Raw genomic sequence first — 96606 nt, 5'->3', positions numbered from 1 at the left:
GCCGACAATGTAGCGGGGCTCAAGCACACCGCCGAAGCTGTGGCATTCACATTTTAACTTCGCCTGGCCTTGATGCCAGGTGCAGGTGTGTGGATGGGTAGGGGAGCGTCGTGCCGGGGGTGAAGCAGCGGGGTGACCCAGTTGTGGACGCGGCACGAGTGAGAATGCAGGCATGAGTAGCGAAAGAAGGGTGAGAAACCCTTCCGCCGGATGACCAAGGGTTCCAGGGCCAGGCTAATCCGCCCTGGGTGAGTCGGGACCTAAGGCGAGGCCGAGAGGCGTAGTCGATGGACAACGGGTTGATATTCCCGTACCCGCGAAAGAGCGACCCTGACGAACCTCGTTGTGCTAACCACCCAAACCGGCCAAGACCTTCGGGTTGAGGTTGGGGAGCGTGGGAACCTGGCGGGTAGTAGTCAAGCGATGGGGTGACGCAGGAAGGTAGCTGAGCCCGGCCGGTGGTTGTGCCGGGGTAAGCGTGTAGGCCGTGTCGTAGGCAAATCCGCGACACATGGGGCTGAGACGTGATGCCGAGCCGATTCAGGTGAAGTCAGTGATCCTATGCTGCCGAGAAAAGCCTCTAGCGAGTTCTTAGCGGCCCGTACCCCAAACCGACACAGGTGGTCAGGTAGAGAATACCGAGGCGATCGGGCGAACTGTGGTTAAGGAACTCGGCAAATTGCCCCCGTAACTTAGGGAGAAGGGGGGCCGGAGACGTGAAGCCCCGCGCGGGTGGAGCGTTGTATGGCCGCAGAGAGCAGGGGGAAGCGACTGTTTACTAAAAACACAGGTCCATGCGAAGAAGTAATTCGATGTATATGGACTGACGCCTGCCCGGTGCTGGAACGTTAAGGGGACCTGTTAGCCCGCAAGGGCGAAGCGGAGAACTTAAGCGCCAGTAAACGGCGGTGGTAACTATAACCATCCTAAGGTAGCGAAATTCCTTGTCGGGTAAGTTCCGACCTGCACGAATGGCGTAACGACTTCCCCACTGTCTCAACCACAGGCCCGGCGAAATTGCAGTACGAGTAAAGATGCTCGTTACGCGCGGCAGGACGGAAAGACCCCGGGACCTTTACTATAGCTTGACATTGGTATCTGAATTAGCTTGTGTAGGATAGGTGGGAGCCGGTGAAGCCTATACGCCAGTATGGGTGGAGGCAATCTTGAAATACCACTCTGGTTGATTTGGGTATCTAACTTCGGACCGTTATCCGGTTCAGGGACAGTGTCTGGTGGGTAGTTTAACTGGGGCGGTTGCCTCCTAAAGGGTAACGGAGGCGCCCAAAGGTTCCCTCAGCCTGGTTGGCAATCAGGTGTTGAGTGCAAGTGCACAAGGGAGCTTGACTGTGAGACTGACAGGTCGAGCAGGGACGAAAGTCGGGACTAGTGATCCGGCACTGGCATGTGGAAGCGGTGTCGCTCAACGGATAAAAGGTACCCCGGGGATAACAGGCTGATCTTCCCCAAGAGTCCATATCGACGGGATGGTTTGGCACCTCGATGTCGGCTCGTCGCATCCTGGGGCTGTAGCAGGTCCCAAGGGTTGGGCTGTTCGCCCATTAAAGCGGTACGCGAGCTGGGTTTAGAACGTCGTGAGACAGTTCGGTCCCTATCCGCCGTGCGCGTAGGATACTTGAGAAGGGCTGTCCCTAGTACGAGAGGACCGGGACGGACGAACCTCTGGTGTGCCAGTTGTCCCGCCAGGGGCACGGCTGGTTAGCTACGTTCGGAAGGGATAACCGCTGAAAGCATCTAAGCGGGAAGCTCGCTTCAAGATGAGGTATCCCACCCACTTTGTGGGGTAAGGCCCCCAGCTAGACGACTGGGTTGATAGGCCGGAAATGTAAGCCCGGTAACGGGTTCAGTTGACCGGTACTAATAGGCCGAGGACTTGACTACCAAGCTGCTACGCGTCCACTGTGCAACTCTGAACAAACGATCACCCGCAGGGTTGGTTGACATGTTCATAGAGTTACGGCGGTCATGGCGGAGGGGAAACGCCCGGTCACATTCCGAACCCGGAAGCTAAGCCCTCCAGCGCCGATGGTACTGCACTCGGGAGGGTGTGGGAGAGTAGGACACCGCCGGACAAACATTCGATTTCAGGGCCACCCCCTCACGGGGGTGGCCCTGAAACGCGTCCACCCCGAAAACCGGCCCTCATGCCGGCGCGCGCGTGAACGGTGGACCACCCACCACTACGCCGTAATGGCGGCAACGAACTGCCCCGGATCCAGCCACCTCCCCGATCTGGCGAACCGGGCCGCCATTGCGGGGAGCGGTCACCAGGGAGGGGACAGGCACCCGTCACCACGGCGACGTGGCGGGGCGGGTGCGGTCACCTCGCCGCACTGGCGTGGACGAGTGCCCGCCGAGGTCGCGGTCAGCGCGTCTGGACGGACTCTCGGATGTCCCGGAACAGGGCCGCGGCGGCGTCGACCGTCCGGCCCGGGAACATGCCCATCACCACGCTGCCGTGGTCGGCCCACCCGCAGACCGCGAAGTCACCGCCGTCGCCGCTCGTCGTACCGCACTTCATCACGCCACCCAAACGGCCGGCGTCCACCTCGCGCAGGCCCGCGACCCGGCCGGTCTCGTCGGCCATCAGCCCGAACAGGGTGTCCAGGTCGCGTTCGGGCTGCCAGAGCAGCGTGGTGCCGCCGAACAGCAGCACCGAGCGCTTGGCGTCGCCGCGGTCGGAGTAGACGGCACCGTAGCCGCGGTCCAGCTCGATGTCGGCGGCGAGCCCGTCGCGCAGGTAGTCGGCGGTGCTGCGGGCCCGCTCGCTGTCGTCGCGTACCAGCCCGGCGACCTCGGTGGGCTGGCCGAGAGTGGTGTCCTTCTGCTGGAGCACCCGCCATCCACCGAGGCCGAGCACGCCGGCGCCGGCCAGGCCGGCCGCCAGCAGGGCGGCGAGGACGATCTTCCGGCGCCGGGAGACGGGCCGGCGTTCGGGCTCCTGCGCGGGGTCGCGGCGGCTCAGCTCGATCGGCTCTTCGGTCAGCTCGACCGGATCGGAACCCCCGTCGACCGGGCGCTCGGTGAGATGCGCGTCGGACATGACCGCCACCGTACGCGAATCACCGGTGGCGCACGTCAGGTCCTCGAAAGCGCTCCGTAGACTTTCAGGGTGACCGAGAGACTGGATGCCCGACGCCCCGACGCCCCGACCCTCGCCGGCCAGTACCAGCCCGGCGAGGTAGAGCAGCGACGGTACGAGCAGTGGGTAGCCGGCGGACACTTCCGGGCGTCGGCGGACAGCGAGAAGCCACCGTTCACCATCGTCATCCCGCCGCCCAACGTCACCGGCTCGCTGCACATGGGCCACGCGTTCGAGCACACGCTCATGGACGCGCTCACCCGGCGTAAGAAGATGCAGGGGTACGAGGCGCTGTGGCTGCCGGGCATGGACCACGCCGGCATCGCCACCCAGAACCTGGTCGAGCGGCAGCTCGCCGGTGAGGGGCTGTCCCGCCACGACCTCGGCCGGGAGAAGTTCGTCGAGCGGGTCTGGCAGTGGAAGGCCGAGTCCGGCGGCGCGATCCTGGGCCAGATGCGCCGGCTCGGCGACGCCGTCGACTGGGACCGCGAGCGTTTCACCATGGACGAGGGCCTGTCCCGGGCCGTGCAGACCATGTTCAAGAAGCTCTTCGACGACGGGCTCATCTACCGGGCCAACCGGATCATCAACTGGTGCCCGCGTTGCCTCACCGCGCTGTCCGACATCGAGGTGGAGCACACCGACGACGAGGGCGAGCTGGTCTCGATCCGCTACGGCGACGAGGTGGTGGTGGCCACCACCCGTGCCGAGACGATGCTCGGTGACACCGCGGTGGCGGTGCACCCGGACGACGAGCGGTACCGGCACCTGATCGGCACCGAGGTGGAGCTTCCGCTCACCGACCGGCGGATCCCGATCGTCGCCGACGAGCACGTCGACCCGAGCTTCGGCACCGGCATGGTCAAGGTGACCCCGGCGCACGACCCGAACGACTTCGAGATCGGCCAGCGGCACGACCTGCCCTCGCTGACGATCATGGACGAGCGCGGGATCATCACCGCGCCCGGCCCGTTCGAGGGCCTGGACCGGTACGAGGCCCGCCCGGCGATCGTCGCGGCGCTGCGCGAGCAGGGCCGGATCGTGGCCGAGAAGCGGCCGTACCTGCACGCGGTGGGGCACTGCTCGCGCTGCAAGACGACTGTCGAGCCGCGGCTGTCGCTGCAGTGGTTCGTCAACACCGGGCCGCTCGCGAAGGCGGCCGGCGACGCGGTGCGCGACGGCCGGGTGGCGATCGAGCCGGCCGAGCTGGCCAAGCGCTACTTCGCCTGGGTCGACAACATGCACGACTGGTGCATCTCCCGCCAGCTGTGGTGGGGTCACCGCATCCCCGTCTGGTACGGCCCGGACGGCGAGATCGTCTGCGTCGGCCCGGACGAGGAACCGCCGTCCGGCGAGGGCTGGCGGCAGGACGAGGACGTGCTGGACACCTGGTTCTCCAGCGGCCTGTGGCCGTTCTCCACGCTCGGCTGGCCCGAGCGCACCCCGGACCTGGCGAAGTTCTACCCGACCAGCGTGCTGGTCACCGGCTACGACATCCTGTTCTTCTGGGTCGCCCGGATGATGATGTTCGGCCTGTACGCGATGGACGGCGTGCAGCCGTTCGACGTGGTGGCGCTGCACGGCATGGTCCGCGACGAGCACGGCAAGAAGATGTCGAAGTCGTTCGGCAACGTGGTGGACCCGCTGGACTGGATCGACCGGTTCGGTGCCGACGCCACCCGGTTCACGCTTGCCCGGGGCGCGAACCCCGGTCAGGACGTGCCGGTCAGCGAGGAGTGGTGCCAGGGCTCCCGCAACTTCTGCAACAAGCTCTGGAACGCCACCCGGTTCGCGCTGCTCAACGGCGCGCACACCGGCGGCCCGCTGCCGGACGCCGCCGAGCTCTCCACCGTCGACAGGTGGATCCTGTCCCGGCTGGCGCACGTCACCGCCGAGGTCGACGAGCAGTTCGAGGCGTACGAGTTCGCGAAGGTCTGCGACCTGCTCTACCACTTCGCGTGGGACGACGTCTGCGACTGGTACGTGGAGCTGAGCAAGCCGGTGCTGGCCGAGGGCGGGCCGGCTGCCGACGCCACCCGGCGGGTGCTCGGGCACGTGCTGGACCAGCTCCTGCGGCTGCTGCACCCGGTCATCCCGTTCGTCACCGACGAGCTGTGGTCCGCGCTCAGCGGCGGCGAGACCGTACTGACGGCGTCCTGGCCGGTCGCCGACCGTACCCTCGTCGACGACGCCGCGGAAGGCGAAGTCGCCACCCTCCAGCGGGTGGTGACCGAGGTCCGGCGGTTCCGGTCGGACCAGGGGCTGCGGCCGACCCAGCGGGTCGCCGCGCGGCTCGACGGCCTGACCGGCGCGGGCATCGCGGCGCACGAGCCGCTGGTGCGCTCGCTGGCCCGGCTCGACGCGCCCGGCGACGACTTCCAGGCCAGCGCCACGCTGGCCATGCCCGGCGCGGTCAGCGTCGCGCTGGACACCCGCGGCTCGATCGACGTGGCCGCCGAGCGCGCCCGGCTCACCAAGGACCGGGCGGCGGCCGAGAAGGAGGCCACCCAGGCGCGGGCGAAGCTGGACAATCCGGCGTTCGTCGGCAAGGCGCCCGAGCCGGTGGTGGCGAAGATCCGCGAACGGCTGGCGGTGGCCGAAGCGGACCTGGTCCGGATCGACGCCGCCCTGGAGGCGCTGCCCTCGTGAGCGACCGCACCGACCGCACCGACCGCAGCGCGTTCGCCGAGGTGGAGGCCGCGCTCAACGCGCGCGGCTTCACCCGGATGCACTTCGAGCTGGAGAAGATCGAAACCCTGCTCGACCTGCTGGGCAGCCCGCAGCGGGCGTACCCGTCGATTCACCTGACCGGCACCAACGGCAAGACCTCGACGGCCCGGATGATCGACTCGCTGCTGCGGGCGTTCGGGCTGCACACCGGCCGCTACACCAGCCCGCACCTGGAGACCGTCCGGGAGCGGATCAGCCTGGACGGCGAGGCGGTGAGCGAGGAGCGGTTCGTGTCCACGTACCGGGAGATCGCGCCGCTGGCCGAGCTGGTCGACCAGCGGTTCGCCGAGCCGCTGACGTACTTCGACATGACCACGGCGCTGGCGTTCGCCACGTTCGCCGACGCCCCGGTCGACGTGGCCGTGGTGGAGGTCGGGCTCGGCGGCGCGGAGGACGCGACGAACGTCATCCAGGCCGGCGTCGCCGTGATCACCCCGATCGGGCTGGACCACACCGAGTGGCTCGGCGATACGATCGAGGACATCGCGCTGCACAAGGCCGGCATCATCCACCCCGGCGCCACGGTGATCGCGGCGGCGCAGGAGGAGGAGGCGGCCCGCCCGATCCTGGAACGCTGCGCCGAGGTCAACGCCACAGTCGCCCGGGAGGGCGCCGAGTTCGGCGTGCTGCGGCGCGCGGTCGCAGTCGGCGGCCAGGTGCTGACCATCCAGGGCCTGGGCGGCGTGTACGAGGAGATCTTCATCCCGCTGCACGGCGCGCACCAGGCGCAGAACGCGGCGGTGGCGCTGGCCGCGGTGGAGGCGTTCCTCGGCGCCGGGGCCCGGCGGCAGCTCGACATCGAGGCGGTCCGGGAGGGCTTCGCCGCGACCAGCTCGCCGGGCCGGCTGGAGCGGGTACGGACCGCGCCGACGGTGCTGCTCGACGGCGCGCACAACCCGCACGGCATGGCCGCCACGGTGGCCGCGCTGCAGGAGGAGTTCGCGTTCAGCAAGCTGGTCGGCGTGCTGGCGGTGCTCGGCGACAAGGACGCGGCGAGCCTGCTGGAACTGCTCGAACCGGTGCTCGACTCGATCGTGGTGGCGGAGAACAGCTCGCCCCGGGCGATGCCGGTGGACGAGCTGGCCGCGCTGGCGCGGGAGATCTTCGGGCCGGAGCGGGTGCAGGTGGCCCGGGAGATGCCCGACGCGATCGAGGCGGCGGTGGCGGAGGCCGAGGCGGACGTGCCGGGCGAGCTGGCGGGGGTGGGCGTGCTGGTCACCGGATCGGTGGTGACAGTGGCCGACGCCCGCCGGCTGCTCAAGCGATGACCGGCCCGCAGCAGGGCCCGGGCCCTGAACCGGCGGCCGGCGACACGCCGGAGGACCAGGCCGGTCCGGAGCAGGCGGGCGGCGAGCGGCGGTCCGGGCTCCGGAACCCGGACAAGGCGGTACGTGGACTGGGCGCCGGCACGATGGCGCTGGAGGCGCTGGTGCTGCTGCTGGCCATCCAGCCGATCCGGGTGGTCGGAGGTGACCTGAGCGGCGCGGCGATCGGCGCGATCGTGGCGCTGGCGGTCGCCTGCGTGGTGCTGGCCGGCCTGATGCGCCGACCGTGGGCGTGGCACGCCGGCACGGTGCTTCAGGGTCTGCTGCTGCTCTCCGGGCTGCTGCACTGGTCGCTGTTCGCGCTCGGGGTGATGTTCGCGCTGGTGTGGGCGTACGCGCTGCACGTGCGGCGGGTCATCCTCGGCTGAGCGCCGTCGCGCGCGGCGCGGTGCCGCGCGGTGTTGTGTTAAGAAGGGCCCCTTCCTCTACCTGAGGCGTTAAGAAGGGGCCCTTCCTTACACCTCGGCGAGGGTGCGCCACTGGGTCAGGGCGACGCCGTGACCGTCGGGGTCACGGAAGGCCGCCGCCCACACCTCCAGCTTGGTGCCCCGGTTGACCACGCGCGGCGCGTACGTGAACCGGACGCCCGATTCGCGCAGCCGCTCGTACGCGCCCTGGATGTCGTCCACCTCGAGGTTGACGTGCACCAGCCGGCGGCTGATCGGGGCGGCGCCGGTGACCCGGCGCAGCACCAGCCGGGTCGGCCCGGAGGCGAGCACGGCGTTGCCCTCGCCCCGGTCCAGCTCGTCGAAGCCCAGCTCGCGGTAGAAGTCGAGGGACCGGTCCAGGTCGGTGACGAGCAGGGTGATGCCGACGCCGCTGATCGGGCTGCCCAGCCCGTCCGGCTCGGCCGCGTCCGCCGGGCCGGACGAGGCGGACGGGCCGAAGATGGCCTCGTCCAGCTCCTCGGCCGTGGGCGGGGTGTCGGAGCGCCGGGGCGCGTCCGCCGGGTCGTCCAGCGGCACGTCGATCGGGTCGGGCACGGTCTCGACGGGAACGGTGTCGGCCGCCTCGGCGCGCGTGCTGTCGGGTGCCGGGGCGCCGATCGGCTCCTCGGCCGGGACGCGGGGCGCCGGGGCGCGGCGGGGGAGCGGGCCGGCGGCTGCCGGTTCGACGAGCTGCCCCTCCAGCACCATCCGGCCGCTGGGGCTCTGGTGCAGCACCACCGGCTCGCGCTCCTCGGCCCGGGGCGGCACGTCGTCCAGGTACTCCTCCGGCGCGGGCGGGTAGTCGTCGCGGAAGTCGTCCTCGGGCGCGCGCCCGGCCCACGGCGGCGCCTCCTGCGCGATCAGCGGCTCGTCCAGCGGGTCCGGGGTGTCGTACTCGGGCGGCAGGTCGGCCACCGCGGCGGCGGTCTCCGCGTGGGTGGGCACCTCGTCCCAGAGGACGCGCACGTGCCGCTGGTCGTCCAGCGCCACCCGGACCGGCAGCGCCTGGCCGAGTGAGGGCCACTTGGCGACCGGCACCCGAGGCTCGATGATCTTCTTGGACCGGGGCGGCAATCCGGGCGCGTCGATCACCAGTTGCAGCTCGCAGCGGCCGAACGCGTACTGGGTGGGTGGTTCGGAGGCGCTGTGCACGTGCCCCAGCCCGATCACCCAGGTGCGACCGCCGCCGCGTACCGTGGCCAGCGCGATCGCCAGCACCAGCAGCGCGACGCCGAGCGCCACGATGGCCCAGCTGGTCATGCCCAGCCCGAACACCGTCACGAAGGTGGCGACGGTGCCCAGCACCGTGCCGATCAGTTTGCGTACCGGCGCGATCGTGCGGTTCCCGCCATTCGCCACAGTGGACCTCCCAGGGGTTCCAGGGCCAGGCTAGGCCGCCACGGCGGGCCAGGGAAGACGCAGCCGCCGCGCCGGCGCCGGGACCGGGTCGCTACGCTGACCGTACCCAGCCGACCCCGTTTGAGTGCGCAGGAGGAAACCAGCGTGTCCAGCAGCAGCCCGGACGAGCGGACGCTCGTACTGATCAAGCCCGACGCGGTGCGCCGCGGTCTGGTGGGCGAGATCCTGTCCCGTTTCGAGCGCAAGGGCCTGCGGATCGACGCGATGGTGAGCCGGACCATGGACGGCGACTTCGCCGACCAGCACTACGCCGAGCACGTCGACAAGCCCTTCTACCCGCCGCTGAAGACGTTCATGACCAGCGGCCCGCTGGTGGCGCTGGTGCTCTCCGGCGACCAGGTGATCGAGGTGGTGCGCGCCATGATCGGCAGCACCGACGGCCGCAAGGCCGCCGCCGGCACGATCCGGGGCGACCTGTCGCTGTCGAACCGGGAGAACCTGGTGCACGCCTCCGACTCGGCGGACAGCGCCAAGCGCGAGATCGCGCTCTGGTTCCCCGATCTGGCCTGATCGACGCGCCGACGGCCCCGGCCCGCTCCTGGCGGGACCGGGGCCGTCGTGTGTCAGCGATCAGACCTGCGCCGGCGGCTGCGTCCGGCAGGTCACCGCGACCCGGTTCCACACGTTGATGGTGGCGATCGCCACCACCAGGTCGGCCAGTTCCTTCTCCGACCACACCTTCGCCGCGCCGTCCCAGACGTCGTCCGGCACGCCGTGCTCGCCGAGCCGGGTCACCGCGTCGGTGAGGGCCAGCGCGGCCCGCTCCCGCTCGTCGAAGAACGGCGCCTCCCGCCACGCCGCGACCGCGAACAGCCGGCGGCTGTCCTCCCCGGCCCCCAGCGCCTCCCGGCTGTGCATGTCCACGCAGAACGCACAGCCGTTGAGCATCGACGCCCGCAGCTTCACCAGCTCCAGCACGGTGTGGTCCACGTTCGTCCGGACGTACTTCTCCAGGCCCAGCACGGCCTGGTACGCCTCCGGCGCCACCGCCGCCATGTCCATCCGGCTCATCGCCGCCTCCTCGTTGGTTGGGGTACGCGCAGAGGACGGGGCACGGCGGGCGCGGCGTGACGCGCCTGCGGTGTGACGGTGGTCATGGCCGGGCCGACAACAGTCGTTGACGTTCCGGTCACCTCGACCGGAGTTCCCGGCCACCTGCGGCCGGTAGACCGGGCTGGCGACACTGCCGAGACCGGGAGAACCCATGACGCACATCGATCGACGTACCCTGCTCCGCGCCGGCCTGGTCGCCGGCGCCGGAGTCGCCGGCGGCGCGCTGCTCGGCGCGCCCGGCGCGCCCGCCGCACCCGGCCTGCGGCCCGGCGGCCGGCCGCTGCTCACCCACGGCGTGCAGAGCGGCGACGTGACCGCCGACTCGGCGCTGGTCTGGACCCGCGCGGACCGGCCCGGCCGGATGCTGGTCGAGGTGAGCCGCCGGCCGGACCTGCGCGGCGCCCGCCTGGTGCGCGGCCCGGTGGTCGACCCCACCGGCGACCTCACCGGCAAGGTCCGCCTGCGCGGCCTGCCCGCGGGCCAGCGGCTGCACTACCGGGTACGGGTGGAGAGCCTGGACCGGCACGGCCTGTGCAGCGAGCCGCTGACCGGCTCGTTCGCCACCGCCCCCGGGCGGCAGCAGCGGCGTGACGTGCGGTTCGTGTGGACCGGCGACATCGTCGGGCAGGGCTGGGGGATCAGCCCCGACTTCGACGGGCTGGCGATCTTCCGGGCCATGCGGGAGCGCCGCCCGGACTTCTTCCTGTGCAGCGGCGACACCGTGTACGCCGACGGCCCGCTGACCGAGAGCGTGGTGTTGCCGGACGGGCGCACCTGGCGCAACCTGGTGACGCCGGAGAAGAGCAAGGTGGCCGAGACGCTCGCCGAGTACCGGGGGCAGTTCGCGTACAACCTGCTCGACGAGCACCTGCGGGCGTTCGCCGCCGAGGTGCCGCAGATCAACCAGTGGGACGACCACGAGGTGGTGAACAACTGGTACCCGGGGGAGATCCTGACCGACGAGCGGTACGGCGAGAAGCGGGTGGACGTGCTCGCCGCCCGGGCCCGGCAGGCGTTCCACGAGTGGCTGCCGGTGCCGGCCGGCGGGCCGATGTACCGCAAGCTGTCGTACGGGCCGCTGCTGGACGTGTTCGTGCTGGACATGCGCACCTACAAGGACCCGAACGACGGCAACACGTACGCCGACCGCAACCGGGGGCTGCTCGGCAGGGCGCAGCGGGAGTGGCTGATCCGGGAGCTGCGCGCGTCCCGGGCCACCTGGAAGGTGATCGCCAACGACCTGCCGATCGGCGTGGTGGTGCCGGACGGGGCAGACGCCCAGGAGGGCGTGGCGCAGGGCGACCACGGCGCGCCGGCCGGCCGGGAGCTGGAGTTCGCCGAGGTGCTGCGCGCCTCGCACCGGGCCGGGGTGACCGGACTGGTGTTCCTCACCGCCGACGTGCACTACACCGCCGCCCACCACTACGACCCGGCCCGTGCGGCGGTGCGGGACTTCAGCCCGTTCTGGGAGTTCGTCTCCGGCCCGGCGCACGCGGGCGCATTCGGCCCGAACGCGCTGGACGGCACGTTCGGCCCGAAGGCGGTGTTCGTGCACGCCCCGCCGCGCGCCAACACCTCCCCGGCCGAGGGCTTCCAGCACTTCGGCGAGGTCACGATCGACGGCCCGTCGGCGGCTCTGACGGTCCACCTGCGGGACCGCTCCGGCGCCTCGCTCTGGACCACCACCCTCCCGGCCCCGTGGCGCCGCTGACACCTCGCCGGGCAGTGGAATACCCGGCGGCGCGGCACGGCGGGCAGGGGGTCGAGTACGCTTGAACGCACAGGCGACGACCCGGCCATCACCGGTGAGCCTCCGGAGGAACAGCCGGGTGACCGGCCCAGTAGAACCGGACGGGACGGCCCGTCACAGCCGGCCAACGAGCGGGCGGTCGCACCTCGGCCGCCAAGCGGGGTGGTACCGCGGGCCACGCCCGGGACGCCGGTCACGGCGTACCGGATCCGGCTCGTCCTCGCAGAGCACAGACGAGTGAGCTGCTGAGGAGCGACAGGCGATGGCCTATCCGTTGCACGACCCGTCCGGCGCCGGTGTCCCGGCGAGCCCGGACCTGCCCGCGGTCGAGCGCCGGGTCCTGGAGCACTGGACGGCCGACAAGACCTTCGAGGCGTCCGTCGAGGCCCGCGACGCCGGCCGCGACGGCGAGAACGAGTACGTCTTCTACGACGGCCCCCCGTTCGCCAACGGCCTGCCGCACTACGGCCACCTGTTCACCGGCTACGTCAAGGACGTGGTGCCGCGCTACCAGACCATGCGCGGCCGGCGCGTCGAGCGCCGGTTCGGCTGGGACTGCCACGGCCTGCCCGCCGAGGTGGTGGCCGAGAAGCAGCTCGGCATCACCACCAAGGCGGAGATCCTCGACCTCGGCGTGGCCCGCTTCAACGACGCCTGCCGCACCTCCGTGCTGGAGTTCACGCACGACTGGGAGCGGTACGTCACCCGGCAGGCCCGCTGGGTCGACTTCGCCAACGACTACAAGACGCTCGACCTGGACTACATGGAAAGCGTCATGTGGGCCTTCAAGACCCTGCACGACAAGGGCCTGGTCTACGAGGGCTTCCGGGTGCTGGCGTACTGCTGGCGGTGCGAGACCCCGCTGTCGAACACCGAGACCCGGATGGACGACGTCTACCGGGACCGGCACGACCCCACGCTGACGGTGTGGTTCGAGCTGGCCGCCGACGACGCCGCCCCCGAGCCGCTGCGCGGGCCGGTGAAGCTGGGCGTGTGGACCACCACGCCGTGGACGCTGCCGTCGAACCTGGCGCTCGCCGTCGGCCCCGACATCGAGTACGCGGTGCTGGAGCACCGGGGTTCCCCCGACAGCGAGCGCAGTGGTGAGCGCTACGTCGTCGGCGCCGCGCGCCTCGGCGCGTACGCCAAGGAGCTGGAGGGGTACGAGCAGGTCGGCACGGTGTACGGCCGGGACCTGGTCGGGCGTCGCTACACGCCGCTGTTCGACTTCCTGGTCGAGCCGGCCGGGGAGAACGCCTACCAGGTGCTCGCCGCGGACTTCGTCACCACCGAGGACGGCACCGGGATCGTCCACCTCGCCCCCGCGTTCGGTGAGGACGACCAGAACGTCTGCAACGCCGCCGGCATCCCCACCGTCGTGACCGTGGACGACCACACCCGGTTCACCGCGCTGGTGCCGCCGTACCAGGGCGAGCAGGTCTTCGACGTGAACAAGCCGGTGATCCGGGAACTCAAGGAGCGGGGGGTGGTGCTGCGGCAGGACACCTACACCCACTCCTACCCGCACTGCTGGCGCTGCGACACCCCGCTGGTCTACAAGGCGGTGTCGTCCTGGTTCGTCGCGGTGACGAAGTTCAAGGACCGGATGGTCGAGCTGAACCAGCAGATCAACTGGACGCCCGGGCACATCAAGGACGGCTCGTTCGGCAAGTGGCTGGCCAACGCCCGCGACTGGTCGATCAGCCGGAACCGGTTCTGGGGCTCGCCGATCCCGGTGTGGCGCTCCGACGACCCGAACTACCCGCGGGTGGACGTGTACGGGTCGCTGGCCGACATCGAGCGTGACTTCGGCGTACGCCTGACCGACTTGCACCGGCCGGCGGTGGACGACCTGGTCCGTCCCAACCCGGACGACCCGACGGGCAAGTCGATGATGCGCCGGGTGCCGGAGGTGCTGGACTGCTGGTTCGAGTCCGGCTCGATGCCGTTCGCCCAGGTGCACTACCCGTTCTCCAACCGCGAGTGGTTCGAGCACCACTACCCGGGTGACTTCATCGTCGAGTACATCGGGCAGACCCGCGGCTGGTTCTACACCATGCACGTGCTGGCCACCGCGCTGTTCGACAGGCCGGCGTTCCGCAACTGCATCAGCCACGGCATCCTGCTCGGCTCGGACGGCCGCAAGATGTCCAAGAGCCTGCGCAACTACCCGGACGTCTACCACGTCTTCGACTCCTACGGGTCGGACGCGATGCGGTGGATGCTGATGTCCTCGCCGGTGCTGCGCGGCGGCGACATGGCGGTCACCGAGTCGCTGATCCGGGACGCGGTGCGCCAGGTGCTGCTGCCGCTGTGGAACGTCTGGTACTTCTTCTCGCTCTACGCCAACGCCGACGGCTACACCGCGCGTCGCCGTACCGACTCCACGCACGTGCTCGACCGGTACGTGCTGGCGAAGACGAACGAGCTGGTGGCGACCGTCGGCGCGCAGATGGACGCGTACGACATCTCCGGCGCGTGCGCCACCGTGCGGTCCTACCTGGACGCGCTGACCAACTGGTACGTGCGCCGGTCCCGGGACCGGTTCTGGGCCGGCGACGCTGACGCGTTCGACACGCTCTCGACGGTGCTGGAGACGCTGTGCCGGGTGGTCGCGCCGCTGGCGCCGCTGACCGCCGAGGAGATCTGGCGCGGGCTGACCGGCGAGCGGTCGGTGCACCTGACCGACTGGCCGCGGGCGGACGAGTTCCCGGCCGACCACGAGCTGGTCTCCGCGATGGACAACGTGCGGTCGGTCGCCTCGGCGGCGCTGTCCCTGCGCAAGGCCAAGGGCCTGCGGGTACGGCTGCCGCTGGCGAAGCTGACAGTGGCCTCGCCCGTCGCGGCCCAGCTGCGGCCCTTCGCCGACCTGGTCGCCGACGAGGTCAACGTGAAGGAGGTAGTGCTCAGCGACGAGGTGTCCGCGTACTGCCAGCAGGTCCTCACCGTGGTGCCGCGGGCGCTCGGCCCGCGCGTCGGCAAGGCCGTCCAGCAGGTGATCAAGGCGGTCAAGGCGGGGGAGTGGGAGCTGCGCGACGGCGCCCCGGTCGCCGCCGGGGTCACGCTCGCCGAGGGCGAGTACGAGCTGCGCCTGGTCGCCGCCGACGCCGAGCACTCCGCGCCGCTACCAGGCGGTGAGGGCGTGGTCGTGCTGGACACCGAGGTCACGCCGGAGCTGGCCGCCGAAGGGCTGGCCCGGGACGTGGTCCGGGTCGTGCAACAGGCCCGCCGCGACGCCGACCTGGACGTCTCCGACCGGATCACGGTGGCCGTCTCCGCCTCCGAGGACGTACGCGCGGCGGTCGCCGCGTACACCGAGTTCGTGGCCCGGGAGGTGCTGGCCGACAGCATCGACTTCGCCGAGGGTCTCGACGGCTTCGCCGGCGAGGCCGGCGACGGCGAGCGGGTCGCAGTGACGGTCCGGAAGGTCTGAGCCGGACCGGGTGCCCTCCCCCGCCCCCGTGGTGGGGGAGGGCCCAGCCCCAGCGAGTGGACTGCGGGCCACCCGCTCGGTGACGGACGGCCGCGTCGGCTACCGTGACAGCGCCTGTTTCACGTACGACCGCCGGAGGACCCGTGCCCCTGCTCTACACCATCGGCAAGCTCACCGTGGCGCCCGCGCTCCGGTTGGCCTTCCGTCCGCACGTGGAGGGTTTGGAGCACATCCCGGCGACCGGCGGCGCGATCTTCGCCAGCAACCACCTCTCCGTCGCCGACGAGCTGCTGCTCGGCACCGTGGTGCCCCGCCACCTGGCGTTCTGGGCCAAGTCGGAGTACTTCAAGGGCACCGGCCTCAAGGGCGGCTTCTCCAAGTTCGTGCTCACCGGGCTGGGCGCGATCCCGGTCGAGCGGGCCGGCGGGCGGGCCGCGCTCACCGCGTTCGACGCGGCGATCCCGGTGCTCAAGGCCGGTGACCTGGTCGCCGTCTACCCGGAGGGCACCCGTTCGCCGGACGGGCGGCTCTACCGCGGGCGTACCGGCACGGTCCGGCTGGCCATCGCCGCCGGCGTGCCGATCATCCCGGTCGGCGTGACCGGCACCGACAAGGCCCAGCCGATCGGTACGCGGATCCCGCGACCAGGCCGGGCCAAGATCACCATCAAGTTCGGCAAGCCGCTGGACTTCACCGGCCGTCCCGACGACCGCACGTCGCTGCGCGCGATGACCGACGAGATGATGGCCGAGATCCAGAAGCTCAGCGGCCAGGAGTACGTCCCGCGCTACGCGCCGAAGCGCACCGACCAGGCCGCCGGTGAGCAGACCGCCTGAGCGGTCAGGACTTCGGCACCACCACGCGCTGACGCAGATCGTTCAGTAGCCGCCCGCTGTCGTCCACGGACAACCGGGTGAACACGCCTGTGGTCAGACTGCCGTGGTCGGCCGAGGCGCAGACCACCACCGAGTCGCCGTCCGCCCGGCCGACCGCGCAGCGCGCGTACCGGCCCCGGACGCCGGTCTCCACGTTCACCGACTCCTTCAGGCCGTACTCCCCGGCGAGGCGGTCGATCTCCGCCTTGGCGTCCGACTCCGGGCTGAACCGCAGGCCGGTGCTGCCGAACAACGTCACCCGCTTGCCGTCGCTCGTCGTGTAGATACCGGCGAACGTGTCCTCGGCGAGCAGGTTCGACTCGCGTACCCGGCTCTTCAGCTCCTCGGCGGCGGCCTGGCTGCGCTCGTCCTGGCGCAGCCGCATCGAGTCGATCTGGTCCGGAAGGCTGGCGCGGGCCGGGTACTGGCTGGAGATCGGCTGGAACCACCACAGCGGCAGGCCGCAGCAGCACGCGACGCTGAGCAGCAGCACCCAGGGCCAGCGACGCCGTCGGCGGGTCCGCTTCGGCGGCTGCTGCCAGCCCGGCGGCGGCGCGACCGGCGGCCCGGCCTTGCCCCGGCGCTGCTTCGGCGGCCGCGCCGGCTTGGCCGGGGCGGGAGCCGCCGGTGGTGGCAGGGGACGGGCGGCCGGCGCGGCGGGGTACTGCGGCGCGTGCGGCGGCGACACCGGCCGGGCCGGGTGATGCGGCGGCGGTGAGACCGGCCGGGCGGCCGGTGCGGCGGGGTGTGCCGGGTGGTGCGGCGGCGTGGAGACCGGCCGCGCGGCGGGCGGCTGCGGGTGGGGCGGCTGCGGCGGCGCCGGGTGGGCCGGGTGGGGGTTCGGCGTCGACCAGGGCGCGGTGTACGGCAGCGTCGGCGTCAGGGGCGGCAGCTCCGGCGCGTGCAGCTCCCAGCCGGTGGTGTCCACCCCCTCCCACGGGTCGACCGGCGTGGCGTGCTCGGGCGAGTCCAGCGGCGGCACCGGCGTGGGCTCGGCGGACGCGCCCCAGCGGGGCCGGCTCGGCGGCGGTGGCGGGACGGCGGCGGAGCCGCTCCAGCGGGGCGCCTCGACGCGGGTGGCGTTCGGTGCGTTCCCAGTCGGGTTCGGGGCGTTGTCCACCCGGGTGGGGTCCGGCGTGGTGGCCGAGGGTGGCTGCGGCGCGGCGTCGATCCGGGTCGGGTCCGGCGTGGTGGTGGCCGCCGGCGGCTGCGGGGCCGCGTCGATCCGGGTCGGGTCCGGCTGGCGGCCCGTGCGGGGAGTGGGGGCGGGTGTGGTCCGGCCCGGCACCGGGGCCGACCCGCGGGCCCGTGGGACCGGCACCTGCGGGACGGTGTCGGTCCCGCCGGCGGCTGTCGCGGTGTTGTCGGCCGGTGTTCCGGCGGTCTCGGCGGGTGTTTCGGCGTCGGTTGCCGGGGCGTCAGCGCTGTCGGCGGGCGTCTCGGTGCCGGCGGAGAGGGCCTCAGCGCTGTCCGTGGCCGTCTCGGTCGCGGCGGACTGGACCTTGTCGGTGGGTGTCTCGGTTCCGGTGGGCTGGACCTTGGCGGTGGGCGTCTCGGTCTCGATGGGCTGGACCTTCTCGGTGGGCTTCTCGGTTCCGGTGGGCTCGACCCTGTCCGTGGGCGTCTCGGGCGCGGTGGCGTCGACCTCGTTCGTGGGCGTCTCGGCCTCGGTGGTCCCCGGCTGCGGGGCCGCGTCGTGCGAAGGCGCGGCGGTGTCCGGCGTGGTGGACGGCCGGCCCTCGGGTGCGGCGGCTCCCGGCGCGGCGGACGGCGACGCCGGAGCGGAGGCGCCGGTGGCGTCCTCGGTGTCGACGGCGGTGGCCGGCTCGATGACGGTCGGCTCCTCGGCCCCGTCGGCCGGCCGGCCCGCCCCCGGCTGCGGCTGCGGCATCGCGGCTATCTCCTCTCGCGCCCGTTGCGAGGTTAGTACCGCCCCGCCACCCAGGACTAATCCCGCCCGCTCACCGGTCCCACTCCGGTGATCAAGGAGTTCGTGTCCGGTGGGAGCGCGGGACAGCCCGCAAACTCCTTGATCAACGCGGCGGACACGGGCGCGGGTGTGGCGGCGGGGACGGCGGGGCGGGGGCACCGCGTACGCTTGGGCATCATGAGTGCCCCGTCCACCACCCCGCGTCCCGCCGCCGCCAACTCGGTCTGGCCTCGGCTGGAGCCGTTGCTGCCGCAGGTGACCAAGCCCATCCAGTACGTGGGTGGAGAGCTGGGCGCGGTGGTCAAGGACTGGGACGCCGCCACCGTCCGGTGGGCGCTGATGTATCCGGACGCGTACGAGGTGGGCCTGCCCAACCAGGGCGTGCAGATCCTGTACGAGGTGCTCAACGAGCTGCCCGACGTGCTGGCCGAGCGGACGTACGCGGTCTGGCCGGACCTGGAGAAGCTGATGCGCGCCCACGGCGTGCCGCAGTTCACCGTCGACGCCCACCGCCCGGTGCGTGAGTTCGACGTGTTCGGCGTCTCGTTCTCCACCGAGCTGGGCTACACCAACCTGCTCACCGCGATCGACCTGGCCGGCATCCCGCTGCTCGCGGCCGACCGCACCGACGCCGACCCGGTGATCGTGGCCGGCGGGCACGCCGCGTTCAACCCGGAGCCGATCGCCGACTTCGTCGACGCCGCGGTGCTCGGCGACGGCGAGGAGGCGGTGCTGGAGATCACCGCCATCGTCCGGGAGTGGAAGGCCGAGGGCTCCCCGGGCGGCCGGGACGAGCTGCTGCTGCGGCTGGCCCGGACCGAGAGCGTCTACGTGCCGCGCTTCTACGACGTCGACTACCTGCCCGACGGCCGCATCCAGCGGGTCGTGCCGAACCGCCCGGACGTGCCGTTCCGGGTGCACAAGCGCACGACGATGGACCTGGACGCCTGGCCGTACCCGAAGAAGCCCCTGGTCCCGCTCGCCGAGACGGTCCACGAGCGGTACGCGGTGGAGATCTTCCGGGGCTGCACCCGGGGCTGCCGGTTCTGCCAGGCCGGCATGATCACCCGTCCGGTGCGGGAGCGCTCGATCACCACCGTCGGCCAGATGGTCAAGGAAGGGCTGGAGTTCTCCGGCTTCCACGAGGTCGGCCTGCTGTCGCTGTCGTCGGCCGACCACTCGGAGATCGGCGACATGTGCTCCGGCCTGGCCGAGCAGTACGCCGGCACGAACGTCTCGCTGTCACTGCCCTCGACCCGGGTGGACGCGTTCAACATCGACCTGGCCCAGGAACTGTCCCGCAACGGGCGGCGGACCGGTCTGACGTTCGCCCCGGAGGGCGGGTCGGAGCGGATCCGCAAGGTGATCAACAAAATGGTGTCGAAGGAAGACCTCATCCGCACCGTGGTCACCGCGTACTCCAACGGCTGGCGGCAGGTGAAGCTCTACTTCATGTGCGGCCTGCCCACCGAGACCGACGAGGACGTCCTGGAGATCGCCGACATGGCGCACGAGGTGATCCGGGCCGGCCGCGCCGCGACCGGGTCCAAGGACATCCGCTGCACGGTCTCCATCGGCGGTTTCGTGCCCAAGCCGCACACCCCGTTCCAGTGGGCCTCGATGGAGCGGCCGGAGGTCATCGACGGCCGGCTCAAGCTGCTCAAGCAGGCGATCAACAGCGACCGGTCGCTGGGCCGGGCGATCGGCTTCCGCTACCACGACGGCGAGCCGTCGCTGATCGAGGGCCTTCTGTCCCGGGGCGACCGCCGGGTCGGCGCGGTGATCCGCAAGGTCTGGGAGAACGGCGGCCGGTTCGACGGCTGGAGCGAGCACTTCTCGTACCAGCGCTGGGTGGACGCCGCCGCCGAGGTGCTGCCGGCGTACGGCGTGGACCTCGACTGGTACACCACCCGCGAGCGCGAGGAACTGGAGGTCCTGCCCTGGGACCACCTCGACTCCGGCCTGGACAAGGACTGGCTCTGGCAGGACTGGCAGGACTCGCTGTCGGAGTACGAGCAGGACGACTGCCGCTGGACGCCCTGCTTCGACTGCGGCGTGTGCCCGTCCATGGACACCGAGATCCAGATCGGCCCGACCGGCCGCAAGCTGCTGCCGCTCACCCCGGTCAATGGACTGAAGCTGCCCGCCGCCGCCCAGGGCTGAGGCGCGGACCGTACCGGAGCGCGGGAACCCGACCGGGTTCCCGCGCTCCGTCGTCCTTCCGGGCGACCGCGCGCGTGCGCGGGGTGGGGCTGCCCCGACTGGTGCATCCTCGATACGCTGCGTCCGTAATGGACCGGCCAGGGCCGGTAGCGGGGAGGACAGCAGACATGGGCATCAATCCGCCGGATACCGGCGATCTGCACGTCAGCGTCGAGGACCTGGACGCCGCGGCGGAGTACGTCGAGCGCCTCAAGCAGTACGTCGACGACACCATCGGCTACGAGATGGAACGCATCAAGGAGCGGATGAAGGGCGACAGCGGCAACGCGCAGACGGTGCCCAACGGCACCCCGTTCGGCGCGTACGAGGACGCCCGGATGCAGTGGGCGGCGCTGACCAGGTCCACGGCCAGCATGGAGGCCCACCTCAAGGCCATCTCCATGAAGCTGGCCGGCCTGAAGCAGGGCACGCAGGACATCGCCAAGGCGTTCCGCGACGCCGAGGCCCGCAACGCCGCGAACGGCAAGGACATCGAGCGGCTGCTGGAGACCGCGGCCCCGCCGCCGGACGCCGGGCAGCAGCCCACCTACCCGTACACGGCCTGAGGGGGAGACGGTCATGGCAGGAGGCACCTGGGAGCGCTGCGTCCGTGAGGTGACGCTCTCGGCGGATCCGGAGACCGTGGGCTCGGTGGGCGCGGGCTGGCGCAACCTGTCCACCGCGCTCGGCCATCTACGTGACTCGCTGGTCGGCCGCTCGTTCGTCGGCCCGATCGCGCCCGGCCAGGAGCGCCCGCACACCGGCGGTCTCCCCGGGCTGCTCGCCGGCTGGCAGGGCAGCGGCGGCGACGCGTACCGCGAGCACCTGGGCGAGATCGGCAAGGAGATCGAGGAGCTCATCACGCACGCGAGCAACGTCAGTGGCGCGCTGTCGCGGATCGAGGGCGACATCCGTACGGCGGTGGCGAGCATCCCGATCCCGCTGATGGACAACTTCGGCTGGAACGAGTGGAGCCTGCCCGGCGGCACCGAGCTGGACGACGCGCGCGACGGCGAGAGCCAGTCCGGCTTCCTCGCCGCCCTGCGCAGCGACTACCAGTCCAACCAGGCGCTCTACGCCGACGGCGCGTTCCGCGACAAGGCCGACGATCTCGAAGCCACCATGAAGATCGACGGCAACGCCAACGACCAGAAGCGCGGCGGCTGGTGGGACACCAAGTCCCACCTGGACAACTGGTACCGCGACAACCAGCAGGCGGCCAACAAGGCGATGTCGCCGCTGCCGGCCGCGGTCGAGGCCGAGCGTCCCAAGCTGGTCGTACCCCAGCCCGACGGCCGGCTCGACGACGGCTACCGCGCGGATCCCCGCGTACCCCCGTCCGGAGTGCCCGGTGGTGGGCTGCCCGGCGGCGGTGGCGGCGGTGCCGGCGGTGGCGGCGGGATGCCCTCGCTGGGCAGCACCGGCATCGGCGGCGGCGGTGGCGGTGTCGGCGGTGGCGGCTCGTTCACGCCCCCGCCGACCACCGGCGTGCCCGAGTTCGGTGGCGGCGGCCCCGGCGGCGGCTCGTACACCCCGCCCGGCACCGGCCTGCCCGGCGCCGGCGCCCCGGGTTCCGGCAGTCCCGACTACGGCACCGGCCTGGCCGGCGCGGGTGGGCCGGGCACGATCACCCCGGGCGGTCCGGGTAGCACCTTCGGCGGTGGCGGCGCCGGACTGAGCACCGGCGCCGGCTTCGGTGGCGGTGGCGGTGGTGCCGGGCTGGGTTCGGCGGGCGGCATCGGCGGCGGTGGCCTCGGCGCGGCCGGTGGCATGGGCGTGGGCGCGCTGCCCGGTATGGTCGGCGGCGGCAACGGCAAGGTGCCCCCGCTGACCAGCGCGGCCGGCGCGCTGCGGGCGGCGGCGGGCGCGGGGCCGGGAGGCGCGGGCGCGGGCGCGGCGGGCGCGCGTGGTGGCCTGGCCGGCGCGGGCATGATGGGCGGCGGGATGATGGGCGGCCACGGCGGCGCCGGGCATGGCGGCGGCGGTGGCGACCACTCGTCGTGGTTGACTGAGGACGACGATCCGTGGGGCGCCGGTGACGGTGCGTCCCCGGGCATCCTGCGATGAGGACGGACGGATGACGGTGCACGTCGGCGCGTTCCGGCCGGTGGTGGCCGCGCTGGCGGCCGGGCTGATGGTGCTGGGGGCCGCGCAGCCCGCCGTCGGCGCTCCCCGCCGGGCCGAGCAGTGGTACCTCGACGAGCTGCGGATCGACCGGGCACACCAGATCTCCACCGGGCGTGGTGTCGTGGTCGGAGTGGTCGACAGCGGCGCCGACGCCGACCACCCGGACCTGCGCGGCCGGCTCCTGGCCGGGCGCAGCACGTTCGACTCCGGCGACGGCCGGCGCGACCCGGACGGCCACGGCACCCACATGGCCGGGATCATCGCGGCGAACGGCACCGGGGTGGTCGGCGTCGCGCCGGACGCCCGGATCCTGCCCATCCGCACGCCGTCCGGCGACAAGGGCGCCGACGCGGGCAACTCCGCGACCGGCATCCGGATGGCGGTGGACGGCGGCGCGAAGGTGCTCAACCTGTCCTACGGGCACGCCGGGGCCGTCGACGAGGGCGAAGAGGCGGCGATCCGGTACGCGCTGGAACGCGACGTGGTCGTGGTGGCCGCCGCCGGCAACGTCCGCAAGCTCGGCCCGGACATCGCCTCACCCGCGAAGATCCCCGGCGTGATCGCGGTGACCGGCACGACCCGGGGCGGCGGCTTCTGGCCCGGCTCGGCCCAGGGCCCGGAGGCGGTGGTCGCCGCTCCGGGGGACGAGGTCTACAACATCGGACCCGACCGGGGGTACGGCTGGGGCGACGGCACGTCCGACTCCACGGCCATCGTCGCCGGTGTGGCGGCGCTGATCAGGTCGAAGTTCCCCCGGCTCTCCGCACCCGACGTGATCAACCGGATCATCCGTACCGCCCGGGACGCCGGCCCGCCCGGCCGCGACCCGCAGTTCGGCTTCGGCCGGATCGACCCGGTGGCGGCGCTCACCGCCGACGTGCCGTCGGTGTCGGCAAACCCGCTGCTCGGCGCCGCTCCGGCCAGCGCGTCCGCGCCACCGGCCGCGGCCGAGGACGAAGACTTCGACGTGACCGACTACGGCGACCGGGGCGGCCCCACCGACCAGCAGGTCATGGTGATCGGCATCGGCATCGCCGTGGCGCTGGTGGTGCTGTTGGCGCTCGTGGTGTTCCTGATCTGGAACCGCCGCCGGCACCGGCGCGAGCTGGCGCGCGCCGCCGACATCCCGGACGAGGCGCTCGACCGGATGACCGAGCAGGGCCCGCCGGTCCCGGCCGGCCACCCCGCCGGCTACGGCCCGCCGCCCGGCTACGGCCCACCCGGCGGCCCTTCGTCGCCCGGTGCCTACGCCCGCCCGGGCACCTCACCGCACCCTGGCGCCCCGTCCCAGCCGGACGGATACCCGCCCAAGGGCACCCACCCCCAGCCCGGCCCCGGCGCCTACCCACCCCCGGCCCAGCCCACCCCGCCCCACGACAACCGCTCCTGACCCCGCCCAACCTCTCCCGGCCCTCCGGCCCACCCCGTCGATCATGAGGTTGGCGGCGACGTCGATCTCCAATTCCGCCGCCAACTTCATGATCGCCGGCCCTTGTCGGCCCGACCCGGCAGGCCGGGTGGGGTGATCAAGGGGTTTGGGGTCTCGGGGGCGTGGGAGCTGGACGTGAACTCCTTGATCACGGCGGGGGCGGGCGGGGGTTTGGGGCGGTTTGGGGTGGGTGGGGTGGCCCCGGGTGTGGGGCACCGTGGGTGCTGCGCCAGGATGGGACCGATACGCAGGCACAGCCGAGGAGCTCACGATCGCCAGAAAGCCTCAACCCGAGGGCGGCCAGGCCCCCGTCGTCCAGCGGGTCCGTATCCGGTACGCCAAGCGGGGACCGCTGCGTTTCACCTCGCACCGGGACTTCGCCCGGGCCTTCGAGCGCGCGCTGCGCCGGGCCGGCGTGCCGATCGCCTTCTCCCAGGGCTTCACCCCACACCCCAAGATCTCGTACGCCTCGGCGGCGCCCACAGGTGTGGCCAGCGAGGCGGAGTACCTGGAGATCGGGCTGCGTGAGCCGGTCGACCCGGCGCGGCTGCGCGAGGCCCTCGACGCCGCGCTCTCGCCCGGACTCGACGTGCTCGACGCGGTGGAGGCCACCGGCGGCAGCCTCGCCGACCGGATCGAGGCGTCGTACTGGCGGATCGAGCTGCCCGAGGTCGACCCGAAGGTGCTGGCGGGGGCCGTGGCGGCCTTCACCGCCGCCGAGGAGGTCCTGGTCGAGCGGATGACCAAGCAGGGGCGGCGTACGTTCGACGCCCGTGCGGCAGTGGTTTCCATCGATGTGGTGTCTCCGTCTGAGACGCCTTCCGAAGCGGCGGCCGTACCGTGTGCGATACTCGAACTGGTCGTGCGGCAGGTCACCCCGTCCGTTCGGCCCGATGACGTCCTGTCCGGCCTCCGCGCGGTGGCCGCCCTGGAGCCGCCGGTCACCCCGAAGGTGATCCGGCTGGCGCAGGGCACGCTGACCGCGCAGGGCGAGATCGTCGATCCGTTGGAAGCGGATCGCGACGGGGCAACCATCGGAGAGCGCTGACCGTCGGTCAACGCTCTGGCAGGCAGACTTCGGCGGTCGCGCGTTTGCGCGCCCGGCGGAAACACCTTTGCGGCAACCCTGCGTGGCAGCGCTCACCCGCGCCCGGGGCAGCCAGAACTGGAGAACGTCCATGCTCGAGAACGAGCCCGAGGGCGGCGAACGGACCGGCGCAGAGCCGACCGGGACGCCCGCCGACAACGCCGCCACCGCCTCCGGCAGCGCCGCGAGCGCGGCCTCCGCCAGCGCCCAGGGTGCCGCCTCCGGCAGCGCCGACGACGGCACCGCCCAGGGCGTCGCCAGTGCGGAAGGCGCCACCGCTGAAGGCGTCGCCGCCCTGGAGGGCGTCGCCGAGACCAAGCCGCCGGCCCGTAAGCGGGCCAGCCGTCGCAAGGCCGCCCCGCTGAACCAGCCGGAGCAGACCGACGCGCCGGTCGAGGCGTCCACCGCGGCGACCGGCAGCGGCGAGTCGCCGCAGGCCGAGGTGCTCGCACCGATCGCCGGAGAGCTGGACACCGCGCCCAAGACCACCCGGCGGCGTCGTAAGGCGACCCCGGCGAAGGCGGTCGAGGAACCGGTGGCCGCGGCAGGTGTGGAGGCCGCCTCGGAGGAGGTCGTGCCGCCGGTCAAGGTGACCCGGACCCGTCGTCGCAAGGCCACGCCGCCGGCTGCCGAGACCGTCGCGCCGGACGAGACCGCCGCCGGCGGGCAGACGGCCACGGACGGGGTGATCGACGGGCCGGTCTCCGCGCCCGGGGGCGACCTGATCGCCGAGGGCCGCGCCGACATCGACGGTGCCGAGGCCACCGCGCCGGGCCAGGCCGGCGTCGCGGAGAGCACGGGTACCGCCGGGCGGTCCCGCACCCGCCGCCGCGCCGCCACCGCCGACAAGGCCGCCTCCGGGGACACGGCCACCGCCACCGGCGACAAGGCCGCCACCGGCGACCGGACCACCGCCACCGGGGATGTGGCCACCACCGGCGGGAGCGGGGCCACCGCCGGTGACAAGGCGATCGCCGGCATCGGCGAGGACGCCGAGGACGAGGACGCCGAGGCCGGGACCGTCGAGGACGCGAGCGCCGCGGGTGCGCGTACCCACGAGGTCGACCTGGCCCGCAGCGGCGGCCCGGCGGACGCGACGGGCGTCGTGTCGACGGGCGCCGCCGTGCCGCGCGTGGACGAGGAGCCGGCCGAGCCGACGCCGCCCACCACCCGGCGGCGTCGTGCCGCGCTCTCCGCGCCGACCGTCCTGTTCATGGCGCCGCAGCCCGACGAGGCGCCCGCCGTCCAGGTCACGTACCCGGCGGCGGAGGAGCCGATCGAGGAAGCGGTCGAGACCGGCCGGCGCCGCCGTCGCGCCCGCCGGGAGGTCGAGCCGGCCGAGGCCGAGCCGGAGGTCGTCGAGGAGGAGCCGGCCGCCGAGGCCGAGGAGTCCGCCGAGATCGACGAGGACGACGAGACGGCCGCCGGCCGGCGGCGTCGTCGCCGGGGTCGCCGGGGCCGGGGCCGGGGCAAGGGTGGCGCCGACGAGGCCGACGACGAGGACGTCGAGGAGCCCGCCGCGGCCGAGACCGCCGAGGACGAGACCGAGGAGTCCGCCGAGGACGAGGAGCCCGACGGCGAGGGGATGACCCGCCGCCGTCGCCGCCGTCGCCGCCGCGGCGCGGGGGAGGCGGACACCGCCGCCGAGGACGGCGTGCCCACCGTCGTCAAGATCCGTGAGCCGCGCAAGCCGGTCGACGAGGTGCAGGGCGTCTCCGGCTCGACCCGGCTGGAGGCCAAGCGGCAGCGCCGCCGGGACGGCCGCGAGCAGCGGCGTACCCGGCCGCCGATCCTGAGCGAGTCGGAGTTCCTGGCCCGCCGTGAGGCGGTCGACCGGGTGATGGTGGTCCGCCAGCGCGGCGACCGCACCCAGATCGCCGTGCTCGAGGACGGCGTGCTGGTCGAGCACTACGTGACCCGCAACTCGTCCGCCACCATGGCCGGCAACGTCTACCTGGGCAAGGTCCAGAACGTGCTGCCGAGCATGGAGGCCGCCTTCGTCGACATCGGGCGCGGGCGCAACGCGGTGCTGTACGCCGGCGAGGTCAACTGGGACGCCACCGGCCTGGAGGGCCGGGCGCGCTCGATCGAGCAGGCGCTGCGCTCCGGCGACTCGGTGCTCGTGCAGGTGACCAAGGACCCGATCGGGCACAAGGGCGCGCGGCTGACCAGTCACATCGCGCTCTCCGGCCGGCACCTGGTCTACGTGCCGAACGGCAACGCCTCCGGCATCAGCCGCAAGCTGCCCGACACCGAGCGTAAGCGGCTGCGGGACGCGCTGAAGAAGCTGGTGCCGGACGGCGCCGGGGTGATCGTCCGGACCGCGGCCGAGGGCGCCAGCGAGGACGAGCTGGCGCGTGACGTCAAGCGGCTGCAGGCGCAGTGGGAGGACATCCAGGCCAAGGCGACCGAGGGCGGCGCCCCGGTGCTGCTCTACGAGGAGCCGGACCTGGTCATCCGCGTGGTCCGGGACCTCTTCAACGAGGACTTCCGCGAGCTGGTCATCGAGGGCGAGTCCGCGTACGACCTGGTCGAGTCGTACCTGTCGCACGTCTCGCCGGACCTGGTGGCGCGGCTGCGCCGGCACGCCGGGGTGGCGGACGTGTTCGCCGAGTACCGGATCGACGAGCAGATCCTCAAGGGGCTGGACCGGAAGGTCTTCCTCCCCTCCGGCGGCTCGCTGGTGATCGACCGCACCGAGGCGATGACCGTCATCGACGTCAACACCGGCAAGTACACCGGCTCCGGCGGCAACCTGGAGGAGACGGTCACCCGCAACAACCTGGAGGCGGCCGAGGAGATCGTGCGTCAGCTGCGGCTGCGCGACCTCGGCGGCATCGTGGTGATCGACTTCATCGACATGGTGCTGGAGTCGAACCGGGAGCTGGTGCTGCGCCGGCTCACCGAGTGCCTGGGCCGGGACCGCACCAAGCACCAGGTCACCGAGATCACCTCGCTCGGCCTGGTGCAGATGACCCGTAAGCGCATCGGCGCGGGCCTGCTGGAGGCGTTCAGCGAGACCTGCGAGTGCTGCAAGGGCCGGGGCGTGATCATTCACACCGAGCCGGTGCCGGAGAAGCCGCGCGGCGGCGCGGGCGAGAAGGTCAAGGCGGTCGCCTCGGCGGTCGCCGCGCCGGCCGAGGAGAAGAGCGGCCGACGCCGGGGCCGCAAGGCCGCCGCGGAGAAGCCGGCCGTGGAGGCCGTACCGGAGCAACCGGCCGCGCAGCCGCAGGCCGCCACCGAGCCGCCCGCTGCGGTCGCGCCGCCGGAGCGGACCGTCGCCGAGGTGGTCGAGACCGACGACGACTACTACGACACCCAGGGCTACGACCTGTCCCGGTTCGAGACGGACACGCCCGCCGCCCCGGCGGTTGCGGACAGCCAGGAGGGCGACTCGGCCCGGCTGGCCGCCGCCGACGACCCGGACGCGATCGGTGACGGCGACAGCGACGACGACAGCGGCGCCCCGCGCCGGCGGACCCGCCGTGGCGGCGCCCGGCGGCGTACCCGGCCGTAGGGCACTGACCTGCGCGAACAGGGCCCCCGATCCACGCCTGGCGTGTGGCGCGGGGGCCCTGTCGTGCCGGTGGGCCGCGCGGAAGAGCCGCCTACCGGCAGCCCGGTTTGGGGAGCGGGCCGGGTATGGCGTAGGCTTGCCTGCGGCGCACTTTGGTGTGCCGAGTTCCCGCGTGCCCGCGCCGCCGGTGTCACGGCTCCCGGCGAGACGCCGTGGGAACGACCGCCGACGGTGTGACAACCGGCAGCGGTGGAACAGACGCCAGCAGCCTCAACGACAGGGAGTCCGCCTCCGATGTACGCGATCGTCAAGACCGGCGGCAAGCAGTACAAGGTCGCCGAGGGCGACGTGATCGAGGTCGAGAAGCTCGCCGGTGCCCCCGGCGACGCGGTGAAGCTCACCGCGGTGCTCCTCGTCGACGGTGACGACCTGGTGACCGACGCGGCGAAGCTCGCCAAGGTCGCGGTGTCCGGCGAGATCGCCGCGCACACCAAGGGCCCGAAGATCCGGATCCACAAGTTCAAGAACAAGACCGGCTACCACAAGCGCCAGGGTCACCGCCAGCCGCTGACCCAGGTCAAGGTGACCGGCATCTCCAGCGGGAAGTAGGTCGTCCTCCAATGGCTCACAAAAAGGGTGCGTCCAGCTCGCGTAACGGCCGTGACTCCGCGGCCCAGCGGCTCGGCGTGAAGCGCTTCGGTGGTCAGGTCGTCAGCGCGGGTGAGATCCTCATCCGTCAGCGTGGCACCAAGTTCCACCCCGGTGACCTGGTCGGCCGTGGCGGCGACGACACGCTGTTCGCGCTGGCCGCCGGCTCGGTTCAGTTCGGCACCAAGCGCGGTCGCAAGACCGTCAGCATCGTGCCGCAGCAGTAGTTTTCTGGCCAAGCGGGCCGCGGACCTCTGGTCCCGGCCCGCTTCGCCTTTTCACGCGCGGGGCGGACCCCGCTGGAAGGATTGGCGTCGTGACGACGTTCGTTGACCGGGTCGTCCTGCACATGCAGGCCGGCGACGGCGGGCACGGCTGTGTCTCGATCCACCGGGAGAAGTTCAAGCCGTTCGGCGGGCCGGACGGCGGCAACGGCGGCCACGGCGGCAGCGTGTCCCTGGTGGTCGACGCGCAGGTCACCACGCTGCTCGACTTCCACTTCCGGCCCCACCTGAAGGCCGAGAACGGCAAGGGCGGGGCCGGCTCGAACCGGGACGGCGCGAACGGCCGCGACCTGGTCATCAAGGTGCCCAACGGCACCGTGGTGCAGAGCCTCGACGGCGAGGTCCTGGCCGACATGGTCGGCGTGGGCACCACGTTCGAGGCGGCCCGGGGCGGCCGGGGCGGACGCGGCAACGCCTCGCTGGCGAACGCCCGCCGCAAGGCGCCCGGCTTCGCCGAGCTGGGTGAGCCCGGCGACCGGCTGGACGTGGTGCTGGAGCTCAAGAGCGTCGCCGACGTGGGCCTGGTCGGCTTCCCGTCGGCCGGCAAGTCGTCGCTGATCTCGGTGATCTCCGCGGCCAAGCCGAAGATCGCCGACTACCCGTTCACCACGCTGGTGCCGAACCTGGGCGTGGTCCGGGTGGACAACCACACCTTCACCGTCGCCGACGTACCGGGCCTGATCCCGGGCGCGGCCAGCGGCAAGGGCCTGGGCCTGGAGTTCCTCCGCCACGTCGAGCGCTGCGCCGTGCTGGTGCACGTGGTCGACACCGCGACGCTTGAGCCCGGCCGCGACCCGCTCGCCGACATCGACGCCATCGAGTCGGAGCTGTCCCAGTACGGCGGGCTCGCCGACCGGCCCCGGCTGGTCGCGCTCAACAAGGTCGACGTGCCCGACGGCAAGGACCTCGCCGACATCGTCCGCCCCGACCTGGAGGCCCGTGGCCTGCGGGTCTTCGACGTCTCCACCGCCACCCGCGAGGGCCTGCGCGAGCTGACGTACGCGATGGCGGAGCTGGTCGAGCAGGGCCGTCGGGCCGCCCCGCCGGCCGAGCCGACCCGGATCGTGATCCGCCCGAAGGCGGTCGACGACGCCGGCTTCACCATCGAGGCCGAGCCGGACGGCTCGTACACGGTGCGCGGCAGCCGGCCGGAGCGCTGGGTCAAGCAGACCAACTTCGACAACGACGAGGCGGTGGGTTACCTGGCCGACCGGCTGGCCCGCCTCGGCGTCGAGGAGAAGCTCGCCAAGGCCGGCGCGCAGGCCGGTGACCTGGTGCGCATCGGCGAACGGGAGTTCGACTGGCAACCGACGCTCTACGCCGGTGTCGACTTCGTACCCGGTAACCGGGGCACCGACGTGCGGCTGGAGGAGAAGTCGAACCGACCGTCGGCGTCCGACCGGCTGGCGGCCCGCAAGGCCCGCCGGGTCCGCCCGGAGGACGAGATCGAGGCCGCGGCCGCGGCGGAAGCGGACGTCGAGTAGCCGTCTGCGGGACGGTGGCGGGAAACCTGCGCGAAATCCGGCGGATCTAGCGTACGGGCATGTTGATCGAGTCCCGTCCCGCCACCGACCCGGAGATCGCCGCGCTCGTCGTCGCCCAGCAGCGTGAGCCGCGCGACGCGGACGGCGGGCTGGACGGGCAGGTGACGGTCGTGCACACCGACATCCACTACCTGGCCGCCGTGGTGGGCGGCCGGGCGGTCGGCTGCGGTGGGCTCCAGGCGCTCGACGCCGACACCGGTGAGCTGAAGCGGATGTACGTGCGACCGGCGTTCCGGGGGCGGGGCATCGCCCGGCAGTTGCTCGTCGCGCTGGAGGAACTGGCGTTCCGGGCGGGGCACCGGACGGTGTGCCTGGAGACGGGCACCTACCTGCCGGCGGCGATCTCGCTCTACCGGTCCAGCGGCTACGAGCCGATCCCGGTGTACGGCGAGTACGTGGACAACCCGTACAGCGTCTGCTTCGCCAAGCGGCTGCCGGTGGCGGCCTGATCGGCCGGCCTGACGCTCAGGCGCTGGTCTGGGCGTGCGGCGCGGTGACCGGCTTCGACTCCGGGCTGGCGTGCTGGCGCAGCACGATGCTGAGCAGGATCAGCACGCCGACGGCGAGGAACTCGCTCTGCCAGTTCTGCATCGACTGGAACCAGAAGTCGCTGGTGCCGAGGAACTGCCAGGCGCTGATCGGGGCGGCGCCGCTCTCCAGCGCCTGCTCCTGGTTGTAGGCGGCCACGCCGCCGAACAGATGCCCCAGGAACGAGCCGCCGAAGATCATCAGAAGCGCGATGGCGAGGCTGTTCCGGTAGACCACGAGCGGCAGCCCGCCGACCCGTACCGGCCAGGGCGAGTCGGGGCGGGCGTGGTCCCGGTTGTCCTCCGGCCGGTCCGTCTGGTCCTCCGGCTTCGACTCGGCCGAGCCCTTCTGCACCAGGTACGCGGTGAGCAGCACGTAGCCGCCCATCTGGAGGAACTCCGACTCCCAGTTCTCGAACACCGCCTCGGCGAAGTGCCCGGTGCCGAGATAGGCCCACCAGCTCAGCGGCTCGATGCCGTACCGGTTCAGCTCCTCGTTGTGCACCTGCCAGCCGAAGACGCTCTGCAGCAGCAGGAAGACCAGGAACGCGCCGAGCATGGCGACCGAGAGCATGTTGTCGCGCAACCACCGTGGCATCGCCGGACCTCCTCGACCCGCTCGCGCCTGCCCTCCTGCCCGGCATCGGGTCGGGACAAACCCCGCACCGGCGTGTCGCGCCTGGTCAGGGACGGTCGAACGGGGCCTCCACCCGGGTGCCGGTGCCGAGGTTGTTGTTGAGCAGCAGGCCGGCCGCGAGCATGCCGAAACCGAGGAACAGGTGCAGCCAGTTGTCGGCGTCATTTACCGGCACGAAGTTCGCCGAGGCATCCCGGTCGATGGCGAAGCCGTACAGCCACAGCACCAGGTAGAGCGCGCCGCCGCCGGCGAGGAACGCGCGCGCCCCGGCCAGCCGCCGCGCCATGACCAGACCGACCAGGCCGAACAGCAGGTGCACCAGGTTGTGCAGCACCGACACCTGGAACACCCCGAGCAGCTTCGCCTCGGAGTGGTGCCCGGCGAACGTCATCTCGCCGTAGTGCGTGGTGATGCCGGGTACGAAACCGAGCACGCCGATCAGCGCGAAGACGGCTGCCGCCGCGAGGGCGACCTTCTGCACCGTAGGCCGGGCGGGCGCGTGTTCGCGCACGTCACGTGCCATCCCTGTCACCCCCGTGGACTCGCCGCCGCCCGGGCGGGCAGGCATTCCATTCTCTGACCGGAGCGGGTCGCTCCCGCAGAGAAATCACGAATCAGGCATGGACCGGTCGACCGGGGGTAGGGCGATTGTCATGCGGAAACAAATCCGCGTACCCCCCCCGAGAACACCCGCTGGGAAACACACGAGCGGAAGGGACATCATGACTCAGGATCTTTCCCCGGCTTCTGCCACGTACCAGTCGACGAACGGCGGCGGCGTGCGTGACCAGGCCCGCCAGGTGGGTTCCGACGCCGCGAGCGCCGGTGGCGCCGTGGCGCAGACCGCCAAGGAGCAGGGTCGGGAGGTGGTGGGCGAGGCCAAGCGACAGGCCCGCGACCTTTACGGCGAGACCCGCAGCCAGGTCACCGCCCAGGCCGGTCAGCAGCAGCAGCGCGCCGCCAGCGGCCTGCGGTCGCTCGCCGACGAGATGCGCACCATGGCGCAGCAGGGTGGCGGCTCCGGCCCGGTCACCGAGCTGGCCCACCAGGCGGCCGAGCGGGTGCACGGCGTGGCCGGCTGGCTGGAGCAGCGCGAGCCGGGCGACCTGCTCAACGAGGTGAAGAACTACGCCCGTCGCAACCCCGGCACGTTCCTCGTCGGCGCCGCGCTGCTCGGCGTGGTCGCCGGGCGGCTCACCCGCAACATCACCGCGCTCGGCGACGACAACAGCGGCGCGCGGCCGGCGTACGACCCGGACCGCACGGCCGTCATCCCGACCGCGCGTGAGGTGCCGGACCAGGTGCCGCCGGGCGGCTACCTCGACCCGACGCCGGGCAGCTACGCCGAGCCGGACCCGGGCTACTCCGCGCCGGGCGCGACCTACCCCACCGGCGGCGCCCCGAACACCTGGGCCGACCCGGCGGGTGGCACCGGTCAGCCGCTGCCGCCGCCGGAGCGCACCGACCCGCTGCCGGGCGTCCCGTCCACCGGCGCTCCCCGCCCGTGACCGGCCGTACCGGCAGAAGGGAGGCGACGGCATGACCGTACCCACGCAGGACCCCGGCTATCAGGCGGCGGGCGCCCCGCCCCACGCCGACGAGGTGCGCGGCAGCTCGCTCGGCGACCTGATGCGCCAGGTCACCACTGACCTGTCCACGCTGATGCGGCAGGAGGTCGAACTGGCGAAGGCGGAGATCCGCCAGGAGGGCAAGAAGGCGGGCAAGGCCGCCGGCCTGTTCGGCGGCGCCGGTTTCGGCGGCTACATGGTGGCGCTCTTCGTCTCGATCGCGATCTGGCAGTTCCTCGACAACGTCATGGACTCCGGGCTGGCCGCGCTGATCGTGGCCGTCGTCTGGGCCGTTGTCGCGGCGGTCCTGTACTCGATGGGCAAGAAGAACGCCGAGCGGATCCGCGGCCTGAAGCAGACGAACGACAGCGTGCAGCGCATCCCCGACGCGCTCAAGCCGCACCCGGAGGGAGTCATCCGATGAGCACCGATCCCGAGCAGATCCGCCGCGAGATCGAAGCCACCCGCAACAACCTCAGCTCGGACGTGGACGCCCTGGCGTACAAGGTCAGCCCGGGCCGCATCGTCGACGACCGCAAGCAGCGCGTGCGCAGCGCGCTGACGAACGTGAAGGACAAGGTGATGGGAACCGCATCGGACCTCGGCCACGGCACCGGCCACGCCGCCCACTCGGTGGGCGACCACGCCTCCTCGATGGCCTCCACGGTGGGCGACAAGGCGCACTCGGCCGCCGCCACGGTGGGCGACGCCGCCCACCGGGCGCCGCAGGTGGTGCGGCGCAAGTCCGAGGGCAACCCGATCGCCGCCGGCGTGATCGCCTTCGGCGTCGGCATGCTGGTCTCCTCGCTGATCCCCGCCACCCGCCGCGAGCAGCAGGTCGCCGCGCAGGTCAAGGAGAAGGCCGCCGAGCACGGCGGCGTGGTCAAGGAGAAGCTGGGCGAGGTCGCCGGTGAGCTGAAGGAGGAGCTGCGCGAGCCCGCGCAGCACGCCGCCGAGTCGGTGAAGGCCACCGCGCAGGACGCCGCGTACGCGGTCAAGGACGACGGCCGCGCCGCGGCGCAGGACGTGCGGCACAGCGCCGAGCAGGCGCGGTCCTCCTGAAGGCCCGCGCTCTCGGTTAGGAAGGGCCCCTTCTTATCGCCTCGCGATAAGAAGGGGCCCTTCCTTTCACCTCAGCGGGCATCGACCCGGTCTGCACCCAGAGCACCAGCTCGTCCGGGCGGTGCCGGGTCGTCCGCCGCCGCAGCGCACGTGTGGAGTTGGCCGCCACCCGCAGCCGGGCGCCCGCGTACGGCACCCCGCCGCGCAGCCGCCGGCCCACCGCGAGCCACGCGCACAGCCCGCGTTCCAGCGCCCAGAGCGGCGCGGCCAGGCTGGTGTGCGCCGGGAACACCGCCGCGCCGCCGGCCCGTCGCCGGCCCAGCTCCGCCACCGCGACAGTCGCCAGCCCGGCCCGCAGCAGCAGCCCGGGCCGGCGGGTGGCGAGCGCGGCCGCCGTCGCGGGCAGCACCGCCAGCGCGGCGAGCAGCCACGCCGGCCGGGCCGTCTCGTCGTACGCCTGGCGGACGCGCTGCCCGAGGAAGTGCGCCGCGGAGGGCGGGAGCCGCCGCACGTACAGCCACGCCGGGGTGGCGGTGCTGCCGCCGTACGCGCGCACGGTCCGGACCAGCTCCAGGTTCTCGAAGAGCACGTCCGGGTCGTAGCCGCCCATCGCCAGGAACGTGCCCCGCCGCACCCCGAGGGTGCCGGGCCAGTCCCCGCCGAACGCGCGGGCGAGCAGCGTCCGGCCGGTGTCCCACCAGGCGTGCCACGGCAGCGGGTCGAAGTGGTTCTGCGGGCGGACCAGGTCGACCCCGTCCAGCAGCTGGTGCACGGCGGCCAGGGCCGGCAGGTCGTACCGGATGTCGTCGTCGGCGATCACCACGTGCTCGTGCCGGGCCAGCGCGACGCCGGTGAGCACGCCGAGCACCTTGCCGTTGCGTCCGCGCAGCGCCGGGTCCGGCGGCACGTGCCGCACCAGCCCGTCCCAGGCGGCGGCGTGCCGGGCGAACAGCTGCGGCGGCGAGGCGTCGACCACCACCACGTCGACCCAGCGGCTCAGCTCCCGCAGGTACGCGGTCAGCTCGTCCAGGCCGCCGTCGTCGTGGGCGCGCAGCGGCAGGACGTACGCCATCGGCAGCCGGACCGGCGCGGGCGCGGCGGTCTCCTCGCCCGGGCGCGCGGCGATCGGTCGGGTCACGTCGTCTCCCCTCGTGTCGGGTCACGCGACTTGCCCGGAATGCGGCTGCTGAAACCGTTTCGGGCGGGCTGTGTCGGGTAGCGCACCCGGATACGGGACGGTCCGAGTCGGAAGGAGACGTGATGCCCAGCAACGCGACGAGATGGGCGCTGGCCGGCGCCGCCGCGGTGACCGCGCTCGGAGTCACCCGGACGGTCGCCCGGCGACGGCACCGGCACCAGCCCGACCGCGAGGACGGCTGGTACGTGGTGCGCCGCGGCATCACGGTGGACCGGCCGGTCGACGCGGTGATCGGGTTCTGGACCGACCGGGAACGGCTCGATCGAGGGCTGGCCGAGTGGGCCACGCTGGAGCAGCTCGACGCGAACCGGTGGCGCTGCGTGGCGGCCGACCCGGCCGGCGGCGGCACCGAGTGGCGGGCCGAGATCACCGTCGACGGCCCGGGCCGGTTGAGCTGGCGGGTCACTGACGGGCCGGTGGCCCAGCGCGGCCGGGTCGAGCTGGTGACCGCGCCGCAGAATCGGGGCACCGAGATCCGGGCCGAGCTGCGCTGGCGCTCCGGGCCGATCCGGCGCGCGGTCGGGCTGGCCGGTGGCACCGACCCGGACCTGGGGCTGCGCACCGCGCTGCGCCGGATCAAGTCGCTGATCGAGACCGGGCACGTGCTGGACACCCGGCACGACCCGTCCGGGCGCAGCCCGCGTCAGGAGCGGGCGACGGACAAGGTACGCGAGAAGCTGATGGTGGGAGGACGGCCGTGAGGGCGTTGTGCTGGGAGGGCGTCGGGAAGCTGGCCGTACGGGACGTGCCGGAGCCGACCATCAGGTCCGGCGGCGACATCATCGTCAAGGTGCGCGCGAGCAGCGTCTGCGGCTCCGACCTGCATCTGATCAACGGCTACCTGCCGGCGATGCGCGAGGGGGACATCCTCGGCCACGAGTTCATGGGTGAGGTGGTCGAGACCGGCCCCGACGTGCGGCGCATCTCCGTCGGTGACCGGGTGGTGGTCGGCTCGGTGGTGGCCTGCGGCTCGTGCTGGTACTGCCGCACCGAGCAGTTCTCGCTCTGCGACAACTCCAACCCGCAGCCGGTCTTCACCGAGAAGCTGTGGGGCCACTCGCCGGCCGGCATCCTCGGCTACTCGCACGCGGCCGGCGGCTACTCCGGCAGCCACGCCGAGTACATCCGGGTGCCGTTCGGCGACGTCGGCGCGTTCACCGTGCCGGACGGGGTGCCGGACGACTCGGTCGTGTTCGCCTCCGACGCCATGCCGACCGGCTGGATGGCCGCCGACTTCTGCAACCTCAAGGGCGGCGAGGTGGTGGCGGTCTGGGGCGCCGGCGGCGTCGGCCAGATGGCGGCCCGGTCCGCGCAGATCCTCGGCGCCGAGCGGGTGGTGGTCATCGACCGGCTGCCGGAACGGCTCGCCACCGCGTCGCAGCGCCTCGGCGTCGAGACGATCAACTACGCCGAGACCGACGTGCTGGAGGCGCTGCGGGAGATGACCGCCGGGCGCGGCCCGGACGCCTGCATCGAGGCCGTCGGCATGGAGTCGCACGACGTCGGCCCGGCGTACGCGTACGACAAGGCAAAGCAGACGGTACGCGCGCAGACCGACCGGCCCACCTCGGTCCGGCAGGCGATCATGGCGGCTCGCAAGGGCGGCACGGTGAGCATCGTCGGCGTGTACGGCGGCCTGGTGGACAAGTTCCCGCTCGGCGCGGCCATGAACAAGGCCCTGGTGCTGCGGATGGGGCAGATGCACGCCCAGCGCTACATCCCGATGCTGCTGGACCGGGTCGCGGCCGGCGAGATCGACCCCGGCTACCTGGCCACCCACCCGATGTCGCTGGAGCAGGGCGCCCGGGGTTACGAGATCTTCGAGAAGAAGGAGGACGGCTGCCTGCGTACGGTGCTGCACCCGCAGGCCGCCTGACCGCGACCGGGGGCGTCCGCTTCAGCGCAGCGGGCGCACCCCGTCGGCCCGATGTGCCCCGTCGACCGGGCGTACGCCGTCGAGCACCAGCCCGCTGGGCGGCAACGCCGGCATGGCGCCCAGGTCGAGCGCCAGGTCCTGCGGCGGTACGCGGTAGTCCATCGCGCCGGTCAGGTTCGTCACGGCCCGCTTCATCAGCTCGATGGTGATCCACTCACCGGCGCAGCGGTGGCCGGTGAAGTGGTCGCCGCCGCCCTGCGGGATCAGGCCGAACGGGTCGTCGCGCCAGCCGGTGAAGCGCTCGGGGCGGAACTGCTCCGGCTCCGGCCAGGTGCCGGGGTGGTGGTTGGTGCCGTACAGGTCGAGCAGCACCCGCCGGCCCTGCGGGAACGTGTACCCCCGCCACTGGAACGAGCGGCGCACCCGGGCCGCGGCGACCGGGAAGAACGGGTAGTAGCGGCGTACCTCCTGCACGAACCGCTCGGTCGCGGCGTCGTCGCCGGGTAGCCGGTCCCGCCAGTGCGGATGGTCGTGCAGGGCCAGCGCGGCGAAGACCACGTACCGGTCCACCGCCACGGTGGGGCGCAGCACGTTGAGCAGTTCCACTGCGGCGATCCGGCTGGGCAGCGGCAGGCCCCGCTCGTCCCGGTGCCCGGCCACGACCGCCAGCGCGCTGCCCTCCGGGGCGGGCACCGCGCCCGCGTGTACCCGTTCGATCAGGTCGCCGGCCCATCGTTGCGCGCGGTAGCGGCCGAGCCGGCCGCGCCAGTGCCGGGGGCCCAGCGCGGCCGGCGCCTCGATCATCGCGTGCATCTCGGCGGTGCGGCGCGGCACGTCGGCCTCGGCCAGCGGCACCCCGGCCCAGGCCCAGACCGTACGGGTCAGGATCTCGCCCACCTCGTCGTAGAGCACCACCGGGCCGTTGCGGGCCCAGACCGGGATCCGGGCCCGCCACTGTTCGTCGAAGATCTCCCCGAGGCGGCGGATCGCGGCCGACGTCATGATCGACATGAACATCGCCTTGCGGACCCGGTGCGCCTGCCCGTCCAGGCCCTGCACGCCGCCGACACCGGTGAGCGTGCGCTGCCCGCGCATCGGCATGGCGCCCCGCCGCACGAACCGCTCCTCGTCGTAGAACAGCTCGGCGGCCTCCCGGCCGCGCAGGCAGATCGTCGGCTCCAGCAGCAGCCGGGTCTGGAACACGTCGGTGCCGAGGCGGTCGCAGCGAGAGCCGACGAAACGGTAGCCCTCCCGGATGAAGGCGAGCGTGCTGTCCGGGCTCCGGTCGCTCGGCATGGTGCTCATGTCGGCTGCTCCTGACGCGGTTCGGCGGCGCTGCCTACCTACCCCGGGCGACGCCGCCGAACCCTTCATCTCAGCAGCTCGGGCCGCACGCGGGAGGGGCCAGCCGGTCGGGCGGACGCTGGCCCCTCCCCGGCGGCGGAAAAGCTGGTTCCCTCGAGGCACGCGGACCGGCGGCTACCGGTCCGGCGCCCGCCGGCGTGGTGTCCGGCGAGGGTCACCGGCGACGGGGGAGGGCACTGATGCGTGACGACAGCGCGGCGCGGCGGCACCGCGAGGCGTGGGCCGGGCTGCGCGGGGACGGCCGCGACGGCCCGCTGATCGGCGGGCCCCGGCGCGCCGGGGCCCGCCCACCGCGGTACTTCACCGTGCACCTGGGCTTCGCCGCCACCGATCCCGCCGTCGCGCGGGAGCAGGCGGTGGCGTACGCCGAAGCGCTCGGCCTGCTCCGCCCGGAGCTGGCGCTCGGCGCGGCGGCCCTGTCCCCGGCGGACGCCTGGCACCGGGCCGAGCGGCTGTTCTGCGACGCGGTCGGGCCCGACGGCGAGCGCTGCGCCGACGTGGCCGGGCACCCCGGCTTCCACCACGCGCCCGGTCCGGGCGGCCTCGGCTGGGGCGACGGTGACTGAGGTGCGCTCAGTCCAGGTCGAACTCGCCGTCCTGGGCGCCGGCGACGAACGCGTCCCACTCGGCCTGGGTGAAGACCAGCACGGGCCCGTCCGGCTCGGCGGAGTTGCGCATACCGATCAGGTCGTCGACGAATGCCACCTCGACCGCTCCCTCGGAGGTGTCGCCCTCTGCCCGCTGCCAAACCGCCCGGGAGAGGTCGAAATCGCCCTTGGGGTGCTGACCCATCGCTGCTCCTCCATCGCCATGCGTAACGAGGCGGCCCGAGCGGACCACATCGGGCAGGATAAGCGGATGCCGAGCCTCACCCGTGCAGAGGCGACCGCGCGCCGCGCGTCGATCACCGTCGAGTCCTACGATGTGGACCTCGACCTGACCGGCGACGCCGAGCGGTTCCGCTCCGCCGTCACAATCCGGTTCCGGGCCACCCCCGGCGCCGAGACCTTCGTCGACGTCAAACCGCGCCGACTCCTCGCCGCCCGCCTCAACGACAGCGACCTCGACCCGGCCCTGCTGGCGGACGGCCGGCTGCCGCTGACCGGCCTGGCCGCCGACAACACGCTCACCGTCGAGGCCGAGATGGCCTACTCCAACACCGGCGAAGGGCTGCACCGGTTCGTCGACCCGGCCGACGGCGAGACCTACCTGTATGCGCTGTCCTTCCTGGACGAGGGGCCGCGCCTCTTCGCCGCGTTCGACCAGCCCGACCTGAAGGCGCCGGTGACGCTGACCGTCACCGCGCCACCGGAGTGGACGGTGGCCGCCAACGGGCCGCTCGCCGACCGGCCCGCACCGGGGCGCTGGGAGTTCGCCACCACCGAGCCGCTGGCCACCTACTTCGTCTCGCTGATCGCCGGGCCCTGGCACGTGCTGCGCGCCGAGCACGACGGCATCCCGCTCGGCCTCTACTGCCGGCGTTCGCTCGCCGCCCACCTGGACGCCGACGCCGACGAGATCCTCACAGTCACCCGGCAGTGCTTCGACCGCTTCCACGAGCTGTTCGCCGAGCGCTATCCGTTCGGCAAGTACGACCAGGCGTTCGTGCCCGAGTTCAACGCCGGCGCGATGGAGAACCCGGGCCTGGTCACGATCCGCGACGACTACGTCTTCCGCTCGGCGGTGACCGACACCCAGCGGGAGCTGCGCGCCACCACGATCGCCCACGAGATGGCACACATGTGGTTCGGCGACCTGGTCACCATGAGCTGGTGGGACGACCTGTGGCTCAACGAGTCCTTCGCCGAATACCTGGGCACCCGGGTCACCGCCGAGGCGACCCGGTTCGACCGGGCGTGGACCACGTTCGCCAGCCGTCGCAAGGCGTGGGGCTACACCGCCGACCAGCGCCCCTCCACCCATCCGGTCGCGCCGGAGGAGGTGGCAGACGCCGCCCGGGCGCTGCTGAACTTCGACGGCATCTCGTACGCCAAGGGCGCCAGCGTGCTCCGCCAGCTCGTCGCCTGGCTCGGTGACGAGGCGTTCCTGGCCGGGCTGAACGCGCACTTCGCCGCGCACCGCTTCGGCAACGCGACGCTCGCCGACCTGCTGGCCGCCCTGGGTACGGCGAGCGGCCGCGACCTGGACGGCTGGGCGGAACGCTGGCTGCGCCGCGCGCAGGTGAACACGCTGCGGGTCGACACCGCCGTGGACGCCGACGGGCGGTGGACCGACGTGGCGATCGTGCAGACCGCCCCGGCGAGCCACCCGGTGCTGCGGCCGCACCGTATCGGCGTGGCCCACCACACCGCCGACGGCCCGGCGTACCGGTTCGACGTCGACCTCGACCCCGACGCCGACGGCGGCCGGACGCCGCTGCCCGAGCTGGTCGGACGGCCCGCCACCGGGCTCGTGCTGCCGAACGCCGGTGACCTGACGTTCGCCAAGATCCGCCTCGACCCGGCCTCGGCGGACGCGGTGCCAGCGCTGCTGCCGGGGCTCGACGATCCGCTGGCCCGGGCGCTGCTCTGGGGCGAGGCGCTGGACGCGGTCACCGACGGGGAACGGCCGGCCGGCGCGCTGGCCGCGCTGATCGCGGCGGCGCTGCCCGCCGAGACCGAGGTGACGATCGTCGAGGACGTGCTGCTGCTCAGTCGCCGGCTGATCGACCGCTACCTCGACCCGCTCGGCCGGGACGCGGCGCTGCTGCGGGTGGCGACCGCCTGCGCGGCGTTGCTCGACTCGGCCCCCGCGGGCGGTTCCCTGCAACTGGCGGCGGCGCGGGGCCTGATCGCCGCCACCACCGACACCGCGATGCTCGCCGGCTGGCTGGCCGGTAAGGACGTGCCGTCGGGGCTGGCCGTGGACACCGACCTGCGCTGGGCGGTGCTGCGCCGGCTGGTGGTGCTCGGCGCGGCCGGTACGCCGCAGATCGACGCCGAGGCCGACGCCGACCGCAGCGCCACCGGCGCCGAGCAGGCCGCCGCGTGCCGGGCCGCGCTGCCCGACGCCGACGCGAAGCGGGCCGCCTGGGAGATCGTCACCCGCAGCACCGAGCTGTCCAACCGCCTGGTCGAGGCGACCGCCGAGGGCTTCTGGCAGCCCGAGCAGGCAGAGCTGACCGCCGGGTTCGTGCAGCGCTACTTCACCGACATGCCGGCGGCGGCGCGTCTGCGTACCGCGTGGGTGGCCGACGCGGTCACGGTGGCCGCCTACCCCCGCTACGCCGTGGCGCAGCCCACCCGGGAGATGGCCGCGGCGCTGCTGGCCCGCGACGACCTGACGCCGGGCCTGCGGCGGTGGGTGACCGACCTGGACGACGACATGCGCCGGGCGCTCGTGGCCCGGACGGCGGTGGCCGCCGCGTCGGCCTGAGCTGGGAGCGCGCCGGGTGGGGGACCGCCCGGCGCGCTCGACGGCGGACCCCGCCCGGAGCCGCCGGGCGGGCGGCCTACGATCGCTGGGTGGAGGAAGACATCCGGCGGGTCGGCATCATGGGCGGCACGTTCGACCCGATCCACCACGGGCACCTGGTGGCGGCGAGCGAGGTGGCCGACCGGTTCGGTCTGGACGAGGTGGTCTTCGTGCCCACCGGACAGCCGTGGCAGAAGGCGGAGGAAGCGGTCACCCCGGCCGAGGACCGTTATCTGATGACGGTGATCGCCACCGCCTCCAACCCGCGCTTCCAGGTGAGCCGGGTCGACATCGACCGCGGCGGCCCCACCTACACCGTCGACACGCTGCGCGACCTGCACGCCGAGTACGGCGCGAAGGCGCAGCTGTTCTTCATCACCGGCGCGGACGCGCTGGAGCGCATCCTCTCCTGGAAGGATCTGGACGAGGCGCTCGAACTGGCCCACTTCATCGGCGTGACCCGGCCCGGCTTCGAACTGACCGACAAGCACCTGCCGGCCGACTCGGTGAGCCTCGTGCAGGTGCCCGCGATGGCGATCTCCTCGACCGACTGCCGCGCGCGGGTCGCCCGGGGCGAACCGGTGTGGTACCTGGTGCCCGACGGTGTGGTGCAGTACATCGCGAAACGGCGTCTCTATCAGCGGTGATTCCGCGCTTTATGTCCCCGTTTGTGCCTGAAATCGACCAGAACTGACAAGTCGCCGCACCGCCGGGTGTGAGAGGCTTGGAGGGTCGCACGGTTGATCGAAGGAGAACGGTGACAGTTTCCGAGCGCGCGCACGAGCTGGCGATGGCCGCCGCCCAGGCCGCGGCCGACAAGAAGGCACAGGACATCGTCATCATCGACGTGGGCGACCAGCTCGCGATCACCGACGCGTTCCTGCTGGCCGCCGCTCCGAACGAGCGTCAGGTGCTCGCCATCGTCGACGCCATCGAGGAGCGCCTGCTGGAGCTGCCGGAGAAGGCCAAGCCGGTGCGCCGCGAAGGCGAGCGCGGCGGCCGCTGGGTGCTGCTCGACTACGTCGACATCGTGGTCCACGTCCAGCACACCGAGGAGCGCGAGTTCTACGCGCTCGACCGGCTCTGGAAGGACTGCCCGCAGATCCCGTTCACCGATCGCGACCTGGCCGACTCGGCCGCCGGCAGCGCCACCGCCGAATGACCCGACTGATCATCTGGCGGCACGGCAACACCGACTGGAACGCCGCGAGCCGCGTCCAGGGCCAGACCGACGTGCCCCTCAACGACCTCGGCCGCGAGCAGGCCCACGCCGCCGCCCCGGTGCTCGCCGCCCTGCGCCCGGACGCGATCGTCGCCAGCGACCTGCGCCGGGCCGCCGACACCGCCGCCGCGCTCGCGGCGCTGACCGGGCTGCCGGTCCGCACCGACGCGCGGCTGCGGGAACGGCACTTCGGCCAGTGGCAGGGCCTCACCCTGACCGAGGTGGCCGAACGGTTCCCCGACGAGTACGCCCGCTGGCGGGCCGGCGACCCGGACCCGGGTGCCGGCCTCGAACCCCTGGGTGACCTGGGTGCCCGGCTCGGCGCCGGGTTCCAGGACGCGGCCGACCTCGCCGTCGGCGGCACGGTCGTGGTGACCACCCACGGCGGCGGCGCCCGGCAGGGCGTCGGGCACCTGCTCGGCTGGGACCACACGGTGCTGCGCAGCCTCGGCTCGCTGGCGAACTGCCACTGGACCGAACTGCGCCACAACGACATCCGGGGCTGGCACCTGCGGGCACACAACGTCGGTCTGGTCACCCGGGCGGCGCTCACCGACGCGGTCTGACACCTCCGGCCCCGGCGCGTCACCGCGCCATCGGCTAGCGTGCCGGTCATGCCCGTCGCGGTCGTCACCGACTCCACCGCCTACCTGCCCTCCGACCTGGCCCGCGCACGCGGGCTCACCGTCGTCCCGCTCACAGTCGTGCTCAACGGCGCGGAAGGGCTGGAGGGCGTCGAGACCTCCCCGGCCGACGCCACCCGCGCGCTGAGCGGCCGGCGGGTCTCGGTGAGCACGTCCCGGCCCGCGCCCGAACAGTTCGCGCAGGTCTACCGCACGCTGCTCGCCGAGGGCGCCGACGGCGTGGTGTCGGTGCACCTGTCCGCCGAGCTGTCCGGCACTGTCGAGGCCGCCCGGCTCGCCGCCGCCGAGGTCGGCGACGACCGCGTCACCGTCGTCGACAGCCGATCCACAGGCATGGGCCTCGGCTTCCCGGCGCTCGCCGCCGCCGCGGCCGCCGCGGCGGGCGCCGACCTGACCGGGGTACGCGACGCGGCGCTGGACGCGGTCGCCCGCACCACCATCTACTTCTACGTCGACACGCTGGAGTTCCTGCGCCGGGGCGGCCGGATCAACGCGGCCGAGGCGCTGCTCGGCACCGCGCTCTCGGTAAAGCCGATCATGCACATGCCGGATGGCGCGATCGTGGTGAAGGACAAGGTCCGTACCGCCAGCCGGGGAGTCGCGCGGCTGGTCGACCTCGCCGTCGAGGCGGCAGACGACGCCCAGGTCGACGTCGCGGTGCACCACCTCGCCGCGCCGCAGCGGGCCGAGCAGTTGCTGACGGCGCTGACCGAGCGGCTGGGCGACCGGCTGCACGACACGTACGTCACCGAGGCCGGAGCGGTGGTCGCCGCCCACGCCGGGCCGGGGCTGGCGTGCGTGGTGGTCCACCGCCGTACACCCTAGGGTGGCCGGATGAACCTCCGGTCGTATGTCGTCACCGGCGGCGGGCGCGGCGTCGGACGCGCCATCGTCGAACGGCTGGCCACCGACGGCGGCATCGTGGTCGTGGTCGAACGGGACACGAGCGCACTGGACTGGCTGGCCCGGCATCCGCTCGCCGACCGGCTGCACGCCGTGACCGGGGACGCCGGCGACGAGGCGGTCACCGGCCGGGCCGCCGACCGCGCCGAGGCGTACGCGCCGCTGGCCGGCTGGGTCAACAACGCCGCCGTCTTCCGCGACGCCGACCTGCACCGCGCGCCCGCGAGCGAGGTGGTCGACCTGATCACGCTCAACCTGCGGCCCGCCGTGGCCGGGGCCGGCACCGCCGTACGCCGGTTCCTGGCCGCCCGTACCGGCGGCGCGATCGTCAACGTCTCGTCCCACCAGGCCCGCCGGGCGGTGCCGGGCGCGCTGCCGTACGCCACCGCCAAGGCCGCGCTGGAAGGGCTGACCCGGGCGCTCGCCGTCGACTACGGCCGCCACGGGATCCGCGCCAACGCGGTGGCGCTCGGCTCCGTCCACACCGAACGGCACGCCGCCTACCTGGCCGGACTCGACCCGGCCGAGGTCGCGCACGTCGACGCGGAGATGGCCCGGCTGCACCCGCTCGGCCGGATCGGGCGTACCGACGAGGTGGCCGAGGTGGTCGCGTTCCTGCTCTCCGAACGCGCCTCGTTCGTCAACGGCGCGGTCGTGCCGGTCGACGGGGGACGGGCCGCGCTCGGCCTGGACCCGGAGGCGCGCTGACCGTAGTTTTCGGCCACCTAGCACGGCCAGGGCTTGATCGGGTGTGTGTCCACAGTCCCTTGGTTGTCCACAGGTGAGCGTTCATCGGCCGATGCGGGACGAGCTGTCGCCGTAGCGTCCCGAGCCGTGCCAGACGACGAGGAGACGACGGTACGGCGGCGGCTCGCCCGGCTGTTCGGGCCTGGGCCCGGCGAGGCCGAGCCGGGTCTCGGGCTGCGTCCCGGCTTCCCGGAGCGCGACGGCGGGCGGGAACCCTCGTCCGGGGCGAACCCCTGGTCCGCCGAGCCGGACGCCGACGACGGCCCGTCCCACGATGCTCCGGTGGCCGCGCGCGGCCTGGCGTCCCGGCTGCCCGGACCCGGGGCGTTCGATCCCGGCCGCCGGGGTGTGCGGGCGCTCGCGGCGGTGGCGGCAGTGGTGGTCGTGGTGGCCGCCGTCTGGGCCTGGCGCTCGCGTCCGAGCACCGAACCCGTGCCGCCGGTGACGGCGTCCTCCGAGGCGCCTGTGGGCGCGGCGACCGAGGCGGTCACCGGGGTGCCCGCGTCAGCCGGCGCACCGGGTCAGGTGGTCGTCGCGGTGGCCGGGAAGGTCCGCCGCCCCGGCCTGGTCCGGCTGCCGGCCGGCGCCCGGCTGGCCGACGCCGTCGAAGCGGCAGGCGGCGCGCTGCCCGGCGTCGACGTCGCGCTGCTCAACCCCGCCCGCAAGGTCACCGACGGTGAACTGATCCTGGTCGGCGTGACCGCCCCACCGCCACCGGGCGGGCCCGCCGCGGCGGGCGCAGGCGGTGCGCCGGGCGGACCTGCGGCGCCGGCCGGACCGGTCAACCTGAACACCGCGACGCTTGCCCAGCTCGACGCGCTACCCGGCGTCGGCCCGGTGCTCGCCCAGCGGATCCTCGACCACCGCGACCAGCACGGCGGCTTCCGGTCCGTGTCCGACCTGCGGCAGGTCGACGGCATCGGCGACGCCCGGTACGAGCAGCTCAAGGAACTGGTGACGGTGTGACCGGCCGGCGTGCCGCTGCCTCGCCCGTCCTCGACGGTGACCCTGCGCCTGTCCGCGACGTGCCCGACCTGCGGCTGGCCGGGTTGGCGGTGGCCGCGTGGCTCGCCGCGCTGGCCGGGCTGCACCTCACCGTCCGCGCGACCGTGTGGACGGCCGCCGTCGCCGCCGCGCTCGCCCTCCTGGCGGCCCTGCGCTGCTGCGGCGTGCTCGGCCGACCGGGGGAACCGACCCGCCGCTACGGCTGGATCGTGGTCGCCGTGCTGCTCGGCGTGGTCTGCGGGGCCGCCGCCACCGGCGCCCGGCTCGCGATCCGCGACGCCACGGCGGTACGCGCTCTGGTCACCGAAGGCGCAGTGGTCACCGCCGACCTGGTGCTGCGCGACGATCCCCGCCCGGTACGCGGTGCCCCCGGCCGGCCACCGATGCTCCTGGTCCGCGTCGACCTGGTCCGCCTCACCGGAGGCGACGGCGCGCGGGTCACCGGCCCGGTACGCGCCCTGGTGCTGGCCACCGACCCGGCCTGGCGGCCGCTGCTGCCGGGTCAGCGGGTCACCACCCAGGGGCGGCTGTCCGCCCCGCGCGGCGGTGACCTGACCGCCGCCGTGCTCTCCGCCGCCGATCCGCCCACGCTGCGCGGCAGCGCGTCCTGGCCGCAACGGGCGGCCGGGGTGCTGCGATCAGGGCTCCAGCGCGCCTGTGCGCCGCTGCCGGACGCGCCGGGCGGGCTGCTGCCCGGCCTCGTGGTGGGGGACACCAGCCGGCTGCTGCCCGAGGTGGAGGAGGACTTCCGGGCCACCGGGATGACGCACCTCAACGCGGTGTCCGGCTCCAACGTGGCGATAGTGGTCGGCGCGGTGCTGCTGCTGGCCCGCTGGGCGCGCGCCGGTCCGCGTACCGCCGCCACGCTGTGTGTGCTCGCCCTGGTCGGGTTCGTCATCCTGGTACGGCCCTCGCCGAGCGTGGTGCGCGCCGCCGCGATGGGTGCGATCGGGCTCGCCGCGCTGGCCGCCGGGCGGTCCCGGTCGGCGCTGCCCGCGCTCGCCGCGGCGGTCACCGGACTGGTCCTGTACGACCCGGACCTCGCGGGCGACCCGGGGTTCGCGTTGTCGGTCTGCGCCACCGGGGGACTGCTGCTGCTCGCGCCGGGATGGCGGGACGCGCTGCGCCGCCGGGGCGTACCGCCCGGGCTGGCCGAGGCGCTCGCCGTGCCGGCCGCCGCGCAGCTCGCCTGCGGCCCGGTGATCGCCGGACTGTCCGCGACGGTGAGCCTGGTGGCGGTGCCGGCGAACCTGTTGGCGGTGCCGGCCGTCGCGCCCGCCACTGTGCTCGGTGTGCTGGCGGCGGTGCTGTCGCCGGTGTGGCCGGGCGGCGCGGAGTTCCTGGCCTGGCTGGCGAGTTGGCCGGCGCGCTGGCTGGTGGCGGTGGCCGCGCACGGGGCGGACCTGCCGGCCGGGAACCTGCCCTGGGTGGGCGGGGTGGCCGGGGCCCTGCTGCTGGCGGGGGTGAGCGTGGCGCTGCTGCTCGCCTTCCGCCGACGCCGGGCGCGGCGGCTGGTCGCGGTCGTGGTGATGGCGGTGGTGCTCGGCGCGGCGCCGATCCGGTTGCTTGCCTCCGGCTGGCCGCCGCGCGACTGGGTGGTGGTGGCGTGCGCGGTGGGACAGGGGGACGCCGTGGTGCTGCCGGTGGCGGCCGGCCGGGCCGTGGTGGTCGACGCCGGACCGGACCCGTCCGGCGTGGACGCCTGCCTGCGCCGCCTGCGCGTACGTGAGGTGTCGCTGCTGGTGGTCAGTCACTTCCACGTCGACCACGTCGGCGGCGTGGCCGGGGTGTTCCGGGGCCGGCGGGTGGGCGCGGTGGTGGGTCCGTCCTGGTCCGAGCCGCCCTACGGCGCCGCCCAGGTACGCGAGGCGGCCCGCCGGGCCGGTGCGCCGCTCGCCGCCGCGCAGGCGGGCTGGCGGTGGCGGGCCGGAGCGGTGGACCTGGTCGCGGTCGGGCCGCCGCACCCGCTGCGGGGCAGCCGGTCCGACCCGAACAACAACTCACTCGTCCTGACCGCCACCGTGGCCGGGGTACGGGTCCTGCTCGCCGGTGACGCCGAGACGGAGGAGCAGCGGGCGATGCTGGAGACGATGCCGGCCGCCGCGATCCGGGCCGACGTGCTGAAGGTGGCCCACCACGGCTCGGCGTACCAGGATCCGCAGTTCCTCGCCGCGGTGCGCCCGGCGGTGGCGCTGGTGTGCGTGGGCGTCGACAACGACTACGGGCATCCCAACGCCGGGTTGCTGGACCGGCTGGCCCGGGGCGGCGCGCGGGTGCTGCGTACCGACACCGGCGGTGACCTGGCCGCCGTGCGCGTCGGCGCCGGCCTCGCCGTGGTGACGCGCGGCCCCGATCCGGTACGACAGCGGTGAGGCGGCGAATCTTGTTGCGATAGATGGTGGATCAAGGCAAATGTCTGGATTTGCGCTGAGTGCGGGCTGTGCCGTCACAGTCCTCGATGACCAGGTCCGATCGGGTCGGAGGGCGTGCGAGTATGGGCGACGTGACCCCCGCCGACCTGCCTCCTATTGTGCTCGTCCTCGGCGACGAGGAGCTGCTCGCCACGCGAGCGGTGACCGAAGCCGTCGCCCGGGCCCGCGAGGTGGACCCCGACGTGGACGTGCGGGAATACCAGGCCGGCACGCTCACCGTCGGCGAGATCGCCGAGATGCTCAGCCCGTCGCTGTTCGGCGGCCGCCGGGTGCTGGTGCTCCGCTCCGGTCAGGACGCCCGCAAGGACCTGTCCACCGCGCTACTGGCGTACGCGAAGAACCCCGACCCGGACGTGCAGCTCGTCGTGCTGCACCTGGGCGGGGCCAAGGGCAAGGCGTTCGCCGACGGGCTTCGGGCGGCCGGTGCCACGGTGGTGCCGGCGATGAAGCTCAAGGGCGACCGGGAACGGGCCGCCTTCGTGCGGGACGAGATCCGCCGTAACGGGGGCAAGTGCACGCCGGACGCGGCCGACGCCCTGGTCGCGGCGGTCGGCAACGACATGCGTGAGCTGGCCGCCGCCTGCTCGCAGCTGCTCGCCGACACGGACGGGCGGATCAGCGCGGACACGGTGGCCCGCTACTACCGGGGGCGGGCCGAGGTGACCGGCTTCACGGTGGCCGACGCGACGATGGTCGGCGACGTGCCCGGCGCGCTGGAGGCGCTGCGCTGGGCGCTGCACGTCGGCGTCGATCCGGTGCCGATCGCCGACGCGCTGGCCGACGGCGTACGAACCGTGGCCCGGGTCGCCGCCGCCGGGCGGGGAAGCCCGTTCCAGCTGGCCAAGACGCTGGGCATGCCGGCCTGGAAGATCGAGAAGGCTCAGGTGCGGGCCCGGGGCTGGACGCCGGAGGGCCTGGTCGAGGCGATGCGGGTGGCCGCCGAGTGCAACGCGGCGGTCAAGGGCGGCGCCGACGACCGGGCGTACGCGCTGGAGCGAGCCGTGTTCTCGGTGGCCGCGGCCCGGCAGGGCGGCGCCCGGTGACCCGATCGTGGTCGACTGTGGCCACGGACGAGGAGCGGTACCGCCCGCTCTACGCCCGGGTGCTGGGCCTGCGCTTCGTCAACCCGGGCGGGGTGCTCTGCTTCCTGTTCTTCGAGGGCGCGATGGCGCTCGCCGTGCTGCTCGCGCTCGCCGAACTGGTGAGCTGGTGGGCGGTGCTGGTGCTGCCGGTCGCGGTGGCCGCGATGGTCAAGCTCAACGACGTGGTCGCCGAGATGGTCGTCCGCACCGCGGCGCTGGTGCCCGAGCAGGAGCGGGACCGCTTCCGGCGGCAGATGGAGCCGGTGGTCGGCCGGGCCCGGGTGCCCGCGAGCGCCCGCGCGCTGCCGAGCGGCGCGGTCCGGAGCGTCCGGTCGTTGCCGGGCGGCACGCCAGCCGACTCCCGGGGCGTCCGCTACCACCACCCGCAACGCGCGACGTTCGACCGCCCGACCGAGCGCTAGCAGCGCCTCTTCCCCGCGCCGCGCCCCGCGCCTTCGCGCGGAGATCTTGGTACGGAACCGCCCCTCAAGGGGCCGTTTCGTACCAAGATCTGCGGCGTGATCGGAGTGGGACAGCCGGAAGCCCCGTGGGCTCGATGGCCCCGGGGCTTCCGGTCGGGATCTGCGGTGCCGGTCAGGCAGAGAACGAGGCGACGCGCTTGGCGATCGCCGACTTCCGGTTGGCCGCCTGGTTGGCGTGGATGACACCCTTGCTGGCAGCCTTGTCCAGCTTCCGGGTGGCCTCACGCATCAGCACGGTGGCCTTCTCGGCGTCGCCCGCCTCGGCAGCCTCGTGGAACTTCCGGATGGCGGTCTTCAGCGACGACTTGACCGACTTGTTACGCAGCCGGCGCTTCTCGTTCTGCCGGTTGCGCTTGATCTGGGACTTGATGTTCGCCACGCGACAGCCTCGTCTTGATAGCTCGGGTTGGTCTGCTTTCGCGCACGACGAGCATGCGTCATCGCCGCGCGAAAAGCCAGGCTACCAGGTCGGTCCCCGACGAGCCAAAACGCCTCCGGCTGGGGCCCACCTGCCACCGTCACCAGCATGCCGTCGCACCCAGCGATCACACCAGTCCGATCGGCGTTTCCAGGCTGGTCGAGCGGCGCGCCACTTCGGGGAAGTGGCGGGGCCAGGGCCGGTGTGATGTGGCCATTTCCCCGTGCTGGTATGGATCAAGGGCGAGGGCCGGTGGACGGGCGCGCCAGTTCGGGGAGGTGGCGGGGTCAGGGGCGGTGTGATGCCGCTACTTCCCCGTGCTGGTGTGGATCAAGGGGGGAGAGGGCCGGTTCGGTGGGATGCGGCCACTTCGCCGAACCGGGTGGATCACGGGGAACCGGCGGGGTGGGGTCAGGACCAGCCTCGCCGCTCGGCCAGCCAGCTGAGCGCCTGCTCGCCGCTCCAGCGCTGGTGGGCGCGCAGGTGCGGGGACGCCGTCGACGGTTCGGCGGCGGCCCCGGTCAGGTAGTAGCCGGCCAGCGCGGCCAGCGTCACGTCCAGCGCATCAGCGGGCGCCCCTGCCACCGCCGGGTGACCGGCGAACGCGCCGTCCGCGTCCAGGCCACTGGCGTACGCGGTGAGCAGCAGCCCGGCCAGGTCGAACCAGGCCGGCCCGTGACAGAGCCACGGCCAGTCGCACAGCCAGGCGCGCCCGCCGGAGTCGATCAGGAGGTTGTCCACCCGCAGGTCGCCGTGGGCCAGCCCGGGGGCCGCGTCGGCGTACCCGGGCAGGCGCGACTCCAGCGCCACCAGCTCGGCCAGCGGGGCGCCGGCGGCCTGCTCGGGCAGTGGCTCGCGCCCGGCGGCCACCTCGCCCCACCAGAGGATGTCGTCGCGGGCCAGGTCCGCGAGCCGGGGGAGCGGGAGCGCGGCCAGCTGCGCAGGCGGGTCGGCGAGGGCGGCGGCCACCTCGGCGTACGTGGCGAGGGCGGCGTCCAGCTCGGCCGGCGCCCAGGGCAGCGCGGGGGTGTGCCCGTCGATCGCGTCGAGCGCCAGCGCGTACCAGCCGGACTCGGTGAGCGCCCAGCGCGGCCGGGGCACCGGCAGGCCGGCCGGGAGCCGGGCCAGGATCGCCGCCTCGTGGGCGTACCAGTCGACCAGGTGCCGTTGCCCGTGCAGCGCCGCCGCCTTGACGAACACACGCTCACCGTCTGGGCCGGTCAGCACGGCGGCGAATCCGCTGGTGAACCCGCCGGCGGCCACCCGTACCGCCGCCGGTGGGCCGCCGAGCCGGGCGGCCAGCGCGTTCCGCAGCCCGGCCGGCAGGTCGGCCCAGCCCGGCCGCACGGCCGTCGACCCGTACGCGACGGGCGGGAGTGAGATCGCACGCACCGCACCATGCTGCCGCACGCGGGCCGAACCGCCCCGCCGCACCGGCGGCGCGCGGCGAACCGGCGCGTCGGAGGGCTCTGCCAGACTGCCTGCCATGAGGACCGACGAGTTCTGGCAGCTGATCGACGACGCCCGCGCCGGGGCCGGGGGAGAGCCCGACGCGGTCGCCGCCCGGGCGGTCGCGCTGCTGGCCGAGCGCGACCCGGAGGAGATCGTCGGGTACGCCCACCACCAGCGGCGGGTGCTCGCCGCCTCCTACCGGGTGGATCTCTGGGGCGCGGCGTACCTGATCAACGGCGGCGCCTCGGACGACGGCTTCGAGTATTTCCGGGGCTGGCTGATGACCCAGGGCCGGGCGGTGTTCGCCAAGGCGGTCGGCGACCCGGACTCGCTCGCCGAGTTGCCGCAGGTGCGGGCGGCGGCGCTCAGCGGCGAGGAGTTCGAGTGCGAGGACATGCTGGCGGTGCCGTGGGACGCGTACCGGAAGGCCACCGCGACCGACCTGCCGGCCGAGCGCGACCCGGTGCCGGTGCCCGACCTGAACGACTTCTGGGACTTCGACGACGAGGAGGAGGCCCGGCGTCGGCTGCCGAGGCTGGCCACCCTCTTCGTGGAGCCACCCGTGGAATAGCAGTGGAGTAAAGGGGGAGTCCGGGCGCTCCCGGGGCGACGTGGGACCATGGAGGGGGCCGGCGGCGCGCCGGCCCGCTCACGTCAGCCGACCAGAACGGACCGCTGTGCCACCGACGCTCGATCCCGGCGCGAACGCTCCTGGTGCCACCGACCCGGCGCGCATCCGGAACTTCTGCATCATCGCCCACATCGACCACGGGAAGTCGACCCTGGCCGACCGGATGTTGCAGCTCACCGGTGTGGTCGACCCACGGCAGATGCGCGCGCAGTACCTGGACCGGATGGACATCGAGCGCGAGCGCGGCATCACCATCAAGAGCCAGGCCGTGCGGATGCCGTGGACGATCCGCGAGGGCGAACGGGCCGGTGAGACGGCCGTGCTCAACATGATCGACACTCCGGGCCACGTGGACTTCACCTACGAGGTGTCCCGTTCGCTGGCTGCCTGCGAGGGCGCGATCCTGCTCGTCGACGCCGCGCAGGGCATCGAGGCGCAGACGCTCGCCAACCTCTACCTGGCGCTCGAGAACGACCTGCACATCATCCCGGTGCTCAACAAGATCGACCTGCCGGCCGCCCAGCCGGAGAAGTACGCCGAGGAGCTGGCGCACCTGATCGGCGGCGATCCGGCGGACTGCATCAAGGTCTCCGGCAAGACCGGCGAGGGCGTGCCGTACCTGCTGGACGAGATCGTCCGGCAGTTCGTGCCGCCGGTGGGTGACGCCGAGGCCCCGGCCCGCGCGATGATCTTCGACTCGGTGTACGACGTCTACCGGGGCGTGGTCACGTACGTCCGGGTGATCGACGGCCGGATCTCGGCCCGGGACCGGATCAAGATGATGTCCACCGGCGCGGTCCACGAGCTGCTGGAGATCGGTGTCATCTCGCCGGAGATGGTCAAGGCCGAGGCGCTCGGCGTCGGCGAGGTGGGCTACCTGATCACCGGCGTGAAGGACGTGCGCCAGTCCCGGGTCGGTGACACGGTCACCATCAACAACAACCCGGCCAAGGAGGCGCTCGGCGGTTACAAGGACCCGAAGCCGATGGTCTACTCGGGGCTCTACCCGATCGACGGCTCGGACTACCCGAACCTGCGCGAGGCGCTGGACAAGCTCAAGCTCAACGACGCCGCGCTGGTCTACGAGCCGGAGACCTCCGGCGCGCTGGGCTTCGGCTTCCGCTGCGGCTTCCTCGGCCTGCTGCACCTGGAGATCATCCGGGAGCGGCTGGAGCGGGAGTTCAACCTCGACCTGATCTCCACCGCCCCGAACGTGGTCTACCGGGCCATCCAGGAGGACGGCGAGGAGATCGTGGTCACCAACCCGAGCGAGTACCCGACCGGCAAGATCGCGGAGGTGTACGAGCCGACGGTGCGGGCGACGGTGCTGACCCCGAACGACTACGTCGGCGCGGTGATGGAGCTGTGCCAGGGCCGCCGGGGCAGCCTGCTCGGCATGGACTACCTCTCCGCCGACCGGGTGGAGCTGCGCTACACGCTGCCGCTGGCCGAGATCATCTTCGACTTCTTCGACCAGCTCAAGAGCCGTACCAAGGGTTACGCCTCACTGGACTACGAGCCCTCCGGCGAGCAGGCGTCGGACCTGGTGAAGGTGGACATCCTGCTGCACGGCGAGCCGGTCGACGCGTTCAGCGCGATCGTGCACAAGGACAAGGCGTACACGTACGGCACGACGATCGCGGCGAAGCTGCGTTCGCTGATCCCGCGCCAGCAGTTCGAGGTGCCGATCCAGGCGGCGATCGGCAGCCGGGTGATCGCCCGGGAGACCATCCGCGCGATCCGCAAGGACGTGCTCGCCAAGTGCTACGGCGGTGACATCAGCCGCAAGCGCAAGCTGCTGGAGAAGCAGAAGGAGGGCAAGAAGCGGATGAAGATGGTGGGCCGGGTGGAGGTCCCCCAGGAGGCGTTCATCGCGGCGCTCTCGTCCGACTCCGGCGACGGCAAGCCCGCCGGCAAGAAGTAGCGGTCCGGCTCCGCGCAGCGGCCGGCGTCCCCTCGCAGGGGCGCCGGCCGTTCGCGTACCCAGGAGATTTTCAGCCGGTGGCAGCGCTCCCACCTGCGGGTTCGCGTCAGCCGGGAGGGTGGCGGTCGATGCGGCCGGTTTCGGTTTTCGATGCGTCGGGCACTTAGCGGTCACGACAGCAACCGCACAGAACGTGCGAAATCGCTTTAGGAGGACGACCGTGGAGTTCACCGTCTGGGGCATCATCACCGCGCTGGTCGTGGGTCTGATCGTCGGCGCGCTGGGCCGGCTGGTCGTGCCGGGCCGGCAGAACATGCCGATCTGGCTGCACATGGTGATCGGCGTCGGCGCGGCGCTGCTGGGCACCGTCCTGGCCCGCGCGCTCGGCATCGCCACGCAGACCGCCGGCATCGACTGGGCCGAGCTGGCCGTGCAGGTCGTGCTCGCCGCCATCGGTGTGGCCCTGGTGGCCGGCGTCGGCCGCCGCAGCAGCGTCTCGCGTTACTGATCGACGCATCACGCGCCTCGACGGGTGCCCGGCCGCATCGGCCGGGCACCCGTCGGCGTATCGGCGCATTGAACACCGTCGGTGTGCCGGGCCCGCCCGCCGCGCCCGGTTTCGGGGAGAAGTAGCAGGTCAGGGTACGTCTGAACAATTCGTCATCGGAGTCGGTTTGGATTTCCGGGCGGTCGGGAACTTAGCGATCACGACAGTAACCACACAAAAACGTGTGACCGGATCTTAAGGAGGAGGGCGACCATGGAGCTCACCGTTTGGGGCATCATCACGGCGCTGGTCGTTGGTCTGATCGTCGGCGCGCTGGGCCGGCTGGTCGTGCCGGGCCGGCAGAACATGCCCATGTGGCTGCACATGCTGATCGGCGTCGGCGCCGCGCTTCTGGGCACGCTCGTCGCCCGGGCCTCCGGCTTCGCCGAGACCGCCGGCATCGACTGGCGCGAGCTGATGCTGCAGGTGCTGTTCGCCGCGATCGGCGTGGCCCTGGTGGCCGGTGTCGGCCGTCGCCGCGGCGTCTCGCGCTACTGACCCCGCACCACGCGCCTCGACGGGCGCCCGGCCTCACCGGCCGGGCGCCCGTCGGCGTTCGTGGGCTCTGAACTGCCCGGACGGCATCGATGTCGGCCGGGCCCCGGCTGCGATACGGTCGCCTGTGCCCTCCGTCACGAACACCCCCTGTTGTAAAGGAAATTTTCCTACTAAGGTGCGGCGGAGAAGGTTAGTGCCAAACGGCCCTGAGGGAGATATGGCGTGAACAGGTGGAAGCGGCTGGCTCCGGTCACCGCCATCGTGGCGTCGGCCGCGTTGGTGCTGACCGCGTGCGGTGGCTCCGGCGACGACGACAAGGCCGCCGACAACAGCAAGCTCACTGTGTGGATGATGGGTGAGGGCGGCGACGCCCAGACCGCGTTCCTCGACAGCGTCGAGGCGGAGTTCAAGAAGAAGCACCCCGAGACCGACGTGGTGGTGCAGTACATCCCCTGGCTCGAGGCGCCGAAGAAGTTCCAGGCCGCGCTCGCCGGTGGCGAGGGCCCGGACGTCACCGAGCTGGGCAACACCGAGACCCAGGGCTGGGCCGCTCAGGAGGCCCTGGCCGACGTCTCGGACAAGTTCAACGCCTGGTCCGAGGGCAAGGACATCCTGCCCGACCTGGTCAAGAACGCTCAGCTCGACGGCAAGCAGTACGGCGTGCCGTGGTACGCCGGCGTGCGCGCCGTCTACTACCGCACCGACTGGTTCGCCGAGGCCGGCGTGAAGCCGCCGACGACCTGGGACGAGATGGTCGCCGCCGCGAAGGCCGTGCAGGCCAAGAAGCCCGGCACCTACGGCATCGCCCTGCCCGGCAACTCCGAGCTGCCGTTCTACTCCTTCCTCTGGAGTGCCGGCGCGGAGATCGCCACCAAGGAGGGGGACGCCTGGAAGTCCGGCTACAACACCCCCGAGGCGCAGAAGGCGGTCAAGTTCTGGACCGACCTGGTGACAGTGCACAAGGTCGCCCCGCCGGCCGCCGCCGGGTGGAACGAGGTCGACGCCCGTACCCAGTTCGCCACCGGCAAGGCCGCGATGGCGTTCGCCGGTAGCTGGCAGGGCGGCGCGATGAAGAAGGACAACCCGGACATCGAGAAGGTCTGGGGCACGTTCCCGATCCCCGGCCCGGACGGCAAGGCCGCCCCGGCGTTCGCCGGTGGCTCCGACATCGCCATCTGGAAGGACAGCGAGCGGGCGGCGCTGGCCTGGGACTACATGACCGTGCTGCTGAGCAAGCAGAAGGACAAGGAGTTCGCCAGCAGCCTCGGGTTCTTCCCGGTCTACCAGGACCTGGTCAGCAGCGGTGACTACGCCAACGACAAGGTGATGGCGGCGTTCGCCACGGCCATCCAGAACACCAAGCTGACCCCGCTCACCCCGAAGTGGGTCGAGGTCAGCCGGACCAAGACGGTGACCCAGGCGATGAACAGCTCGGTCATCAAGGGCCAGAAGACGGTCGAGAAGGCCACCGCCGACGCGGCCACCGAGATCGAAAGCATCCTCAACGCCAAGTGACCACGCTGACCGAGGCCACCGGCGAGGCCGCCGCGCGGGAGACCCCCGCGCGGCGGCGCCGTCGCCGGGTGGACCACCTTCCGTACCTTCTGCTCCTGCCCTGCCTGGCGATCATCGCCGTGCTGCTGCTCTGGCCGCTCGGCCAGGTTGTGTGGATGTCCTTCCACAAGCTGGACAGCGTCCGGCAGCTGCGCGGCGACCGCGAGTGGCCGTGGATCGGCCTGGCCAACTACGCGCAGATCCTCGGCGACCCGTTCTTCCGTACGGTGCTGCGCAACACGGTGCTGTTCGCGGTCGCCAACGTGGCGCTCACGATGGTCCTCGGCACGCTGGTCGGGCTGCTGCTCAACCGCCTGGGCAAGAAGATGGCCACGTTCGTGGCGAGCTGCGTGATGCTCGCCTGGGCCACCCCGGCGCTGACCGGCACGATCGTCTGGAAGTGGATCTTCGACGACACGAGTGGCCTGGTCACGTGGCTGTTCAACAAGCTCCCGGACGGGCTGTCCACGGCGCTGTTCGGGCGCAGCGACTGGACCGGGTACGGCTGGTTCAACGACCCGCTGCTGTTCTTCGCCATCCTGACGCTCGTGGTGGTCTGGCACTCGTTCCCGTTCATCGCGGTGAGCGTGCTGGCCGGGCTCAAGAGCGTGCCGACGGAGCTGCAGGAGGCGGCCCGGGTCGACGGCGCCGGCCCGTGGAAGGTGTTCTGGAAGGTGACGTTCCCGATCCTGCGGCCGGTCTTCGGCATCCTCGTGGTGCTCTCCACGATCTGGGACTTCAAGGTCTTCACCCAGCAGTTCGTGCTGGCCGGCGGCACCCAGGACCGGTCGACGTTCATGCTGTCGATCTACTCGTACGCGGAGGCGTTCTCACCGCCGCCGAAGTACGGCCTCGGCTCCGCCATCGCCGTGATCCTCACCGTGATCCTGCTCGTGGTGACCGCCCTGTACGTCCGCATGGTGCTGCGGCAGGAGGACGAATGATGAAGAAGATCGCCCTCAACGGCGCGGGCCTGCTGGTCGCGCTCTTCGCCGCGTTCCCGGTCTACTGGATGGTGGCGACGTCGCTGAAGCCCAACCGGGAGATCTTCTCGTCCACGCCCCGGCCGGTGCCGGCCGAGCCGACGCTGGAGCACTACCGGGAGATCCTCACCGGCAACCTGATCCCGGGCGTGACGTTCACCGACTTCTTCCTCAACAGCGTGCTCGTCGCGGGGGCCACGGTGCTGCTGAGCGGGCTGGTCGCCCTGCTCGCCGCGACAGCCGTGGCCCGGTTCCGGTTCAAGCTGCGCACCACGTTCCTGATCATGCTGCTGGTGGTGCAGATGATCCCGCTGGAGGCGCTGGTCATCCCGCTGTTCCTGATGATCCAGCGGCTCGGTCTCTACAACACGCTGCCCAGCCTGATCCTCACCTACCTCGGCTTCTCGCTGCCGTTCGCGGTCTGGATGCTGCGCGGCTTCGTCGCCGCGGTGCCGAAGGAACTGGAGGAGGCCGCCGCCATCGACGGCGCCAGCCGGGCCCAGACGTTCCGCAAGGTGCTGTTCCCGTTGGTCGCGCCCGGCCTGGTCGCCACCAGCATCTTCTCGTTCATCACCGCCTGGAACGAGCTGATCTTCGCGCTGACCTTCATCAACGACCAGCAGAAGTACACGCTGCCGGTGGCGATGACGTTCTTCTTCGGCCGCGACGACACCGCCTGGGGCTCGGTGATGGCCGCGTCCACGCTGTTCACCCTGCCGGTGATCGTCTTCTTCCTGCTGGTGCAGCGCCGGATGGTCTCCGGCCTGGTCGCGGGAGCCGTGAAGGGCTGAGGGCGGCGGGCCGGTCAGGCCGCGGCGAACACCTCGGCGCGTACCTCGGTGGCCGGGTCGCCCTTCACCCGGGCCCAGGAGCCCTGCTCGGCGGTCCACTCCAGGTTGCCGAAGCGGACCTTCTTCACGCCGTGGTCGTCGGCGTGCGAGACCAGCCAGTGCGCGTACCGCCAGCCGTTGCGGTCGTCGCCCGCCGGCACGGTGAGCGCGGTCAGGTCCGTCGCCGTGGCCAGCCGGGGCAGCCCCCAGTCCAGCGACAGGCTCTCCAGCACGGCGCTGGCGGCGGCCGGCCCGCGCATCGTCGGCGGCGAACTCACCGTGCAGGCCACCGCGCCGGTCGCGTGGCCGAGCAACGCGCGGGTCAGGACCTCCGACTCGTCGGCCCACTTCTCGTACGCCTCGGGGAAGGCCGACCGCTGCACCCGCTGGGCGGCGTCGGTGACCCGCATCCGCTCCCAGCCCTTGACCTTCTTCAGCGCGGCGTAGAACTTGTTCGCCGCGTACCGCGGGTCCTGGACCTGTTCCGGGGTGCCCCAGCCCTGGCTCGGGCGCTGCTGGAACAGGCCGAGCGAGTCGCGGTCGCCGTGCGCGATGTTGCGCAGGTGCGACTCCTGGTACGCGGTCGCCAGCGCCACCACCACCGCCCGCTCGGGCATCCGGCGCTGCATGCCGATGGCCGCGATGGTCGCCGCGTTCGCCATCTGGTCGGCGCCGAGCACCACCTCGCCGTCGGCCTGCACCGTGCAGGTCCGGCTGGCCAGGGGGAGCCGCAGGTGCTCGCCGAACTGCTTGGTCACGACATAGACCGCGAGCAGCGCCAGTACGCACACCGCAACACCAGATGCCACGATCGCCGCTCGCGTCCGCACCCGCACCCCCTGTCCCGACAGTCCGACAAGCGTACGTCGGCCCCGCGCCGCCGCGTCTCGGCCGAGTGGCCGTCCCGCCACCACGTGACCGGCGCCGTGCCGCCGGGCGGGGCCCGCCACCACCGAAGGTGACCAGCCGGGCCCCGCCGCGCACCTCAGTCTCCGGCGGGCACCCAGGCGGCGGGCCGCTTCTCCCGGAACGCCATGACGCCCTCACGCCCCTCGTCGGAGAGGAAGTACCCGGTGGACAGCGCCGCCAACTCGGCGATCTCGGCCCGCAGGTCAGTCGCGGCGGGCCGGCGCAGCAGCTCCTTCGCCCCGGCCAGCGCCCCCGGCGCGCCCCTGACCAGCGAGGCGCAGTAGCGCTCGACGGCGGCGTCCAGCTCGCCGGCCGGCACCGCGGCGGTGACCAGGCCGACCTCGGCGGCGCGGCGGCCGTCGAACGTGTCGCCGGTCAGGTACAGCTCGGCGGCGGCCCGCTGGTCCAGCCGGGGCAGCACGGTCGCCGAGATCACCGCCGGGATCACCCCGATCCGCACCTCGGTGAACGCGAACGTCGCCTCCTGCGCGCAGACCGCCAGGTCGGCGGCGGCGATCAGGCCCAGCCCACCGGCCCGGGCCGGTCCGGCGACCTTCGCGACCACCGGCTTCGGGCACTCCCGCACCGCCACCAGCACGTCGCCGAGCATCCCGGCGGGCACCGTGCCACTGGCGTACGCGGCGGCGGTCTCCTTCAGGTCGGCGCCGGAGCAGAAGACCGGGCCGGTGTGGTCGAGCACGATCGCGCGTACCGCGTCGTCGGCGACCGCGTCGGTCAGCCCGGCCAGCAGCTGGGTCATCAGGGGCGTGGAGAGCGCGTTGCGGTTGTGCGGGCTGTCCAGGGTGAGGGTGGTCACCCCACGGGCCGTGGCGACTCGCACGAGAGCGTCCGGAGAGGTCATGCCGGGCACACTAGTGGCCATGCCCGGCGTCCTTCCAGAAGGCGAACCCGTCCCGCGCGACGGATCGCTGCCCGCCACCGCCCGTCGCGCCGTCGGCGCGCGCGGCTTCGGCGTGTACGTCCACGTGCCGTTCTGCGCCAGCCGGTGCGGTTACTGCGACTTCAACACGTACACCGCCTCCGAGCTGGGCGGCGGGGCGAGCCGGGAGACGTACGCCGACTCGGTGCTGGCCGAGCTGGCGCTGGCCGCCCGGGTGCTGGGCGACTCGCCGCCGCAGCGGGTCGACACCGTCTTCGTCGGCGGCGGCACGCCGACGCTGCTGCCCGCCGACGACCTGGCCCGGATCCTCGACGGCATCGACCGCGTCTGGGGGCTGGCCGCCGACGCGGAGGTGACCACCGAGGCCAACCCGGAGTCGGTGACCCCGGAGTCGCTCAAGACGCTGCGGGCGGCCGGCTACACCCGGATCTCGCTGGGCATGCAGTCCGCCGCGCCCGGGGTGCTCGCGGTGCTGGACCGGCGGCACAGCGCGGGCCGGGCCACCGCCGCCGCGCTGGAGGCGCGCGACGCCGGGTTCGAGCACGTGAACCTGGACCTGATCTACGGCACGCCGGGCGAGACGGCCGACGACTTCGCCGCCTCGCTGGCCCAGGTGGTCGACGCGGGGGTGGACCACGTCAGCGCGTACGCCCTGATCGTGGAGGACGGCACCCGGCTGGCCGCGCGGATGCGCCGGGGCGAGCTGCCGTACCCCTCCGACGACGTGGCGGCGGACCGCTACCTGGCCGCGGAGGCGGCGCTCGGCGCGGCCGGCTTCTCCTGGTACGAGGTGTCGAACTGGGCCCGCTCGGCGGCGGCGGCGTGCCGGCACAACCTGCTCTACTGGACCGGCGCCGACTGGTGGGGCCTGGGCCCGGGGGCGCACAGCCACGTCGGCGGCGTGCGCTGGTGGAACGTCAAGCACCCGAGCGCGTACGCGGCGCGGCTGGCCGAGGGCGCCTCGCCGGCACTGGCCCGGGAGGTGCTCAGCGCGGACGAGCAGCACATGGAGGACGTGATGCTGCGGGTGCGGCTCGCCTCCGGGCTGCCGCTGGACGTGCTGGACGAGCCCGGCCGGGCGGGCGCCGAGCGGGCCCGGGACGCCGGGCTGCTCGACGCCGGGGCGTACGCGCGGGGGCTTGTGGTGCTGACGCTGCGCGGACGGCTGCTGGCCGACGCGGTGGTACGCGACCTGCTGCCGTGACCGGCGCCGGCCGGCCGCCCCCTCGGCCGGCCGGCGGTGTCACTTCACGAAGTTGTAGGTCATCGGGTAGCGGTAGAGCACACCCTCGTTGGCCTTGACCCCGCCGATGATCCCGAAGATCAGCGGCACCAGCCAGACCAGCATCGGGACGAAGAACAGGATCCCGCAGGTGATGACCGTGATCACCCAGGCGAGGACGCTGGCGATGGTCCAGGTGATCTGGAAGTTCAGCGCCGCGACCGCGTGGGCGCGTACGGTCGGCGACTGCTGGCCGCGGGTCATCATCGCGATCAGCGGGGCGACCCAGCCGAGCAGACCGCCACCGATGATGACGCCCGCGGCGCCACCGAAGTGCGCCACCAGGGCCCAGGTCTTCTCGTCGTTGTTGGCGTACCCGGCCGGGCCGTAGCCGCCACCGCCGGGATAGCCGCCACCGGCGCCGTAGCCCGGCGCGCCGGCCGGCGGGGGGTAACCACCAGGGGGCGGGTAGCCGCCCGGCGGAGGCTGGGCACCGGGGGGCGGGTAGCCGCCCGGGGGCGGATAGTCACCGGGCGGGGGATACCCGCCCGCGCCCGGCGCGCCGGACAGTGGAGCGGTGGGCGGCTCGCCGGAGCCGTAGGGCGCCGACGGGTCGGGCTGGGGGCCGGAGTCCCCTGCTCCGGGAGGGCGAGGAGGTTCAGTCATGGAGGTCACGGTAGGGCCAGCGGGCAAGTCGCACCAGGGCGACACAGACCGAGCGTGACCGGCTGTTCGGCCCTGGCGTGCCGCGCGGTGTGGTGGGCCGCACCGCAGGTCCGTCAGGCGATCATCGCGTCGGTGGGGGTGCCGACGTAGACTGGCACTCGCTACAGTCGAGTGCCAGCCGCCCGGCGGATGCCGCGTGCCGGCCCGGCCGAGGTGTGTCAGGAGGTGGGGACATGGGTCTCGACGACCGCAAACTCGCCGTGCTGCGCGCGATCGTCGAGGACTACGTCGCCACGCAGGAGCCGGTGGGCAGCAAGGCCCTGGTCGAGCGGCACCAGCTCGGCGTCTCCCCGGCGACGGTGCGCAACGACATGGCGGTGCTGGAGGAGGAGGGCTACATCCGGCAGCCGCACACCAGCGCCGGCCGGGTGCCCACCGACCGCGGCTACCGCCTCTTCGTGGACCGGCTCTCCCGGGTCAAGCCGCTCAGCCCCGCCGAGCGCCGCGCCATCGAGCGCTTCCTGGTCGGCGCGGTCGACCTGGACGACGTGGTGCACCGCACGGTCCGGCTGCTCGCCCAGCTCACCCGGCAGGTCGCCGTGGTGCAGTACCCGAGCCTGGCCCGGTCCAAGGTGCGTCACCTGGAACTCGTGCCGATCTCCACCACCCGGCTGATGGTCGTCATGATCGCCGACACCGGCCGGGTCGAGCAGCGGCTCGTCGAGCTGCCCGCCCCGGTTCCCGCCGACGACGTGACCGACCTGCGCCGGCTGGTGAACGAGAAGCTCGTCGGCAGCCAGCTCTCCGAGACGCCGCCGCTGGTGCAGGCCCTGGTGGACGAGTCCGCGCCGCACCTGCGCCCGGCCATGACCACGCTGTCCACGGTGCTGCTGGAGACGCTCGTGGAACGGCACGAGGAGCGCCTCGCGCTGGCCGGCCAGGCCAACCTCACCCGGGGCGGCCTGCTCGACTTCCAGGGCTCGCTGCGGCCGATCCTGGAGGCGCTCGAAGAAGAGGTAGTGCTGCTCAAACTGATCGGCGAGACCGAGCCGAGCACCACCCGCGTGCTGATCGGCGACGAGAACGAGTTCGACAACCTGCGGGCCGCCTCGGTGGTCAGCACCGGCTACGGACCGGGCAGCACCATCGTCGGTGGGCTCGGCGTGCTCGGGCCGACCCGGATGGACTACCCCGGCAATATCGCCATGGTGAGGGCCGTGGCACGCTACGTGGGCGAACTGCTGGCCCAGAACTGACCAGTCAGGGCCGACGGCCGGTTGCGGCCGACGACCGGAGCGACGCGAGACGAACATGAGGACACCTAACGCAGTGGCCAGGGACTACTACGGCATTCTCGGCGTGAGCCGGGAAGCCTCCGACGACGAGATCAAGCGCGCCTACCGCAAGCTGGCGCGGCAGTACCACCCGGACGTCAATCCGGACCCGGAGGCCCAGGAGAAGTTCAAGGACATCAACGCCGCGTACGAGGTCCTCTCGGACGACCGGAAACGGCAGATCGTCGACCTCGGCGGCGACCCGCTCGCCCCCGGCGGCGGTGGCATGGGCGGCCCGGGCGGGCCCGGCGGCGCCGGTCCGTTCGTCGGTTTCCAGGACATCATGGACGCGTTCTTCGGCGGCGCGGCGGGCGGCAGCCGGGGACCCCGGCCGCGCACCCGGCCCGGCGCGGACGCGATCCTGCGCCTGGAACTGGACCTCAACGAGACCGCGTTCGGCGTCGAGGCGCCGATCACCGTCGACACCGCGGTGCTCTGCACCACCTGCTCCGGCGCCGGCACCGCCGCCGGCACCCACCTGGCCACCTGCGAGGCGTGCGCCGGCCGGGGCGAGGTGCAGTCGGTGCAGCGCACGTTCCTCGGCCAGGTGGTCTCCGCCCGGCCGTGCACCGTCTGCCAGGGCTACGGCACCACCATCCCGCATGCCTGCCCGACCTGCGCCGGTGAGGGCCGGGTGCGTACCCGCCGCTCGCTGACCGTCAAGATCCCGGCCGGCGTCGAGGACGGCATGCGGATCCGCCTGGCCCAGCAGGGCGAGGTCGGCCCGGGCGGCGGCACCGCCGGCGACCTCTACGTGGAGATCCACGAGCGGCCGCACGACGTCTACTCCCGCAAGGGCGACGACCTGCACTGCCGGGTGACGGTGCCGATGACCGCCGCCGCGCTCGGCACCCGGCTGACCATCAAGACGCTCGACAGCGAGGAGACCGTCGACGTCAAGCCCGGCACCCAGCCCGGCAGCACTCTGCGGCTGCGTGCCCGGGGCGTACCGCACCTGCGCGGCACCGGCCGGGGTGACCTCTACGTGCACCTGGACGTGCGTACCCCGACCAAGCTCGACGCCGACCAGGAGCGGATGCTGCGCGACTTCGCCAAGACCCGCGGCGAGGAGGTCGCCGAGCTGACCAAGCAGGGCGGCTTCTTCTCCCGGATGCGCGACGCCTTCAACGGGCACGCCTGAGGTGTCCGCCCCGCTGTTCCTGGTCGAGGCGCTGCCCACCGGTGACACGCTGACGCTGGACGGCCCGGAGGGCCACCACGCGGCCACCGTGCAGCGGCTGCGGGCCGGCGAGGAGCTGCTGCTCGCCGACGGCCGGGGCGGCACCGCCGCCGCGGTGGTCACCGCCGTCGGCCGGGGCACGCTCGACCTGCGCGTCACCAGCCGGGGGTACGCGGACGCGCCCGTCCCGCGGCTCGTCGTGGTGCAGGGCATCGCCAAGGGCGACCGGGGTGAACTCGCCGTGCAGGCGATGACCGAGGTCGGGGTGGACGAGATCGTGCCGTGGGCGGCGTCCCGCTCGGTGGCGCAGTGGCGCGGCGACCGGGGCGTACGGGCCCGGCAGAAGTGGGTGGCCACCGCCCGGGAGGCGGCCAAGCAGGCCCGCCGCCCGTGGCTGCCGGTGGTGGCCGGCGCCCCGGACGAGTCCACCGCCACGGTGGCCCGCCGGATCGCCGGCGCGGCCGCCGCGTTCGTGCTGCACGAGGGCGCGCAGGACCGGCTGACCACAGTCGACCTGCCGACGGCCGGGGAGATCGTCCTGGTGGTCGGCCCGGAGGGCGGCATCGCCGACCACGAGCTGGCCACGTTCGCCGAGGCGGGCGCCCGCACGGTCCGCCTGGGCCCGTCGGTGCTGCGTACGTCCACAGCAGGCGTGGCCGCCCTGACAGTCCTGGCCACCCGCCTGACCCACTGGTAGCGGGGGAGGCGTGGGTCAGGAGCGGAGGTAGGAAGCGCCGTTCAGGTCGATGATCGTTCCTGAGGCCCACTCGGCCTCGGGGCTCGCCAGCCAGTGCACCGCCGCCGCGATCTCCTCCGGACGCGCCACCCGGTGGAACGGGGACTGCGCGCGTACCGCCTCGCCCCGCTCTGCCTTCAGGTGCTCGTTGGTCATGTCCGTCTCGACGAAGCCGGGCGCCACGCAGGCCACCCCGATGCCGTACGGCGCCAGGGCCACCGCCAGCGACTGGGCCATCGCGTTCATCCCGGCCTTGCTGGCGCCGTACGCCGGGTTGGCCGGCTCGCCCCGGAACGCGCCCCGGGACGAGACGTTGACGATCCGGCCCCCACTGTCGCGCATGTGCTGCGCGGCGCACCAGGCCGCGTTCGCCGCGCCGACCAGGTTGGTGTCGAGCACCTCCCGCCACCGCGCCCGCCACTGCTCGTAGCTGCTCTCGAAGACCGGGTGCGGGGGATCGGCCGGCCCGAACACGCCCGCGTTGTTCACCAGCACGTCGAGACCGCCGAGCCGCTGGGCCGCCTCGTCCACCATGGCGCGTACCGCGTCGGGGTCGGCCAGGTCGGCGCGTACCACCACGTGCCCGTCGCCGGGCAGCTCGGCGCGCAGCCGCTCCGCCAGCTCGGCGGAGTCCCGGTGGTGGATCGCCACCCGGTCCCCACCTGCGGCGAACGCTCGCGCCACCGCCCGCCCGATGCCCCGCGAGGCCCCCGTCACCAGCACCGCCCGTCCCGCCATGGCGGCCATCCTGCCGCACCGGCCCGGGGTGTTAAGAAGGGCCCCTTCCCATGCCGGAGGCGTTAAGCGGGGGCCCCTCCTTACACTGCTGCGATGGACTGCCTCTTCTGCCGGATCGTCGCCGGGGAGATTCCCGCCACCATCGTCCGCGAGACCGCCACCACCCTGGCCTTCCGGGACATCGACCCGAAGGCGCCCACGCACGTGCTGGTGATCCCGAAGGAGCACTACGCCGACGTGGCCACGCTGGCCCAGGGCGCGCCCGAACTGGCCGGGGAGGTGCTCCAGACCGCCGCCGTGGTGGCCGAGGAGGAGGGCCTGACCGTGGACGGGTTCCGGCTGATGTTCAACACCGGCCCGTACGGCGGCCAGGAGGTCTTCCACGTGCACGCCCACCTGCTCGGCGGCGCGCCGCTCGGCCCGATGCTCTGCCGATGACCGACGTGTCCGACCGGCTCGGCCGGATGGTGCGCCAGGCGCAGGCCACCGGGCGGATCCCGGCGGTGTCGGCCGCCCTGCACCGCGCCGACCGGCCGCTCTGGACCTGCGCCGTGGGCGACACCGGCAACGACACCCCGCTGGGGCCGGAGACGGTGTTCCGGATCGGCTCGGTCACCAAGACGTTCACCGCGGTACTCGTCATGCAGTGCCGCGACGAGGGCCTGCTCGACCTGGACGACCCGGTCGGGCGGCACCTCGACCTGCCGGCGCACGGCGAGCTGACCGTACGCCGGCTGCTGTCGCACACCGCCGGCCTGCAACGCGAGCCCCACGGCGACGTGTGGGACAGCCTGCGCGCCCCGGCCGTGGAGGAGCTGCTGGCCGATCTGGCCCGGGTCGAGCGGGTGCTGCCCACCGGGCGGCGCTTCCACTACTCCAACCTCGGCATGGCCCTCCTGGGCGAGATGGTGGCCCGGCTGCGCGGCGGGACCTGGGCCGAGGTGCTGGCCGACCGGGTCCTCGTCCCGCTCGGGCTGACCGCCACCGGCCCGGCCCCGACCGAGCGTGCCGCGACCGGGTTCCTGGTCGACGCGTACTCCGACGAGGCCCACCCGGAGCCACCGGCCGACTTCGGCGCGGTGGCCCCCGCAGCCCAGCTCTGGAGCACCGCGCCGGACATGGCCCGCTGGGCCGCCTTCCTGGCCGACCCGGCGGCGCTCGACCCGGACGGCGCGGTGCTCGCCGCGGCCACCGTCGAGGAGATGCGCTGGCCGCTCACCACCACCGACGAGTCGGTCTGGACGGCCGGCTTCGGCCTCGGGCTGATCCTGGTGCCGCAGCCCGAGCGGGTGACCCACGTGGGGCACGACGGCGCGATGCCCGGATTCCTCGCCGCCGTCTACGGGCGGCGCGGCGGGCAGGGCACCGCCGGGGCGATGGGCGCCGCGGTGCTCGGCTCGTCCGGCGCCGGCGTGGAGGTGTTCGACCTGGCGCACCGGCTGCTCGCCGCCGCCGCCGAGCACGACCCGGCGGAGATCGAGCCGTGGCGTCCCGGCCCGCCCGCGCCGGCGCACCTGCGCGGCATGCTGGGCCGCTGGTGGGGCGAGGGTTTCGAGTACGTCTTCTCCTGGCACGACGGGACGCTGCGGGCCCGGGGCGCGGACGACCCGGCCGGGAAGCCGCCGGCGGTGTTCGCGCCGCTGCCGGACCGGCCGGACGTGTTCCGCACGGTCTCCGGCCGCGAGGTGGGGGAGCTGCTGCGGCTCACGCGCGACGAGCACGGCGTGGTGGTCCGGATGCACTGGGCGACCTACCGCTTCACCCGCCGCCAGGAGACCTTCGACGGGTACGACTTCCGCGCCGGTGACTGATCGCCGAGCGCCGGAAATGGGCGCGGTGTGCGCGGTGCCGACCCGATACGATGGGAGGTAACCGTACGCCGCGCCAGCAGGGCCCGGCACAGAGAAGCGGAGAGCAGGTGGCGCAGGGCCCGACGGCCCGACCTATGACCGGCACCCCACCTCCCGGCACGCCGCGCGTGCAGACCAGGATCACGGTCGGAGACCAGAAGATCATGGTGAACCTGCTCGGCGCGGGCGACGAGATCCTGCGACTCGTCGAGCGTTCGGTCAACAGCGACGTCCACGTGCGCGGCAACGAGATCACCATCACCGGCGCGCCCGCCGACAACGCCCTCGCCGAGCGTCTCTTCAGTGAGCTGCTCGAACTGATCGAGAAAGGCGAGACCCTGACCACAGACGCGGTACGGCGTACCGTCGGCATGCTCGAGCAGGGCGGCGCCGAGCGGCCCGCCGAGGTTCTGACGCTCAACATCCTCTCCCGGCGCGGCCGCACCATCCGTCCCAAGACGCTCGGGCAGAAGAAGTACGTCGACGCGATCGACGCGCACACCATCGTCTTCGGCATCGGGCCGGCCGGCACCGGCAAGACCTACCTCGCGATGGCGAAGGCAGTGCAGGCGCTGCAGGCCAAGCAGGTCAACCGGATCATCCTGACCCGCCCGGCGGTCGAGGCGGGGGAGCGGCTGGGCTTCCTGCCCGGCACCCTGAACGAGAAGATCGACCCCTACCTGCGCCCGCTCTACGACGCGCTGCACGACATGCTCGACCCGGAGACCATCCCGAAGCTGATGGCCGCCGGGACGATCGAGGTCGCGCCGCTGGCATACATGAGGGGCCGCACGCTTAATGACGCGTTCATCATCCTGGACGAGGCGCAGAACACCACGCCCGAGCAGATGAAGATGTTCCTCACCCGGCTCGGCTTCGGCTCCAAGATCGTCGTCACCGGTGACGTCACCCAGGTGGACCTTCCCGGCGGGACGACCAGCGGCCTGCGCGTGGTCCGGGAGATCCTGAACAACGTCGAGGACGTGCACTTCGCCCAGCTCTCCAGCTCCGACGTGGTCCGCCACAAGCTGGTGGGTGAGATCGTCGACGCGTACGCCCGCTGGGACGCCGAGCGGGAGAACCAGCAGGCCCAGAGCGTGCACGCCGTACCCGGGCGGACCGCCCAGGGCGGCCGGGCCGGCCGGCGCCGCTGACCACCGGCGCAAGCCGTCACACCATCAGAGGAAGACAGTTGTCCATCGAGATCGCCAACGAGTCGGGTGTCGAGGTCGACACCGACGCCGTGCTCGCCGTCGCGCGGCACGCCCTCGACGAGATGGGGGTCAACCCCCTCGCCGAGCTGTCCGTGCTGCTCGTCGACATCGAGTACATGTCGGAGCTGAACCACCGCTGGATGGGCGGCGACGGCCCGACCGACGTGCTCGCCTTCCCCATGGACGAGGGCAGCGTCGACCACGGCCCGGGCGAGAGCGCCCCGGCCGGCGGTGAGCCGGCCCTGCTCGGCGACATCGTGCTCTGTCCGGAGGTGGCGGCCAAGCAGGCCGCCGTGGCCGGGCACTCGGCGGCCGACGAGCTGCACCTGCTCACCGTGCACGGCGTGCTGCACCTGCTGGGCTACGACCACGCCGAGCCCGAGGAGGAGCGGGAGATGTTCGGTCTCCAGGCCCGGCTGCTGGCCAGCTGGCGGTCGACCCGGTCGCGGTGATGGACACCTTGGCGGCGGTCCGCGCGCCCGCCGGCCTGCCCGATCTTCAACTCCTGGTCTTCGCCGCCGGGCTGGTGGTCCTCGCCGGCCTGATCGCGATGACCGAGGCGGCGCTCGCAGCGGTCTCCCCGGCCCGCGCCGCGGAGCTGACCCGGGACGGGGCGCGCGGCGGGCGGGCCCTGCAGGTGGTCGCCGGTGACGTGGTCCGCCATCTGAATCTGCTGCTCCTGCTGCGGCTGCTGGCCGAGCTGACCGCCACCACGCTGGTCGCGCTGGTGGCTGTGGACACGTTCGGCGCGGGCTGGCGGGCGGCGCTGGTGACCGCCGGCGCGATGACGGTGGTGAGCTTCGTGGTGGTCGGGGTCGGGCCGCGCACGATCGGCCGCCAGCACGCGTACGCGGTCGGCCGGGCGGTCGCGCCGCTGGTGCGCTGGCTGGGCCGCGCGCTCAACCCGCTGGCGTCGCTGCTGATCCTGATCGGCAACGCGGTCACCCCGGGCAAGGGTTTCCGCGAGGGGCCGTTCGCGACCCAGGTGGAGCTGCGGGAACTGGTCGACCTGGCCGAGCAGCGCGGCGTGGTGGAGCACGGCGAGCGCCAGATGATCCACTCGGTCTTCGCGCTCGGCGACACCATCGCGCGCGAGGTGATGGTGCCGCGTACCGAGATGGTGTGGATCGAGGAGCGCAAGACGCTCGCCCAGGCGCTGGCGTTGTTCCTGCGCTCCGGGTTCAGCCGCATCCCGGTGATCGGCGAGAACGTCGACGACGTGCTCGGCGTGCTCTACCTCAAGGACCTGATCCGGCGGGTGCAGGGCGACCAGGGCGCCCGGCAGATGCCGGTGGCCGAGCTGATGCGCCCGGCCACGTTCGTGCCGGAGTCCAAGCCGGTGGACGACCTGCTCTCGGAGATGCAGGCGGCCCGCAACCACCTGGTCATCGTCGTGGACGAGTACGGCGGCACCGGCGGGCTGGTCACCATCGAGGACATCCTGGAGGAGATCGTCGGGGAGATCACCGACGAGTACGATGTCGAGCGCCCGCCGGTCGAGCATCTGCCGGACGGGGCCGTGCGGGTGACCGCGCGGCTGCCGGTGGAGAATCTGGGCGAGCTGTTCGACACCGAGCTGCCCACCGACGAGGTGGAGACGGTCGGTGGCCTGCTGGCGCAGGCGCTCGGCCGGGTGCCCATTCCGGGCGCCGAGGCCGAGGTGGCCGGCCTGCGGCTGATGGCCGAGGGCACCACCGGCCGGCGCAACCGGATCGACACGGTTCTGGTGAGCCGCGTCGACCGGGGCGACGCGCCGGAGGGCGCGAACCGAAACGACCCGCCCGATTCCCGTGGCGACAACAACCGTTCCGAGGAGAGGCAATCCGCCGATGCCTGAGACACCCGCCGTGCCCGCTGCCCTGCCCACCCCGGCCGATCCGGCCGAGCTGAGCGCCGAGGACGCCAAGCTCGTCGTGCTGGCCCGGGGCGCGCGGGGCCGGGTGGCGGCAGTGGAGGGCGCCGCGGTCCGCGACCAGGACGGCCGGACGTACGCGGCGGCGAGCGTTGCGCTGCCGTCGTTGACGCTCACCGCGCTTCAGCTGGCTGTCGCTTCGGCGGTGGCGGCGGGCGCGAGCCGGCTGGAGGCCGCTGTGGTGGTGACCGAGGCGTCGACGCTGGACGGGGCGGGGCACGCGGCGGTGCGTGACCTGTCCGCCGACGCGCCGATCCACGTGGCCGCGCCGGACGGCGCCGTGCTCGGCACGGTGGTCGAGTGACCACGCCTGAGGCGCGTCCCTACCGGGCCGGTTTCGCCTGTTTCGTCGGGCGGCCGAACGCCGGCAAGTCGACGCTCACGAACGCGATCGTCGGCACCAAGATCGCGATCACCTCGAACAAGCCGCAGACCACCCGGCACATCATCCGGGCGGTGCTGCACCGGCCGGACTCGCAGCTCGTGCTGGTCGACACCCCGGGCCTGCACCGCCCCCGCACGCTGCTGGGGGAGCGCCTCAACGACCTGGTCCGGGAGACGTGGAGCGAGGTCGACGTGATCGGCCTGTGCGTGCCGGCGAACGAGCCGGTCGGCCGGGGCGACCGTTTCATCACCGGCGAGCTGGCGAGCCTGAAGGCCACCGTGCTGGCGGTGGTGACGAAGACCGACCTGGTGGACAAGAAGCGGCTGGCCGAGCAGTTGCTCGCAGTCAGCGAGCTGGGCGAGTTCGCCGCCGTGGTGCCGGTCAGCGCGGTCTCCGGGCACCAGGTCGACACGCTCGTCGACGTGATGACCGGCTACCTGCCGCCCTCGCCGCAGCTCTACCCGGACGACATGCTCACCGACGACCCGGAGCAGGTCCTGGTGGCGGAACTGGTCCGCGAGGCGGCGCTGGAGGGCGTACGCGACGAGCTGCCGCACTCCATCGCGGTGGTGGTCGAGGAGATGATCCCGGAGGGCAACCTCACCAAGATCTACGCCGACGTGTACGTCGAGCGGTCGAGCCAGAAGGCCATCGTCATCGGCCACCGGGGCAGCCGCCTCAAGCACGTCGGCACCACCGCCCGGCGGCAGATCGAGGAGCTGCTCGGCACCCGGGTCTACCTCGACCTGCACGTACGGGTGGCGAAGGACTGGCAGCGCGACCCGAAGCAGCTGCGCAAGCTCGGCTTCTGAGCCCTCGGCCGGGCGTGCTCGGCGACGAGTGATCAGGATCAGTCAGGCCTATGGGACATCTCACTTTTCATAGGCGTCTGTGGTTGTTTCGAGGTGTCCGGGAGCAGGGTAGGGACCATTGTCTCTGCCCCCGGACCCCGCCGCGAGCTGATGCGAAACCGCTATCTGGACCTGCTGCGCTTCCTGGCCATCCTCCGAGTCGTCACGTACCACGTCACCGGCTACGCCACGCTCACGCTGGTGTTCCCGGCGATGTCGGTGATGTTCGCCCTGGCCGGGTCGCTGATGGCCGCGTCGCTGGACCGCAGCGGGGTGGGCGCGGTCGGGCGGCGGCTGCGCCGGCTGCTGCCGTCGCTGTGGGTGGTCGCCGCCGTCTTCGTGCCGGCCATGCTGCTCACCGGGCTGGCGTTCGGCCCGAAGGTGCTGCTCTGGCTCTTCCCGATCAGTGACCCACCGGCCAACTACTGGGGCGGGCTGGCGCTCAGCCCGATCTGGTACCTGCGGGACTACCTGTGGTTCGTGCTCGCCTCACCGTTCGTGCTGTGGCTGTTCCGCCGGGCGCCGCTGCCCACGCTGGCCGCGCCGTACCTGCTCCTGGTCGCGATCGAGGCCGGCATCCTGGCGAACCCGCCGACGGTGCTGCGCGAGTTCGGCCTCTACTTCGGCGCCTGGCTGCTCGGCTTCGCCCACCACGACGGGCTGCTGCGCCGGATGCGCAACCGGGTGCTGCTGCCGGTGGCCGCCGTCGTCGGCGCGGCCGGCCTGGCCTGGATCTTCACCCATCCCGGCCCGCGCGGGTACGACATCAACGACATCCCGCTGGGCAACGCGCTCTGGTCGGCCGCGTTCATCCTGGTCACGATCGGCCGCGCGCCGGCCGGGGTGACCTGGGTCGACCGCGTGCCGGCGCTCGGCCGCGCGGTGACGGTGGTGAACCGGCGCGCGCTGACCATCTACCTCTGGCACATGCCGTTCGTGGTGGCGCTCACCCCGCTCGTCGGCCTGGTCGGCTGGTCGCCACGCGACCCGGTCGGCCTGTGGCTGCGGGTGGGGCTGGTCTTCGCGCTGGTCGGCGTGGTGACGCTGATGGTCGGCTGGGTCGAGGACGTGGCCGCCCGGCGTACCCCGGAACTGCTTCCCGGCAGGCCGCGGCGGACCGTGGCGGAGCGGGCGGCGGCCGCCCCGGCCAGCCCGGCTCCCGCCGGCGCCCAGGACGGGCTGGTGGGCGCCGGCGCCCGGATCCCGTCGCCGCGCCGCGCGGTGGACCGGGCGGACGACCCGCCGCCGGGCGCGGGCGGCCACCGGCGGGACGCCCCGGCCGCCGACTGACCGCGCTCAGCGGCTGGTGACCGTCACGTTCCCGCTGGTGGCGGAGACGTCCAGCAGCACTGACGCGCCCGGGTCGTCGGTCACCGTCACGTCGGTGTCCCCGGATCTCGCCTCGGCCCGCACCCGGTAGCGGCCGGCCGGCACGGCCAGGTCCACGTCCCCGCTGGTGGCGTGCAGCCGGGCCGGAGCGGGCTGGTCCAGTTCCACGACGACGTTGCCGGAGGTGGTCTCGGCGTCGACCGCGGAGGCGAGGCGCCGGGCCTCGATGTCGCCGGAACGGGCCCGCAACCGCACCGGGCGGGCCGCCTCGACCACCCGGATGTTGCCGGACGTGGACGACGCGCGGACCTCTCCGGTGGCGCCCCGGATGGTCAGGTCGCCGGAGCTGAGCGTGAACTCCACCGCCCCGATCTCGGTCAGGTCGACGTTGCCCGAGGCGGTCCCGCCCTTCACCGCCACGCCGGGCGGCGCGGTCACCTCCCAGGAGATGCTGCACCGGTGACCGCAGTCGGTGGGCAGCACGAGTTCGTCGCCCTTGATCTCGTACCGGCTGGTCGGCTCGTCGCCCTGGTAGCGGACGACGCGCTTGATCCGTACCTGGTCGGCCGGGCCGTTGGCCCGGACCACGACGTCCCCGGAGCCGTCTTCCGTCACGGTGATCCGGGTGATCTTCGCCTGCTCGGTGTGGTCGTAGTCGAGCCGGCGGAACGAGAGGGTGTCACACCCGGAGAGAACGATGAGCGTGGCGGCAGCGGTCGCGGCCACCGCGGTACGGAGCGAAGCCATGGCCAGCACACTAGGTCCGGCCCGGCGCCCGGCACATCGGGGATCGCCCGCCGGTCCACCCCGAGCCGACCCTGAGATCGCACCCGGAGGGAGAATGGCCTGATGGCCGGGTACCGCCGACAGCTCTACCGCGACGACGCGGTGGTGTTGCGTGTGCAGAAGCTGGGCGAGTCCGACCGGATCATCACGCTGTTCACCCGCCGGCACGGCCGGTTGCGCGCGGTGGCCCGGGGCGTGCGGCGCACCACGAGCCGGTTCGGCGCCCGGCTGGAGCCGTTCGGGCACGTCGACCTCCAGCTCGCCGGTGACCCCAAGGGCAACCAGGGCAGCTCGCTGCACACCGTCAGCCAGGTCGAGGCGATCGAGCTGTACGGCAAACGGTTCCTCGGCGACTACCCCCGCTACACGGCCGCCAGCGCGATCGCCGAGACCGCCGAGCGGCTCACCCCGGTCGAGCGCGAACCGTCGCTGCGGCTGTTCCAGCTCACCCTCGGCGCGATGAAGTCGTTGGCCCGCGGCGAGCACGCCACCACGCTGGTGCTCGACGCGTACCTGCTGCGCGGCATGGCGTTCGCCGGCTGGGCGCCGGCGCTCGCCGCCTGCGCGGTCTGCGGCGAGCCGGGCCGGCACCGCGCGTTCTCCGTACCGGCCGGCGGCGCCGTCTGCCCGGACTGCCGGCCCCCCGGCGCCGCCCACCCCGCGCCCGCCACGCTGGAGCTGATGTCCGCGCTGACCTCCGGCGACTGGGGGTACGCCGACGCGGCCGAGACCGGCGTACGCCGGGAGTGCAGCGGGCTGGTCGCGGCGCACCTCCAGTGGCATCTGGAACGCGCGCTACGCTCGCTGCCGCTGGTCGACCGGGGCGCCCCGGCGGCCGGCGCGGTCCCGTCGCCCGGCGGCGCGGGACCGGATGTGGCCCCGCCGCGCTCCGGCGCCGGGCCCGTCGCCGGTGTGAACAGGGAGATGACCGAGTGATCCGATCGACGAGGGCGACCCGCCGCGAGCCGGTCCCGCCGACCCCGCACCCCTCCGGGGCCCGTCCGCCGGCGCTGCCGCCCGCCGCGGTGCCCCGGCACGTCGCCATCGTGATGGACGGCAACGGCCGCTGGGCCAAGGAGCGCGGCCTACCCCGCACCAAGGGGCACGAGCAGGGCGAGCACAGCCTCTTCGACACCGTCGAGGGCGCGATCGAGATGGGCATCCCCTACCTGTCGGCGTACGCGTTCTCCACCGAGAACTGGCGGCGCTCGCCCGACGAGGTCCGCTTCCTGATGGGCTTCAACCGCGACGTCATCCGTCGCCGCCGCGACCAGCTCGTCGACCTGGGCGTACGGGTGGTCTGGTCGGGCCGCGCGGGCCGGCTGTGGAAGAGCGTCATCTCCGAGCTGCAGACCGCCGAGGAGATGTCGCGCGGCAACTCGACGCTGACGCTGCAGTTCTGCGTCAACTACGGCGGCCAGGCGGAGATCGCCGACGCCGCCGCCGGGATCGCCCGCGACGTCGCCGCCGGCAAGCTGGACCCGGCCAAGGTGAACGAGAAGACTGTCGCGCGGTACCTCTACCACCCCGAGGTGCCCGAGGTCGACCTGTTCCTGCGCCCCTCCGGCGAGCAGCGCATCTCCAACTTCCTGCTCTGGCAGACCGCGTACGCCGAACTGGTCTACCTGGACACGCTCTGGCCCGACTTCGACCGCCGCCACCTCTGGTACGCCTGCGAGCTGTACGCCCAGCGCGACCGCCGCTTCGGCGGCGCCCTGCCCAACCCGGTCGCCCCGGGCGCCTGAGGGGGCAGGCTTACCGGCGCGCCGCTCTGGGTACCGATACCTCCAGACAGCAAACGCGGAGGTGAACCACATGATTCAGAAGCGGATCGCGCAGTGGGCGGTCATGGCGGTCGCCGTGCCGCTGGCGGCGGCCGGCGCGCGCCGGCTCAGCCACACCCTGGAGGCCCGTCGCGGCCCGTCCGGGGTGAGCCGTCTGCTGACCAAGGGCGCCGACCTGATCCGGCCGCAGAAGGCCAGGCGTCGCCGGTTCTTCTGACCTGCGACGTCGGCCCGACCGGTACGCCCCGCATCCGGCTTTCCCGCCGGGCGCGGGGCGTTGCGCTCTACGATCGGCGCAGGGCGCGCCGCCGGGTGCGCGCCCGCCACGGGGGTGGAGGATGCGCGATCTCCGGTACGAGATGACTGCTTCCCTGGCCGCCGCCGACCTGGTGGAACCGGACCGCCGGGACGCGGTCGCCGGGCTGTGCGCCGAGCTGGCCGAGCGGTGGTGCGCCGAACTGGGGCACACCCCGGCGGTCCGCTCCGGCGAGATCGGCGAACTGGCGGCCGGCGAGCCGGCGGCCGGCTGGGCGCCCGACCCGCACGCCCAGCGGGCCTGGTGAGGTGCCCGGCCGGGCTCACGCCTCCACTTCGGAGCGGTCGCCCGCCCAGAGCGTGTGGAACGAGCCGTCCCGGTCCACCCGGTGGTAGGTGTGCGCGCCGAAGTTGTCCCGCAGCCCCTGGATCAGCGCGGCCGGCAGCCGCTGCGCCCGCAGCGCGTCGAAGTAGGCCAGCGACGACCCGAAGGCCGGTGCCGGCACGCCCGCCCGGGCCGCGTCGGCCACCACCCGTCGCCAGGCCGGTACGCCGGCGCTGACCCGCTCGGCGAACCACGGCGCGACGAGCAGCGTCGCCAGGTCCGGCTCCGCGTCGTACGCCTCGCGGATGCGGTCCAGGAAACCGGCCCGGATGATGCAGCCACCCCGCCAGATGGTGGCCGTGCCGCCGAGGTCGATGTTCCAGTCGTATTCCCGGCTGCCGGCGCGGATGTGGTCGAAGCCCTGCGCGTACGCGACGATCTTGCTGGCCAGCAGCGCGCGGCGCACGTCCTCGACGAACGTCTCCCGGTCGTCCACCTGCCACTTCTCGCCCGCGTCGGCGAACACCCGGCGGGCGGCCTCGCGCTGGCCGGCGTGCCCGGACAGCGACCGGGCGAACGTGGCCTCGGCGATGCCGGTGATCGGAATGCCCAGGTCGAGCGCGCTCTGCACGGTCCAGCGGCCGGTGCCCTTCTGCTCGGCCTGGTCGAGCACCACGTCGACGAACGCCTGACCGGTTGCCGCGTCGGTGTGGCCGAGCACGTCGGCGGTGATCTCGATGAGGAACGACCCCAGCTCGCCGCCGTTCCACTCCCGGAAGATCTCCGCGATCTCCGCCGGGCTCGCCGACAGACCGGCCCGCAACAGGTCGTACGCCTCGGCGATGAGCTGCATGTCGGCGTACTCGATGCCGTTGTGCACCATCTTCACGAAGTGGCCCGCGCCGTCCGGCCCGACGTGCCGGCAGCAGGGCTCGCCGTCCACGTGCGCGGCGATCTTGGAGAAGATCGGCCCCAGCTTCTGGTACGACTCGGCCGACCCGCCGGGCATGATGCTCGGGCCGAGCAGCGCGCCCTCCTCGCCGCCGGACACGCCGGTGCCGACGAAGTGCAGCCCGTGCGCGCGCAGCGCCTCCTCCCGGCGGCGGGTGTCGGCGAAGTGCGCGTTGCCGCAGTCGACGACGATGTCGCCCTCCTCCAGCAGCGGGACCAGCTCGTCGATCACCGCGTCGGTCGGGGCGCCGGCCTTCACCATCACGATCACCGCGCGGGGCCGCTCCAGCGAGCCGACGAAGTCCGCGAGCGACTCCGACGGCACGAACGTGCCCTCGTCGCCGTGCTCGGCGACCAGGCTGCGGGTACGTTCCGGCGACCGGTTGTGCACCGCCACGGCGAAGCCGTTGCGGGCCAGGTTCCGGGCCAGGTTGCGGCCCATCACCGCCAGACCGGTGACCCCGATCTGCGCCGTCGCCTGCTCTGCCATGCGTACCGCCACCTCTCGTCCGTACTGCCGTGCTGCGACCGTATCGCGGCCGTCGAGGATGTGGGCGACGGTGTCCACAGGGTGTGACCGGTGGGTGGCCGTACGTCCCTCGGCTTAATTCGGCTGCGGGACTCGTCGGTGGCGGGATAGCGTTGCCGCATGCGTATGTGACGCCCCACCTCCGAGCCCGGTCCACCGCCGCGAGTGCCGTGGACCCGTCCTGCTCCGGGCGTCCGCATCCTTCCCCGCCACCGTCGGTCGCGGTGTCTGTCGCGATCGGAATGCGCCGGAGTCCTCGCTCGGCGCGTCCCGGTCGGCGCGCCCGCACGACAGGAGGCCCGCGAATGCCCGCGAAGCGCAATCCGAAGAAGTCCCGCAAACAGTCCTCGCCGCAGGTGACCGCGCCGGCGCTCGACGCGCTCACCGCGCCGCCCGCAGTGGTGCTCCCGACGGAGCCGGTGGCGTCCGCCGTGTCCCTGGACGCGGCGCCGCATTCGGCGTCACCGGAGACTCCGGTCCTGCTCAGCGCGCCCGCGACGCCGCCCCGATCCGGCCCACCGGCAGGGCGGCAGGCCCGGGTCACCGGGCGCAGCCAGCGCGCCGGCCAGACCCGCTTCTACGCGTTCCGCCGGAGCTGACCGGCAGGCCGGTTCCCGTCGCCCGCTGCCCGGGCAGGCCCCTCATCCGGGTCCTTGCCCGGGCAGCGTTTCTCCTTCCCGCCGCTCGCCCCCACCGCCGGTGTCCCTAGAGATCTTGGAAGATTTCGGCCCCTATAGGGACCATTTCCTACCAAGATCTTCCCCGACGTCGGTCGATCATGAAGTTGGCGGCGACAAAACGGGCAACCCGTGCCGTCAACTTCATGATCAACGGGGCGGGGCGGGGCGGGGTGCGGCGGGGCAGGGCGAGGGGGGGTCAGCCGATCAGGGGGCGGAAGGTGCCCAGGGCGATGCTTGTCGCCAGAGCGGCGGCGGCCAGGAGGGCCGCTCCCACGACCAGCAGCGTGTCCGCGCCGGTGAAGCGCTGCGGGCGGGCCACGGTGCGCGGCGTACCCGCGTCGAAGCCCCGGGCGTCCATCGCGACGGCGAGCCGTGTACCGCGCCGGATCGCGCCCACCAACAGCGTGAACGCGGTCGACCCGAACAGCCGCAGCTTCGCCACCGGATTGCGGCCGGCGTCCACGCCACGGGCCCGCCGGGCCATGCTGATCATCCGCCACTCCTGCTCCAGCAGCGGCACCATCCGGAACGCGGCCAGCGCGCCGATGGCGAACCGGGCGGGCGCCTTCGCGTTCTGGATCAGCGCGTCGGCCAGGTCGGTCGGGTCGGTGGTGGCGAACACGACGATGCCGGGCAGCGCCACCGCGAGCATCCGCAGCACCAGGCCCAGCGCCGTGACGAGCACCCCTTCGGTGACCAGGACCGGCCCGGCCTGGAGCAGCACCGGGCCGGAACGGTCGGCCGCGAAGAGCACGAGCGTGACCAGGATGCCGACGGCACCGGCGAGCAGCGGCCAGGCGCGGCGGGCCAGCACCCGGTAGCGGACGCCGAACAGCGGCAGCACCGCGAGTTCGACGGCGATGGCGACGGCCGGGGCCACCGGATCGAGCGTCGCCACCAGGATCAGCGTGAACACCATCGCGGCGGCCAGCTTCGCCACCGGGTTGCGCCGGGCCAGCGGAGCGCCCGGGGCGGCGACCGGTTCGACGTTGATCACGAGGACGCCCCCAGGGTGAGCGTCCGGTCGGCCAGCGCGGCCACGAAGTCCTCGTCGTGGGTCACCGCCACCACGCCGTGCCCGGCGTTGCGCAGCTCGGCGAGCAGGTCGATCAGTTCCAGCCACGTGCGCCGGTCCTGGCCGAACGTGGGCTCGTCGCAGATCAGCAGGCGGGGCGCGGTGGCCAGGGCCGTCGCCACGCTCAGCCGCCGCGCCTCGCCACCCGAGAGGGTGTACGGGTTGGCGCCGGCCAGCCGGTCCAGCCGCAGCCGCTCCAGCAGTGCGTCCACTGTAGCGCTGACCGCTGCCTCGGGCTGCCCGGTGCGGCGCGGGCCGAGCGCCAGCTCGTCGCGGACGGTGGCGGTGACGAACTGGTGTTCCGGGTCCTGGAACACCGAGCCGATCCGGCGTACCAGCGCGGGCGCCCGCCAGCGGTGCGGGGGAGTGCGCGCGTCCCGCCCGGCCAGTTCCGCCGACGCGGTGACGCCGCCCGTGCCGGGTTTCAGCAGGCCGCCCAGGAGCAGCGCCAGCGTGGACTTGCCGGCCCCGTTGGGGCCGAGGACGGCGAGCGCCTCGCCGGCGCGTACCCGAAGATCGGTGGGGTCGAGCCGAGGCGGCAGGCCGAGCCGCTCCGCGGTGAGCAGCACGTCGCCGGGCGGCGTGGTGGCGTGCCGGGGTGGCGTGACGTGGCCGGGTACCCAGACCCCGGCGGCGGCCAGCGCGTCGCCGTGCGCGGCGAAGACCGCAGCGGGCGGCCCGTCGGCGCGCACCCCGCCGCCCGGTTCCAGCACCACCACGCGGTCGACCAGCGGCAGCGCCTCGGTGACCCGGTGCTCCACCAGGACCATCGTGGTGTCCGTGTCGAGCGCGTCCGCGACGGCCCGGCGGATCAGCGCGGCGCCGGCCGGGTCGAGGTTGGCGGTGGGCTCGTCGAGCAGCAGCAGTCCGGGGCGCAGCGCGAGCGTGCCGGCCAGGGCGAGCCGCTGCTGCTCACCGCCGCTGAGCGCGGCGGTCGGCCGGTCCCGGGGGTACGGGAAGCCGACCCGGCGCAGCGCCTCGTCGACGCGGGGCCAGATCTCCCCGGCGGGTACGCCCCGGTTCTCCAGCCCGAACGCGACGTCGTCACCGGAGCGGGCCATGACGAGCTGGGTTTGCGGATCCTGGAACAGGATGCCGACGCGCTCGCGGGCCTTGCGCGGGTCCAGCCCGTCGATCTCGACGGTGCCCTCCTGCTCGCCGGAGTCCTCCGGCAGCAGCCCGGCCAGCGCCGCCAGCAGCGTGCTCTTACCGGCGCCGGAGGGTCCGAGCAGCAGCACCCGCTCGCCGCTCTCCACCCGAAGATCCACCCCGCGCAGAGCCCAGCGTTTCCGTCCCCCGTGCCGCCACCCGAACCCCCGCAGCACCACCCCGCTCACCGCCCACCACCCCCTCTCCCGGCCCAGCCTGCGTGATCAAGGAGTTCGCGTCCGGAAAACCGTGCCCGGCGGACGCAAACTCCTTGATCACCGGGGCGGGGCGAGGCGAGGCGAGCCTCAGACCAGGGCGCGGTCGCGGCCGGCGGGGAAGCGGTCCAGGACGCCGGTGTTCGCCAGCGCGCGGGTGAGGGCCACCGCACCCAGGCCGGCCACCAGCAGACAGCTGAGCACGCCGAACGCGATGTAGGGCAGCCGGAACGTCGTCCAGCTCGTGCCGGGGTACCAGTAGAGAGCGTCGAACAGCGTGGCGAAGAGGCCGCCGCACGCGCCGGCGAGCGCCGCCGTGAGCGGCCGGTGGAGGCGGTACCGGGTGGCCGCGAAGACCGCCTCGACGCCCAGGCCCTGCACCGCGCCCTGGAGGATCGCCATCGCACCGTAGGGGGAGCCGAGCAGCACCGAGACGGCCGAGGCGACGGTCTCGGTGAGCAGCGCCGCCCCCGGCTTGCGGACGATGAGCGCGCTCAGCACGGCCGGGATGAGCCAGACGCCGTACATGACCGACTGGAGCGGGGCGAAGAAGGCGAACGGCCCGTCGCTGCCCTTCCAGAGGATGTTCCAGAGCTGGAACACGACGCCGAAGGTGACGGCGATGACCGAGGCGACGACGATGTCGACGGTACGCCAGCGGTTGCTGTCGGTGTGGTTCACGGTTGGCTCCCAGTTCGTCGAGGTGAACCAGGAGAAGACGCACGCCGCGCCCGGTGGTCACCGGACGGCGACGCGGCTGGAGGTCGACCGAACTCCCTGCGCTGGCATTACCCAGATCAGGTTCGAGGGTCTGCGGGCACCGGCCCGCACTCTCAGCGCTGTGCGCTCCCCTGTCGGATGTGAAGTTGTCTCGTCGCAGACGCTAGCACCGACCACGGGCCCCGGCCCAGCAGGGCGAGTGTCGGTATGGTGGCGATCATGCTGGTGGATGCGCGGGGACTGACGTTCGAGGTACGCGCCGGTGGCCCCGAGGGCGGTGACCCGGTCCTGCTGCTGCACGGCTTCCCGCAGCACTCCGGCGAGTGGGACGCGGTCACGCCCGCGCTGCACGCCGCCGGGCTGCGCACGTACGCGCTCGACCAGCGCGGCTACTCGCCCGGCGCGCGGCCGGCGGACGTCGGGGCGTACCGGATTCCGGAGCTGGTGGCCGACGCGGCCGGCGTGCTGGATTCCCTCGGGGTGACCCGCGCCCACCTGGTCGGCCACGACTGGGGCGCGATCGTGGCGTGGGGTCTGGCGGCGGCGCACCCGGAGCGGGTGCGGACGCTGACCGCGGTGTCGGTGCCGCACCCGGCCGCGATGGGGCACGCGCTCGCCACCGACCCGCGGCAGAAGGTCAAGTCCGCGTACATAGCGTTGTTCCGTAAGCCCGGTACGGCGGAAAAGGTGCTGCTGGCGTGGAACGCCGCCACGCTGCGCAAGCTGCTCAGCGGCGTGGGCGACGCCGGCGCGGTGGCCCGGTACGCCGAGCCGATGCGCGAGCCGGGGGCGTTGACGGCGGCGCTGAACTGGTATCGCGCGATGACCGGGGCGGACATGAAGGCGGTCGCCCCGGTCGGGGTGCCCACCACGTTCGTCTGGAGCGACAAGGACGTGGCGATCGGCCGGACGGCCGCGCAGGCGTGCGCCGCGCACGTCACAGGTGACTACCGGTTCGTGACGCTGCCCGGCGTCAGCCACTGGATCCCGGACGAGGCGCCCGGCCCGCTGGCCGAGGCGATCCTCGCCCGGTGCGCAGGAACGGAGGAGGCATGACGGTGAGCGCCGAGGCGTACCTGGCGGTGGTGACCGAGACGATCGGCCGGGTCGCCGCCGAGCAGCGGCGCAACGTGGCCGACGCGGCCGACCTGATCGCAGCGGCGCTGCGCGCCGATGGTGTGGTGCACGCGTTCGGCACCGGGCACTCCGAGGCGCTGGCCATGGAGATCGCCGGTCGGGCCGGCGGGCTGGTGCCCACGAACCGGATCGCGTTGCGTGACCTGGTGCTGGTCGGCGGCGATCCGGCCGACGTGCTCGGCCCGAAGCTGGAACGCGACCCGGCGGTGGCGCACCGCCTCTACGAGCTGGCGCCGATCCGGCCGCAGGACGTGTTCGTGCTCGCCTCGAACTCGGGCGTGAACGGGGCGATGGTCGAGTTCGCGTCCATCGTGAAGGAACGCGGGCACGGGCTGGTGGCGATCACGTCGGCGCAGCACTCGGCCCGGATGACGTCGCGGCACCCGTCCGGCCGCAAGCTCGCCGACTTCGCCGACGTGGTGCTGGACAACGGCGCCCCGTACGGCGACGCCACGCTGCCGCTGCCGGGCGGCGGCGCGGTGGGCGCGGTCTCGTCGATCACCGCGGCGCTGCTCGCCCAGCAGATCGTCGCCGAGGTGGTGGCCCGGCTGGTCGCGGCGGGGGAGCGTCCGCCGGTCTACCTGTCCGCGAACATCACCGGCGGCGACGAGCACAACGCCGAGCTGGAGGCACGGTACGCGGGGCGGATCCGCCGCGGTTCCTGAACCGGTTTCGTGATCATCCGTACGGGGCACAGGCGGTCCTGCCGGTGGGCGTTCACCCGCCGGCCGTGCCGTCTCCCGGGGAGGTCCGCGAGTGTCGAAGGAATCCGAGAAGCAGCGCTGGCAGCGCAACTTCGCCGATCTGTTGCAGGAGCTGCGCGTCGCGCAGACCGGCGTGCAGATCCTGTTCGCCTTCCTGCTGACGCTGCCGTTCAGCGCCGGGTTCGACCGGACCACCGAGTTCCAGCGTGACATCTACATCCTGGCGCTGCTGACCGCCGCCGCGTCCGCCGCGATGATCATTTCTCCGGTCGCGTTCCACCGGGCGCTGTTCCGCCAGGGCCGCAAGCCGGAACTGGTCCGCTTCGCCCACCGGATGGCCACCGGCGGCCTGTTCTTCATGCTGATCGCGATGGTCAGCTCGGTCCTGCTGGTCTCCGACTTCGTGCTGGACCGGCCGATCGCGTTCCTGCTCAGCGCGCTCACCGGCCTCTGGTTCCTGATCTTCTGGGCGATCCTGCCGTTCAGCCGCCGCAACTGGGGCGACGACGACATCGACGACGAGGACGACGACCCGCAGACGCTCACCGGCGGCTGACCGTCCGCCAAATCGGACGTGCACGCGGCGCTACCCCTGGGTAACACCCGGGGGTAGCGTCGTTTTCGTCGAGCGCGTCGACGCAGCCGGACCGACGAGGAGGCAGCCGTGACCACGACACAGAACAGCCGGCCCGAGTCCCCCGACGGCGCGGAGCCGCTGCCCGGAGAGGCGGGCCAGGTCACCGAGAAGGAGGCCCGCCAGGTCGCCGAGGCGGCCCGCGAGTCGGCCTGGGACCGGCCCAGCTTCGGCAAGGAACTTTTCCTCGGCCGGTTCCGGCTCGACCTGATCGACCCGTGGCCCCGCCCCGACCCGGCCGAGGTGGCCCGTGCCGACGAGTTCCTCGGCTCGCTGCGGGCGTACCTGGGGTCCGAGGTGGACGGTGAGGCGATCGAGCGGGACGCGCGCATCCCCGACGAGGTGTTCCACGGACTGGCCGGGCTGGGCGCGTTCGGCATGAAGATCGACCGCAAGTACGGCGGACTGGGGCTGAGCAACCTGCACTACTGCCGGGCGCTGATGCTCGTCGGCTCGGTGAGCCCGGCGGTCAGCGCGCTGCTCTCCGCGCACCAGTCGATCGGCGTGCCGCAGCCGCTGAAGATGTTCGGCACGCCCGAGCAGAAGGACCGGTTCCTGCCTCGGCTCGCCGCCGGTGAGGTCTCCGCGTTCCTGCTCACCGAGCCGGACGTCGGCTCCGACCCGGCCCGGCTCGCCACCACCGCCGAGCCGACGGCGGACGGCACCGGCTACCGGCTCAACGGGGTGAAACTCTGGGCCACCAACGGCACGCTCGCCACCCTGCTCGTGGTGATGGCCCGGGTGCCGGCCGGCGAGGGGCGGCGCGGCGGCATCACCGCGTTCGTGGTGGAGGGCGACAGCGACGGCATCACCGTCGAGCGGCGCAACTCCTTCGTCGGGCTGCGCGGCCTGGAGAACAGCCTCACCCGCTTCCACGACGTGTTCGTGCCGGCCGAGAACGTGATCGGCGGCGAGGGCAAGGGCCTGAAGATCGCGCTGACCACGTTGAACACCGGCCGTCTCTCGCTGCCGGCGATGTGCGTGGGCGCCGGGAAGTGGGCGCTGAACGTGGCCCGGGAGTGGGCGGCGGACCGGGTCCAGTGGGGCCGACCGGTGGCCGAGCACGAGGCGGTGGCGAAGAAACTGTCGTTCATCGCCGCCACCACGTACGGCATGGAGTCCATGCTCGACCTGTCCTGCATGCTCGCCGACGACGACCGCAACGACATCCGGATCGAGGCGGCGCTGGTCAAGCTCTACGCCAGCGAGATGGCGTGGCGGATCGCCGACGAGCTGATCCAGATCCGCGGCGGACGCGGGTACGAGACGGCCGACTCGCTCGCCGCCCGGGGCGAACGGCCCGCCGCCGTCGAGCAGCTCCTGCGTGACCTGCGGATCAACCGGATCTTCGAGGGCTCCACCGAGATCATGCACCTGCTGATCGCCCGCGAGGCGGTCGACGCGCACCTGTCGGTGGCAGGCGACATCATCGACCCGGACGCCGGGCTGGGCCGCAAGGCGAAGGCGGGCGCGCGGGCCGGCGCCTTCTACGCGAAGTGGCTGCCCACGCTCGCTGTCGGCAAGGGGCAGACGCCCGGGGCGTACCAGGAGTTCGGGCCGCTGGCCGGGCACCTGCGCCACGTCGAGCGGACCTCCCGCAAGCTGGCCCGGTCGACGTTCTACGCGATGTCCCGGTGGCAGGGGAAGATGGAGCGTAAGCAGGCGTTCCTCGGCCGGGTGGTGGACATCGGCGCGGAGCTGTTCGCGATGAGCGCGGTCTGCGTCCGGGCCTACGCCGAGCGGGACGCGCACCCGGAGAACGTCGAGCTGGCCGACCTGTTCTGCCGTCAGGCGCGGCTGCGCGTCGACGAGCTGTTCACCGGCCTGTGGTCGAACACCGACTCGGTCGACGTGGCCGCCGCCAAGCGGATCGTCGCCGGCCGGTACGCCTCGCTGGAGGACGGCGTCCTCACGCCGCCCGCCGACCTGCCGTGGGTGGCGCGCTGGGAACCGGGGCCGTCCACCGCCGAGGACGTGCGCCGCCGCATCCCGCCGGCCGGCTGACCAACCGCTACGCCTCGGCGCGCCCGCGCGGCGGTCGTCGTCCGCCGGTGCGGTGCCGGGTTCCGGCGTGCTGCGCCTGCGGACGGCGTCGCCCGTCGGTCCACGCGGGCGACTGCCCGGCCGCGCAGGAACTTCGGCCGCGCCCCACCGGTCTCCGTTCCCGAACCGGGGGAGCGAGCTGGTGTCGCGGCGTGGCCCGGGCCCGTGGCCGTGGTGCCGGACCTGCGGCGTGCCGTCGGACCGGCGGTCCTCAGGCGGGGCCAGCGACCCGTTACGCGGTGTCACGTGGTGCCAGAGGAAGGACTCTGTTTTTGGCGTTATGCCTCTCGGTCATAAATATGACTGAGAGGCATAACGCCGAGAAGTGCATCAGCCGGGAGCCGGGAGCCGGTCCGTCAGCGGCCGCCGCGCAGCCCCAGCCCGCGCAGCTCCAGCGCGGCGAGCGCGTCGACAGTCGCGTCGTCGCCGCGCCGCCACGCCTCGGCGACGTCCGGCGCGATCCGGTTCAGCTTCGACAGCGGCTGACCGGCCAGCGCGCGCAGCGCCAGCAGGTCCCGGCCGGCCGGCGCGCCGGCCAGGGCCTTCGCCGCGCCTGCCCGGCGCATCCAGCGCACCCGCAGCGGCAACCAGCCGAACAGCACCAGGCCGAGCGGGAACACCAGCACCGCGACGGTCAGCCCGAGCGCCAGCTGCCCGACCAGTTCCTGCTGGTCGCGGCCGGCCTCGGCGACCGCGCGGGCGGCGTCGGCGGCCCGGGTGAACGGCGCGGTCAGCTCGTCGCCGACCAGCGGCACGCGGCCGACCTTGCCGCCGGCGTCGGCCAGGTTGTCGGCGAGGCCACCGCCGGCCCCCTCCAGCTTCTGCCCGGGTACGGCGAGCTTCTCGACCACGTCGTGCAGCCACAGCGCGAAGCGGATCGCCGCGTACACCCAGACCACCACGAGCAGGTCGGTGAGGAACTGGCGGGCGGCGGTGGGAAAGCGGTCGGCGTAAATCTTCACGCCGGACAGCCTGCCACGACTCGGCCCTGCCGGCACGAGACAGTTTCGCGCCTCAGGAGGGCCCTTCACCGGCGTGGCTGACCGCGTCCGCCACGATGTGCGCGACGTGGTCGTCCACCAGGGCGTACGCGATCTCCCGGCCGCGCCGCGACCCGCGTACCACCCCGGCGCCGCGCAGCACCCGCAGGTGCTGGGAGACCAGCGGCTGTGGCGCGCCGAGCTTCTCGACCAGCTCGTGCACGCAGCGCTCGCCCTCGGCCAGCTCGCTGACGATCGCGAGCCGGATCGGGGCCGAGAGCGCGCGCAGCAGGTCACCCGCGCCCTCGAAGGCGTCGTACCCGTTCGTGCCGGTCACCCTGTAACGGTAACCAATCCCAGCTGCGTCAGCCGGTAGGGCCTCATCCGAGCAGCACCTCGTGCTCGGCGGGCTCGACCGGCGGCGCGGCCCGGTCGCTCCCGCTCCGGCGTCGCAGCGCCCGCACACCGGCCGCGCCGAGCGCGACCAGCAGGAACGAGCCGATCGCCACCAGCACCACCGACGCGCCGGGCGCGGTGTCCGCGGTGGCCGCCACCCAGACCCCGGCGCCGGCGGCGAACAGCCCCAGGGCCATGGCCGCCGCCATGGTGGACCGGAAGCCCCGGGTCACCTGCTGCGCGGTGGCCACCGGCACCACCATCAGCGCGCTGATCAGCAGCACCCCGACCGCCCGCATGGCGATGGTCACCGTGATCGCGGTGCCGACCGCGATGATCAGGTTCAGCGCGCGTACCGGCAGGCCGGAGACGCGCGCGTACTCCTCGTCGTGGCAGACCGCGAACAGCGCCGGGCGCAGCACCAGCATGGTCACCAGCAGCGCCGCGCCGAGCACGCCGATGGTGACCAGGTCGCCCTGCGAGGTGGTGGTCAGCGACCCGAACAGGTACGCGTTGAGCGCCCCGCTGCTGGCGTCGGAGAGCCCGACCAGCACCACGCCACCGGCGATGCCGCCGTAGAACAGCAGTGCCAGCGCCAGGTCGCCGGAGGTGCGCCCGTACGCGCGGACCAGCTCGATGACGATCGCGCCGAGCGTCGCGGCGATCACCGCCACCAGCACGGGGGAGCGGTTGAGCAGCAGGCCCGCGCCGACGCCGGTGAGCGCCACGTGCCCGATCCCGTCGCCGATCAGGGCCAGCCGCCGCTGCACCAGGTAGATGCCGAGCGCGGGCGCGGCCAGCCCGATGATCAGCGCGCCGACCAGGGCGCGGAGCATGAAGTCGTACTGGAAGAGGTCCATCTCAGATGCCTGTCCAGAGCCGGGCGGGCTCCTCGTCGCAGTGCGGGTGCACGTGCTCGTGGTCGGGGTCGGCGTGGTGGCCGGCGGGTTCCGGCACGGCGCCGTCGTGGGCGATGCCGCCCTGGTGCACCACCACGGCCCGGCTGATCAGCGGGCGCAGCGGGCCCAGCTCGTGCGCGACGAGCAGCACCGTGCCGCCGCCGTCGCGGAACGAGCGCAGCGCCCCGGCGAACGCCTCCTGGCTGGCCGCGTCCACCCCGGCGGTCGGCTCGTCGAGCACCAGCAGCTCCGGCCCGCCGGCGAGCGCGCGGGCGATCAGGGTGCGCTGCTGCTGGCCGCCGGAGAGCGTGGACACCGGGTCGCCGGCCCGGTCGGCGAGCCCGACGGCGTCCAGCGCCGCCGCCACCGCCTCCCGGTCCGCCCGTCCGGCGGGCCGCAGCACGCCGCGGCGGGCCAGCCGCCCGGACGCCACCACCTCGCGTACGGTGGCGGGCACTCCGCTGCCCGCGCCGAGCCGCTGCGGCACGTACCCGATTCGGTGCCACTGCCGGAAGCGGCGCTGCGGCGTGCCGAACAGGGCGACCGACCCGGCGCCGACCGGCACCAGGCCGAGCGCGGCGCGCACGAGCGTCGACTTGCCGGAGCCGTTGGCGCCGAGCACGGCGACCACCTCGCCGGCGGTCACTGTCAACGAGACGTCACGCAGCACCGGGCGGCCGTCGTAGCCGACTGTGGCGTGCGCGATCTCGATCACGGGTGGGGTCATGAACAGTCCAGAGCGGTTCGCAGGGTCTGCAGGTTGGTACGCATCGCGGAGAGGTAGTCGCCGTCGGCGGGCGGGCCCTCCAGCGGGTCCAGCACCGCCGTCTTCGCGCCCACCTCACGCGCGATCGTCTCGGCGACCTTCGGGCTGACCAGCGTCTCGAAGAAGATCGTGCCGGCCTGGTGCTCCCGGGCCTCCTCGGCGACCTCGGCGAGGCGCTGCGGCGACGGCTCGGACTCCGGGGTGAGCCCGCTGATGCCGATCTGCTCCAGCTGGTAGCGCTCGGTGAGGTAGCCGAACGCGGTGTGGCTGGTGACGATCTCCCGGCGCTTGCAGGTGCGCAGGCCGTCGGCGTACTCGGTGTCCAGCTTCGTCAGCTCGGCGCGCAGCGCGCCCGCGCGGGCGGTGTAGTCGGCGGCGTGCTCCGGGTCGGCCTTGCCGAGGCGCTCGGCGAGCTTGTCGCCGATGGTGGCCAGCCGGGTCGGGTCGAGCCAGACGTGCGGGTCCTTGCCGCTGCCCTCCCCGGAGTGCCCGGCCTCGCCCTCGTGGTCGTGGTCGTGGCCACCGGCGGCGGCGTCGCGCAGCGGCGTCACGCCCGCCACGTCGAACGCGCGGTCGCCGCCGTTCTGCTCCACCGCCTCGTCCACCGCCGGCTGGAAGCCGCTGAGGTAGACGACCACGTCGGCGTCGACGACCTGGCCGACCTGCCGCGGGTTGAGTTCCAGGTCGTGCGGCTCCGCGCCGGGCTTGGTCAGGTTGCTGACCGAGACCGTGTCGCCGCCGATCCGCTCGGACAGGAACTGCAGCGGGTAGAACGCGGCCACCACGCCGACCTTGCCCGGCTCGCTCGCGGCGCCGGTGCCGTCCGCGCAGGCGGTCAGGCCGGCGGCGGCGAGCAGGGCGGTTGCGGTGGCGGTCAGGACACGGCGGGGTGCGCGAACGGTCATGGGCTCAACTGTCCGCGACAACGAAAACTATTGTCAAAAACGCATGATTGCATGTCAGCGCAGGTCAGCTCGGCTCTGCTTCCGTACGTCAGCCGACCATGAGCTTCGCCAGCGCCACCGCGATCAACAGGGTGAGCATCACCAGCCGGAACATCCGGGTCGCCGGCGCCTGCACCGGCCAGGTGACCGACATCAGCCACACCAGGCCGCCGGCCAGCGCCAGCAGCAGGACGCCGCCCGCCGGGCCGGGCGCGAAGAGGCCGACCAGCATCAGGGCCAGTACGGCGAGGAACACCGCCGTCGGGTTGAGCCGTGCCAACCGGGACAGCACGGGACTCTGCGTACGCTGCATGCCACAAACTCTACGAGGAGGAACGCCGTGCTGGTCACCAACCGGTTCGTGGTGGAAGCCGAAACGGTGGACGAGTTCACCCGGGAGGCGCACGCCGCGCTGGCCGCGCTCGCCGCCCGCCCCGGCTACCTGCGCGGTGAACTGCTGCGGGCGCTCGACGACCCGGACCACTGGTGCCTGCTCACCGAGTGGGAGTCGGTCGGGGCGTACCGGCGGGCGCTCGGCGGGTTCGACGTCAAGGTCACCGCCGTGCCGCTGCTCGCCCGATCGGTGGACGAGCCGTCGGCGTACGAGACGCTCGCCAGCGCCGCCCCCGAGGGTGAGATCGTCGTCGTCGCCAGCGATCGGGCCGCAGGTCCTTACCGGTGAGTGCCGGGGCACTACCCTGGCGCGTATGACCGCTCCCGGACCGGCCGCACCACCCCCGTCGTCAGTTCCGCCCGCGCCGCCGGCGGACCCTGGGGTGCCCGCGCCGCCGCAGGGACCCGGCGCCGCGCCGCCGTTCGCCGCCCCGCCCACCGAGGGCGGGCGGACCCGGCTCTGGCTCGGCCTCGGCGCGGGCGCGCTCGCCGTGCTGATCTGCTGCGGCGGAGGCGGCGCGGCGGTGGTCGGCCTGGCCGTGAGCAACGCCCAGGCGATCGGCGAGCAGGGCCGGGCCGTCACCAGCGACTACTACCAGGCACTGGTCGCCCGGGAGTGGTCCAAGGCGTACGACACGCTCTGCGACGACCTCCGCCGACGCGAACCGCGGCCCGAGTTCGTGCGGCGCGTCGCCACCGAGCCGCAGATCTCCGGCTACCGGGTCGGCGAGGTCGACATCACCACGCTCACCGTCCCGGTGGACGTCACGCTGGCCGGCGGTCGGCGGGAGGCGCAGACCGTGACGCTGGCGCCGGACCAGCAGACGGGCGGCGTGGAGGTCTGCGGGGTGAGCTGACCGGCCCCCGGTATTCTGCTGGGCTCGGGACGAACGCGGTCGTACCGTTGTCCCGAACAGCCCGGTTTTATCCATCTCAACCGCGCCGACCGCCAGCCGGCGTAGGAGGAAACATGCCAGCCGACCGTATCGACGCCGTCACCAGCCTCGCCAAGCGCCGGGGCTTCGTCTTTCCCTCCAGCGAGATCTACGGGGGCACCCGGTCGGCGTGGGACTACGGTCCGCTCGGCGTGGAGCTGAAGGAGAACGTCCGCCGGCAGTGGTGGCGGACCATGGTGCAGCAGCGCGACGACGTCGTCGGCCTCGACTCGGCGGTCATCCTGGCCCGCAAGGTCTGGGAGGCCAGCGGCCACATCGCCGAGTTCGTCGACCCGCTCACCGAGTGCCAGTCCTGCCACAAGCGGTTCCGGGCCGACCACCTGGAAGAGGCGTACGAGGCCAAGCACGGCAAGCCGCTGACCTCGCTGACGGAGCTGAACTGCCCCAACTGCGGCAACAAGGGCACCTTCACCGAGCCGAAGATGTTCAACGGCCTGATGAAGACCTACCTGGGCCCGGTGGAGAGCGACGAGGGCATGCACTACCTGCGCCCGGAGACCGCCCAGGGCATCTTCGTCAACTACAAGAACGTCGAGACGGTCGCCCGCAAGAAGCCGCCGTTCGGCATCGCGCAGACCGGCAAGTCGTTCCGCAACGAGATCACCCCCGGCAACTTCATCTTCCGGACCCGCGAGTTCGAGCAGATGGAGATGGAGTTCTTCGTCGAGCCCGGCACCGACGAGCAGTGGCACGAGTACTGGCTCTCCGAGCGCTGGAACTGGTACCTCGACCTCGGCCTGTCCGAGGAGAACCTGCGCTTCTACGAGCACCCCAAGGAGAAGCTCTCCCACTACTCGAAGCGCACCGTCGACATCGAGTACCGGTTCCGGTTCGGCGGCAGCGAGTTCGCCGAGCTGGAGGGCATCGCCAACCGCACCGACTTCGACCTGTCCACGCACAGCAAGCACTCCGGCGTCGACCTGTCGTACTTCGACCAGGGCAAGGGCGAGCGCTGGATGCCGTACGTGATCGAGCCGGCCGCCGGCCTCACCCGCGCGGTGCTGGCGTTCCTGCTCGAGGCGTACGACGAGGACGAGGCGCCGAACACCAAGGGCGGCGTGGACAAGCGCACCGTCATGCGCTTCGACCCGCGGCTGGCCCCGGTCAAGGTCGCCGTGCTGCCGCTTTCGCGTAACGAGGCGCTGTCGCCGAAGGCCAAGCAGCTCGCCACCGACCTGCGCAAGCGCTGGGTGGTCGAGTTCGACGACTCGCAGGCGATCGGCCGCCGCTACCGCCGGCAGGACGAGATCGGTACGCCGTTCTGCGTCACCGTCGACTTCGACACGCTCGACGACAACGCCGTGACGGTCCGGAACCGGGACACCATGGCCCAGGAGCGCGTCTCGCTGGACCAGGTCGAGCGCTACCTGATCGAGCGCCTCCCCGGCTGCTGACCTTGATGTAAGGAAGGGCCCCTTCTTAACGCCTCGCGTAGAGAAGGGGCCCCTTCTTAACACCCGTCGCCGGGGGAGATCGGCTCCGCCCGTACGCCGGTCGCGGCGCCCACCCCGCGCCTGGCCGCGTACGCGTCCTCCACCGTGCGCCGCACCCGGCCCGGCTCCCTGCGGATCTGCGCCGGCGTGAAGTGCAGGACCAGCACCCCGTACCGGCTCAACTCGTTGTGCCGGTCCAGCGTCCGTGCCCAGTCGGTCGGGCTGAGGTGGTACTCCCGCGAGTCGACCTCCAGCGCCACCGCGCAGTCGGCGAGGTAGCCGTCCGGCGTCGGCAGGCGGGTGCCGTCGGCCGCCGACAGCCGCGGGTTCCACAGGATCCCGCCGAGCACGCCGCTGCCGCCCAGGCACTCCCGCAGCTCGGTCTCCGGCGCGGAGCGGACCCCGTCCGTGATTTCGGCGAACGCCTTCCGGATCAGGGCGGTGCGGCTGCGCCGGGCCCGGCGGATCTCCGCGTCGAGGCTGTCCAGATCGGTGAAGCCGCGCTGCACGGCCTCCGCCACCGTCGCCCGTACCGGCCGCAACTGGCGCAGGTCGCGGGCCGCGTCCACCACCGCCCGCGCCGGCGAGCACACCGGATAGAGCGTGGTCCGCCGGGCCCGCGGATCAAGCTCCAGGGCCCGCGCGATCACCGCGTGACCGGCCGAGCGGCGCCGCGCGTGGTGCGGCAGGATCAGGTGTACGTCAGCAGTGCGCGGACTGTGCCGAAAGCCGTACCAGATCAGGGCGGCCAGGCCGGTGAGCTGCGCGTCGGCGCCTGCGTAGAGCGCCGCCGAGATGCGTCGTTGCTCGTCGGTGAGGGTGCCGGTGACGAGCGCGTACGTGGCCGGCAGCACGCGCTGCCACAGGCCGCGCCGGGTCTGCCGGTACAGGTACATGTCGTCGTATCCGACGCCGAGAAGCTGCGTCCGCGTGACGATCTGCTGCTGGCGTTCCGCCAGGTCGCCGAGTTCGGGTGGTTGTTCGGGCATGCCCGGCAGCGTGCGGGCTCCGCCGATCCTTCTGTGGCCCGCTCGCCCGCCCTGTGGACAGCCGGCCCGGCTGTGGAGAGCGTCCGCGAGGCGGGCCGGCTGTGATATGCGCCCTGTTAACAAGGGGCCCCTGCACTACCGGAGACGTTAATAAGGGGCCCTTCCTTACACTTGGTCGGTGACTGCCCCGACGCTGCCCGCGCTGACCATCGGCCCGCACCAGGTGTGGCCACCGGTGGTGCTCGCGCCGATGGCCGGGATCACCAACATCGGCTTCCGCCGGCTCTGCCGCGAGCAGGGAGGCGGCATCTACGTCTGCGAGATGATCACCACCCGGGCGCTCGTCGAGCGGAACCCGAAGACGCTCCGCATGATCGCCTTCGGCGCCGAGGAGCAACCCCGCAGCCTCCAGCTCTACGGCACCGACCCGGAGATCACCGCCGCCGCCGTGCGGATCGTGGTCGAGCGCGACCTGGCCGACCACATCGACCTCAACTTCGGCTGCCCCGTGCCCAAGGTCACCCGGCGTGGCGGCGGCTCGGCCCTGCCGTGGCGCCGCCGTCTGTTCGCCCGGCTGGTCAGGGCCGCGGTGGACGCCGCGTCACCGGCCGGGGTGCCGGTCACCGTCAAGATGCGCAAGGGCATCGACGACGACCACCTGACGTACGTCGAGGCGGGGCTGGCGGCCCAGGACGCGGGCGTCGCGGCGGTCGCCCTGCACGGGCGTACGGCCGCGCAGCGCTACTCCGGC

The 96606-nt window shown here is 72.9% G+C and carries 92 protein-coding genes, 2 rRNA genes and 1 riboswitch (2 of these 95 only partly in view); of the genes, 67 read left to right on the top strand and 27 right to left on the bottom strand.

From position 1 onward, the window contains the following. Positions 1–1902: ribosomal RNA gene (locus tag J3R08_RS24705) — 23S ribosomal RNA — on the top strand (it extends 1207 nt beyond the left edge of the window). Positions 1903–1976: 74 nt separating this feature from the next. Further along, positions 1977–2093, top strand: a 5S ribosomal RNA gene (gene rrf / locus J3R08_RS24700). Positions 2094–2386: 293 nt separating this feature from the next. Here rrf and J3R08_RS24695 read toward each other — a convergent pair. Then, positions 2387–3064, bottom strand: a complete 678-nt coding sequence (locus J3R08_RS24695) for a hypothetical protein (RefSeq protein WP_043331013.1) — start codon at positions 3062–3064, stop codon at positions 2387–2389. 69 nt (positions 3065–3133) lie between these two features. On the opposite strand from J3R08_RS24695, the gene J3R08_RS24690 reads away from it, so the two are divergent. From J3R08_RS24690 to J3R08_RS24680, 3 genes are all read left to right on the top strand, one after another. Next, positions 3134–5752 (top strand): valine--tRNA ligase, encoded by a 2619-nt coding sequence (locus tag J3R08_RS24690; RefSeq protein ID WP_064448732.1) that lies wholly within the window; start codon positions 3134–3136, stop codon positions 5750–5752. Between the two features lie 77 nt (positions 5753–5829). Next, positions 5830–7101, top strand: coding sequence for a folylpolyglutamate synthase/dihydrofolate synthase family protein (locus J3R08_RS24685; RefSeq protein WP_245255630.1), 1272 nt, complete (start codon positions 5830–5832; stop codon positions 7099–7101). Further along, on the top strand, positions 7098–7526 hold the full coding sequence (locus J3R08_RS24680) for a DUF4233 domain-containing protein (RefSeq protein ID WP_064448730.1): 429 nt from the start codon (positions 7098–7100) through the stop codon (positions 7524–7526). Before J3R08_RS24685 ends, J3R08_RS24680 begins: the two co-directional genes overlap by 4 nt. Positions 7527–7613: 87 nt before the next feature. Here the strand turns inward: J3R08_RS24680 and J3R08_RS24675 are convergent, their stop codons facing one another. Further along, positions 7614–8945: a VOC family protein gene (locus J3R08_RS24675; RefSeq protein WP_104112456.1), complete on the bottom strand. Its 1332-nt coding sequence runs from the start codon at positions 8943–8945 to the stop codon at positions 7614–7616. Between the two features lie 144 nt (positions 8946–9089). Between J3R08_RS24675 and ndk the strand changes: the two genes are divergently transcribed. Beyond that, positions 9090–9515, top strand: a complete 426-nt coding sequence (ndk, locus tag J3R08_RS24670) for a nucleoside-diphosphate kinase (RefSeq protein WP_209962935.1) — start codon at positions 9090–9092, stop codon at positions 9513–9515. Positions 9516–9575: 60 nt separating this feature from the next. On the opposite strand, the gene J3R08_RS24665 is transcribed toward ndk, so the two are convergent. Continuing rightward, positions 9576–10016, bottom strand: a complete 441-nt coding sequence (locus tag J3R08_RS24665; protein ID WP_043328964.1) for a carboxymuconolactone decarboxylase family protein — start codon at positions 10014–10016, stop codon at positions 9576–9578. 193 nt (positions 10017–10209) lie between these two features. Here J3R08_RS24665 and J3R08_RS24660 point away from each other — a divergent pair, with 193 nt between their 5' ends. The 3 genes from J3R08_RS24660 (at position 10210) to J3R08_RS24650 (ending at position 16077) form a co-directional block, all read left to right on the top strand. After that, positions 10210–11769: an alkaline phosphatase gene (locus tag J3R08_RS24660; RefSeq protein WP_209962933.1), complete on the top strand. Its 1560-nt coding sequence runs from the start codon at positions 10210–10212 to the stop codon at positions 11767–11769. 301 nt (positions 11770–12070) lie between these two features. Then, complete coding sequence (gene ileS, locus J3R08_RS24655; RefSeq protein WP_209962931.1) at positions 12071–15241, top strand: isoleucine--tRNA ligase; 3171 nt, start codon at positions 12071–12073, stop codon at positions 15239–15241. 143 nt (positions 15242–15384) lie between these two features. Next, on the top strand, positions 15385–16077 hold the full coding sequence (locus J3R08_RS24650) for a 1-acyl-sn-glycerol-3-phosphate acyltransferase (protein ID WP_043328967.1): 693 nt from the start codon (positions 15385–15387) through the stop codon (positions 16075–16077). A 4-nt stretch (positions 16078–16081) separates the two neighbouring features. On the opposite strand, the gene J3R08_RS24645 is transcribed toward J3R08_RS24650, so the two are convergent. Next, entirely contained in the window at positions 16082–18007 is a 1926-nt protein-coding gene (locus J3R08_RS24645) for a hypothetical protein (protein WP_209962929.1), read from the bottom strand. Between the two features lie 216 nt (positions 18008–18223). On the opposite strand from J3R08_RS24645, the gene J3R08_RS24640 reads away from it, so the two are divergent. From J3R08_RS24640 to J3R08_RS24595, 10 genes are all read left to right on the top strand, one after another. Continuing rightward, on the top strand, positions 18224–20209 hold the full coding sequence (locus J3R08_RS24640) for a TIGR03960 family B12-binding radical SAM protein (protein WP_064448725.1): 1986 nt from the start codon (positions 18224–18226) through the stop codon (positions 20207–20209). Between the two features lie 167 nt (positions 20210–20376). After that, positions 20377–20814, top strand: coding sequence for a hypothetical protein (locus J3R08_RS24635; RefSeq protein ID WP_030503083.1), 438 nt, complete (start codon positions 20377–20379; stop codon positions 20812–20814). A gap of 13 nt (positions 20815–20827) precedes the next feature. Next, entirely contained in the window at positions 20828–22315 is a 1488-nt protein-coding gene (locus tag J3R08_RS24630) for a hypothetical protein (RefSeq protein ID WP_209962927.1), read from the top strand. A gap of 10 nt (positions 22316–22325) precedes the next feature. Further along, complete coding sequence (gene mycP / locus J3R08_RS24625; RefSeq protein ID WP_064448723.1) at positions 22326–23765, top strand: type VII secretion-associated serine protease mycosin; 1440 nt, start codon at positions 22326–22328, stop codon at positions 23763–23765. Between the two features lie 367 nt (positions 23766–24132). Further along, positions 24133–24852: a TIGR03936 family radical SAM-associated protein gene (locus J3R08_RS24620; RefSeq protein ID WP_083296969.1), complete on the top strand. Its 720-nt coding sequence runs from the start codon at positions 24133–24135 to the stop codon at positions 24850–24852. 130 nt (positions 24853–24982) lie between these two features. Continuing rightward, positions 24983–28408, top strand: coding sequence for a ribonuclease E/G (locus J3R08_RS24615; protein ID WP_209962925.1), 3426 nt, complete (start codon positions 24983–24985; stop codon positions 28406–28408). A 294-nt stretch (positions 28409–28702) separates the two neighbouring features. Beyond that, positions 28703–29017 carry a 50S ribosomal protein L21 gene (gene rplU / locus J3R08_RS24610; RefSeq protein WP_018787289.1) on the top strand — a complete coding sequence of 105 codons (315 nt, stop codon included), beginning with the start codon at positions 28703–28705 and terminating at the stop codon, positions 29015–29017. 11 nt (positions 29018–29028) lie between these two features. Further along, positions 29029–29283 carry a 50S ribosomal protein L27 gene (rpmA, locus tag J3R08_RS24605; protein ID WP_013288010.1) on the top strand — a complete coding sequence of 85 codons (255 nt, stop codon included), beginning with the start codon at positions 29029–29031 and terminating at the stop codon, positions 29281–29283. Between the two features lie 89 nt (positions 29284–29372). After that, positions 29373–30824 (top strand): GTPase ObgE, encoded by a 1452-nt coding sequence (gene obgE / locus J3R08_RS24600; RefSeq protein ID WP_043328970.1) that lies wholly within the window; start codon positions 29373–29375, stop codon positions 30822–30824. A gap of 59 nt (positions 30825–30883) precedes the next feature. Next, positions 30884–31333: a GNAT family N-acetyltransferase gene (locus tag J3R08_RS24595; protein ID WP_209962921.1), complete on the top strand. Its 450-nt coding sequence runs from the start codon at positions 30884–30886 to the stop codon at positions 31331–31333. A 16-nt stretch (positions 31334–31349) separates the two neighbouring features. Here J3R08_RS24595 and J3R08_RS24590 read toward each other — a convergent pair whose 3' ends face one another. Together J3R08_RS24590 and J3R08_RS24585 are read right to left on the bottom strand one after the other, a co-directional pair. Continuing rightward, positions 31350–32009, bottom strand: a complete 660-nt coding sequence (locus J3R08_RS24590) for a DUF6766 family protein (protein ID WP_209962919.1) — start codon at positions 32007–32009, stop codon at positions 31350–31352. Positions 32010–32094: 85 nt separating this feature from the next. After that, positions 32095–32559 (bottom strand): DUF4383 domain-containing protein, encoded by a 465-nt coding sequence (locus J3R08_RS24585; RefSeq protein ID WP_209964407.1) that lies wholly within the window; start codon positions 32557–32559, stop codon positions 32095–32097. Between the two features lie 211 nt (positions 32560–32770). Between J3R08_RS24585 and J3R08_RS24580 the strand changes: the two genes are divergently transcribed. Genes J3R08_RS24580 through J3R08_RS24570 form a run of 3 tightly spaced genes read left to right on the top strand, consistent with a single transcriptional unit; the run spans position 32771 to position 34678 of the window. Beyond that, positions 32771–33556 carry a hypothetical protein gene (locus J3R08_RS24580; protein ID WP_166457747.1) on the top strand — a complete coding sequence of 262 codons (786 nt, stop codon included), beginning with the start codon at positions 32771–32773 and terminating at the stop codon, positions 33554–33556. Between the two features lie 31 nt (positions 33557–33587). Further along, a complete protein-coding gene (locus J3R08_RS24575; protein ID WP_209962918.1) occupies positions 33588–34040 on the top strand; it encodes a phage holin family protein in 453 nt (150 codons plus the stop codon). After that, complete coding sequence (locus J3R08_RS24570; RefSeq protein WP_113972694.1) at positions 34037–34678, top strand: DUF3618 domain-containing protein; 642 nt, start codon at positions 34037–34039, stop codon at positions 34676–34678. The genes J3R08_RS24575 and J3R08_RS24570 overlap by 4 nt, the downstream gene beginning before the upstream one ends. Positions 34679–34694: 16 nt before the next feature. Here J3R08_RS24570 and J3R08_RS24565 read toward each other — a convergent pair whose 3' ends face one another. Then, positions 34695–35816 carry a glycosyltransferase family 2 protein gene (locus J3R08_RS24565; protein ID WP_209962916.1) on the bottom strand — a complete coding sequence of 374 codons (1122 nt, stop codon included), beginning with the start codon at positions 35814–35816 and terminating at the stop codon, positions 34695–34697. A 122-nt stretch (positions 35817–35938) separates the two neighbouring features. Between J3R08_RS24565 and J3R08_RS24560 the strand changes: the two genes are divergently transcribed. Next, complete coding sequence (locus J3R08_RS24560) at positions 35939–36577, top strand: cyclase (RefSeq protein WP_209962914.1); 639 nt, start codon at positions 35939–35941, stop codon at positions 36575–36577. Next, positions 36574–37752: a zinc-dependent alcohol dehydrogenase gene (locus tag J3R08_RS24555; RefSeq protein ID WP_069087988.1), complete on the top strand. Its 1179-nt coding sequence runs from the start codon at positions 36574–36576 to the stop codon at positions 37750–37752. Before J3R08_RS24560 ends, J3R08_RS24555 begins: the two co-directional genes overlap by 4 nt. A gap of 21 nt (positions 37753–37773) precedes the next feature. Here the strand turns inward: J3R08_RS24555 and J3R08_RS24550 are convergent, their stop codons facing one another. Then, positions 37774–39057: a cytochrome P450 gene (locus J3R08_RS24550; RefSeq protein WP_209962911.1), complete on the bottom strand. Its 1284-nt coding sequence runs from the start codon at positions 39055–39057 to the stop codon at positions 37774–37776. Between the two features lie 239 nt (positions 39058–39296). Between J3R08_RS24550 and J3R08_RS24545 the strand changes: the two genes are divergently transcribed. Beyond that, entirely contained in the window at positions 39297–39683 is a 387-nt protein-coding gene (locus J3R08_RS24545; protein WP_043328981.1) for a hypothetical protein, read from the top strand. A 7-nt stretch (positions 39684–39690) separates the two neighbouring features. On the opposite strand, the gene J3R08_RS24540 is transcribed toward J3R08_RS24545, so the two are convergent. After that, complete coding sequence (locus J3R08_RS24540; RefSeq protein WP_013287999.1) at positions 39691–39909, bottom strand: DUF397 domain-containing protein; 219 nt, start codon at positions 39907–39909, stop codon at positions 39691–39693. A 66-nt stretch (positions 39910–39975) separates the two neighbouring features. On the opposite strand from J3R08_RS24540, the gene pepN reads away from it, so the two are divergent. From pepN to J3R08_RS24490, 10 genes are all read left to right on the top strand, one after another. Continuing rightward, a complete protein-coding gene (gene pepN / locus J3R08_RS24535; protein WP_209962909.1) occupies positions 39976–42492 on the top strand; it encodes an aminopeptidase N in 2517 nt (838 codons plus the stop codon). An 89-nt stretch (positions 42493–42581) separates the two neighbouring features. Next, positions 42582–43178 (top strand): nicotinate-nucleotide adenylyltransferase, encoded by a 597-nt coding sequence (nadD, locus tag J3R08_RS24530; protein ID WP_030503098.1) that lies wholly within the window; start codon positions 42582–42584, stop codon positions 43176–43178. A 110-nt stretch (positions 43179–43288) separates the two neighbouring features. Beyond that, the gene (gene rsfS, locus J3R08_RS24525) at positions 43289–43693 is read left to right on the top strand and encodes a ribosome silencing factor (protein ID WP_043328985.1); all 405 of its coding nucleotides are present in this window, start codon (positions 43289–43291) and stop codon (positions 43691–43693) included. Further along, positions 43690–44319, top strand: a complete 630-nt coding sequence (locus J3R08_RS24520; RefSeq protein WP_043328986.1) for a histidine phosphatase family protein — start codon at positions 43690–43692, stop codon at positions 44317–44319. Before rsfS ends, J3R08_RS24520 begins: the two co-directional genes overlap by 4 nt. Positions 44320–44367: 48 nt before the next feature. Beyond that, on the top strand, positions 44368–45222 hold the full coding sequence (locus J3R08_RS24515) for a DegV family protein (protein ID WP_043328988.1): 855 nt from the start codon (positions 44368–44370) through the stop codon (positions 45220–45222). Positions 45223–45231: 9 nt separating this feature from the next. Further along, positions 45232–46008: an SDR family NAD(P)-dependent oxidoreductase gene (locus tag J3R08_RS24510; RefSeq protein WP_043328990.1), complete on the top strand. Its 777-nt coding sequence runs from the start codon at positions 45232–45234 to the stop codon at positions 46006–46008. Between the two features lie 126 nt (positions 46009–46134). Continuing rightward, on the top strand, positions 46135–47013 hold the full coding sequence (locus tag J3R08_RS24505; RefSeq protein WP_113972686.1) for a ComEA family DNA-binding protein: 879 nt from the start codon (positions 46135–46137) through the stop codon (positions 47011–47013). After that, positions 47010–49424 carry a ComEC/Rec2 family competence protein gene (locus J3R08_RS24500; RefSeq protein ID WP_374102389.1) on the top strand — a complete coding sequence of 805 codons (2415 nt, stop codon included), beginning with the start codon at positions 47010–47012 and terminating at the stop codon, positions 49422–49424. Before J3R08_RS24505 ends, J3R08_RS24500 begins: the two co-directional genes overlap by 4 nt. A gap of 122 nt (positions 49425–49546) precedes the next feature. Then, complete coding sequence (gene holA, locus J3R08_RS24495; RefSeq protein ID WP_043328991.1) at positions 49547–50527, top strand: DNA polymerase III subunit delta; 981 nt, start codon at positions 49547–49549, stop codon at positions 50525–50527. Next, positions 50524–50988: a hypothetical protein gene (locus tag J3R08_RS24490; RefSeq protein WP_043328992.1), complete on the top strand. Its 465-nt coding sequence runs from the start codon at positions 50524–50526 to the stop codon at positions 50986–50988. The genes holA and J3R08_RS24490 overlap by 4 nt, the downstream gene beginning before the upstream one ends. Positions 50989–51160: 172 nt before the next feature. Here the strand turns inward: J3R08_RS24490 and rpsT are convergent, their stop codons facing one another. Continuing rightward, a complete protein-coding gene (gene rpsT, locus J3R08_RS24485; protein WP_030503107.1) occupies positions 51161–51427 on the bottom strand; it encodes a 30S ribosomal protein S20 in 267 nt (88 codons plus the stop codon). A gap of 450 nt (positions 51428–51877) precedes the next feature. After that, positions 51878–52954 carry a phosphotransferase family protein gene (locus J3R08_RS24480; RefSeq protein WP_245254802.1) on the bottom strand — a complete coding sequence of 359 codons (1077 nt, stop codon included), beginning with the start codon at positions 52952–52954 and terminating at the stop codon, positions 51878–51880. Here J3R08_RS24480 and J3R08_RS24475 point away from each other — a divergent pair. From J3R08_RS24475 to J3R08_RS24445, 7 genes are all read left to right on the top strand, one after another. Then, positions 52953–53489, top strand: a complete 537-nt coding sequence (locus tag J3R08_RS24475) for a DUF4240 domain-containing protein (RefSeq protein WP_043328995.1) — start codon at positions 52953–52955, stop codon at positions 53487–53489. The two genes, J3R08_RS24480 and J3R08_RS24475, sit on opposite strands and share 2 nt — an antisense overlap. 106 nt (positions 53490–53595) lie before the next feature. Beyond that, the gene (lepA, locus tag J3R08_RS24470; protein ID WP_187694230.1) at positions 53596–55473 is read left to right on the top strand and encodes a translation elongation factor 4; all 1878 of its coding nucleotides are present in this window, start codon (positions 53596–53598) and stop codon (positions 55471–55473) included. Between the two features lie 220 nt (positions 55474–55693). Next, on the top strand, positions 55694–55981 hold the full coding sequence (locus J3R08_RS24465) for a GlsB/YeaQ/YmgE family stress response membrane protein (RefSeq protein ID WP_043328996.1): 288 nt from the start codon (positions 55694–55696) through the stop codon (positions 55979–55981). Between the two features lie 252 nt (positions 55982–56233). Continuing rightward, positions 56234–56518, top strand: a complete 285-nt coding sequence (locus tag J3R08_RS24460) for a GlsB/YeaQ/YmgE family stress response membrane protein (RefSeq protein ID WP_043328998.1) — start codon at positions 56234–56236, stop codon at positions 56516–56518. A gap of 222 nt (positions 56519–56740) precedes the next feature. Next, on the top strand, positions 56741–58033 hold the full coding sequence (locus J3R08_RS24455) for a sugar ABC transporter substrate-binding protein (protein ID WP_187694229.1): 1293 nt from the start codon (positions 56741–56743) through the stop codon (positions 58031–58033). After that, the gene (locus tag J3R08_RS24450) at positions 58030–59016 is read left to right on the top strand and encodes a carbohydrate ABC transporter permease (RefSeq protein ID WP_064448693.1); all 987 of its coding nucleotides are present in this window, start codon (positions 58030–58032) and stop codon (positions 59014–59016) included. Before J3R08_RS24455 ends, J3R08_RS24450 begins: the two co-directional genes overlap by 4 nt. Beyond that, on the top strand, positions 59013–59846 hold the full coding sequence (locus J3R08_RS24445) for a carbohydrate ABC transporter permease (RefSeq protein WP_064448692.1): 834 nt from the start codon (positions 59013–59015) through the stop codon (positions 59844–59846). Before J3R08_RS24450 ends, J3R08_RS24445 begins: the two co-directional genes overlap by 4 nt. A gap of 14 nt (positions 59847–59860) precedes the next feature. On the opposite strand, the gene J3R08_RS24440 is transcribed toward J3R08_RS24445, so the two are convergent. Both J3R08_RS24440 and J3R08_RS24435 read right to left on the bottom strand, forming a co-directional pair. Continuing rightward, positions 59861–60721, bottom strand: coding sequence for a hypothetical protein (locus tag J3R08_RS24440; protein ID WP_030503116.1), 861 nt, complete (start codon positions 60719–60721; stop codon positions 59861–59863). 149 nt (positions 60722–60870) lie between these two features. Next, a complete protein-coding gene (locus J3R08_RS24435; RefSeq protein WP_209962904.1) occupies positions 60871–61656 on the bottom strand; it encodes an enoyl-CoA hydratase-related protein in 786 nt (261 codons plus the stop codon). A gap of 19 nt (positions 61657–61675) precedes the next feature. Here J3R08_RS24435 and hemW point away from each other — a divergent pair, with 19 nt between their 5' ends. Then, positions 61676–62899 carry a radical SAM family heme chaperone HemW gene (gene hemW / locus J3R08_RS24430; RefSeq protein ID WP_176722777.1) on the top strand — a complete coding sequence of 408 codons (1224 nt, stop codon included), beginning with the start codon at positions 61676–61678 and terminating at the stop codon, positions 62897–62899. 39 nt (positions 62900–62938) lie between these two features. On the opposite strand, the gene J3R08_RS24425 is transcribed toward hemW, so the two are convergent. Then, positions 62939–63583, bottom strand: coding sequence for a DUF4870 domain-containing protein (locus tag J3R08_RS24425; protein WP_082931180.1), 645 nt, complete (start codon positions 63581–63583; stop codon positions 62939–62941). 233 nt (positions 63584–63816) lie between these two features. Between J3R08_RS24425 and hrcA the strand changes: the two genes are divergently transcribed. The 3 genes from hrcA (at position 63817) to J3R08_RS24410 (ending at position 66794) form a co-directional block, all read left to right on the top strand. Next, positions 63817–64839 carry a heat-inducible transcriptional repressor HrcA gene (hrcA, locus tag J3R08_RS24420; RefSeq protein WP_030503120.1) on the top strand — a complete coding sequence of 341 codons (1023 nt, stop codon included), beginning with the start codon at positions 63817–63819 and terminating at the stop codon, positions 64837–64839. A 73-nt stretch (positions 64840–64912) separates the two neighbouring features. Then, complete coding sequence (dnaJ, locus tag J3R08_RS24415) at positions 64913–66058, top strand: molecular chaperone DnaJ (protein ID WP_176722776.1); 1146 nt, start codon at positions 64913–64915, stop codon at positions 66056–66058. 1 nt (position 66059) lies between these two features. Continuing rightward, a complete protein-coding gene (locus tag J3R08_RS24410; protein WP_064448691.1) occupies positions 66060–66794 on the top strand; it encodes a 16S rRNA (uracil(1498)-N(3))-methyltransferase in 735 nt (244 codons plus the stop codon). A gap of 15 nt (positions 66795–66809) precedes the next feature. Here the strand turns inward: J3R08_RS24410 and J3R08_RS24405 are convergent, their stop codons facing one another. Further along, positions 66810–67571, bottom strand: coding sequence for an SDR family NAD(P)-dependent oxidoreductase (locus tag J3R08_RS24405; protein ID WP_069087978.1), 762 nt, complete (start codon positions 67569–67571; stop codon positions 66810–66812). A 93-nt stretch (positions 67572–67664) separates the two neighbouring features. Here J3R08_RS24405 and J3R08_RS24400 point away from each other — a divergent pair, with 93 nt between their 5' ends. The 8 genes from J3R08_RS24400 (at position 67665) to J3R08_RS24365 (ending at position 75073) form a co-directional block, all read left to right on the top strand. Continuing rightward, positions 67665–68009, top strand: a complete 345-nt coding sequence (locus J3R08_RS24400) for a histidine triad nucleotide-binding protein (protein WP_013475524.1) — start codon at positions 67665–67667, stop codon at positions 68007–68009. Next, positions 68006–69382, top strand: coding sequence for a serine hydrolase (locus J3R08_RS24395; RefSeq protein ID WP_069087977.1), 1377 nt, complete (start codon positions 68006–68008; stop codon positions 69380–69382). The genes J3R08_RS24400 and J3R08_RS24395 overlap by 4 nt, the downstream gene beginning before the upstream one ends. A gap of 134 nt (positions 69383–69516) precedes the next feature. Then, positions 69517–70575 carry a PhoH family protein gene (locus J3R08_RS24390; RefSeq protein ID WP_030503125.1) on the top strand — a complete coding sequence of 353 codons (1059 nt, stop codon included), beginning with the start codon at positions 69517–69519 and terminating at the stop codon, positions 70573–70575. Positions 70576–70613: 38 nt separating this feature from the next. Then, on the top strand, positions 70614–71087 hold the full coding sequence (gene ybeY, locus J3R08_RS24385; protein ID WP_030503126.1) for an rRNA maturation RNase YbeY: 474 nt from the start codon (positions 70614–70616) through the stop codon (positions 71085–71087). Then, complete coding sequence (locus J3R08_RS24380) at positions 71063–72472, top strand: hemolysin family protein (protein WP_176722779.1); 1410 nt, start codon at positions 71063–71065, stop codon at positions 72470–72472. The genes ybeY and J3R08_RS24380 overlap by 25 nt, the downstream gene beginning before the upstream one ends. Further along, on the top strand, positions 72465–72851 hold the full coding sequence (locus J3R08_RS24375; protein ID WP_030503128.1) for a hypothetical protein: 387 nt from the start codon (positions 72465–72467) through the stop codon (positions 72849–72851). Before J3R08_RS24380 ends, J3R08_RS24375 begins: the two co-directional genes overlap by 8 nt. Then, a complete protein-coding gene (gene era, locus J3R08_RS24370) occupies positions 72848–73744 on the top strand; it encodes a GTPase Era (RefSeq protein WP_064448689.1) in 897 nt (298 codons plus the stop codon). The genes J3R08_RS24375 and era overlap by 4 nt, the downstream gene beginning before the upstream one ends. A 150-nt stretch (positions 73745–73894) precedes the next feature. Further along, positions 73895–75073: an acyltransferase gene (locus J3R08_RS24365; protein WP_113972680.1), complete on the top strand. Its 1179-nt coding sequence runs from the start codon at positions 73895–73897 to the stop codon at positions 75071–75073. A 6-nt stretch (positions 75074–75079) separates the two neighbouring features. Here J3R08_RS24365 and J3R08_RS24360 read toward each other — a convergent pair whose 3' ends face one another. Next, the gene (locus J3R08_RS24360; RefSeq protein ID WP_043331022.1) at positions 75080–75859 is read right to left on the bottom strand and encodes a DUF4097 family beta strand repeat-containing protein; all 780 of its coding nucleotides are present in this window, start codon (positions 75857–75859) and stop codon (positions 75080–75082) included. 102 nt (positions 75860–75961) lie between these two features. On the opposite strand from J3R08_RS24360, the gene recO reads away from it, so the two are divergent. From recO to J3R08_RS24340, 4 genes are all read left to right on the top strand, one after another. Further along, the gene (recO, locus tag J3R08_RS24355; RefSeq protein WP_043329020.1) at positions 75962–76834 is read left to right on the top strand and encodes a DNA repair protein RecO; all 873 of its coding nucleotides are present in this window, start codon (positions 75962–75964) and stop codon (positions 76832–76834) included. Further along, on the top strand, positions 76831–77643 hold the full coding sequence (locus J3R08_RS24350; RefSeq protein WP_043329022.1) for an isoprenyl transferase: 813 nt from the start codon (positions 76831–76833) through the stop codon (positions 77641–77643). Before recO ends, J3R08_RS24350 begins: the two co-directional genes overlap by 4 nt. 70 nt (positions 77644–77713) lie before the next feature. Then, positions 77714–77899, top strand: coding sequence for a hypothetical protein (locus J3R08_RS24345; protein WP_013287960.1), 186 nt, complete (start codon positions 77714–77716; stop codon positions 77897–77899). A gap of 121 nt (positions 77900–78020) precedes the next feature. Continuing rightward, positions 78021–78245, top strand: coding sequence for a thioredoxin reductase (locus J3R08_RS24340; protein ID WP_069087974.1), 225 nt, complete (start codon positions 78021–78023; stop codon positions 78243–78245). Positions 78246–78260: 15 nt separating this feature from the next. On the opposite strand, the gene gndA is transcribed toward J3R08_RS24340, so the two are convergent. After that, on the bottom strand, positions 78261–79703 hold the full coding sequence (gene gndA, locus J3R08_RS24335) for an NADP-dependent phosphogluconate dehydrogenase (protein WP_043331024.1): 1443 nt from the start codon (positions 79701–79703) through the stop codon (positions 78261–78263). A gap of 344 nt (positions 79704–80047) precedes the next feature. On the opposite strand from gndA, the gene J3R08_RS24330 reads away from it, so the two are divergent. Beyond that, the gene (locus tag J3R08_RS24330) at positions 80048–80341 is read left to right on the top strand and encodes a hypothetical protein (RefSeq protein ID WP_069087973.1); all 294 of its coding nucleotides are present in this window, start codon (positions 80048–80050) and stop codon (positions 80339–80341) included. 277 nt (positions 80342–80618) lie between these two features. Here J3R08_RS24330 and J3R08_RS24325 read toward each other — a convergent pair whose 3' ends face one another. The 3 genes from J3R08_RS24325 to J3R08_RS24315 all read right to left on the bottom strand — a co-directional run bounded on the left by J3R08_RS24325 (position 80619) and on the right by J3R08_RS24315 (position 83542). Further along, entirely contained in the window at positions 80619–81419 is an 801-nt protein-coding gene (locus tag J3R08_RS24325; protein WP_043329026.1) for an energy-coupling factor transporter transmembrane protein EcfT, read from the bottom strand. Then, on the bottom strand, positions 81416–82834 hold the full coding sequence (locus J3R08_RS24320; RefSeq protein ID WP_209962902.1) for an ABC transporter ATP-binding protein: 1419 nt from the start codon (positions 82832–82834) through the stop codon (positions 81416–81418). The genes J3R08_RS24325 and J3R08_RS24320 overlap by 4 nt, the downstream gene beginning before the upstream one ends. Before the next feature lie 117 nt (positions 82835–82951). Further along, positions 82952–83542 (bottom strand): ECF transporter S component, encoded by a 591-nt coding sequence (locus J3R08_RS24315; protein ID WP_064448685.1) that lies wholly within the window; start codon positions 83540–83542, stop codon positions 82952–82954. A 75-nt stretch (positions 83543–83617) separates the two neighbouring features. Then, positions 83618–83724, bottom strand: a riboswitch (TPP riboswitch). Positions 83725–83800: 76 nt separating this feature from the next. On the opposite strand from J3R08_RS24315, the gene J3R08_RS24310 reads away from it, so the two are divergent. From J3R08_RS24310 to J3R08_RS24295, 4 genes are all read left to right on the top strand, one after another. Then, positions 83801–84637: an alpha/beta fold hydrolase gene (locus J3R08_RS24310; protein ID WP_209962900.1), complete on the top strand. Its 837-nt coding sequence runs from the start codon at positions 83801–83803 to the stop codon at positions 84635–84637. After that, a complete protein-coding gene (locus tag J3R08_RS24305) occupies positions 84634–85383 on the top strand; it encodes a sugar isomerase domain-containing protein (protein ID WP_030503141.1) in 750 nt (249 codons plus the stop codon). Before J3R08_RS24310 ends, J3R08_RS24305 begins: the two co-directional genes overlap by 4 nt. Before the next feature lie 91 nt (positions 85384–85474). Then, positions 85475–85978, top strand: coding sequence for a DUF6328 family protein (locus tag J3R08_RS24300; protein ID WP_104112434.1), 504 nt, complete (start codon positions 85475–85477; stop codon positions 85976–85978). Positions 85979–86086: 108 nt separating this feature from the next. Then, a complete protein-coding gene (locus J3R08_RS24295; RefSeq protein WP_209962898.1) occupies positions 86087–88060 on the top strand; it encodes an acyl-CoA dehydrogenase family protein in 1974 nt (657 codons plus the stop codon). 395 nt (positions 88061–88455) lie between these two features. Here J3R08_RS24295 and J3R08_RS24290 read toward each other — a convergent pair whose 3' ends face one another. From J3R08_RS24290 to J3R08_RS24265, 6 genes are all read right to left on the bottom strand, one after another. Then, the gene (locus J3R08_RS24290) at positions 88456–89061 is read right to left on the bottom strand and encodes a hypothetical protein (protein WP_187694290.1); all 606 of its coding nucleotides are present in this window, start codon (positions 89059–89061) and stop codon (positions 88456–88458) included. 52 nt (positions 89062–89113) lie between these two features. Beyond that, positions 89114–89416, bottom strand: a complete 303-nt coding sequence (locus J3R08_RS24285; RefSeq protein WP_030503145.1) for a metalloregulator ArsR/SmtB family transcription factor — start codon at positions 89414–89416, stop codon at positions 89114–89116. A 43-nt stretch (positions 89417–89459) separates the two neighbouring features. Then, positions 89460–90335: a metal ABC transporter permease gene (locus J3R08_RS24280; protein WP_043329036.1), complete on the bottom strand. Its 876-nt coding sequence runs from the start codon at positions 90333–90335 to the stop codon at positions 89460–89462. 1 nt (position 90336) lies between these two features. Then, positions 90337–91101 carry a metal ABC transporter ATP-binding protein gene (locus J3R08_RS24275; protein ID WP_030503147.1) on the bottom strand — a complete coding sequence of 255 codons (765 nt, stop codon included), beginning with the start codon at positions 91099–91101 and terminating at the stop codon, positions 90337–90339. Beyond that, the gene (locus tag J3R08_RS24270) at positions 91098–92045 is read right to left on the bottom strand and encodes a metal ABC transporter substrate-binding protein (protein ID WP_209962896.1); all 948 of its coding nucleotides are present in this window, start codon (positions 92043–92045) and stop codon (positions 91098–91100) included. The genes J3R08_RS24275 and J3R08_RS24270 overlap by 4 nt, the downstream gene beginning before the upstream one ends. An 88-nt stretch (positions 92046–92133) precedes the next feature. Continuing rightward, positions 92134–92397, bottom strand: a complete 264-nt coding sequence (locus J3R08_RS24265; RefSeq protein ID WP_030503149.1) for a DUF6703 family protein — start codon at positions 92395–92397, stop codon at positions 92134–92136. Positions 92398–92424: 27 nt separating this feature from the next. On the opposite strand from J3R08_RS24265, the gene J3R08_RS24260 reads away from it, so the two are divergent. The 3 genes from J3R08_RS24260 to J3R08_RS24250 all read left to right on the top strand — a co-directional run bounded on the left by J3R08_RS24260 (position 92425) and on the right by J3R08_RS24250 (position 94827). Then, a complete protein-coding gene (locus J3R08_RS24260) occupies positions 92425–92766 on the top strand; it encodes an antibiotic biosynthesis monooxygenase (protein WP_030503150.1) in 342 nt (113 codons plus the stop codon). A gap of 94 nt (positions 92767–92860) precedes the next feature. Further along, positions 92861–93334, top strand: coding sequence for a hypothetical protein (locus J3R08_RS24255; RefSeq protein WP_043329042.1), 474 nt, complete (start codon positions 92861–92863; stop codon positions 93332–93334). Between the two features lie 113 nt (positions 93335–93447). After that, positions 93448–94827: a glycine--tRNA ligase gene (locus J3R08_RS24250; protein WP_013475540.1), complete on the top strand. Its 1380-nt coding sequence runs from the start codon at positions 93448–93450 to the stop codon at positions 94825–94827. Between the two features lie 56 nt (positions 94828–94883). Here J3R08_RS24250 and J3R08_RS24245 read toward each other — a convergent pair whose 3' ends face one another. Further along, positions 94884–95855, bottom strand: coding sequence for a type IV toxin-antitoxin system AbiEi family antitoxin domain-containing protein (locus J3R08_RS24245; RefSeq protein WP_113972674.1), 972 nt, complete (start codon positions 95853–95855; stop codon positions 94884–94886). A gap of 178 nt (positions 95856–96033) precedes the next feature. On the opposite strand from J3R08_RS24245, the gene dusB reads away from it, so the two are divergent. Beyond that, positions 96034–96606 carry the start of a tRNA dihydrouridine synthase DusB gene (gene dusB, locus J3R08_RS24240; protein WP_043329047.1) on the top strand. 591 nt of this gene lie beyond the right edge of the window, so only the first 573 of its 1164 coding nucleotides appear in the window; it begins with the start codon at positions 96034–96036; the stop codon falls past the right edge of the window.

Source organism: Micromonospora sp. HB375 (genome assembly GCF_017872985.1).
Classification (GTDB): Bacteria; Actinomycetota; Actinomycetes; order Mycobacteriales; family Micromonosporaceae; genus Micromonospora; species Micromonospora chalcea.
Note: the sequence above shows the minus strand (reverse complement) of the source record. Positions and strands in the feature narration are given on the sequence as shown.

Excerpts from the sequence above, each read along its gene's own strand:
- J3R08_RS24695 (WP_043331013.1), bottom strand. The coding sequence starts at position 3,064 with ATGTCCGACGCGCATCTCACCGAGCGCCCGGTCGACGGGGGTTCCGAT.
- J3R08_RS24685 (WP_245255630.1), top strand. The coding sequence starts at position 5,830 with ATGCACTTCGAGCTGGAGAAGATCGAAACCCTGCTCGACCTGCTGGGC.
- J3R08_RS24680 (WP_064448730.1), top strand. The coding sequence starts at position 7,098 with ATGACCGGCCCGCAGCAGGGCCCGGGCCCTGAACCGGCGGCCGGCGAC.
- J3R08_RS24665 (WP_043328964.1), bottom strand. The coding sequence starts at position 10,016 with ATGAGCCGGATGGACATGGCGGCGGTGGCGCCGGAGGCGTACCAGGCC.
- J3R08_RS24660 (WP_209962933.1), top strand. The coding sequence starts at position 10,210 with ATGACGCACATCGATCGACGTACCCTGCTCCGCGCCGGCCTGGTCGCC.
- ileS (WP_209962931.1), top strand. The coding sequence starts at position 12,071 with ATGGCCTATCCGTTGCACGACCCGTCCGGCGCCGGTGTCCCGGCGAGC.
- J3R08_RS24645 (WP_209962929.1), bottom strand. The coding sequence starts at position 18,007 with ATGCCGCAGCCGCAGCCGGGGGCGGGCCGGCCGGCCGACGGGGCCGAG.
- J3R08_RS24640 (WP_064448725.1), top strand. The coding sequence starts at position 18,224 with ATGAGTGCCCCGTCCACCACCCCGCGTCCCGCCGCCGCCAACTCGGTC.
- J3R08_RS24635 (WP_030503083.1), top strand. The coding sequence starts at position 20,377 with ATGGGCATCAATCCGCCGGATACCGGCGATCTGCACGTCAGCGTCGAG.
- J3R08_RS24630 (WP_209962927.1), top strand. The coding sequence starts at position 20,828 with ATGGCAGGAGGCACCTGGGAGCGCTGCGTCCGTGAGGTGACGCTCTCG.
- mycP (WP_064448723.1), top strand. The coding sequence starts at position 22,326 with ATGACGGTGCACGTCGGCGCGTTCCGGCCGGTGGTGGCCGCGCTGGCG.
- J3R08_RS24615 (WP_209962925.1), top strand. The coding sequence starts at position 24,983 with ATGCTCGAGAACGAGCCCGAGGGCGGCGAACGGACCGGCGCAGAGCCG.
- rplU (WP_018787289.1), top strand. The coding sequence starts at position 28,703 with ATGTACGCGATCGTCAAGACCGGCGGCAAGCAGTACAAGGTCGCCGAG.
- rpmA (WP_013288010.1), top strand. The coding sequence starts at position 29,029 with ATGGCTCACAAAAAGGGTGCGTCCAGCTCGCGTAACGGCCGTGACTCC.
- J3R08_RS24595 (WP_209962921.1), top strand. The coding sequence starts at position 30,884 with ATGTTGATCGAGTCCCGTCCCGCCACCGACCCGGAGATCGCCGCGCTC.
- J3R08_RS24590 (WP_209962919.1), bottom strand. The coding sequence starts at position 32,009 with ATGCCACGGTGGTTGCGCGACAACATGCTCTCGGTCGCCATGCTCGGC.
- J3R08_RS24580 (WP_166457747.1), top strand. The coding sequence starts at position 32,771 with ATGACTCAGGATCTTTCCCCGGCTTCTGCCACGTACCAGTCGACGAAC.
- J3R08_RS24575 (WP_209962918.1), top strand. The coding sequence starts at position 33,588 with ATGACCGTACCCACGCAGGACCCCGGCTATCAGGCGGCGGGCGCCCCG.
- J3R08_RS24570 (WP_113972694.1), top strand. The coding sequence starts at position 34,037 with ATGAGCACCGATCCCGAGCAGATCCGCCGCGAGATCGAAGCCACCCGC.
- J3R08_RS24560 (WP_209962914.1), top strand. The coding sequence starts at position 35,939 with ATGCCCAGCAACGCGACGAGATGGGCGCTGGCCGGCGCCGCCGCGGTG.
- J3R08_RS24550 (WP_209962911.1), bottom strand. The coding sequence starts at position 39,057 with ATGAGCACCATGCCGAGCGACCGGAGCCCGGACAGCACGCTCGCCTTC.
- J3R08_RS24545 (WP_043328981.1), top strand. The coding sequence starts at position 39,297 with ATGCGTGACGACAGCGCGGCGCGGCGGCACCGCGAGGCGTGGGCCGGG.
- J3R08_RS24540 (WP_013287999.1), bottom strand. The coding sequence starts at position 39,909 with ATGGGTCAGCACCCCAAGGGCGATTTCGACCTCTCCCGGGCGGTTTGG.
- pepN (WP_209962909.1), top strand. The coding sequence starts at position 39,976 with ATGCCGAGCCTCACCCGTGCAGAGGCGACCGCGCGCCGCGCGTCGATC.
- J3R08_RS24520 (WP_043328986.1), top strand. The coding sequence starts at position 43,690 with ATGACCCGACTGATCATCTGGCGGCACGGCAACACCGACTGGAACGCC.
- J3R08_RS24515 (WP_043328988.1), top strand. The coding sequence starts at position 44,368 with ATGCCCGTCGCGGTCGTCACCGACTCCACCGCCTACCTGCCCTCCGAC.
- J3R08_RS24510 (WP_043328990.1), top strand. The coding sequence starts at position 45,232 with ATGAACCTCCGGTCGTATGTCGTCACCGGCGGCGGGCGCGGCGTCGGA.
- holA (WP_043328991.1), top strand. The coding sequence starts at position 49,547 with ATGGGCGACGTGACCCCCGCCGACCTGCCTCCTATTGTGCTCGTCCTC.
- J3R08_RS24475 (WP_043328995.1), top strand. The coding sequence starts at position 52,953 with ATGAGGACCGACGAGTTCTGGCAGCTGATCGACGACGCCCGCGCCGGG.
- J3R08_RS24480 (WP_245254802.1), bottom strand. The coding sequence starts at position 52,954 with ATGGCAGGCAGTCTGGCAGAGCCCTCCGACGCGCCGGTTCGCCGCGCG.
- J3R08_RS24460 (WP_043328998.1), top strand. The coding sequence starts at position 56,234 with ATGGAGCTCACCGTTTGGGGCATCATCACGGCGCTGGTCGTTGGTCTG.
- J3R08_RS24445 (WP_064448692.1), top strand. The coding sequence starts at position 59,013 with ATGATGAAGAAGATCGCCCTCAACGGCGCGGGCCTGCTGGTCGCGCTC.
- J3R08_RS24435 (WP_209962904.1), bottom strand. The coding sequence starts at position 61,656 with ATGACCTCTCCGGACGCTCTCGTGCGAGTCGCCACGGCCCGTGGGGTG.
- hemW (WP_176722777.1), top strand. The coding sequence starts at position 61,676 with ATGCCCGGCGTCCTTCCAGAAGGCGAACCCGTCCCGCGCGACGGATCG.
- J3R08_RS24425 (WP_082931180.1), bottom strand. The coding sequence starts at position 63,583 with ATGACTGAACCTCCTCGCCCTCCCGGAGCAGGGGACTCCGGCCCCCAG.
- hrcA (WP_030503120.1), top strand. The coding sequence starts at position 63,817 with ATGGGTCTCGACGACCGCAAACTCGCCGTGCTGCGCGCGATCGTCGAG.
- J3R08_RS24405 (WP_069087978.1), bottom strand. The coding sequence starts at position 67,571 with ATGGCGGGACGGGCGGTGCTGGTGACGGGGGCCTCGCGGGGCATCGGG.
- J3R08_RS24400 (WP_013475524.1), top strand. The coding sequence starts at position 67,665 with ATGGACTGCCTCTTCTGCCGGATCGTCGCCGGGGAGATTCCCGCCACC.
- J3R08_RS24395 (WP_069087977.1), top strand. The coding sequence starts at position 68,006 with ATGACCGACGTGTCCGACCGGCTCGGCCGGATGGTGCGCCAGGCGCAG.
- J3R08_RS24390 (WP_030503125.1), top strand. The coding sequence starts at position 69,517 with ATGACCGGCACCCCACCTCCCGGCACGCCGCGCGTGCAGACCAGGATC.
- J3R08_RS24375 (WP_030503128.1), top strand. The coding sequence starts at position 72,465 with ATGCCTGAGACACCCGCCGTGCCCGCTGCCCTGCCCACCCCGGCCGAT.
- J3R08_RS24365 (WP_113972680.1), top strand. The coding sequence starts at position 73,895 with ATGCGAAACCGCTATCTGGACCTGCTGCGCTTCCTGGCCATCCTCCGA.
- J3R08_RS24360 (WP_043331022.1), bottom strand. The coding sequence starts at position 75,859 with ATGGCTTCGCTCCGTACCGCGGTGGCCGCGACCGCTGCCGCCACGCTC.
- recO (WP_043329020.1), top strand. The coding sequence starts at position 75,962 with ATGGCCGGGTACCGCCGACAGCTCTACCGCGACGACGCGGTGGTGTTG.
- J3R08_RS24345 (WP_013287960.1), top strand. The coding sequence starts at position 77,714 with ATGATTCAGAAGCGGATCGCGCAGTGGGCGGTCATGGCGGTCGCCGTG.
- J3R08_RS24340 (WP_069087974.1), top strand. The coding sequence starts at position 78,021 with ATGCGCGATCTCCGGTACGAGATGACTGCTTCCCTGGCCGCCGCCGAC.
- gndA (WP_043331024.1), bottom strand. The coding sequence starts at position 79,703 with ATGGCAGAGCAGGCGACGGCGCAGATCGGGGTCACCGGTCTGGCGGTG.
- J3R08_RS24330 (WP_069087973.1), top strand. The coding sequence starts at position 80,048 with ATGCCCGCGAAGCGCAATCCGAAGAAGTCCCGCAAACAGTCCTCGCCG.
- J3R08_RS24310 (WP_209962900.1), top strand. The coding sequence starts at position 83,801 with ATGCTGGTGGATGCGCGGGGACTGACGTTCGAGGTACGCGCCGGTGGC.
- J3R08_RS24305 (WP_030503141.1), top strand. The coding sequence starts at position 84,634 with ATGACGGTGAGCGCCGAGGCGTACCTGGCGGTGGTGACCGAGACGATC.
- J3R08_RS24280 (WP_043329036.1), bottom strand. The coding sequence starts at position 90,335 with ATGGACCTCTTCCAGTACGACTTCATGCTCCGCGCCCTGGTCGGCGCG.
- J3R08_RS24275 (WP_030503147.1), bottom strand. The coding sequence starts at position 91,101 with ATGACCCCACCCGTGATCGAGATCGCGCACGCCACAGTCGGCTACGAC.
- J3R08_RS24270 (WP_209962896.1), bottom strand. The coding sequence starts at position 92,045 with ATGACCGTTCGCGCACCCCGCCGTGTCCTGACCGCCACCGCAACCGCC.
- J3R08_RS24265 (WP_030503149.1), bottom strand. The coding sequence starts at position 92,397 with ATGCAGCGTACGCAGAGTCCCGTGCTGTCCCGGTTGGCACGGCTCAAC.
- J3R08_RS24250 (WP_013475540.1), top strand. The coding sequence starts at position 93,448 with ATGCCAGCCGACCGTATCGACGCCGTCACCAGCCTCGCCAAGCGCCGG.
- J3R08_RS24245 (WP_113972674.1), bottom strand. The coding sequence starts at position 95,855 with ATGCCCGAACAACCACCCGAACTCGGCGACCTGGCGGAACGCCAGCAG.